Source organism: Streptosporangium sp. NPDC050148, assembly GCF_055586505.1.
The window spans coordinates 1-112,794 of sequence record NZ_JBVJIA010000003.1 but is presented as its reverse complement, the minus strand read 5'-3'; the positions used below and the strand labels follow the sequence as shown (position 1 = coordinate 112,794).

105 protein-coding genes and 1 pseudogene are annotated in these 112,794 nt (G+C 70.2%); 67 read left to right on the top strand and 39 right to left on the bottom strand.

Going from position 1 to position 112,794, the window contains the following annotated elements:
• Positions 1-414: 414 nt before the first annotated feature.
• From ACZ6RT_RS04070 to ACZ6RT_RS04060, 3 genes are read right to left on the bottom strand one after another with little or no spacing between them, the layout of a single operon-like run.
• Positions 415-903, bottom strand: coding sequence for a hypothetical protein (locus ACZ6RT_RS04070; protein WP_399185336.1), 489 nt, complete (start codon positions 901-903; stop codon positions 415-417).
• A 37-nt stretch (positions 904-940) separates the two neighbouring features.
• Entirely contained in the window at positions 941-1,351 is a 411-nt protein-coding gene (locus ACZ6RT_RS04065; RefSeq protein ID WP_470152187.1) for a PIN domain-containing protein, read from the bottom strand.
• Positions 1,348-1,581 carry a type II toxin-antitoxin system VapB family antitoxin gene (locus tag ACZ6RT_RS04060; protein ID WP_399185338.1) on the bottom strand — a complete coding sequence of 78 codons (234 nt, stop codon included), beginning with the start codon at positions 1,579-1,581 and terminating at the stop codon, positions 1,348-1,350. The genes ACZ6RT_RS04065 and ACZ6RT_RS04060 overlap by 4 nt, the downstream gene beginning before the upstream one ends.
• 127 nt (positions 1,582-1,708) lie before the next feature.
• Between ACZ6RT_RS04060 and proC the strand changes: the two genes are divergently transcribed.
• From proC to ACZ6RT_RS04020, 8 genes are all read left to right on the top strand, one after another.
• Positions 1,709-2,503, top strand: coding sequence for a pyrroline-5-carboxylate reductase (gene proC, locus ACZ6RT_RS04055; RefSeq protein ID WP_399185339.1), 795 nt, complete (start codon positions 1,709-1,711; stop codon positions 2,501-2,503).
• 230 nt (positions 2,504-2,733) lie between these two features.
• Complete coding sequence (locus tag ACZ6RT_RS04050) at positions 2,734-3,897, top strand: acetoin utilization protein AcuC (RefSeq protein WP_399185340.1); 1,164 nt, start codon at positions 2,734-2,736, stop codon at positions 3,895-3,897.
• Between the two features lie 85 nt (positions 3,898-3,982).
• A complete protein-coding gene (locus ACZ6RT_RS04045; protein ID WP_470152186.1) occupies positions 3,983-4,762 on the top strand; it encodes a phosphatase in 780 nt (259 codons plus the stop codon).
• A gap of 322 nt (positions 4,763-5,084) precedes the next feature.
• Entirely contained in the window at positions 5,085-5,288 is a 204-nt protein-coding gene (locus ACZ6RT_RS04040; RefSeq protein WP_012887307.1) for a helix-turn-helix domain-containing protein, read from the top strand.
• Positions 5,289-5,590: 302 nt separating this feature from the next.
• Complete coding sequence (locus ACZ6RT_RS04035; protein WP_018654693.1) at positions 5,591-5,689, top strand: 30S ribosomal protein bS22; 99 nt, start codon at positions 5,591-5,593, stop codon at positions 5,687-5,689.
• A gap of 18 nt (positions 5,690-5,707) precedes the next feature.
• Positions 5,708-6,838, top strand: a complete 1,131-nt coding sequence (locus tag ACZ6RT_RS04030; RefSeq protein WP_470152185.1) for an NAD-dependent epimerase/dehydratase family protein — start codon at positions 5,708-5,710, stop codon at positions 6,836-6,838.
• Positions 6,835-7,722 carry a lysophospholipid acyltransferase family protein gene (locus ACZ6RT_RS04025; protein WP_470152184.1) on the top strand — a complete coding sequence of 296 codons (888 nt, stop codon included), beginning with the start codon at positions 6,835-6,837 and terminating at the stop codon, positions 7,720-7,722. Before ACZ6RT_RS04030 ends, ACZ6RT_RS04025 begins: the two co-directional genes overlap by 4 nt.
• A gap of 128 nt (positions 7,723-7,850) precedes the next feature.
• Positions 7,851-9,038, top strand: a complete 1,188-nt coding sequence (locus ACZ6RT_RS04020) for an alpha/beta fold hydrolase (protein WP_470152183.1) — start codon at positions 7,851-7,853, stop codon at positions 9,036-9,038.
• Between the two features lie 51 nt (positions 9,039-9,089).
• On the opposite strand, the gene ACZ6RT_RS04015 is transcribed toward ACZ6RT_RS04020, so the two are convergent.
• From ACZ6RT_RS04015 to ACZ6RT_RS04005, 3 genes are all read right to left on the bottom strand, one after another.
• Positions 9,090-9,890 (bottom strand): HAD family hydrolase, encoded by an 801-nt coding sequence (locus ACZ6RT_RS04015; protein ID WP_470152292.1) that lies wholly within the window; start codon positions 9,888-9,890, stop codon positions 9,090-9,092.
• A 329-nt stretch (positions 9,891-10,219) separates the two neighbouring features.
• Positions 10,220-10,843 (bottom strand): DUF5667 domain-containing protein, encoded by a 624-nt coding sequence (locus ACZ6RT_RS04010; RefSeq protein WP_470152182.1) that lies wholly within the window; start codon positions 10,841-10,843, stop codon positions 10,220-10,222.
• 444 nt (positions 10,844-11,287) lie between these two features.
• On the bottom strand, positions 11,288-11,932 hold the full coding sequence (locus ACZ6RT_RS04005) for a sigma-70 family RNA polymerase sigma factor (RefSeq protein WP_399185347.1): 645 nt from the start codon (positions 11,930-11,932) through the stop codon (positions 11,288-11,290).
• Between the two features lie 243 nt (positions 11,933-12,175).
• Between ACZ6RT_RS04005 and ACZ6RT_RS04000 the strand changes: the two genes are divergently transcribed.
• Positions 12,176-14,062, top strand: a complete 1,887-nt coding sequence (locus ACZ6RT_RS04000) for an antibiotic biosynthesis monooxygenase (RefSeq protein WP_470152181.1) — start codon at positions 12,176-12,178, stop codon at positions 14,060-14,062.
• A 121-nt stretch (positions 14,063-14,183) separates the two neighbouring features.
• Here the strand turns inward: ACZ6RT_RS04000 and ACZ6RT_RS03995 are convergent, their stop codons facing one another.
• A complete protein-coding gene (locus ACZ6RT_RS03995) occupies positions 14,184-14,432 on the bottom strand; it encodes a glutaredoxin family protein (protein ID WP_344891144.1) in 249 nt (82 codons plus the stop codon).
• A gap of 271 nt (positions 14,433-14,703) precedes the next feature.
• Here ACZ6RT_RS03995 and ACZ6RT_RS03990 point away from each other — a divergent pair, with 271 nt between their 5' ends.
• From ACZ6RT_RS03990 to ACZ6RT_RS03960, 7 genes are all read left to right on the top strand, one after another.
• Entirely contained in the window at positions 14,704-15,411 is a 708-nt protein-coding gene (locus ACZ6RT_RS03990; RefSeq protein ID WP_399185349.1) for a redox-sensing transcriptional repressor Rex, read from the top strand.
• 127 nt (positions 15,412-15,538) lie between these two features.
• Complete coding sequence (locus tag ACZ6RT_RS03985; RefSeq protein ID WP_399185350.1) at positions 15,539-16,873, top strand: glutamyl-tRNA reductase; 1,335 nt, start codon at positions 15,539-15,541, stop codon at positions 16,871-16,873.
• 44 nt (positions 16,874-16,917) lie between these two features.
• Positions 16,918-17,790, top strand: coding sequence for a hydroxymethylbilane synthase (gene hemC / locus ACZ6RT_RS03980; protein WP_399185351.1), 873 nt, complete (start codon positions 16,918-16,920; stop codon positions 17,788-17,790).
• The gene (locus tag ACZ6RT_RS03975) at positions 17,787-19,370 is read left to right on the top strand and encodes a bifunctional uroporphyrinogen-III C-methyltransferase/uroporphyrinogen-III synthase (protein ID WP_399185352.1); all 1,584 of its coding nucleotides are present in this window, start codon (positions 17,787-17,789) and stop codon (positions 19,368-19,370) included. Before hemC ends, ACZ6RT_RS03975 begins: the two co-directional genes overlap by 4 nt.
• Before the next feature lie 70 nt (positions 19,371-19,440).
• Complete coding sequence (locus ACZ6RT_RS03970; protein ID WP_470152180.1) at positions 19,441-19,659, top strand: hypothetical protein; 219 nt, start codon at positions 19,441-19,443, stop codon at positions 19,657-19,659.
• A gap of 176 nt (positions 19,660-19,835) precedes the next feature.
• Positions 19,836-20,822, top strand: a complete 987-nt coding sequence (hemB, locus tag ACZ6RT_RS03965) for a porphobilinogen synthase (RefSeq protein ID WP_470152179.1) — start codon at positions 19,836-19,838, stop codon at positions 20,820-20,822.
• Between the two features lie 271 nt (positions 20,823-21,093).
• Positions 21,094-21,735 (top strand): bifunctional DNA primase/polymerase, encoded by a 642-nt coding sequence (locus ACZ6RT_RS03960; RefSeq protein ID WP_399185354.1) that lies wholly within the window; start codon positions 21,094-21,096, stop codon positions 21,733-21,735.
• A 34-nt stretch (positions 21,736-21,769) separates the two neighbouring features.
• Here the strand turns inward: ACZ6RT_RS03960 and ACZ6RT_RS03955 are convergent, their stop codons facing one another.
• The 3 genes from ACZ6RT_RS03955 to ACZ6RT_RS03945 all read right to left on the bottom strand — a co-directional run bounded on the left by ACZ6RT_RS03955 (position 21,770) and on the right by ACZ6RT_RS03945 (position 25,928).
• Positions 21,770-22,411: a response regulator transcription factor gene (locus ACZ6RT_RS03955; protein ID WP_470152178.1), complete on the bottom strand. Its 642-nt coding sequence runs from the start codon at positions 22,409-22,411 to the stop codon at positions 21,770-21,772.
• Positions 22,408-24,387: a sensor histidine kinase gene (locus ACZ6RT_RS03950; protein WP_470152177.1), complete on the bottom strand. Its 1,980-nt coding sequence runs from the start codon at positions 24,385-24,387 to the stop codon at positions 22,408-22,410. The genes ACZ6RT_RS03955 and ACZ6RT_RS03950 overlap by 4 nt, the downstream gene beginning before the upstream one ends.
• Before the next feature lie 203 nt (positions 24,388-24,590).
• Entirely contained in the window at positions 24,591-25,928 is a 1,338-nt protein-coding gene (locus ACZ6RT_RS03945) for a sensor histidine kinase (protein WP_470152176.1), read from the bottom strand.
• Between the two features lie 174 nt (positions 25,929-26,102).
• Between ACZ6RT_RS03945 and hemL the strand changes: the two genes are divergently transcribed.
• Positions 26,103-27,398, top strand: a complete 1,296-nt coding sequence (gene hemL / locus ACZ6RT_RS03940; protein ID WP_470152175.1) for a glutamate-1-semialdehyde 2,1-aminomutase — start codon at positions 26,103-26,105, stop codon at positions 27,396-27,398.
• A 329-nt stretch (positions 27,399-27,727) separates the two neighbouring features.
• Here the strand turns inward: hemL and ACZ6RT_RS03935 are convergent, their stop codons facing one another.
• Positions 27,728-28,660: an EamA family transporter gene (locus tag ACZ6RT_RS03935; RefSeq protein WP_470152174.1), complete on the bottom strand. Its 933-nt coding sequence runs from the start codon at positions 28,658-28,660 to the stop codon at positions 27,728-27,730.
• 74 nt (positions 28,661-28,734) lie between these two features.
• On the opposite strand from ACZ6RT_RS03935, the gene ACZ6RT_RS03930 reads away from it, so the two are divergent.
• The 6 genes from ACZ6RT_RS03930 to ccsB all read left to right on the top strand — a co-directional run bounded on the left by ACZ6RT_RS03930 (position 28,735) and on the right by ccsB (position 34,795).
• On the top strand, positions 28,735-29,793 hold the full coding sequence (locus tag ACZ6RT_RS03930; protein WP_470152173.1) for a LysR family transcriptional regulator: 1,059 nt from the start codon (positions 28,735-28,737) through the stop codon (positions 29,791-29,793).
• 180 nt (positions 29,794-29,973) lie between these two features.
• On the top strand, positions 29,974-30,612 hold the full coding sequence (locus ACZ6RT_RS03925) for a histidine phosphatase family protein (RefSeq protein ID WP_399185363.1): 639 nt from the start codon (positions 29,974-29,976) through the stop codon (positions 30,610-30,612).
• A gap of 56 nt (positions 30,613-30,668) precedes the next feature.
• Positions 30,669-31,238, top strand: coding sequence for a TlpA family protein disulfide reductase (locus ACZ6RT_RS03920; RefSeq protein WP_399185364.1), 570 nt, complete (start codon positions 30,669-30,671; stop codon positions 31,236-31,238).
• A gap of 110 nt (positions 31,239-31,348) precedes the next feature.
• Complete coding sequence (locus ACZ6RT_RS03915) at positions 31,349-32,083, top strand: cytochrome c biogenesis CcdA family protein (RefSeq protein ID WP_470152172.1); 735 nt, start codon at positions 31,349-31,351, stop codon at positions 32,081-32,083.
• Positions 32,083-33,777, top strand: coding sequence for a cytochrome c biogenesis protein ResB (resB, locus tag ACZ6RT_RS03910; protein WP_470152171.1), 1,695 nt, complete (start codon positions 32,083-32,085; stop codon positions 33,775-33,777). The genes ACZ6RT_RS03915 and resB overlap by 1 nt, the downstream gene beginning before the upstream one ends.
• On the top strand, positions 33,767-34,795 hold the full coding sequence (gene ccsB, locus ACZ6RT_RS03905) for a c-type cytochrome biogenesis protein CcsB (RefSeq protein ID WP_470152170.1): 1,029 nt from the start codon (positions 33,767-33,769) through the stop codon (positions 34,793-34,795). Before resB ends, ccsB begins: the two co-directional genes overlap by 11 nt.
• Positions 34,796-34,854: 59 nt before the next feature.
• On the opposite strand, the gene ACZ6RT_RS03900 is transcribed toward ccsB, so the two are convergent.
• Complete coding sequence (locus tag ACZ6RT_RS03900) at positions 34,855-35,154, bottom strand: PLD nuclease N-terminal domain-containing protein (protein WP_399185369.1); 300 nt, start codon at positions 35,152-35,154, stop codon at positions 34,855-34,857.
• Between the two features lie 244 nt (positions 35,155-35,398).
• Between ACZ6RT_RS03900 and ACZ6RT_RS03895 the strand changes: the two genes are divergently transcribed.
• Both ACZ6RT_RS03895 and ACZ6RT_RS03890 read left to right on the top strand, forming a co-directional pair.
• Entirely contained in the window at positions 35,399-36,103 is a 705-nt protein-coding gene (locus ACZ6RT_RS03895) for a hypothetical protein (protein ID WP_399185370.1), read from the top strand.
• A gap of 10 nt (positions 36,104-36,113) precedes the next feature.
• The gene (locus ACZ6RT_RS03890; protein WP_344891079.1) at positions 36,114-36,419 is read left to right on the top strand and encodes a hypothetical protein; all 306 of its coding nucleotides are present in this window, start codon (positions 36,114-36,116) and stop codon (positions 36,417-36,419) included.
• 180 nt (positions 36,420-36,599) lie between these two features.
• Here ACZ6RT_RS03890 and ACZ6RT_RS03885 read toward each other — a convergent pair whose 3' ends face one another.
• Positions 36,600-36,839 carry a BldC family transcriptional regulator gene (locus ACZ6RT_RS03885; RefSeq protein ID WP_012887349.1) on the bottom strand — a complete coding sequence of 80 codons (240 nt, stop codon included), beginning with the start codon at positions 36,837-36,839 and terminating at the stop codon, positions 36,600-36,602.
• A gap of 264 nt (positions 36,840-37,103) precedes the next feature.
• Between ACZ6RT_RS03885 and ACZ6RT_RS03880 the strand changes: the two genes are divergently transcribed.
• Positions 37,104-37,301, top strand: a complete 198-nt coding sequence (locus ACZ6RT_RS03880) for a DUF4229 domain-containing protein (RefSeq protein ID WP_344891076.1) — start codon at positions 37,104-37,106, stop codon at positions 37,299-37,301.
• Here ACZ6RT_RS03880 and ACZ6RT_RS03875 read toward each other — a convergent pair.
• Positions 37,285-38,610, bottom strand: a complete 1,326-nt coding sequence (locus tag ACZ6RT_RS03875) for a hypothetical protein (RefSeq protein WP_470152169.1) — start codon at positions 38,608-38,610, stop codon at positions 37,285-37,287. The two genes, ACZ6RT_RS03880 and ACZ6RT_RS03875, sit on opposite strands and share 17 nt — an antisense overlap.
• A gap of 77 nt (positions 38,611-38,687) precedes the next feature.
• On the opposite strand from ACZ6RT_RS03875, the gene ACZ6RT_RS03870 reads away from it, so the two are divergent.
• The 18 genes from ACZ6RT_RS03870 (at position 38,688) to ACZ6RT_RS03785 (ending at position 58,366) form a co-directional block, all read left to right on the top strand.
• A complete protein-coding gene (locus ACZ6RT_RS03870) occupies positions 38,688-39,425 on the top strand; it encodes a demethylmenaquinone methyltransferase (protein ID WP_399185372.1) in 738 nt (245 codons plus the stop codon).
• Between the two features lie 149 nt (positions 39,426-39,574).
• Positions 39,575-40,852 carry a geranylgeranyl reductase family protein gene (locus ACZ6RT_RS03865; RefSeq protein ID WP_399185373.1) on the top strand — a complete coding sequence of 426 codons (1,278 nt, stop codon included), beginning with the start codon at positions 39,575-39,577 and terminating at the stop codon, positions 40,850-40,852.
• A 127-nt stretch (positions 40,853-40,979) separates the two neighbouring features.
• The gene (locus ACZ6RT_RS03860) at positions 40,980-41,339 is read left to right on the top strand and encodes an NADH-quinone oxidoreductase subunit A (protein ID WP_344891066.1); all 360 of its coding nucleotides are present in this window, start codon (positions 40,980-40,982) and stop codon (positions 41,337-41,339) included.
• Between the two features lie 2 nt (positions 41,340-41,341).
• A complete protein-coding gene (locus tag ACZ6RT_RS03855) occupies positions 41,342-41,893 on the top strand; it encodes a NuoB/complex I 20 kDa subunit family protein (RefSeq protein ID WP_344891063.1) in 552 nt (183 codons plus the stop codon).
• Positions 41,890-42,585 carry an NADH-quinone oxidoreductase subunit C gene (locus tag ACZ6RT_RS03850; RefSeq protein ID WP_399185376.1) on the top strand — a complete coding sequence of 232 codons (696 nt, stop codon included), beginning with the start codon at positions 41,890-41,892 and terminating at the stop codon, positions 42,583-42,585. The genes ACZ6RT_RS03855 and ACZ6RT_RS03850 overlap by 4 nt, the downstream gene beginning before the upstream one ends.
• Positions 42,582-43,916, top strand: a complete 1,335-nt coding sequence (locus ACZ6RT_RS03845; protein ID WP_399185378.1) for an NADH-quinone oxidoreductase subunit D — start codon at positions 42,582-42,584, stop codon at positions 43,914-43,916. Before ACZ6RT_RS03850 ends, ACZ6RT_RS03845 begins: the two co-directional genes overlap by 4 nt.
• A gap of 92 nt (positions 43,917-44,008) precedes the next feature.
• A complete protein-coding gene (gene nuoE, locus ACZ6RT_RS03840; RefSeq protein ID WP_399186081.1) occupies positions 44,009-44,749 on the top strand; it encodes an NADH-quinone oxidoreductase subunit NuoE in 741 nt (246 codons plus the stop codon).
• Between the two features lie 76 nt (positions 44,750-44,825).
• Positions 44,826-46,112, top strand: coding sequence for an NADH-quinone oxidoreductase subunit NuoF (gene nuoF, locus ACZ6RT_RS03835; protein WP_470152168.1), 1,287 nt, complete (start codon positions 44,826-44,828; stop codon positions 46,110-46,112).
• Positions 46,113-46,179: 67 nt separating this feature from the next.
• Positions 46,180-48,825 carry an NADH-quinone oxidoreductase subunit G gene (locus ACZ6RT_RS03830; RefSeq protein WP_470152167.1) on the top strand — a complete coding sequence of 882 codons (2,646 nt, stop codon included), beginning with the start codon at positions 46,180-46,182 and terminating at the stop codon, positions 48,823-48,825.
• Positions 48,825-50,174, top strand: coding sequence for an NADH-quinone oxidoreductase subunit NuoH (nuoH, locus tag ACZ6RT_RS03825; protein WP_470152166.1), 1,350 nt, complete (start codon positions 48,825-48,827; stop codon positions 50,172-50,174). The genes ACZ6RT_RS03830 and nuoH overlap by 1 nt, the downstream gene beginning before the upstream one ends.
• Positions 50,161-50,676, top strand: coding sequence for an NADH-quinone oxidoreductase subunit NuoI (gene nuoI / locus ACZ6RT_RS03820; RefSeq protein ID WP_344891043.1), 516 nt, complete (start codon positions 50,161-50,163; stop codon positions 50,674-50,676). Before nuoH ends, nuoI begins: the two co-directional genes overlap by 14 nt.
• Entirely contained in the window at positions 50,669-51,505 is an 837-nt protein-coding gene (locus tag ACZ6RT_RS03815) for an NADH-quinone oxidoreductase subunit J (protein WP_399185383.1), read from the top strand. The genes nuoI and ACZ6RT_RS03815 overlap by 8 nt, the downstream gene beginning before the upstream one ends.
• Positions 51,502-51,798, top strand: a complete 297-nt coding sequence (nuoK, locus tag ACZ6RT_RS03810) for an NADH-quinone oxidoreductase subunit NuoK (protein ID WP_344891038.1) — start codon at positions 51,502-51,504, stop codon at positions 51,796-51,798. Before ACZ6RT_RS03815 ends, nuoK begins: the two co-directional genes overlap by 4 nt.
• 66 nt (positions 51,799-51,864) lie before the next feature.
• Positions 51,865-53,727 (top strand): NADH-quinone oxidoreductase subunit L, encoded by a 1,863-nt coding sequence (gene nuoL / locus ACZ6RT_RS03805; RefSeq protein ID WP_470152291.1) that lies wholly within the window; start codon positions 51,865-51,867, stop codon positions 53,725-53,727.
• Positions 53,727-55,277: an NADH-quinone oxidoreductase subunit M gene (locus tag ACZ6RT_RS03800; protein ID WP_470152165.1), complete on the top strand. Its 1,551-nt coding sequence runs from the start codon at positions 53,727-53,729 to the stop codon at positions 55,275-55,277. Before nuoL ends, ACZ6RT_RS03800 begins: the two co-directional genes overlap by 1 nt.
• The gene (nuoN, locus tag ACZ6RT_RS03795) at positions 55,274-56,824 is read left to right on the top strand and encodes an NADH-quinone oxidoreductase subunit NuoN (RefSeq protein WP_399185385.1); all 1,551 of its coding nucleotides are present in this window, start codon (positions 55,274-55,276) and stop codon (positions 56,822-56,824) included. Before ACZ6RT_RS03800 ends, nuoN begins: the two co-directional genes overlap by 4 nt.
• A gap of 14 nt (positions 56,825-56,838) precedes the next feature.
• On the top strand, positions 56,839-57,834 hold the full coding sequence (locus ACZ6RT_RS03790; protein WP_470152164.1) for a polyprenyl synthetase family protein: 996 nt from the start codon (positions 56,839-56,841) through the stop codon (positions 57,832-57,834).
• Between the two features lie 130 nt (positions 57,835-57,964).
• Positions 57,965-58,366, top strand: a complete 402-nt coding sequence (locus ACZ6RT_RS03785; protein WP_470152163.1) for a MarR family winged helix-turn-helix transcriptional regulator — start codon at positions 57,965-57,967, stop codon at positions 58,364-58,366.
• Positions 58,367-58,523: 157 nt separating this feature from the next.
• Here ACZ6RT_RS03785 and rarD read toward each other — a convergent pair whose 3' ends face one another.
• Positions 58,524-59,441 (bottom strand): EamA family transporter RarD, encoded by a 918-nt coding sequence (gene rarD / locus ACZ6RT_RS03780; protein WP_470152162.1) that lies wholly within the window; start codon positions 59,439-59,441, stop codon positions 58,524-58,526.
• A 136-nt stretch (positions 59,442-59,577) separates the two neighbouring features.
• On the opposite strand from rarD, the gene msrA reads away from it, so the two are divergent.
• The gene (gene msrA / locus ACZ6RT_RS03775; protein ID WP_470152161.1) at positions 59,578-60,264 is read left to right on the top strand and encodes a peptide-methionine (S)-S-oxide reductase MsrA; all 687 of its coding nucleotides are present in this window, start codon (positions 59,578-59,580) and stop codon (positions 60,262-60,264) included.
• A gap of 29 nt (positions 60,265-60,293) precedes the next feature.
• Here the strand turns inward: msrA and ACZ6RT_RS03770 are convergent, their stop codons facing one another.
• A complete protein-coding gene (locus ACZ6RT_RS03770; protein WP_470152160.1) occupies positions 60,294-60,545 on the bottom strand; it encodes a GntR family transcriptional regulator in 252 nt (83 codons plus the stop codon).
• Positions 60,546-60,632: 87 nt separating this feature from the next.
• Between ACZ6RT_RS03770 and ACZ6RT_RS03765 the strand changes: the two genes are divergently transcribed.
• From ACZ6RT_RS03765 to ACZ6RT_RS03745, 5 genes and pseudogenes are all read left to right on the top strand, one after another.
• Positions 60,633-60,863: a hypothetical protein gene (locus ACZ6RT_RS03765; RefSeq protein ID WP_470152159.1), complete on the top strand. Its 231-nt coding sequence runs from the start codon at positions 60,633-60,635 to the stop codon at positions 60,861-60,863.
• Positions 60,860-61,192, top strand: coding sequence for a hypothetical protein (locus ACZ6RT_RS03760; RefSeq protein WP_470152158.1), 333 nt, complete (start codon positions 60,860-60,862; stop codon positions 61,190-61,192). Before ACZ6RT_RS03765 ends, ACZ6RT_RS03760 begins: the two co-directional genes overlap by 4 nt.
• 269 nt (positions 61,193-61,461) lie before the next feature.
• Entirely contained in the window at positions 61,462-61,917 is a 456-nt protein-coding gene (locus ACZ6RT_RS03755; protein ID WP_470152157.1) for a hypothetical protein, read from the top strand.
• A gap of 432 nt (positions 61,918-62,349) precedes the next feature.
• Positions 62,350-63,276 (top strand): permease-like cell division protein FtsX, encoded by a 927-nt coding sequence (locus tag ACZ6RT_RS03750; RefSeq protein WP_470152156.1) that lies wholly within the window; start codon positions 62,350-62,352, stop codon positions 63,274-63,276.
• Between the two features lie 891 nt (positions 63,277-64,167).
• Positions 64,168-64,410, top strand: a pseudogene (locus ACZ6RT_RS03745) (putative dsRNA-binding protein); the annotation flags it as partial.
• Between the two features lie 796 nt (positions 64,411-65,206).
• Here ACZ6RT_RS03745 and ACZ6RT_RS03740 read toward each other — a convergent pair.
• Both ACZ6RT_RS03740 and ACZ6RT_RS03735 read right to left on the bottom strand, forming a co-directional pair.
• A complete protein-coding gene (locus ACZ6RT_RS03740; RefSeq protein ID WP_470152155.1) occupies positions 65,207-66,712 on the bottom strand; it encodes a hypothetical protein in 1,506 nt (501 codons plus the stop codon).
• 511 nt (positions 66,713-67,223) lie between these two features.
• Positions 67,224-68,660, bottom strand: a complete 1,437-nt coding sequence (locus ACZ6RT_RS03735) for an SNIPE associated domain-containing protein (RefSeq protein ID WP_470152290.1) — start codon at positions 68,658-68,660, stop codon at positions 67,224-67,226.
• Positions 68,661-69,024: 364 nt separating this feature from the next.
• Here ACZ6RT_RS03735 and ACZ6RT_RS03730 point away from each other — a divergent pair, with 364 nt between their 5' ends.
• From ACZ6RT_RS03730 to ACZ6RT_RS03720, 3 genes are all read left to right on the top strand, one after another.
• The gene (locus tag ACZ6RT_RS03730; protein WP_470152154.1) at positions 69,025-70,842 is read left to right on the top strand and encodes a serine/threonine protein kinase; all 1,818 of its coding nucleotides are present in this window, start codon (positions 69,025-69,027) and stop codon (positions 70,840-70,842) included.
• A 790-nt stretch (positions 70,843-71,632) separates the two neighbouring features.
• Entirely contained in the window at positions 71,633-72,847 is a 1,215-nt protein-coding gene (locus ACZ6RT_RS03725) for an ATP-binding protein (RefSeq protein ID WP_470152153.1), read from the top strand.
• Between the two features lie 95 nt (positions 72,848-72,942).
• Positions 72,943-74,226, top strand: a complete 1,284-nt coding sequence (locus ACZ6RT_RS03720; protein WP_470152152.1) for a DUF6414 family protein — start codon at positions 72,943-72,945, stop codon at positions 74,224-74,226.
• Positions 74,227-75,406: 1,180 nt separating this feature from the next.
• On the opposite strand, the gene ACZ6RT_RS03715 is transcribed toward ACZ6RT_RS03720, so the two are convergent.
• Positions 75,407-76,828 carry a recombinase family protein gene (locus ACZ6RT_RS03715; RefSeq protein WP_470152151.1) on the bottom strand — a complete coding sequence of 474 codons (1,422 nt, stop codon included), beginning with the start codon at positions 76,826-76,828 and terminating at the stop codon, positions 75,407-75,409.
• A gap of 385 nt (positions 76,829-77,213) precedes the next feature.
• Here ACZ6RT_RS03715 and ACZ6RT_RS03710 point away from each other — a divergent pair, with 385 nt between their 5' ends.
• The 4 genes from ACZ6RT_RS03710 to ACZ6RT_RS03695 all read left to right on the top strand — a co-directional run bounded on the left by ACZ6RT_RS03710 (position 77,214) and on the right by ACZ6RT_RS03695 (position 81,613).
• A complete protein-coding gene (locus ACZ6RT_RS03710; RefSeq protein ID WP_470152150.1) occupies positions 77,214-77,816 on the top strand; it encodes a hypothetical protein in 603 nt (200 codons plus the stop codon).
• A gap of 316 nt (positions 77,817-78,132) precedes the next feature.
• Positions 78,133-79,911 (top strand): helix-turn-helix domain-containing protein, encoded by a 1,779-nt coding sequence (locus tag ACZ6RT_RS03705; protein WP_470152149.1) that lies wholly within the window; start codon positions 78,133-78,135, stop codon positions 79,909-79,911.
• A gap of 353 nt (positions 79,912-80,264) precedes the next feature.
• A complete protein-coding gene (locus ACZ6RT_RS03700) occupies positions 80,265-80,882 on the top strand; it encodes a hypothetical protein (RefSeq protein WP_470152148.1) in 618 nt (205 codons plus the stop codon).
• Between the two features lie 179 nt (positions 80,883-81,061).
• Positions 81,062-81,613, top strand: a complete 552-nt coding sequence (locus ACZ6RT_RS03695) for a hypothetical protein (RefSeq protein WP_470152147.1) — start codon at positions 81,062-81,064, stop codon at positions 81,611-81,613.
• Here ACZ6RT_RS03695 and ACZ6RT_RS03690 read toward each other — a convergent pair.
• From ACZ6RT_RS03690 to ACZ6RT_RS03665, 6 genes are all read right to left on the bottom strand, one after another.
• Entirely contained in the window at positions 81,511-81,888 is a 378-nt protein-coding gene (locus tag ACZ6RT_RS03690; protein ID WP_399185399.1) for a GntR family transcriptional regulator, read from the bottom strand. The two genes, ACZ6RT_RS03695 and ACZ6RT_RS03690, sit on opposite strands and share 103 nt — an antisense overlap.
• The gene (locus ACZ6RT_RS03685; RefSeq protein WP_470152146.1) at positions 81,885-82,697 is read right to left on the bottom strand and encodes a hypothetical protein; all 813 of its coding nucleotides are present in this window, start codon (positions 82,695-82,697) and stop codon (positions 81,885-81,887) included. The genes ACZ6RT_RS03690 and ACZ6RT_RS03685 overlap by 4 nt, the downstream gene beginning before the upstream one ends.
• Positions 82,698-82,937: 240 nt before the next feature.
• The gene (locus tag ACZ6RT_RS03680; protein WP_470152145.1) at positions 82,938-84,422 is read right to left on the bottom strand and encodes a PH domain-containing protein; all 1,485 of its coding nucleotides are present in this window, start codon (positions 84,420-84,422) and stop codon (positions 82,938-82,940) included.
• Positions 84,419-84,907: a PH domain-containing protein gene (locus ACZ6RT_RS03675; RefSeq protein ID WP_399185403.1), complete on the bottom strand. Its 489-nt coding sequence runs from the start codon at positions 84,905-84,907 to the stop codon at positions 84,419-84,421. The genes ACZ6RT_RS03680 and ACZ6RT_RS03675 overlap by 4 nt, the downstream gene beginning before the upstream one ends.
• Positions 84,898-85,530: a TetR/AcrR family transcriptional regulator gene (locus ACZ6RT_RS03670; protein WP_399185404.1), complete on the bottom strand. Its 633-nt coding sequence runs from the start codon at positions 85,528-85,530 to the stop codon at positions 84,898-84,900. The genes ACZ6RT_RS03675 and ACZ6RT_RS03670 overlap by 10 nt, the downstream gene beginning before the upstream one ends.
• A 182-nt stretch (positions 85,531-85,712) precedes the next feature.
• Positions 85,713-86,594 carry a helix-turn-helix transcriptional regulator gene (locus ACZ6RT_RS03665; RefSeq protein ID WP_470152144.1) on the bottom strand — a complete coding sequence of 294 codons (882 nt, stop codon included), beginning with the start codon at positions 86,592-86,594 and terminating at the stop codon, positions 85,713-85,715.
• Between the two features lie 165 nt (positions 86,595-86,759).
• Here ACZ6RT_RS03665 and ACZ6RT_RS03660 point away from each other — a divergent pair, with 165 nt between their 5' ends.
• A complete protein-coding gene (locus ACZ6RT_RS03660) occupies positions 86,760-87,833 on the top strand; it encodes an aldo/keto reductase (RefSeq protein ID WP_470152143.1) in 1,074 nt (357 codons plus the stop codon).
• Between the two features lie 104 nt (positions 87,834-87,937).
• Entirely contained in the window at positions 87,938-88,513 is a 576-nt protein-coding gene (locus ACZ6RT_RS03655; RefSeq protein WP_399185407.1) for an HD family hydrolase, read from the top strand.
• Positions 88,514-88,650: 137 nt separating this feature from the next.
• Here the strand turns inward: ACZ6RT_RS03655 and ACZ6RT_RS03650 are convergent, their stop codons facing one another.
• Complete coding sequence (locus ACZ6RT_RS03650) at positions 88,651-89,139, bottom strand: type II toxin-antitoxin system PemK/MazF family toxin (RefSeq protein ID WP_470152142.1); 489 nt, start codon at positions 89,137-89,139, stop codon at positions 88,651-88,653.
• Positions 89,140-89,258: 119 nt separating this feature from the next.
• Positions 89,259-89,681 (bottom strand): MarR family winged helix-turn-helix transcriptional regulator, encoded by a 423-nt coding sequence (locus tag ACZ6RT_RS03645; RefSeq protein WP_399185410.1) that lies wholly within the window; start codon positions 89,679-89,681, stop codon positions 89,259-89,261.
• Positions 89,682-89,751: 70 nt separating this feature from the next.
• Here ACZ6RT_RS03645 and ACZ6RT_RS03640 point away from each other — a divergent pair, with 70 nt between their 5' ends.
• The gene (locus tag ACZ6RT_RS03640; RefSeq protein ID WP_470152141.1) at positions 89,752-90,141 is read left to right on the top strand and encodes a PPOX class F420-dependent oxidoreductase; all 390 of its coding nucleotides are present in this window, start codon (positions 89,752-89,754) and stop codon (positions 90,139-90,141) included.
• Between the two features lie 199 nt (positions 90,142-90,340).
• Positions 90,341-91,138 (top strand): hypothetical protein, encoded by a 798-nt coding sequence (locus tag ACZ6RT_RS03635; protein ID WP_470152140.1) that lies wholly within the window; start codon positions 90,341-90,343, stop codon positions 91,136-91,138.
• 111 nt (positions 91,139-91,249) lie between these two features.
• On the opposite strand, the gene ACZ6RT_RS03630 is transcribed toward ACZ6RT_RS03635, so the two are convergent.
• Both ACZ6RT_RS03630 and ACZ6RT_RS03625 read right to left on the bottom strand, forming a co-directional pair.
• Positions 91,250-92,062, bottom strand: coding sequence for an ArsR/SmtB family transcription factor (locus ACZ6RT_RS03630; protein ID WP_399185413.1), 813 nt, complete (start codon positions 92,060-92,062; stop codon positions 91,250-91,252).
• Between the two features lie 84 nt (positions 92,063-92,146).
• Positions 92,147-92,905 (bottom strand): class I SAM-dependent methyltransferase, encoded by a 759-nt coding sequence (locus ACZ6RT_RS03625; protein WP_470152139.1) that lies wholly within the window; start codon positions 92,903-92,905, stop codon positions 92,147-92,149.
• A 69-nt stretch (positions 92,906-92,974) separates the two neighbouring features.
• Between ACZ6RT_RS03625 and ACZ6RT_RS03620 the strand changes: the two genes are divergently transcribed.
• Entirely contained in the window at positions 92,975-93,544 is a 570-nt protein-coding gene (locus tag ACZ6RT_RS03620; RefSeq protein WP_470152138.1) for a CGNR zinc finger domain-containing protein, read from the top strand.
• A 151-nt stretch (positions 93,545-93,695) separates the two neighbouring features.
• Here ACZ6RT_RS03620 and ACZ6RT_RS03615 read toward each other — a convergent pair whose 3' ends face one another.
• The 4 genes from ACZ6RT_RS03615 to ACZ6RT_RS03600 all read right to left on the bottom strand — a co-directional run bounded on the left by ACZ6RT_RS03615 (position 93,696) and on the right by ACZ6RT_RS03600 (position 96,848).
• Positions 93,696-94,319: a DJ-1/PfpI family protein gene (locus tag ACZ6RT_RS03615; RefSeq protein ID WP_470152137.1), complete on the bottom strand. Its 624-nt coding sequence runs from the start codon at positions 94,317-94,319 to the stop codon at positions 93,696-93,698.
• Positions 94,285-95,289 (bottom strand): GlxA family transcriptional regulator, encoded by a 1,005-nt coding sequence (locus ACZ6RT_RS03610; protein WP_399185417.1) that lies wholly within the window; start codon positions 95,287-95,289, stop codon positions 94,285-94,287. The genes ACZ6RT_RS03615 and ACZ6RT_RS03610 overlap by 35 nt, the downstream gene beginning before the upstream one ends.
• 289 nt (positions 95,290-95,578) lie before the next feature.
• On the bottom strand, positions 95,579-96,559 hold the full coding sequence (locus tag ACZ6RT_RS03605) for an NADP-dependent oxidoreductase (RefSeq protein WP_470152136.1): 981 nt from the start codon (positions 96,557-96,559) through the stop codon (positions 95,579-95,581).
• A gap of 55 nt (positions 96,560-96,614) precedes the next feature.
• Positions 96,615-96,848, bottom strand: a complete 234-nt coding sequence (locus tag ACZ6RT_RS03600; protein WP_470152289.1) for an aminoglycoside adenylyltransferase domain-containing protein — start codon at positions 96,846-96,848, stop codon at positions 96,615-96,617.
• 671 nt (positions 96,849-97,519) lie between these two features.
• Here ACZ6RT_RS03600 and ACZ6RT_RS03595 point away from each other — a divergent pair.
• Positions 97,520-98,134, top strand: coding sequence for a neutral zinc metallopeptidase (locus ACZ6RT_RS03595; RefSeq protein WP_470152135.1), 615 nt, complete (start codon positions 97,520-97,522; stop codon positions 98,132-98,134).
• 37 nt (positions 98,135-98,171) lie between these two features.
• On the opposite strand, the gene ACZ6RT_RS03590 is transcribed toward ACZ6RT_RS03595, so the two are convergent.
• Together ACZ6RT_RS03590 and ACZ6RT_RS03585 are read right to left on the bottom strand one after the other, a co-directional pair.
• On the bottom strand, positions 98,172-98,537 hold the full coding sequence (locus tag ACZ6RT_RS03590) for a hypothetical protein (RefSeq protein WP_470152134.1): 366 nt from the start codon (positions 98,535-98,537) through the stop codon (positions 98,172-98,174).
• Positions 98,538-98,723: 186 nt separating this feature from the next.
• Positions 98,724-99,287, bottom strand: a complete 564-nt coding sequence (locus ACZ6RT_RS03585) for an ArsR/SmtB family transcription factor (RefSeq protein ID WP_470152133.1) — start codon at positions 99,285-99,287, stop codon at positions 98,724-98,726.
• A 78-nt stretch (positions 99,288-99,365) separates the two neighbouring features.
• On the opposite strand from ACZ6RT_RS03585, the gene ACZ6RT_RS03580 reads away from it, so the two are divergent.
• Together ACZ6RT_RS03580 and ACZ6RT_RS03575 are read left to right on the top strand one after the other, a co-directional pair.
• Entirely contained in the window at positions 99,366-100,838 is a 1,473-nt protein-coding gene (locus ACZ6RT_RS03580) for an alpha/beta hydrolase family protein (RefSeq protein ID WP_470152132.1), read from the top strand.
• A gap of 138 nt (positions 100,839-100,976) precedes the next feature.
• Positions 100,977-102,131, top strand: coding sequence for a hypothetical protein (locus ACZ6RT_RS03575; protein WP_470152131.1), 1,155 nt, complete (start codon positions 100,977-100,979; stop codon positions 102,129-102,131).
• 88 nt (positions 102,132-102,219) lie between these two features.
• On the opposite strand, the gene ACZ6RT_RS03570 is transcribed toward ACZ6RT_RS03575, so the two are convergent.
• Complete coding sequence (locus ACZ6RT_RS03570) at positions 102,220-103,254, bottom strand: ion channel (protein WP_399185427.1); 1,035 nt, start codon at positions 103,252-103,254, stop codon at positions 102,220-102,222.
• Positions 103,255-103,554: 300 nt separating this feature from the next.
• Entirely contained in the window at positions 103,555-103,971 is a 417-nt protein-coding gene (locus ACZ6RT_RS03565) for a hypothetical protein (RefSeq protein ID WP_470152130.1), read from the bottom strand.
• Positions 103,972-104,068: 97 nt separating this feature from the next.
• Here ACZ6RT_RS03565 and ACZ6RT_RS03560 point away from each other — a divergent pair, with 97 nt between their 5' ends.
• Positions 104,069-106,774 carry a helix-turn-helix transcriptional regulator gene (locus ACZ6RT_RS03560; RefSeq protein ID WP_470152129.1) on the top strand — a complete coding sequence of 902 codons (2,706 nt, stop codon included), beginning with the start codon at positions 104,069-104,071 and terminating at the stop codon, positions 106,772-106,774.
• Between the two features lie 57 nt (positions 106,775-106,831).
• Here ACZ6RT_RS03560 and ACZ6RT_RS03555 read toward each other — a convergent pair whose 3' ends face one another.
• Together ACZ6RT_RS03555 and ACZ6RT_RS03550 are read right to left on the bottom strand one after the other, a co-directional pair.
• On the bottom strand, positions 106,832-107,263 hold the full coding sequence (locus ACZ6RT_RS03555; RefSeq protein WP_470152128.1) for a VOC family protein: 432 nt from the start codon (positions 107,261-107,263) through the stop codon (positions 106,832-106,834).
• A gap of 212 nt (positions 107,264-107,475) precedes the next feature.
• On the bottom strand, positions 107,476-110,025 hold the full coding sequence (locus ACZ6RT_RS03550) for a discoidin domain-containing protein (RefSeq protein WP_399185433.1): 2,550 nt from the start codon (positions 110,023-110,025) through the stop codon (positions 107,476-107,478).
• A gap of 387 nt (positions 110,026-110,412) precedes the next feature.
• Between ACZ6RT_RS03550 and ACZ6RT_RS03545 the strand changes: the two genes are divergently transcribed.
• Entirely contained in the window at positions 110,413-112,611 is a 2,199-nt protein-coding gene (locus ACZ6RT_RS03545) for a transglycosylase domain-containing protein (RefSeq protein ID WP_399185434.1), read from the top strand.
• The last annotated feature ends 183 nt before the right edge of the window (positions 112,612-112,794 follow it).

Genomic DNA, 112,794 nt, shown 5'->3' with positions numbered 1-112,794 from the left:
ACGAGGTTTGTCAAACGACTTGAGTCTACTGGGCTCAACCCTGGATCGCGCGAAAGCATTCCCGATCTTCAGGAAGCGGGCGAAGGGCGTCCTACCCCCTCTGACGAGGGAACATCTCCATTCGTTCCCGTGGAGGGCGACCGGGGTCCGTCCGGCCGCCGCGGGCGGGACGGGACGCGCTCGCGGGACGCTCTCACGGGCCCGGAAGCACGCTCGCGGGCCCGGAAAGGACCCGCCCGCACCCGTGTGCCCCGGCACGCGGCGCCGGCGTACAGGACGCGGGCGGGGCGTGCGCGGGGCGGGTGGGGGCGGGCGGTGACACGTGCGGGGCGCCCTCCCGGCGAGTGCCGGTCTCGACGGGCGCCGTCTCGACCGGCGCCGTCCCGACGGGCACCGGTCTCGGCCGGCGCCGTCTCAGCGGGCGCCGTCGACCACCTTGCGGTCGCCGAGGGGCTTCTTGAGCTTGACGGTCGTCACCTTCTGGATGGCGATCTCGATGCAGGCGACGTTCTGGACCTTGCTGCTCGGGCCCTCCCAGAGGGTGACGGTCACCCGCTTGGAGGTCTGGCGCACGGTGATCCGGTCGAGGACGTTGCACGGCTCGACGCCGGACCACCAGACGATCCGCAGGCTGCGGCCGTTCTTGGAGGGTGTGGCCTTCAGCCACCTGACCTTGCGGGGGTTGTCGGTGTGCCCTTCGGGCTTCGTGGGCTTCGGGGAGCCGTCCGTGGGCTCGGTCCGGGGGGCCACGGTGCCGGCCGCCGGCTCCGAGGGGACGACGGGGGCGGTCGTGTCGTGGCTCGCGGGCCGGGACGGGACGCCGTTGGAGACCGTGGCGCTGGGTTCGGTGCCGCAGCCAAGAGCCAGCAGCAGGCTTCCGGCCAGGATGGGGGTCGCGATCATACGCATACCCCCAAGACGGATCGGAGCCCCGGACGGTTCAGGGCACCCTGATGTCGCGCTGCCGTACCTCGTTCATGACCGCCGAGACGGTGACGAAGTCCTGGTCGACGTGTAGCACGGTCATTCCATGGTGGACGGCGGTCGCGCACAGGAGCAAATCGATCGGTCCGGCGGAACGATGCCGGCCCTTCTGGGTGAGTCTGTACTGCGCGTTCTCGGCCCAGCGCCACGCCGACTTGGGGACGGTGACCGATCGGCAGAGGTTGCCGAGTTCGGCTTCGAGTTCGTCGCGATGTGCCGGGCCCGTCGCGGAGTACAGGAATTCCGTTCTCGTGGGCTCGCAGACGCTCAACACCCCCGACGCGATTCGGTCGGCCCATGCCTCCTGTGTTCCGGGGGTGCGCAGCAGGTGCCACAGGGCGGAGGTGTCCACCAGATAGGAGATCACGAGAAGGCGTCGTCCCGAGCCTGCTTGGCCGCCCGGCGAGCCTCCATCGCGTCGTCGAACTCTCCCCGGGCGGCCCGGGCCGAGAGGGCCTCCAGTGCCTCTATACGCCTGACGCGTGCCACGTACTCCCGCAGAGCGGCGTTCACGGTCTCCTTCTTCGTGGTGGTGCCCAGCATTCGCATCGCCTCGGCGAGCGCCTCATCGTCCAGGTCTATCTGGGTGACACTCATCGACCCCTCCAATGTTGGTGCTGTATGTAAATAGCATACATCAGCATCAACCACTTTGTGGGACGTTCCACGGAAGGCCGGGCCGATAGGGTTCGGGAGGTTCGATCCCCGACTTCGAGGTGCTCACATGATCGCGATTCTTGGAACCGGCAAGATGGGGGAGGCGCTGCTCTCCGGGCTGCTCAGGGCCGGGTTCAAGCCGGGTGACGTGCTGGCGACGGCCCGGCGCGCCGAGCGCCGCGAGGCCCTCGCGGAGCGGTACGGGGTCCGGGTGGTCTCCAACGACGAGGCCGCCAAGAGCGCCGACACGATCATCCTCGCGGTCAAGCCGCAGGACATGGGGGCCCTGCTCGCCGAGATCGCGCCCCACCTGCCGGCCGACCGCCTGATCATCTCGGCCGCGGCGGGCATCACCACCTCGTTCGTCGAGTCGCGGCTGGGCGCCGAGATCCCGGTGGTCCGGGTCATGTCCAACACGCCGGTGCTGGTGGACGAGGCGATGAGCGTGATCTCGGCCGGGGCGCACGCCTCCGAGGAGCACCTGCGGCGCGCCGAGGACCTGTTCAGCCCGGTCGGCAAGGTGCTGCGCATCCCCGAGTCGCAGCAGGACGCGGCCACCGCCCTGTCCGGCAGCGGGCCCGCGTACTTCTTCTACCTGGTCGAGGCCATGGTCGACGCCGGGATCCTGCTCGGCATGCCCCGGGCCGCCGCCCTGGACATGGTCACCCAGTCGATCGTCGGTGCGGCGATCATGCTCCGCGACTCGGGCGAGCACCCGGTGATCCTCCGCGAGGCGGTCACCTCGCCGGGCGGCACCACCATCGCGGCCATCGCCGAACTGGAGAGGCACAGCGTCCGCGCCGCCTTCCTGGCCGCCATCGAGGCCGCCCGGGACCGGGGACGCCAGCTCGCCGAGGGGTGACCCCGTCCCTCGCCCGCAGATCCCGGCACCCGGCGTCCCCGGAACGCCGTCCGGTGGAAAGCGAAGGGATTATTAACAGCAATAAATCCTGATGTTTCGGTTAGATGAAAGAGGTCCCCTTGTGTGGGACGTCTGAGTAAACGTCCTTGCGTACACGTGCGGTAACGTCGAGCGGGGAGCAGGCAGATCGGGCCGTGACGCGCGGCGTCGCGAGCCAGACGGGAGTGCGCATGAGCCGGTCCGTGCGGGTCGTCTGGGACGATGCGCTCATCGCGTACGACTTCGGCCCCGGCCACCCGCTCGCGCCCGTGAGGGTCGAGCTGACCATGGCCCTGGCCAGGGAGCTCGGCGTGCTGGACCTGGTGGAGATGAGCGGCTGCGCCCCCGCAACCGACGATGAGCTGGCGCTCGTGCACAAGCGCGACTACATCGAGGCCGTCAAACGGGTCTCCGCCACCGGGCGCCCGGACGTGGCCCACGGCCTGGGCACCGACGACAACCCGGCCTTCGCCGGGGTCCACGAGGCGTCCGCGCTGATCACCGGTGCCAGCCTGGCGGCGGCCCGTGCGGTGTGGACCGGGCAGGCCGAGCACGCGGTCAACGTCGCGGGCGGCCTGCACCACGCGATGACGTCGTGCGCGAGCGGCTTCTGCGTCTACAACGACCCGGCCGTGGCCATCGCGTGGCTGCTGTCGCAGGGCGCCTCCAAGGTCGCCTACGTGGACGTGGACGTGCACCACGGCGACGGCGTCCAGGCGATGTTCTACGACGACCCCCGGGTGCTCACCATCAGCCTGCACGAGAGCCCGCGCACGCTCTTCCCCGGCACCGGTTTCCCCGAGGAGCGCGGCGCGGAGGGCACCGCGGTCAACGTGGCGCTGCCCGCCGGGTGCGGTGACAGCGACTGGCTGAGGGCCTTCCACGCGGTGGTCCCGCCGCTGCTGCGGGAGTTCGCCCCCGACGTCCTGGTCACCCAGCACGGCTGTGACAGCCACGCCCTCGACCCGCTGGCCAACCTGATGCTCAGCCTGGACGGCCAGCGCACCGCGTACGCGGCGCTGCACGAGCTGGCCCACGAGACCGCCGGCGGCCGGTGGATCGTGACCGGCGGCGGGGGGTACGAGCTGGTGCAGGTCGTCCCCAGGGCGTGGACCCACCTGATCGCAGAGGTGGCGGGCCATCCGCTCGACCCGGCCACCGCCACCCCCGGGGCCTGGCGCACGTTCGTCAAGGAGCGGACCGGCCAGTCGGCCCCCCTGACGCTGACCGACGGTCGTGTCCCGGAATTTCGTGATTTCTCCGCTGGTTATGATCCAGCAGACCCGATCGACCGAGCCATCATGGCCACGAGGAACGCCGTCTTTCCTCTTCATGGCCTTGACCCCCTTCCGTGACGCGGGGACTCACCGGTCCCTCCCCGACGACGAAACGGCCCGGCCGGTATCCCGGTGAACCGGACCGAGGAACAAAGGTGCGCCGATGACACACGCCGAGCTTCGCGAGCACCTGGTCCGGACCAGGATCGCCGGGGACGTGGCGACCAGCCGGGAGAACAACCTGGATCACTACCGGTCGCTGGCCAACCGTGATCCGCACTACATGTTCGGGCTGACACTGGACGGCCCCTGGGCCTACCGCGACATCCTGGAGCTGATGGCCAAGTCCGCGGGGGTCGTGGCCGACCCGGGTCACCGCGAGGGCCAGGACACCATCGACCCCGACCGTACGATCGAGGCGGTCGAGAGGATGGGCGACACGATCGCGGGCGTGCTCCGCCAGGAGAGCCCCAGGATCCTGATCGCCACCGGTCACCCCACCGGCCTGCTCACCATCCACATGGCCCTGGCGCGGATGCTCAGGGCGCGCGGAGTGACCCTGATGGGCCCGGCCGAGGGCTGGTCGTACTGGGGCAGCGGGTTCGGCCGCAGGCGCAAGATCCGCTACATGGACGACGTCGCGATGCTCGACGACAAGGGTTCCTTCGTGCACACCCACGATCCCGCCCCGATGCGGGCGATGCTCTCGGAGCTGGGGGCCGACCGGCCCGATCTGGTGATCGCCGACCACGGCTGGGCCGGGGCCGCGGGGGAGGCGGGCATCCTGACGGTCGGGTTCGCCGACAGCAACGACCCCGCGCTCTTCGTCGGGGAGGCCGAGGGCAAGATCGCGGTGACCGTGCCGCTCGATGACAACGTGCTACCCCGCTATTACGAGCCGCTGACGCACCATCTGGTCGAAAGGGTCCTGCGTGCCGTCTGAGACGGGAGATGCGCAAATCGGACCGTCCCTATACGGGCATTTCGCGCCTGCATTCCACGGAGCTCGCCGACCGTTTGCCAACTTTTTGAGGATTGTGGGCGACTCTAATGGGAGACAGTTGGTCCGTTCCAAGATCGACAGGACAGGCACGGTCCGGCTGCTGGCCAGCGACTTTGTCGGTTTTCCTGACGTGGGAGACCACGGGCTGAGAAAATAGGGGGTTTGCGTGCCCGGGGTCCCGACTTACGCTGACAGCAGTACACGTGCGTGAGCAATGGCACCAGTGGGGATAACCCGGATACACGTGCGGAAGAGGCGTCCGATGGGTGCAGGCGAAAGACCTCTCAGTGAGGTGAAGTTCCTGACGGTGGCAGAAGTGGCCACCGTCATGAGGGTGTCCAAGATGACGGTGTACCGACTCGTGCATTCGGGCGAGCTGCCGGCCATCAGGGTCGGTCGATCCTTCCGAGTGCCGGAGCAGGCGGTACACGATTATCTCAGGGATGCCTACATCGAGGCAGGTTGAGGCAGGGGCGGTTCGGTGCGCCGAGCCGAGCGTCCGGGGGAGCGATCCGGCCGCGCGGCGAGCCAGGCGCATCGGACGGTTCATGACCTGATCCTTCCGGTCTGACCGGTGTGTGCTTTCCGGTATGACCGGTATGTGATGGTCCCTGTCTCGTCGGGGTAGCGGCGCGGTCACCGCGTCGTGAGTTCGCGCGCCCGGGGTCCCCCAGGGGCGATCCACCGCGGATCGCCGGTAGTCTGTTGTGCCGGTGTGCTCTCGCGCACCGGTTCGACATTCTCGGCTACCAGCTACCTGGGGGTCCCGTGGGCTCTGTGATCAAGAAGCGCCGTAAGCGCATGGCGAAGAAGAAGCACCGCAAGCTTCTGAAGAAGACCCGCATCCAGCGGCGTAACAAGAAGTAGCGGATCTGCGAGGCGCCGATGCCCCATGTCGTGCTCGTCACCGGGGTCTCGCGCCACATCGGCGCCCGAGTGGCGAGCGTTCTCGCGGATGACCCGGACATCGACCGGGTCGTCGGAGTGGATACGGTGCCGCCGCCCTCGCTCACAGGTGATGGCGGCGTACCTCTCGGGCGGACGGAGTTCGTCCGCGTCGATCCGCGCGGTCCCGACATCGCCCGGGTGATCGCGGACGCCGACATCGACACCGTCGTTCACATGAGCCTGGTGAGCGCTCCTCCCCGGAGCGGTGGCCGGACGCTCATGAAGGAGCACAACGTCATCGGCACCATGCAACTGCTCGGTGCCTGTCAGCGATCCGCGACGATCCGCCGTGTCGTGGTGCGCTCCACCACCGCCGTCTACGGTTCCTCCCCGCGCGATCCGGCCGTCTTCACCGAGGACGCCGAGCCGGGGGAGCCGCCCGGCCGCGGCTACGCCAAGGACGCCTCCGAGGTGGAGGGGTACGTCCGGGGCTTCGCCAGGCGGCGGGGAGACGTGGCCGTGTCGACCCTGAGGTTCGCGAACTTCATGGGACCCGGCGTCGACTCCCCGCTGACGCGCTACTTCACCCAGCCCCTGCTGCCGACCGTGTTCGGCTTCGACCCGAGGCTGCAGTTCGTCCACGAGGACGACGCGGTCGAGGTGCTGCGCCGGATGGCGACGGAGGACCATCCCGGCACGTTCAACGTGGCCGGGGACGGCGTGCTGCTGCTGTCGCAGTGCGCGCGCAGGGCGGGCCTGCTCCCGCTGCCGGTCCCCTCCCCGGTCTTCCGTCTCATGGGCGAGCTCGCCCGGGGGGCGAGGCTGGTCGACTTCTCCTCCGAGCAGCTCCGCCTGATGCGCCACGGGCGTGTGGTCGACACCGCCCCGCTGGCCGCGGCCCTGGGCTGGAGGCCGAAGTTCTCCACCGCCGCCGCCTTCGAGGACTTCCTGCGCGCCCGCGACCTGGCCGGCGGCATTCCCGCCGCCCTGCTGGAGGTCTTCTCCCAGGCGGCCGGATCCCGGGCAGCCGGGTCTCGGACGGCCGGGTCTCGGACGGCCGGGTCTCGGACGGCCGGGTCTCGGACCGCCGGATCTCGGACCGCCGGATCTCGGGCGGCCGGACGATGAGCGGGAGCGCGCGCGAGCCCGGGAACGCCGGGAACGCTCGGGGCGAGGACCGCCTGGCCGAGCTGCTGGCCTTTCTGCGGCGCCGCCTGGCCGGGGAGTACGAGGTCGACGAGTTCGGCTTCGACCCGGAGTTCACCGACAGGGTCCTGCTGGAGCTGCTCCGCCCGCTCTACCACCACTGGTTCCGCACCGAGACCGTCGGCATGCACAACGTGCCCGGCGACTCGGGTGCCCTGATCGTGGCCAACCATTCGGGGACGCTTCCGCTCGACGGGCTCATGCTCCAGGTGGCCCTCCACGACGACCACCCCGAGCGCCGCGCGCTCCGCCTGCTGGGCGCGGACCTGGTGTACCGCTTCCCGGTGCTCGCCCACCTGTCCCGCAAGACCGGTCACACCCTCGCGTGCCCCGAGGACGCCGACCGGCTGCTGCGCAAGGGGGAGATCGTGGGCGTCTTCCCCGAGGGGTTCAAGGGGGTGGGCAAGCCGTTCTCCGAGCGCTACCGGTTGCAGCGCTTCGGGCGCGGAGGTTTCGTCGCCTCCGCCATCCGGGCGGGTGTGCCCGTGATCCCCTGCGCCGTCGTGGGCGCCGAGGAGATCTATCCCAAGCTGGGCGACCTGCCCTTCCTGGCCAGGGCGCTCGGGCTCCCGTACGTGCCGGTCACGCCGCTCTTCCCCTGGTTCGGGCTTCTAGGGCTGGTCCCGCTCCCGTCCAAGTGGGTGATCGGCTTCGGGGAGCCGATCCGCACCGACCGGTTCGACCCCGCCGACGCCGACGACCCGATGCTGGTCTTCGGCCTCACCGACCAGATCCGGGAGGCCGTCGGGCAGCTGCTGGACGAGCTCCGGCTGCGGCGCGGCCCCGCCTTCCCGCCCTTCCTCTGACCCGTCCCCGGCCTTCGGGCACCGCTCGCGCCGCGCGGACGGGCACGGTTCTCGTCGTTCCCCGCGTCCGATGATCACGGAACGCGGTGGATAGGGTGTGCGTCGGGTTCGCGGATCCGGAGGTGGTCATGGACGTGGGACGTGCGGTGACGCGGGCGGCCCTCGCCGGGCTGGCGGCCGGGACGGTGCTCGGGGTGGCCGCGCGCCGGCGACGGTCGGCCACGAGGACCGAACCGGACGTACACCGCGACCGATCGCCCACGAGGACCGAACCGGACGCGCGCCGCGACCACGTGCACGCGAGGACGGAACCGGACGCGCGCCGCGACCGGTCGCGTGCGAGGACGGGCCCGCGGTATCGCGACCGGCCGTCCGCGGGCGCGGGCCTGGGCGGCCGTCGCGGCCGACCGGTCACGGTCACGACCGACGACGGCGTGCGGCTCGCGGCCGACGTCGAGGAGGCCGCCTCCCCCGGACCTGTCGTGATCTTCATCCACGGCTGGGTGATGAACCGGCACTGCTGGCACTTCCAGCGCGAGGCGCTCGCCGGGCGGGCCACCCTGGTCTTCTACGACCAGCGGGGGCACGGCGACTCCTCGGCCGGGACACTCGACGCCTGCACGGTCGACCGGCTCGGCGACGACCTCGCCGCGGTGATCGAGGCCACCGTGCCCGAGGGAACGCCGGTGGTCCTCGTCGGCCACTCCATGGGCGGTATGACGGTCATGGCGTTCGCCGCGCGCCATCCCGGGACGCTGGCCGCCCGGGTGGCCGGGGTGGCGTTGCTGAGCACCTCCCCGGGCGGGTTGCGCGACAGCACGTTCGGGCTTCCGTGGCCGCTCGGGCGGCTCGCGCCCCGCTTCACGCCCGTGGTGTTCGAGCGCATGCTGGCCCGCGGCGCGCTCATCGACCGCAGGCCCGCCCTCCGGTCGCGCACCAACCTTCCGGTCACCCGGTACGTCGCCTTCGGGCCGCGCGCATCGCGCGAGCACGTGCGTTTCGTCAGCGCCATGGCCGTGGCCACCCCCACGGAGGTGATGGCCGGCTTCTTCCGCGCCTTCCTCGTCCACGACAAGCTGGCCGCGCTGGCCGCGCTCGAACCGGTGGAGACGCTCGTCATGGTCGGCGACCGGGACCGCCTCACCCCGGCGGAGCACAGCCGTCGCATCGCCGCGGCCCTGCCCGGTGCCAGGCTGGTCGTCCTCCCCGGGGCCGGTCACATGATCGGCCTGGAACGTCCCGCGGACGTCGGCCGGGAGCTGACCGCCCTGCTCGACCGGATCGCGGCCGGCCGCGCGGGACGGTCCGGCCGGTGAGGGCCGCGCCGTCCGGCGAGGGCGGTGGAACGCGGCCGCAGCGGAGGGTCGTCAGCGGTCGGCGCGGTAGTGGCGGCGGCGCAGGGCGATGGCGGCGGCGATGCCGCCCGCGACCGCTCCGGCGCCCACCGCGATGGGAACGCCGATCATGGTCGCCTTACGGCCGGTGCGGAAGTCCTTGACGTCCCACCCGTTCTCCCGGGCGAAGTCGCGCAGCTCGCCGTCGGGGTTGACCGCGGTGGCGTTGCCGACGACCGAGAGCAGGGGCAGGTCGTTGGCCGAGTCGCTGTAGGCGTGGCAGCGGGCCAGGTCCAGGCCCTCCCGCCGGGCCAGGGCCCTGACGGCCTCGGCCTTGGCCGGGCCGTGGAGCAGGTCGCCCACCAGCCGGCCGGTGTAGACGCCGTTCTCGGTCTCCGCGACGGTGCCGAGGGCACCGGTCAGGCCGAGCCGCTGCGCGATCACGCGGGCCAGCTCCACCGGGGTGGCGGTGACCAGCCAGACCCGCTGACCGGCGTCGAGGTGCGCCTGGGCGATGGCGCGGGTGCCGGCCCAGATGCGGTCGGCCATGACCTCGTCGTAGATCTCCTCGCCGAGACGGACGATCTCCTCGACCGTGTTGCCGGCCACGAAGGCCAGCGCGGTCTCCCTGGCCTCGGCGATGTGGGCGGGGTTCTCGTCACCGCGGATGCGGAAGGCCACCTGGCCCATGGCGAACCGCAGCAGGTCCTTGCTGGTGAACAGGCCGCGGGAGGCGAGACCGCGGGCGAAGTGGTAGATGGAGGCGCCGCGCATCATGGTGTTGTCGACGTCGAAGAACGCGGCGGCCACCGGGTCGGGCTCGGCCATCGGCATCGCCACGGCCGCCGCGGCGGCGACCTCCCCGGCCATGACCTCTCCGGCCGTCGCCTGCCCGGCCATGGTCGCCCCGCTCCGCCGTCGTAGTAGTAGCCGCCTCATAGCACCTCAGCTTAACCGGGACACAGGGGTGAGATCGGTAGCCGTGGTGGCAACCGGATGTGACGATCCGGCGTCGTCCTCGGTGCGGTGCGCCTACCGCAACGGCCTTTACGAGCGGCCCGGAAAGCCGTGCCCACGGACCTGCCGGCACGGTCCCGCCGCGGACCACGCGCTCCGGCCGGGAGACCGGGGCGGTGGAGACCCGGGCAGGGGCCGGCCGGGGGTCAGTCGGGCGGGGCCAGCCCGTCGATGTAGTCGAGGTACCCGTTCGCCCTGCGCTGGTCCTCGGCGTCCATCTTGGGGATCATCCCTCTGATCTGGGTGCGCTGCTTCTGCACGAAGCGCCTGAACTCCTTGACCTCCATCAGCTCACCGGCCCCGGCGTCCTCGCGGCGCCGTACCTGCTGCAGGGAGGTCACCGCGGAGCGGGTGGTGTCCTCCATCGCCTGGAGGGTCTCCCCGATCATGTCGCGCTCCCCGGAGCCCAGGAGCTCCTCGACCTCGTGGGCGCGGGTCTCCGCGTACCCGAAGGAGCGGTCCGCCCGTTCGGCGTCGTCGGTGCTGAGGTGGAACAGGGTGCTCTCGGCCGCGCGCTTGAGCGGGTAGAAGGTGTCACCGGGCATCGAGCGGTACGTCCACACGCCGGAGACGACCATCGAGACCACCAGCAGGGTGCTCAGCACCTGGGGGAACAGCGTCCTGCGCGGTCTTCGCCGGGAGTGACGGGGACCGGCCGGCCGCGGCTCGGGACGCTCCTGCTCGGGCAGGGGCCGGCTGAGCTGCTCACGGAGCCTGGCCTGGAACTCGGGACGGGGGCTCGCCGTCATCCGGGCGCCGAGCCGTGACACGCGGTCCTGGATACGAGCCTGCGATCTCCGCGAGATTCCGGGCAGCCACTTCCCCATGAACGCTCCCTGCCGCCCCCAGCTCATGATCCATCGCTGTCACTTGCCTAACGACGACTCCGCACGCCAGGTTACGCGCTCGACCGGCATCGGCGCGGTGGACATGACCGCGGGCACGGAGCCGGGTGGGACGCCGGGCGAGGGGCCCGGGTACGGTCCCGGGAGGAGCGCCGGGTCCGGAGCGGCCGCGTGACCTGGGGCGGAGCCGGGTGATCCGCGACGCGGGCGCGCGCCCGCGGGAGGGTCGCCGGACGGGCCTGGGACGTTCCAGGGGAGGGTGGGACAGGCCGGGACGCGGTGGGACGGGCGGGACACGGCAGGACGAGGCCCGGGGAGACCGGGATTCGGGCGTTGAAAAACCGATCTGAATGTGACCGAAAATCGGGGTCAGCTCAGGTCCGGGGGGAGCGCGCGGCCCAGGGCGCGGATCGCGCGGAACTGCAGCGCCTTGATCGCGCCGCTCTTCTTGCCCATGATGAGCGCGGTCTCGGCCAGGGACATGCCGTGCAGGAAGCGCAGCACCACGCACTCCTGCTGCTCGGGGTTGAGGTCGCGGACGGCGCCGAGCACCCGATCGCTGATCATCGCGGTGACGACGGCGTTCTCCGGGATGTGCGGGCCGTCGAGGGGGGTGTCGATGACCTCGGCGGTCGTGACCTCAAGGCGGTACCTGCCGGACTTGAAGTGATCGGTGATCAGGTTCCTCGCGATGGTCACGAGCCAGGCCCCGAAATCACGGCCTTGCCATGTGAAGTCCGTGATCCGGCGGAGCGCGCGGAGGAAGGTCTCGCTCGTGAGATCCTCGGCCAGCGGGTGTGAGCCGACCCGGAAGTAGACGTAGCGGTACACGAGCGTGAGGTAGCGGTCGTAGAGCGTGCCAAAGGCGTCCGTGTCCCCGGTCTTGGCACGCAAGACCAGGCTCCGGAGTTCTTCGGAGGCGTCCTCACGCAGAGTGAGGTCGGTACTGCGGACGGGCTGGGCCACCCCGGCGGTCGTGGGGAGGTGCCCGGCGAGCGGCCACGTTTCAGGCATCCGGTATCCCTGAGGGGAAGGGGGTACGGCGTGCTCGATCACTCTAGAAATCAACTAGTAATTCCACAATCTACTTTGAAGCGTCGTGACTGGGGGTAATCGCCGGATACGGTGTGGGGCCGGTCCTCTTCGGACCGGCATCGGGAGCGGACCAGATGTTCGGCTACCGGTTGGGGGGTAATGTCCGGCAGCATTGGAGACACCATGGAAGTCCTCGTCGCTGTCATCGCTTTCGCCGGCGCATTGCTCGCAGCCATTGCCACCGGTGCCCTCATCAGTCGTCTGCGCGGTGAGCCCAAGGGCTGGCTGATCGCCTGGAGCATCACGACGGCGTCCCTGTCCATCTCACTCGCTGTAATCGCCACCGGTCACGTGATCGGTTTTGGGGCTGGAACATTCCGTATTTACCAGCTGACCGGATCCATGCTGGCCCCCCTCTGGCTGGCCGTGGGGGTCATCCAGCTGCTGGCCCGCACGGGCAGGGCCCGGTTCTCCTCCTGGCTGATGGGGATCGCCCTCACCGTCATCGCCGCGGTGATCCTGGCGGTCGACCCGGTCCTGCAGGAGTCCGGATTCTCCAAGGTCCTCCCGCCGGGCGGCCGGCACTGGGACCTGCCGTCGAAGTACCTGCTCCTGGCGATACACGTGATCGTCGCGGTCGTGCTGCTGGCCGGGATGGTGCTCGCGGCCCTCCGCCGGCGGGGCGGCGACGACTACGACGCCGACAACCTGCACGCGCTCCTGGTGCTGGGCCCCACCGGTCTCGCCCTCGTCGGCGCCGTCAGCTTCTCGGTGCCCGGGATGATCACCGTGCTCCTGCTGCTCGTCACCGCGGCGGCGGTCTGGTACGCCCTCCTGCGGCCGCTCGCGCCCTACGAGGACGACGACGAGGACGAGGCGCGCGACGACTGGGAGAACCGCCCGCCGACGATCCGGCCCGCGGAGCGCGAGCCCCGTGACGTGCAGGTCGCCGGCCGCCGGATCTCCCCGGAGGACGCCCCCCGCCCGGTGGCGGCCGAGGAGCCTCCCCGCCGCTCCGGGCTCGGGGACCTGGTCGCCGAGTACCGCGCCGGCGAGCAGGACGTGGACTACGCGGCCCGCATGGTCCAGCGGCCGTCCCCGCCCGACGATCCGTTCGGCGGACCCGCCACCGGCATGTTCATGGCGGGCGAGTACGGCATGCCGCTCCCCGACCGGCCGCCGGCCGGGGATCCTGGCAGGCGCGGCGGCGATCACGGCCCGCAGCCGCCCGTGACCGGCCAGTTCGGCATGCCGCCCGTCGGGCCCGCGACCGGCGCCGCCGGACCCTCGACCGGGGAGTACGACATCCCGGCCAACGAGTTCGGCAGGCACGGCGCCCCCGGCTCCAGGTCCTCCGGCCCCGGCCGGCCCCCGGGCCCGGGCACCGGCGAGTTCGGCCGTCCGCCCGGCACGGGGGAGTTCGGCATGCCGCCCGCGCCAGGCGCGGGCGGTCCCGCCACCGGTGAGTTCGGGCGCCCGCCCGGCACCGGCGAGTTCGGCCGGCTCCCGGGTCCGGGCACCGGCGAGTTGGGCCGGCTCCCGGGTCCGGGCACCGGCGAGTTGGGCGGGGCGGGCAGCCTCAGGCCCATGCCCGCGGAGCAGGCGTTCGGCGGCGCGCCCTCCCCGGGGACGGGACGCGGAGGTTCCCACGGCTACGACCAGCCGGGTCCCCTCGGCCACACGTCCCGGATCGGGCCTCCCCCCTCCACCGGTGCCCTGTACCCCGGATCGGGGCCGGGCGTCAGCGGCGACCTGCCGGGCGGCTCCGGCCGTCCCTCGCCGAGCATCTTCGGGATGCTGACCGTCTTCACCCTGCTCGACGGCACCGGCGAGAGGTTCGACCGGCTCGCCGAGGAGACCGTTGAGGCGGTCCGCGGCTCCGAGCCGGACACGCTCGTCTACTCCTGCCACTCGGTGAAGTCGGCCCCGCTCCAGCGCATCGTCTACGAGCTCTACCGGGACGAGGTCGCCTACAGCGAGCACCAGCGCCGCCCGCACACCGAGCGCTTCGTCACCGAGCGGCAGTCCATGGTGCTCGCCACCAACGTGATCGAGCTCACCCTGAACGCCGCGAAGGTGATGCCGCTCCCGACGGCCTTCAGGCCGTGACCCGGGTGCGCGGGCGGGCGTCCGCGCACCCGCCGGGCGGGGACGGGCCCGGGCGGACCCGGGCGGACGGAAGGGCCCGCCCGGGCGCCGGGCGTACCCCGGGACGGCCGGTGGGCCCCGGTCAGGCGCCGAGGGCGGCGCGCAGGCGGTTCTCGTCGACGCGCCAGAAGTCGTGCTGGACGCCGTCGACGAGGGTGACCGGGATCATCTCCCAGTAGCGGGCCTGGTCCTCCTCGGAGGCGGTGATGTCGCGTTCCTCCCAGGGGACGCCGAGTTCCGTGGCGACCCTCTCGATCACCGCCCGCGCGTCGTCGCACAGGTGGCAGCCGGGTTTGCCGAGCAGGGTGATGCGGTGGTCTCGCGGTGACATGACCGCCACGGTAACCGAGCGCGGCCGGGCGCGCCGTGCCGGAAAGGCGCGGAGAAGCGCCGGGAAGTGCGGGAAGGCGCCGGGGAAGGGGGCGGGAGAGCGGGCCTGGCGAGGGGCCGATCGGAGGACCGGCGGCAGGCATGACCAAGATTGTGAACACTCACTTTGTGCACCGGTTCACAAAAGGACTAACCTGAATGACAGTGGCCTCACCTCGTCATCCGTCGCGTCCGGGCCGCGCCGGCCGCCTGTCCCCCTGGAGCTCCGGCACGTGATCCGCCGTCTGTCCCAAGCCCGCGAACGCGGCATACCCGAGGCGACCGTCGCCCGGCTGCCGCTCTATCTGCGCGCGCTGAACGGCATGGCCGAGCGTGGTCTGGCGACCGTGAGCTCGGAGGACCTGGCCGTCGCGGCGGGCGTGAACTCCGCCAAGCTCCGCAAGGACCTCTCCCATCTGGGCTCGTACGGCACCCGCGGGGTCGGCTACGACGTCGAGTACCTGATCTACCAGATCTCCCGCGAGCTGGGCCTGACCCAGGACTGGGCCATCGCCATCGTCGGGGTGGGAAACCTCGGCCGCGCGCTGGCCAACTACGGCGGGTTCGTCTCCCGCGGGTTCAGGATCGCGGCGCTCCTCGACGCCGACCCCGAAGTGGTGGGCGACCACATCGCGGGGTTGAATGTGGAGCACATCGACGAGCTGGAGGCCGTGATACGACGGCGGGGAGTGTCGATCGTGGTGCTCGCGACACCGGCCGTGGCGGCCCAGCAGGTGGCCGACCGGGTCGTCGCCGCGGGGGTCACCAGCATCCTGAACTTCGCCCCCGTCGTGCTTTCCGTGCCGGATGGCGTCGATATCCGTAAAGTCGACCTATCTATCGAACTGCAGATCCTGGCGTTCCACGAGCAACGCAAGACGGATCGGATGACTGGGGGACCCGCGATGGCCGAGGAGTGGCCCGAGGCGGTGGACCTGTGAGGGGACACCTGAACGGGCACCGTGCACGAACCGGCGACGGCAGGGCCCCGCGGTCCTCCGGAGCGGTGGATCACGCCTTCCCCGGCCGGCTCTCCGCCCGGTCCCGCCTCCGCGCCGGGGAGGGCCGATGAGCGTCCTCGTCGTCGGCCTGAGCCACCGGACTGCCCCGGTGGCCCTGCTGGAGCGGGTCTCGGTCTCCGGCGACTCGCTGGTGAAGCTGCTGCGGGACGTCCAGCAGGACGCCCACGTGGCCGAGGTCATGGTCATCTCGTCCTGCAACAGGGTCGAGGTCTACGCCGAGGTCGACCGGTTCCACGCCGCGGTGACCTCGATCTCCCGGCTGCTCGGCGCCCACTCCGGCGTCCCGGTGGAGCAGCTGGCCTCCCACCTGTACGTGCACTACGAGGACCGCGCGGTCGAGCACCTGTTCTCGGTGGGGGCCGGGCTGGACTCGATGGTCGTGGGCGAGGGGCAGATCCTCGGCCAGGTGCGCGCCGCCCTGAAGCTGGCCCAGCAGGAGGGCACGCTGGGCCCGACGCTCAACGAGCTCGTCCAGCAGTCGCTGCGGGTGGGCAAGCGCTCCCACACCGAGACCGGCATCGACCGGGTGGGCGCCTCCCTGGTCGGTGTGGGCCTCACCCTGGCCGAGCGCGTCCTGGGCCCCCTGCCGGGACGGCGGGCCCTGGTGGTCGGCGCCGGCTCGATGAGCGCCCTGTCGGCCGCGACCCTGCAGCGGGCCGGTGTGACCGACATCGTGGTGGTCAACCGCACCCACGAGCGCGCCGTACGGCTGGCCCAGACGGTCGGCGGCCGGGCGGCCCCGTTCGGCGACCTGCCTGCGGAGCTGGCCGAGGCCGACCTGGTCATCTCCTGCACCGGCGCCACCGACGTGGTCCTCACCGCCGACATGGTCACCCCCCGGGAGATGTTCCTGCTGGACCTGGCCCTGCCGCACGACGTCGACCCCGCGGTCCGGCGGCTGCCCGGCGTGACCCTGGTCGGCCTGGAGACCATGCAGGAGAGCGAGGCCGGGACCGGGGACGAGGGCCACGCCGAGGCGATCGCCGCGGTGCGCGCCATCGTCGCCCAGGAGGTCGACGCCTACCTGTCGGCCGAGCGGGCCGCGCGCGTCACGCCCACCGTGGTCGCGCTGCGGAGCAAGGCGGCCCAGGTGGTCGAGGCCGAGCTCGGGCGGCTCGTCTCGCGGGTCCCCGAGCTCGACGGGCGTGCCAGGGACGAGGTCGCCCAGACCGTCAGGCGGGTGGTCGACAAGCTCCTCCACGAGCCCACCGTGCGTGTCAAGCAGCTGGCGGAGTCCCCGGCGGGTGATCATTATGCGGAGGCGCTGCGAGAGCTGTTCAATCTTGACCCGAAGGTGCCCGAAGCGGTGCGGCGCATCGAGACGATCGACGCGGAGCCGGGTAGGAACATCGAGCCGAGCAAGAAGGAGGCAGGCCTGTGAGCAGCGTTTCTCCTCCGCTCCGGCTGGGAACGAGGCGGAGCGTCATGGCGACCACGCAGTCGGGGATGGTCGCCGCCCGTCTCACCGAGCTGACCGGCCGCACCGTCGAGCTCGTCGGCGTGACCACCTTCGGTGACGTGACCAAGGCCGACCTCACCCAGCTCGGCGGCACGGGCGTCTTCGTCAGCGCGCTGCGCGACAAGCTCATCGAGGGCGCCATCGACTTCGCGGTGCACTCCCTCAAGGACCTGCCCACCACCCCCGACCCGCGCGTGGTCATCGCGGCGATCCCGCCGCGCGACGACCCCCGGGACGCCCTGGTGAGCGTCGCCAAGCTGGCCGACCTGCCGCCCGGGGCGAGGATCGGCACGGGTTCCCCGCGCCGGGTCGCCCAGCTGCGGATGCTCCGTCCCGACCTCGACTACGTCCCCATCCGAGGCAACGCCGACACCCGGATCGGCAAGGTCACCTCGGGCGAGCTGCACGGCGTCGTGCTCGCCGCCGCGGGGCTCGGCCGGCTGGGCCGCGAGGCCGAGATCTCGCAGATCTTCGAGGTCACCGAGATGCTGCCGGCCCCGGGGCAGGGAGCGCTGGCCGTGGAGTGCCGCTCCGACCGCGCCGACCTCGTCGAGCTGCTGAGCGTGCTCGACGACGCCCCCACCCGCGCCGCGGTCACCGCCGAGCGCGCCGTGCTCAACGCCCTGGAGGCGGGGTGCGCCGCCCCGGTGGGCGCGTACTCGGCCGGGCGCGGGGACGATCTGATCCTGACCGCCGCCGTCGTCGCCGTCGACGGCGGGCGAGCGGTACGCAAGTCCGCCACCGGCGGCTCTTCCGCGCCCACTGATCTCGGCCGCGACCTCGCGGCCGAGATGATCGCGGAAGGGGCCGACACGCTGATAGGGGAGCAGGCACATTGAGCTCCGGAAGTACCACCTTCGAGCACCCGCCGTCCGGGTTCGTCGCCTTCGTCGGGGCGGGTCCCGGTGACGAGGGCCTGCTCACGCTCCGCGGCGCCGACCTGCTCTCCCGGGCCGACGTCGTCATCCTCGACCAGGAGACGTACGGGCCGCTGCTGCGCCACTGCCGCGAGGACGTCGAGATCGTCGGCACGGCCGACGACGGCGCCGTCTCGCTGAAGGTCGTCAAGACGGCCAAGGGCGGCAGCGTCGTCGTGCGGCTCTGCGCCGGCGACCCGATGTTCTTCTCCTCGATCACCGAGGAGGTCGCGGCCTGCGTCAAGGCGGAGGTGGACTTCGAGATCGTGCCCGGGGTGCCTCCCGCGACGGCGGTGCTCACCTACGCCGGGATCCCCGCGGCCGTGTCGGTGCCCGAGTTCCGGGTGGTCGACGCGGCCCAGATCGACGACTGGTCGGCGTACGCGGGCGGTGCGGGCACGCTGGTGATCTACAACGGCGTCGCCGAGGCAGTGGCGATCGGCAAGGCGCTGATCGCGGCGGGCCGCCGTGACTCGACGCCGGTGGCGATCAGCGCCGCGGGCACCACGACCGAGCAGCACACCGTGGTCACCACGCTGGGCCGGATCGCGCCCGACCTCAAGCACGCCGGCATGACCGAGCCCGCGCTGATCGTGGTCGGCGAGGCCGTCGGCATGCGCGACCGCCTGTCGTGGTTCGAGACCAAGCCGCTGTTCGGCTGGCGGGTGCTCGTGCCCAGGACCAAGGAGCAGTCGGCCGACCTGGTCGAGCAGCTGCGCTCGTACGGCGCGGTGCCCGAGGAGGTCCCCACGATCTCCGTCGAGCCGCCCCGCACCCCGCAGCAGATGGACCGCGCGATCAAGGGCCTGGTCACCGGACGCTACGAGTGGGTGGCCTTCACCAGCGCGAACGCGGTCAAGGCGGTGCGCGAGAAGTTCGAGGAGTACGGTCTGGACGCCCGCGCGTTCGCCGGTCTCAAGGTCGCGGCCGTGGGCGAGAGCACGGCCCGCGCGCTGGTGAGCTTCGGCGTCAAACCCGACCTGATGCCGTCCGGCGAGCAGTCGTCGGAGGGCCTGCTGGCCGAGTGGCCGCCCTACGACTCGATGCTCGACCCGATCAACCGGGTGCTGCTGCCGAGGGCCGACATCGCGACCGAGACGCTGGTGGCCGGGCTGACCGAGCTCGGCTGGGAGTGCGACGACGTGACCGCGTACCGGACCGTGCGGGCCGCGCCGCCGCCCGCCCCGACCCGTGAGGCGATCAAGGGCGGCGGGTTCGACGCGGTGCTGTTCACCTCGTCCAGCACCGTGCGGAACCTGGTGGGCATCGCGGGCAAGCCGCACAACGTCACGGTCATCGCCGTGATCGGCCCGCAGACCGCCAAGACGGCCGAGGAGTTCGGGCTCCGGGTGGACGTCATGGCCGAGAAGCCCTCGGCCTCCGCGCTGGCGGCGGCGCTGGCGGCGTACGGAGCCGGGCAGCGGCAGGCCGCGGTCCTGGCGGGCGACACCCCCCGCAGGCCCTCGCAGACCCGGCGGGGAGCCCGGCGCCGCGCGAAGTAACCTTGAACGCGACGGCCACGACGTAGCCTGGAACGTGGCGGCCACGGTACGGCGGGTTCCGGTGATCGCGATGACCACGGTGATCGCGATGACCACGGTGACCGCGATGACCACGGTGACCGCGATGACCACGGTGACCGCGATGACCACGGTGACCGCGATGACCACGGTGATCGCGATGACCACGGTGATCGCGATGACCACGGTGACCACGGTGACCACCGTGACCACCGTGCCGCGGGGCCGCCTCCGGGCCGCGCACCGTGGCGGACGGCGCCCACCGGCGTGAACCGGCGTCCGTAGGCGCCGGTGTCCGGCCTCCCGCCGGCATCGGGTGGTACGCGCCGGCGCACGTCGGCACGGGCACGGAAAAGCGGCACCCGGACGGCGGGTGCCGAGCCAGACCACACAGACGAGCTCCTCCGGCCGCGGTTCCCTCACCGGCCGGAAAGAGGGGGAGAACACATGACGGCCCAGTTCCCTGTCGCGCGTCCGCGCAGGCTCCGCCGTACCGCACCCATGCGCCGGATGGTCGCCGGAACCCGCCTGCACCCGGCGGAGCTGGTACTGCCCATGTTCGTCAAGGAGGGCATCGCCGAGCCGAGCCCGGTCGGCTCGATGCCCGGGGTGTTCCAGCACACCCGCGACTCGCTGCGCAAGGCCGCGAACGAGGCGGCCGAGGCCGGGGTGGGCGGCCTGATCCTGTTCGGCATCCCCGCGGTGAAGGACGCGCGCGGGTCCGCGGCCGACGACCCCCAGGGCATCGTCCAGCTCGCCCTGACCGACGTGGTCTCCGAGGTCGGAGACGCGCTCGTCGTGATCGCCGACACCTGCCTGGACGAGTTCACCGACCACGGGCACTGCGGCATCCTGACCCCCGCCGGGGAGGTCGACAACGACGCCACCCTGGAGCGCTACGCCGCCTCGGCCGTGGCCCAGGTGCGGGCCGGGGCACAGGTCGTCGCACCGAGCGGCATGATGGACGGCCAGGTCGCCGCCATCCGGTCCGCGCTGGACGGCGAGGGCTTCGAGCAGATCCCGATCCTGGCCTACTCGGCCAAGTACGCCTCGGCGTTCTACGGCCCGTTCCGCGAGGCGGCCGAGTGCGCCCCGCGGTCCGGTGACCGCAACGCCTACCAGCAGGACCCGGCGGGGCCCGCCGGGGAGGCGCTGCGCGAGGTGCGCCTGGACCTGTCGGAGGGCGCCGACGCCGTCATGATCAAGCCCGCGCTGGCCTACCTCGACATCCTGCGCCAGGTGCGCGACGCGGTGGACGTGCCGCTGGCGGCCTACCAGGTCAGCGGCGAGTACGCGATGGTCGAGGCCGCCGCGGCGAACGGCTGGGTCGACCGGGACCGGGCGATCATGGAGTCGCTGGTGGCGATCCGCAGGGCCGGGGCCGACCTGATCCTCACCTACTGGGCGACCGAGGTGGCCGCCAAGCTGCGGTGAGACCGGTGACGCGTACCCGGGGACGACGGGACCGGTGACGCGCGCCCGGGAGAGGGAAGACGCAGGTGGGGCCGGGGCGCGCGTGATCGAGGGTGGAGAACCGGAGGTTCGCCACCTGAGGGGGAAGCGTGTGCGTTAGAGTGCGATGACCGGTGCGGATGTGTCCCAGGTGGCGTAGACCCTGGGCGGTTTGACGCTCCCCACTGACCAGAGTGTGGACAGGTCCTCGCATCCGGGCGACACGCGGGATGCGCGGACGACGGAGGACGCAATGGTCGGGGTACCGCTGGTTCGTCGAAGAAGGCGGCACGGCCGTCCGAGGCAGGTGCTCGATGCCGTGCTGGAGTACGCCGCCCTGGGCTGGGCGAGCTGTCTGGGCGCCCGGCCGCTGACCGGCGGGTCGCGCTCGTGCTCGTGTGACCGCGTCGGTTGTCCCGATCCCGGCGCCCACCCGCTCTCGCAGACCTGGCAGATGGAGGCCAGCACCGACCCGGCGCTGCTGTCCGGCTGGTGGCGGCACGACCCCGAGGCGAACGTGGTCCTGCCGACCGGACGGGTGTTCGACGTCTTCGACGTACCGCTCGCCGCGGGGCGCACCACCCTCGCGACCATGGACTCCGTCGGGGTCGTCCCGGGCCCGGTCGCCGTCAACGGCGACCGGGCCCTTTTCTATGTGGCCACCCGCAACGCCTCCGAGGACGAGGACGAGTGGTGGTCCTGTGCCCTGGACGTCGGCCCGTCGGTCATCGACGAGATGCCCGGCCTGCGCTGGCACTGCCGCGACAGCTACGTGCTGGCCCCGCCCTCGCTGCTGCCGACCGGCCTGACCGGCTCCTGGCTGCGCCCGCCGGACAACCGGCCGCTGCCCGACCCGCTCCGGGTCCTGGAACTGCTCGCCGACGTCTGCGACTGAACCGGCACCCGGAAGCGGGCGTCGGCGGGACCGGTCACGGGGATCCGCCCAGACCGGCCTCGCGGGCGCGGACGATCGCCTGGGCGCGGTCGGCGACCTGGAGCTTCATGAAGATGTTGGACACGTGGTTGCGCACGGTCTTGCCGGACAGGGAGAGGATCCCGGCGATCTCCCCGTTCCCCCTGCCCTGGGCCACGAGGCCGAGCACCTCCCGCTCCCGTCCGGTGAGCTCGGGGAAGGCGGTGCGCGACGCGTCGGGCATGCCGCTGAAGTAGGCCAGGACGCGGCGGGCGATCTCGGGACCGTAGATGGCCTCGCCCGCGGCCACGGCGTGCACGGCGCGGCCGATCTCCTCCGCCCCGGCCTCCTTGAGCAGGTAGCCGCGCGCCCCGGCGCGCATGGCGGCGAACACCGAGTCGTCGTCGCGGAACATCGTCAGCACCAGCACCCCGATCCGCGGGCTGGTCCTGATGATCGTCCTGGTCGCCTCGACACCGTTGCCGTCGGGCATCTGCAGGTCCATCACGACCACGTCGGGCTGGAGCTCGGCGGCCATGGCCACGGCCTCCCGCCCTCCGGAGGCCTCCCCGGCGACCTCGATGTCCAGGGCCGCGAGCAGGCCGCGCAGGCCCCGCCGGAAGACCGGGTGGTCGTCCACGATCAGTACGGTGATCACGCGGTCTCCTCCACCGGCAACCTGACGGTCACCTCCGTGCCGCCGCCCGGCCTCCGGCCGATCACGCACGAGCCTCCCACCTCGGCCGCCCGCTCGCGCATCGAGGTCAGCCCGACGCCCGCGACCGGGTTCTCGGGCAGGCCGACCCCGTCGTCGGCGACCTCCACGCGCAGTTCGGACGGCAGGCGGCGCAACCGGACGACCACCGTGGCCGCACGGGCGTGGCGGCGGGCGTTGGTGAACGCCTCCTGGGCGATGCGGTAGGCGGCGACCTCGACGGCGGCGGGCAGCCCGTCCATCGAGCCGTCCGCGGTCACCGCGGTCTCCCCGGCGAAGGCGCGCAGCGCCCCCTCCAGGCCCAGGTCGTCCAGCGCGGGCGGGCGCAGGCCGTACACCAGCTCGCGGACCGACGCGATCGTCGCGATCATCTCCCCGCGTATCCGGACGAGCAGCTCCTCCACGGCCCCCGGGTCGATGTCGAGCCGCCTGCGCGCCTCGTCGAGGGCGAAGGTGACGCTGGTCAGCGCCGGGCCGAGCCCGTCGTGCAGTTCCCTGCCCAACCGGCGGCGCTCCTCGTCGCGGGTGGACCTGATGCGTTCCCGGGAGCGGCGCAGGTCGGCGGTGAGGCGTACGGCGTGCGCCAGCTCGGCGAGGTGCCGGGCGAGCACCGCCATGGGCTCGCGGCCGGGCCGTGCGCCCGACACCCGCAGGGTCCCGACCCGCTCCGCGTGCCAGAGCAGCGGCACCTGCCGCGCCCCGGGCTCCGGCCTCCCGCAGGCGAACACGCGCGTCGTCCCGGCCCGTCCGGTGTGGACCTCGACGTCGACCCCGGTGGCTCCCAGCACCTCGCGGATCACGGTCACGGCCTCGTCGAGGGCCGCCGCCGGGTCGTGGGCCCCCTGCCCGATGCGGCCCAGCTGGTCGACCACCCGGTAGGGGTCGCGCTCGACGGCGAACGCCCGGTCCACCACCCCCTGCAGCCGCAGCCGCAACGGGTGGAAGACCGTGCCCACGGCCAGCGCCGCGACCGGTCCCGCGCCCCGCCCCAGATCGCTGGCCAGGACCCCGGCCAGCCAGATCAGGACGAAGTACACCGCGCCGGTGAGCGCGACGAGGGAGCCGTACACCAGCGTCCGGTTGAGCACGACGTCGATGCCGTAGAGGCGGTGACGCAGCACCGCCGCGATGACCGACAGCGGCAGCCCGGCGATGAAGACGGTCTCCATGGCCTTCAGCAGCCAGGAGCCGGTCATCTCCCGCAGGATCCAGGAGCCCAGCAGCACCGCCAGCGCGCCGACGTACCAGGCGATCTGACGCCGGAGTTCGGTGTCGCCCGCCCGGTAGCGGAAGACCAGCGACGCGATGCCGAGCGCGATGAGCACCATCATCGGAAGGCCGATGTGCTCCTCCACGGCCGGCGAGATCTCCCGCAGCGCCTCGACGCCGAAGGGGTTGGCGAGCGGGAGCTGGCTCTCGAACTCGGGATCCGGGGCCAGCCCCAGGAACAGCGAGTGGCCGACCATCAGGGCCAGGTTCGCGTACAGGACCGGACGCCAGCGCCGTGAGGGCAGCCGGCCGTCCGGGAACAGCAGCGGCAGCAGCGAGGTGAGCACCGGGACGTGCCACAGCCACAGCCACATTCCCGCCCACGCGAGGTAGGGCGTGACCGCGGCCCCGGGGGAGGTGAGGTGGAGCCAGTGGGCGGCACCGAAGGTCAGGTAGAACAGGCTTCCGGCGATCCCGCCGCCCCACAGCAGCCAGGGGACCAGCAGCCTGGGCCGCCGGGTGATGAGGAACGCGCCCGCGGCCGGGAACAGCATGACGGTCGGGTCCAGGGTGACGAAGGGGTCGGTCCAGGTCGAGGCGCTCAGGTCGGTCAGCCTGACCGCCAGGACGTTGCCCGCGGGCGCCAGCACCGCACCGGTCCAGACGAGCACGGCCAGTGCCGTCCGCCGCCGGTCCGATGAGTCCCGCACGCCCGGCACGTTCCGCACGCCCGGCACGTCCGGCACGTTCGGCACGTCCGGCATGCCCGGGGAGTCGCGCCGGCTTCGCGAGCCAGCGGAGCCAGCGGAGCCAGCGGAGCCCACGGAGCCCACGGAGCCCACGGAGCCCACGGAGTTCGCGGAGTTCGCGGAGCCCGCGGAGCTCGGCGGGGTGCCCTCGCGCGGGGGAGAGGTCACGTCGCGTCCCTCGTCAGGGGCAGCCGGGCGACGACCTCGGTGCCGCCCCCGGGACGCGGCCCGACGGTGCACGAACCGCCCGCCTCGGCCGCCCGCTCGCGCATGGAGGCCAGGCCCACGCCGCCGCGGATCGGGTCCGGCAGGCCGATCCCGTCGTCGGCGACCGAGAGCCGCAGCTCGCCGTCCCCCTCCCGCGGGCCGGTCCCGCTCCCGTCGCCCGCCGATCCCGCGGCCTGCCCGCCGGCCCGCAGGACCTCGACCCGTACCAGGGCCGTGGTGGCCTGGGCGTGGCGGCGGACGTTGGTGAGCGCCTCCTGGGCGATCCGGTAGGCCACCACCTCCAGCGCAGCGGGGACACTGTCCAGCGGGTCGTCCGGTGGTCCGTCCGGCGGGCCGGTCACCACGACGTCCACCCGCGGTCCGGGCGCGTCGGCCAGCGCGCGCAGCGAACCGGCCAGCCCGAGGTGGCTCAGCGCGGGCGGGCGCAGGCCGTAGACCAGGTCCCTGACGTCGACGATCGCGGTGCCCATCTGGTCGCGTACGCGGACCAGGAGCTCCTCCACGGCCTCGGGGTCGCGGTCCAGGCGGATCCTGGCCTCGTCCACGGTCATGGCCAGGCTGGCGAGCGTCGGCCCCAGCCCGTCGTGCAGGTCACGGCGGAGCCTGCGCCGCTCCTCCTCCCTGCTGGTGAGGATGTGCTCCCTGGAGCGTCGCAGGTCGGCGGTGAGCCGTACGGCGTGCGCCAGCTCGGCCAGGTGCCGGGCCAGCGCGTTCAGCAGGTCCGGTGAGGCCGGTGAGCCCTCGCGGCCGCTGCTGAGCAGCCACCCGACCGGTTCCCCGTGCCAGACCAGCGGGGTCTCGACCGGCCGCTCCCCCAGCACGCCGTCCAGGACGGTCACGCCGTCCACCTCGACGGCCACGCCGTCGGCGCGGAGCGCCTGGCGGACCAGCACCGCGGCGGTGGCGAGCCCCTCGGCCGGGTCGACGGCCTCCTGCAGGGTACGGCTCAGCCGGTCGGCCACCCGGTACGGGTCGCGCTCGACCCGCAGCAACCGGTCCGCCACCCGCTGCAGCCGCAGCCGCAGCGGGTGGAAGACCGCGCCCGCGGCCAGCGCCGCGACGAGCCCGGCCATCGGGTCCCCGCCACCGGAGGGGACGCCGGACGGCGTGCCGGACGCCGCGCCGGAGAGCGTGTCGAGCAGCCAGGCCAGCCCGGAGTAGATCCCGCCGACGGCCGCCGCCAGGGCGCCGTGGACCAGGACGGCGTCGGCCACGGTGCGCACGCCGGGCGACCGGGTCCCCGGCCGCCGCGCGGGGGGTGTCGTCACTGCCATCCTCGAAGGATCCCGTACCCGATGTCCCGTCGTCCCGGGGCCGATGTCCCGTTTCCGGGGGCCCGAAGCCGGGACTTCCGGTGTTCCGGGCCGCGTCTTCCGGGGGCCCGGGGCCGTGACGGACGGCTCGCCCCGTGGGACGGACCGGACGTTTCCCTGGCTACCCTTGGGGACGTGAGCCGTACCGAGAACTCCGAGGACCTGTTCGCCCGCGCCCGCGAGATCGTCCCGGGAGGCGTCAACTCCCCGGTCCGCGCCTTCGGCGCCGTGGGCGGCACGCCGCGCTTCATGACCTCGGGCCAGGGCCCCTACATCACCGACGTGGACGGCAACCGCTACGTCGACCTGGTCTGCTCCTGGGGGCCGATGATCCTCGGGCACCGGCACCCCGCGGTGATCGAGGCGCTGCAGGAGGCGCTGCGCGACGGCACCTCGTTCGGCACGGCCACCCCCGGCGAGGTCGAGCTCGCCGAGGAGATCGTCGCCCGGGTCGAGCCGGTGGAGAAGGTCCGCCTGGTCAGCTCCGGCACCGAGGCCACCATGTCGGCCGTACGGCTGGCCCGCGGCTTCACCGGCCGCTCCAAGATCGTGAAGTTCGCCGGCTGCTACCACGGCCACGTCGACGCGCTGCTCGCCTCGGCGGGCTCCGGTGTGGTGACCTTCGGCCTTCCCGACACCCCCGGCGTGACCGGCGCGTCGGCGGCCGACACCGTGGTGCTGCCGTACAACTCGGTCGAGGCGGTCACCGAGGCGTTCCGTGCCTTCGGCGCCGACATCGCCTGCGTGATCACCGAGGCGTGTCCGGCCAACATGGGCGTGGTGCCGCCGCTGGAGGGGTTCAACGCCACGCTGCGCGAGCTGTGCACCGAGCACGGTGCCCTGCTGATCATCGACGAGGTGCTCACCGGCTTCCGGGTGTCGGAGTCCGGCTGGTACGGGCTGGACCCGGTCGAGGCCGACCTGATGACCTTCGGCAAGGTGATGGGCGGCGGCCTGCCCGCCGCCGCGTTCGGCGGGCGCGCCGACGTGATGGCCCACCTCGCCCCGGAGGGCCCGGTCTACCAGGCGGGCACCCTGTCGGGGAACCCGCTGGCCTGCGCCGCCGGTCTTGCCACCCTGCGCGCCTGCGACGAGGGGGTCTACGACCAGGTCGACGCCGCCGCCCTGGTCATCGGCCGCGCCGCCGCCGACGCCCTGGCCGCGGTCGGGGTGCCGCACCGGCTGCAGCGCGCCGGGAGCCTGTTCTCGGTCTTCTTCACCGAGGACCGGGTCGTCGACTTCACCGCCGCCCAGACCCAGAACACCGCCGCCTACCGGGCGTTCTTCCACTCCATGCTGGACCAGGGCGTCTACCTGCCGCCGTCGGCGTACGAGGCGTGGTTCCTGTCGTCGGCCCACGACGACGAGGCCCTCTCCCGCATCGCCGAGGCGCTGCCCGCCGCCGCCAAGGCCGCCGCCCAGGTCCTGTGACGCCTCCGGGTCACGGGCGGTCGCCCCTGGCCCGCCCGTACCGCCCGATCGGCGCGCCCAGGTGGGCGGAGGGCTCCGGGGAGTCCGCGACGTCGAAGTCCACGTCGAGCATGCCCGGGTAGAGCATGAACGTCCGGGGGCCGTCGGCCCCCGCCTCGATCCCTGTCGATGAGTTCGACGTGCCCGAAGAAGCCGGGCTCGCCGTTCGGTCCCTCCGACGGAAGACGATCGAGGTCGTCGGTGACCCATCCCCACGGGGGAGGGGCGGGCCAGTACTCGAGCGCGGCGCTTACGTCGGCCGCCGTGTCGTCGTCACGGTGTGTGTTCGCTCACGCCCTCTCCGCCGTTCTCGCCTCATCCTCCTCCGATTCCGCCCGGGGAGAGGCGGGAAGCGGGGAAGGCGAGGGTGACGGGGAGGGGGTCCGGCGGGAGCGGGTGCCGGCGTACAGGACCCCGCAGATGATCAGGACGCCGGCGACGAGCCTGAGGGGGGTGATCTGCTCGCCGGTGAACAGGGCCGCCGAGGACATGCCGAAGACCGGCACCATCAGGGCGGTCGGGGCGACCACCGAGGCGTCGTAGCGCTTGAGCAGGAAACCCCAGACGGCGAAGCCCGCGAGGGTGGAGATGAACGCCACGTACACCAGCGAGAGGGTGCCCTCCAGCGAGAACTCCAGCCGGGGCACCCCCTCCACCACCAGGCTCAGCACCACCATCGGGGGGGCGGTGACCGCGCTCAGCCAGACCATGAAGCGCAGCGAGTCGGGCGGCGAGGCCTGCCTGATCACGACGTTGCCCATGCTCCAGAAGAACGCCGAGCCGACGACCAGCAGGAACGCGCCGATCGGGCCGCCGGCGCCCAGGTCGGTGGCGATCAGCGCCAGGCCGGCGAAGGCGACCGCCATGCCGATGACCCGTCTGCGGGTGAGCCGCTCCCCCAGCAGCGTGACGGCCAGCACGGCGGTGAAGACCGCCTGTATCTGGACGACGAGCGAGGTCAGGCCCGCGGGCATGCCGGCCCGCATCCCCGTCAGCAGCAGGGCGTACTGGCCCGCGCCGAGCGTGGCACCGGCCAGGAGCACCTTCCGCCAGGGCACCCCGGGGCCGCCGACGAACAGCAGCGCGGGGAAGGCGGCCAGGACGAAGCGCGCCGCCACGTAGAACAGCGGGGGGAAGTGCCGGAGGCCGACCTCCATCACCACGAAATTGAGGCCCCAGATGATGGTGAGGCCGATGGCTAGGAGGAAGTGCCGGATGCGCATTCGCCCATAGTGGTTCATACCGACATTTCAGAACAAGTTAGCATTTCTTCCTGTCCTCGTTTAGACTTCCTTACATGTTGGATCTCAACCGGCTCAAGGCCCTGCACGCCGTCTCCGTCTACGGATCGGTGGGCGCCGCGGCCGAGGCGCTCATGGTGACCCCGTCCGCGGTCTCCCAGCAGCTCGCCAAGCTGGAGCGGGAGACCGGCGCGACCCTGGTGGAACGCAACGGCCGCGGGGTGCGGCTGACCGACGCGGCCGGGCTGCTGGCCGACCACGCCGAGCGCATCCTCGCGCTGGTCGAGACGGCCGAGGCCGACTTCGAGGCGCTGCGCGGGCAGGTCGTGGGGCGGCTGGGCATAGGCGCCTTCCCCACCGCGGCCCGGGGGCTGATGCCCGCCGCGCTGTCGCTCCTGCACCGGCGCCACCCCGACCTGGTCATGCAGCTCACCGAACGCGAGCCCGAGCGGCAGATCCGCGAGGTGAGCCGGGGCGAGCTGGACCTCGCGGTGATCCAGGACTGGATGAACCGTCCGATGGCCATCCCCGAGGGGCTCTCCCGGGCGACGCTCTTCGACGACATCGCCGACGCGATCCTGCCCGCGTCCCACCCGCTGGCGGACCGGGCCGAGATCGAGCTGGCCGAGCTCTACGGGGAGCGGTGGATCAGCTCGGCACCCGGCACCATCTGCCACGACTGGCTGGTCCACACGCTGCGCTCGGCCGAGCTGGAGCCGGACATCGCCTGCATGGCGGACGAGTGCCCGACCCAGATGGCCCTCGTCGCGGGCGGTCTCGGCTGCGCCATCGTCCCCCGCCTGGGCCGTGACTTCGTCCCGCCGGGCGCGCGGGTGGTGCCGATCAGGTCCCGCCCCACCCGCAGGATCTACGCGCTCTGGCGGACCGACGCCGCGCGCCGCCCGGCGATCCGCGCGGCGGTCGAGGCGCTGAAGGCCGTCTCCGTCGACTTCCAGTACTCCGCGTCCACCGCGTCCACCGCGTCCACCGCGTCCACCGCGTCCACCGCGTCCACCGCGTCCACCGCGTCCACCGCGTCGTCCGCGTCGGCGGCCCCGGCGCCCGAGTCCCCGGCGGCGGCACCGATGTCACCGGCCTCCCCGGTGGTGCCCTGACGGACCCCGCGGACCCCCGCGGCCCCCTCTGCCGGACCCCCGCGTCGCCGCCGGGTCCGCGAGGCGGCACGGGGGTGGGCGCGAACGGGCCCGTGGGGCGGCTCGGGCATGTCCCCTTCCGCCCGGATGGGACCACCTGCCCTGTCACCGGCCCGTACCTGTCGCTAGGCTGGCGGGACCATGGCTGAGACCACCGTCGTCCACCTCCTGCGCCACGGTGAGGTGCACAACCCCGACAACGTCCTGTACGGCAGGCTCCCCGACTATCACCTGTCCGACAACGGCCGGCAGATGGCCGAGACGGTCGCCAAGACGGTCGCCGGACGTGACGTCACCGCGCTGTTCTCCTCCCCCCTGGAGCGCGCGCAGGAGACCGCGGTCCCGCTCGCCGAGACCTTCCGGCTGGACGTCACGATCGACGAGCGGCTCATCGAGGCCGAGAACATCTTCGAGGGCCTCGCCCTGGGCCGGGGAGACGGCCTCTTCCGCAACCCGCGCTTCTACCGCTACCTGTGGAACCCGCTCCGGCCCTCCTGGGGGGAGCGCTACACCCACCTGGTCCGGCGGATGAGCGCCGCGATCGTCGCCGCCCGCAAGGCCGCCCGCGGCCATGAGGCGATCATGGTCAGCCACCAGCTCCCGATCTGGACGATCCGGCTCGCGGCCGAGGGCAGGCGGCTGCCGCACGATCCGCGCCGCAGGCAGTGCGGGCTCGCCAGCCTGACCACCTTCTCCTTCGAGGGGGACCGGCTGATCAGCGTCGGATACAGCGAGCCTGCGGCGGCCCTCGTCAAACGCCCCACTGTGCCGGGCGCCTGACCCCGCCGGTAGAGTTGTCGCTCTACCGGTTGTAGTACAGGGAGCCTCCGTCACCCATGCGCGCCATATCCTTCGCCGCCGCCGCGCTGCTCGTCGCCGTGGCCGGATGCGCCGGAAACCAGGGATCGCAGCCCCAGACCGGTGACACCCGCTTCGTGGCGGGCGACGGCAAGATCACCATGTTCGAGGCCGCCGACCGCAAGGCCGCTCCACGGGTCGAGGGGGAGACCCTCGACGGGGGCACCGCCTCGCTGGCCGCGCACCGGGGCAAGGTCGTGGTCATCAACTTCTGGGCCTCCTGGTGCGCGCCCTGCCGGGCCGAGGCGCCGGTGCTCAAGGAGGTCTCCGCCGCCAAGAAGGCGGACGGCGTGACGTTCCTCGGCATCGACTTCAAGGACCGCAAGGCCGACGCCCTCGCCTTCGAGCGCGGCCACAAGCCCGGCTACCCGAGCATCTTCGACCAGCCCGGCAAGGTGGCGCTCTCCTTCCAGGGCACGGTCCCGCCCGCGGCCATCCCGTCCACGCTGATCATCGACCGTCAGGGCCGGATCGCCGCCCGCGCCCTCGGCGCGGTCACCTACACCGACCTCCTGGAGGCCGTCACCAAGGTCGGCGATGAACGATAACCGCTCGCGCCTCCCCGTGACGGCGGACGGACCCGCCGTTACCGCCCGGGCCGCCGTTACCACCCCGTCGGCGGGACACGGTCTCGCAGGTCTCACACCGGGAGCCCGCCATGGGCGTTGACCTCGCCGGTACGGTCGCCGGCGGCTCGCTGGCGCTGGCGCTGCCGATAGCGGTCGCGGCCGGGCTGGTCTCGTTCCTGTCGCCGTGCGTGCTGCCGCTGGTCCCCGGCTACCTGTCGTACGTGACCGGCATGAGCGCCGACCCCAGGCGGGGGCGCATGGTGGCCGGGATCGTGCTGTTCGTGCTGGGGTTCGCCACGGTGTTCGTGGCCGGGGGCGCCCTGTTCGGCGGGCTGGGCGCGGCGCTGTTCGGCAACGCCGGGATCATCACCCGGGTGCTCGGCGGGCTCACGATCGTGCTCGGCCTGGCCTTCATGGGGGCGATCCCCGGGCTGCAGCGCGACGTCCGCATCCGCCGGCTCCCGGCCGCGGGGCTGGCCGGGGCCCCCCTGCTCGGCCTGGTCTTCGGCCTCGGCTGGACCCCCTGCATCGGCCCCACCCTCGCCGTCGTGCTCACCCTCGGCCTGAACGAGGGCAGCGCCGGCCGCGGCGCCGTGCTCGCCTTCGCGTACGCGCTCGGTCTCGGCCTGCCGTTCGTGGCGGCGGGACTGGCGTACAGCAGGGCCCTGCGCACGTTCAAGGCGGTGCGGCGGCACTCGCAGCTGATCACGCGCGTGGGCGGCGTCATGCTGGTCGTCGTCGGGGTGCTGCTCGTCACCGGGATCTGGGAGCAGCTCGTCGCGGCCATGCAGGGCTGGGTCGGCGGATTCGAGCCGGTGATCTGATGGAACGCACGGGTCCGGTGATGGAGGAGGAGCAGACGACGGCGGAGGCCGCGGTGGATCGGGGGCGTCCTGCCGGGCTCGGGGTCGTGGGCTGGGCGCGCTGGTTCTGGCGGACGCTCACCTCCATGCGGACAGCGCTGATCCTGCTCTTCCTGTTCGCCCTGGCCTCCGTGCCCGGCTCGATCTGGCCGCAGCGCGGCGTCTCCGACGCCAAGGTCGCCCAGTACTTCGCCGACGACCCCGCGCTGGCCCGATGGCTGGACCGGTTCTGGCTGTTCGACGTGTTCCAGGCGCCCTGGTTCGCCGCGATCTACCTGCTGCTGTTCGTCTCCCTGATCGGCTGCGTGCTCCCGCGTACCGCGACCCACCTGCGGGAACTGCGCAGGAAGCCGCCCGCGGCGCCGCGCAACCTGAGCAGGCTGCCGCACCACGCCTCCTTCTCCTCCGGCCTGACCGTCGACGAGGCGGCCGCGCGGCTGCGCGCGAAGCGGTTCCGGGTGACCACCGGCCCCGGCTGGGTCGCCGCGGAGAAGGGCTACCTGCGCGAGAGCGGCAACCTGCTGTTCCACGTGGCCCTGCTCGGCCTGCTGCTCGCGGTCGGGGCCGGAGCGCTGTACGGCTACCGCGGGAACGTGCTGGTCGTGGAGGGCGAGGGGTTCGCCAACACGGTCGCGGCCTACGACCGGTACATGCCCGGCCGGCAGGTGAGCGCCGAGTCGCTGGAGCCGTTCTCCTTCACCGTCGAGGACTTCCAGGCGACCTACATCGCCAAGGGAGACAAGGCGGGCCAGGCCCTCGACTACGCGGCCAGGCTCAAGGTCGAGGACGCCCCCGGGGCGGCCGCCCGCGAGCACCTTCTCAAGGTCAACGAGCCGCTGGACGTCAACGGCACGCTGAGCTACCTCATCGACCACGGCTACGCGCCGACCTTCAGGATCACCGACGGCAAGGGGCAGGTCGCCTTCGACGGTCCGGTGGCCTGCCTGGTGGTCCAGCCCGCCACCTTCACCTCCGAATGCGTGATCAAGGTTCCGGACGCGCAGCCCGAGCAGCTCGGCGTACTGGTCGCCTTCCTGCCCACGGCCGTGCCGATGGGCTCGGAGTGGGTCTCGGTCTTCCCCGGGGCCGCCAACCCCACCGCCCAGGTGTACGGTGCCTTCGCCGGTGACCTCGGCCTGGAGAGCGGCCGCCCGCAGTCGGTCTACGAGCTCGACCCGGCGAGCCTGAAGAAGATGAAGCCGCTCGTGATGAAGGCCGACCCGTTGCAGGTCGGCGGGAGGCTCGCGCTGCCGGGCGGAGCCGGCTCGATCGAGTTCACCGGGGTCAGGGAGTGGATCGCCCTGCAGGTCGCCTACGACCCGGGCAGGATGCCCGCCCTGGTCTCCGCGGTCCTCGCCGTGGCCGGGCTCGTGCTGACCCTGACCGTCCGCCGCCGCAGGGTGTGGGTACGCGTCCACGAGGCGTCCGGTGGGGCGGGCGGTGACGGGCACCGCGTCGAGGTGGGCGGCCTCACCCGCACCGAGGGCGGTGACTTCGGCGAGGAGTTCGACGAGATCGTCTCCGCCCTGAACACGGAACCCCGGGACGAGGGGTCCCTGGAACCGGCGAACACGGAGCCTGCGACCCCGGAACCCTCCACCCCGGAACCTTCGACCCCAGGACCTTCGAACCCAGGAGTGCAGGATGCCCGCTGAGGTCGATACCGGCCTCGCCACGTTGAGCGACCAGCTCATCCTGGCGACGGTGCTGCTCTACGTCTTCGCAATGATCGCTTACGCCCTGGACCTGGCCTTCGGCCGGCCCGCGGAGGCACCGGCCCGCGCCGCGCGTCCGAGGCTCGCTCCCGTCGCCGCCGGTGTCGGTGCCGCCGGTGCCGCTTCCGGCGTCACCGGCAGCACCGGCGGCACCGTCGGCACCGATGCCGACCGGGACCCGGCCGCGACGGGGACCGCGCGGGGCGACGGACCGTCCGGCGGGCCCCCCGCCTGGACGAGGTGGGCGGGGCCCGCGGGCGTCGCGCTGAGCTGGCTCGGCTGGGCCGCCAACCTCGCCTCCCTGCTCACCCGGGGCCTGGCCGTGGGCCGCTGGCCCTGGGGCAACATGTACGAGTTCGTGGTCGCCATGTGCTTCGCGGCGATGAGCGCGTTCCTGTTCATGCAGCTCCGCTACCGCGTCCGGTTCCTGGGCGCGTTCGTGGCGGTCGCCGCCGCCCTGGGGCTGGGCTTCGCCGTCCGCTACCTGCACGTGCAGGCCGGTCCGGTGGTGCCCGCGCTGAACTCCTACTGGATCGCGATCCACGTGTCGGCGGCGATCATCGCCAGCGGGCTGTTCATCCTGGCGGGCGTCTCCGGCATCCTCTACCTGGTCAGGAAGGACGGCTCGGTCCGCCTGCCGTCCCGGCCGGACCTGGAGCGGGTCGCACACCGGGCCATCGTGATCGGCTTCCCGATCTGGACCTTCGCCGTCATCGCCGGGGCGCTCTGGGCCGACAAGGCCTGGGGCCGCTACTGGGGCTGGGACCCCAAGGAGATCTGGGCCTTCATCACCTGGATCGCCTACGCGGCCTACCTGCACGCCCGTGCCACCGCGGGCTGGAAGGGGAAGGCGGCCATGATCGTTCAGCTCATCGCCTTCGCGTGCCTGCTGTTCAACCTGGTCGGGGTGAACATCTTCCTGGGGGGCCTGCACTCCTACGCCGAGGTTCCCGGCTGAGTCGTGGCCGTCGAAGGTCCCGGCCACCGGATCCCCGGCCGCCGGGACGTGGTCGCGGGTCAGTCCTCGTCGCGGAGCCTGCGGTCGAGGTCCTTGAGGAAGTCGGGGTCGTCGTCGGGTCCCTTGGGGGCCGCGGGGCGCGGGGGCCTGTTCTGCGACGGCAGCGATCGGGGTGCCCGAGGGCCGGTGGGGCGGCCGAGCAGCAGCCAGAAGACCCCTCCGGCGACCGGCATCAGCACCACGATGACCGCCCAGAGCAGCTTGGGCAGGTTCCTTGACTCCTCGTCCGGCGTGGTGATGACGTCGAACAGGCAGTAGAGCCAGAAGGCGAGTATCGCCAGACCGACAAGCATGGGCATGCCCGAACTGTAAGCCATTGCGAGAACCACTGCGGTCGGCCCGCGGTTACGGGTGACCGGCGGGGGGACCACCCCGTACCGTAGGAGCGTTGCCACTTCCCCAGGGGGTGTGATGGCACATTCGGGCGACAAGGGCCGCCATCGACGGCGGTGGTGGCAGCGGAGTCCGGCTCCGCGTGCGGAGGGCTCCCTCCGCGGGGCTCCGCGTGAGGTCCCCCGCGAGGCCGAGCGCGGGGTCGGTACGGTGACCGCCCCGGTGGTCGACCGCCCGCAGTACACCTGGAAGGACTTCGAGCTCGACGACGAGCGTCCCCGGGCCCAGCCCAACTCCCCCGACACCCCGGACCTGGGGGACGGCCTGCGCCACTGCGGGCGGCTGGAGCGCATCCTGCACCGCCAGTGGGACTCCCGCCACGAGGTGCCCACGCCGGAGGTCGTGCGGGCGGTGGAGAGCCTGGCCAGGCTGCCCGACGCGCTCAAGGACAAGCTGGCCGACGGCCTGGACGGGATCTACGTCGGCGCGGGCGGCGTACCGGACCTGGACGACATGGGCTACCTGCGCGGGGCCCCGCTCCCGTCGGGCCGGGCGACCTGGGACGTCTGCGCCGGGGCGTACGGCGACCGGAAGATCGTGGTGGGGGACCGGCCCTCGCCCACCCCCGACGTGATGATGCACGAGGTCGGGCACGCCCTGGACGACGTGGACGCCCCGCACGGCGACTGGGTCTCCGACTCCCCGGAGTTCGCCGTCCTCTACGACAGGTGCGTTCCCAAGCTGGCCTCGGGGTTCCACCTGCAGTCCGGCGATCTGGGACGCAAGGAGTTCTTCGCGGACGCCTTCGCCGCGATCGTCTCCCGGCAGCGTCCCGCGCTGGTCGACATGCTCGGCGGTGACACGCGGATGGCGCTCGACGTCATGTTGTTCTTCAACCGGCGCTACGGAATCTAGGTGATCTGGGATGTACGTCGTCAGGCTCGCTGACGGGACCCTGCGCGTGCCGCAGACCCTGGCCAGCGAAGACGGGCGTCTGATCGGCAACGCCTACGTGGAGGTGTCCCCGGGCGATCCCGACTACGAGCGCTGGCTGGCCGAGTCGCTCACCGAGGAGGAATGGGCCGATCGCCGCAGGCGCTGGCTGAAGGAGAACGACGAGCTCGAACGGGAGTTCCTGGCCTTCAAGGCCGAGCAGGAGACCTGGACGGGCCGTGACCCGCAGGAGCCGGGCCGGATCACTCCGGGCGGCTCCGGGGGCGGGACGCGGTGATGGGGGAGGTCACCGTCGAGGTCGATCGATGCCGTCGGGGGTCGTCGTTCAGCGTTGTTCGTCGTTCAGCGTTGTCGGGGGTCCCGGTCGTGTCGCGTGACGTCTAGGACGACTCCACGGTGACCCTGCGGCTTCCGGGTAAGGCGCGCAGGATCACCGATGGTGTGACGTCCTAAGTCGTCAAACGCGCGGGGACTCGCCTGCCGGCCGTTCGGCCGTCAAGACGTCCTCTCCACGCAGAAGGGCGTGCACTTCCGACTCGCGGAAACGCCGGTGCCCTCCGGGGGTACGGATGCTGCTGATGCGGCCTGCCGCGGCCCAGCGTGTAACCGTCTTTGGGTCGACCCGAAAGAGGGCGGCAACCTCTCCGGGCGTCAGCAGACGCTCGCTGCTACTCTCCACAATCTCTCCCCCTCGCATCCCGCTTCCTGCCAGCGGGCGGACAGGTAACCAGTGTGCCGAGCGAAGCCTGATTTATCCGTGGTTTTCAACAAAGATCACGGGTTGTTATCGACTGCCTGCCCGATTGTTATATGATAGAGCCTTTTTGAGACGCTCGTGGGTGTTTCTTTACGAAACTGATCTCTTGTGAAGACTAGCAGCGCTCGCAGTCGATGCGAAGAGCGTCCGCATGGTCACCCCGCGATCGTGCCTGGAGGAACGGCGTGACGTAACCTCGATGCCGTGCATCCCGTCATCGTTTACACCGCGTCCCGGGCCGGCCTGCTGATCGTGAGCCTGGGAGTGCTCTATATCCTCGGCCTGCGCCAGCCCCTGGTCCTGCTGATCGCCGCATTCCTGGTCAGTGGGGTGGCCAGTTACGTCCTGCTCTCGAAGCAGAGGGACGCGGTGAGCGAGCGAATCGCTAAGAATCGGGAGTGATCGGCAACGGGAACATGCCGACTCGGGCATGGTACTCGTGACCAAGCCGGGTTGTGTCACTACCAACGAGTAATCCGTCCCGATGGGCCAGGAATGCCTTGACTCCGATTCCTGGATCGCGGGTGGGGTTCCATGTCAGGGCCCTGCCGGTACGCGGATGGATCGCCCCGATCCCCGGCCGCGCCACCGCGCCGGGGCCCGCCGAGTCGCGTCCGCGGGGATTGTCCAGCCAGCGCTGGTGCCCGCCGACGTAGACGGCGGCCCCGGTCGCGGCCACCGCGTAGAGCGAGTCCCCGCCGGTGTGGTTCACCCAGGCCGGCTCCACCCGGCCGGTCGCGTCCGTCCGGAAGCTCGCCGCGGTGTCGCACATCCGGTCCGGGCCCATCGGCCCGCCGGTGGTCACGACGGCGAGGTGGCCGCCACCGGGGGCGAAGTCCAGGCCCCGCAGGTAGCCGGGGAAGTCCGACCGGCACCTGCCCCGGTAGGCGTCGGTCCGCCAGGGCGCGACCGCCGCCGGTGAGGCGGTCACGTCGACCAGGCCGAGCTGGGAGCGCGGCAGAGCGCCCAGGGTGCCGAAGTCACCGGCCACCGCCAGCCGGGTACGGCTCAGGGCCAGCGCGTGGACCCGGACGCGTCCGCCCCTGGGCACGGCCGGTTCGACGGTGAACGCCGGGTCGGCCGCACCGGTCACCGCGTCCAGCCTGGCCAGCGCGGTGCGCGGGACGTCGCCGACCGCGGTGAAGTCGCCGCCGGCGTACAGGGCGCGGCCGGACCTGACCAGGGCGGTGACCGTGCCGCCCCGCACCCGGGCGCCGAAGCGGGCCACGGCCGAGCCGTCGGAGAGCCGCAGCAGGGCCAGGCCCCGCGTCCATCTCCCTCCGGCCGAGGTGAAACGGCCGCCCGCGTAGACGGTGCCGTGCACGCCCGGGGCCAGCGCCCGTACCGGGTGGTCGGGCTGCGGCGCGAAGCCGGGCAGCACCCGGCCGGTGGCCAGGTCGTAGGCGAACAGGTTGCGGCGCCGCAGCACCCGGGAGCCGCCCGCCTCGCGCACCGCGCCGAACGCGCCGCCGACCACCACGGTGCCGTCCACCAGTGCGAGGGCGTTGACGATCCCGTCGAGCACGTGCGGGGTGGTGTCCACCGGATCGGCCGAGACGACCCGGGGGTGCCCGACGCCGCCGGCGTACCGGCCGGGGATCGCCGACGCGGCCGGGACGGAGGCCGTCGGGACGGCCGAGGCGGCCGGGACGGTCGGGATCAGGGTGGTGACCAGGGTGGCGACCGGGATGAGGACACTGCTGGCAAACATTTGACAATTTTTAGCACGCGAAGGGTGACCGGACCGCTACTTTTGGTGGATCGTCCGCGCGGGCCTAGTCTTGGTCCATGACGCGCGCTTCTCTGGACAAGCAGCCGCACGAGGTCGCCGCGATGTTCGATCGCACGGCCCGGCGGTACGACCTGGTCAACGACGTGATCTCCCTGGGCCAGGTCCGGCTCTGGCGCAAGGCGACCGCCGCGGCCGTCGACGCGGGCCCCGGTGAGCTCGTCCTCGACCTGGGAGCGGGCACCGGCACCTCCACCGACGCCTTCACCGCCCTGGGCGCCCGCGCGATCGCCTCCGACTTCTCGCTCGGCATGCTGAGCACCGGGGTCCGGCGCCGGGGCGGCTCGGGGATCTCCGGCGGCGGCGTCCGGGGGGTCAGCTTCATCGCCGGGGACGCGCTCCGGCTGCCCTTCGCCGACGAGGTCTTCGACGCGGTGACGATCTCCACGGCCCTGCGCAACGTGCACGACACCGCCGGGGCGCTCCGCGAGATGTACCGGGTTGCCAGGCCGGGCGCGCGCCTGGTCATCCTGGAGTTCTCGCACCCGACGCCCAGGTCGTTCGACCTCGTATACTCGCGGTACCTGATGAAACTGATGCCGCAGGTCGCGAAGGTCCTGGGTTCCAACGACGACTCCTACGAGTATCTGGCGGAGTCGATCCGGGCCTGGCCGGACCAGGCGGGGCTGGCGAGGATCATCCAGGGAGCGGGCTGGGAGCGGGTGGCCTGGCGCAACCTGAGCCTCGGCATCGTGGCTCTTCACCGGGCGTACAAGCCCGGGCCCGAGACCGCGTAGAAGGTTGCCGATCCGTAGCCGCACCCGCCTGACACTTTGCTCCGCAAAGGCGTTAGACTTCGGCGCGACAAGTTTGTGAAGACCTTCACAAAGGAACGAAAGGCCCCTCACCCCGAGGCCCCCACAGCGTGTAGGACAGGACAGGTCCCGTGACCGTGCCAGCCGTCGTACAGCGAAAGATCGCTGAGGCTGACGCCGACGTCATCGTCGTCGGCGCCGGGCCTGCCGGTTCGACGACCGCTTTCCATCTCGCCCAGGCCGGACTCGACGTCCTGCTGCTGGAGAAGACCACCTTCCCCCGCGAGAAGGTCTGCGGCGACGGCCTGACCCCCCGGGCCGTCAAGCAGCTCATCGCCATGGGGATCGACATCGACGCCCCCGGCTGGGTCCGCAACAAGGGCCTGCGCGTGGTCGGCGGCGGCATGCGCTTCGAGCTGGACTGGCCCGAGCTGGCCAGCTACCCCGACTTCGGCCTGGTCCGCACCCGCCAGGACTTCGACGAGATCCTGGCCGGCAACGCGGTCAAGGCGGGCGTCCGGCTGGTCCAGGGGGTCAACGTCACCGCCCCGATCCTGGACGAGCGCAGCGGGCACGTCGTCGGCGTGGTGGCCAAGCGGGAGGGCGAGGAGGTCTCCTACCGCTCCCGGCTGGTGGTCGCCGCCGACGGCAACTCCACCCGGATCTCCCTGGCGATGGGGCTGCACAAGCGCGAGGACCGCCCGATGGGCGTCGCGGTGCGCACCTACTTCGAGAGCCCCCGCCACGACGACGACTACCTGGAGACCTGGCTGGAGCTCTGGGACGGCGACACCCTGCTGCCGGGCTACGGCTGGATCTTCGGCGTCGGCGACGGCACCTCCAACGTCGGCCTGGGCCTGCTGAACACCAGCGAGTCCTTCAAGGGCATGGACTACCGCGACCTGCTCAAGCGCTGGGTGAAGGGCATGCCCCCCGAGTGGGGCTACGTCGAGGAGAACATGACGTCCCCGATCAGGGGCGCCGCGCTGCCGATGGCCTTCAACCGCCAGCCGCACTACACGCGGGGCCTGGTGCTGGTGGGCGACGCGGGCGGGATGATCAACCCGTTCAACGGCGAGGGCATCGCGTACGCGATGGAGAGCGGGCACATCGCCGCGGAGTCGATCGTCCAGGCGCTCGGCAGGGTGACCCCCGCCCAGCGCGAGCGGGTGCTGCGGGCATATCCTCGGACGCTGAAGGACGCCTACGGCGGCTACTTCACCCTCGGCCGCGGGTTCGTGGAGCTCATCGGGCACCGCGGCGTGATGAACTTCGCCACCCGTCACGCGCTGCCGCACCCCCGCCTGATGCGCTTCGCGCTCAAACTCCTTGCTAATCTCACCGACCGGCGGGGTGACGCGTCCGACCGCATCATCAACGCCCTGTCCAAGGCGGCGCCACCGGCATGATCATCAATCGGCGTGCCCGACGGCACCTGCGACCCGGGGCGATGATCGCCCTGCCTAGACTTCCGGAACACACCGACATGCAGAGCTACGCGCCGGCGCGCGTGGAGATGGGAGAGGAGGCGTAGCGATGGAGTTGTACGCACCCATCCTGGTGCTCGCCGTGCTCGCGGCGGGATTCGCGATCTTCTCGGTGACGATCGCGCCCTTCACCGGTCCCAAGCGCTGGAACCGCGCGAAACTCGACGCCTACGAATGCGGCATCGAGCCGACGCCCCAGCCCGTGGGCGGAGGACGTTTCCCGCTCAAGTACATGATCACCGCGATGCTGTTCATCGTGTTCGACATCGAGATCATCTTCCTCTACCCGTGGGCGGTCGCCTTCGACCAGCTCGGCATCTTCGGGTTGGTCGAGATGCTCCTGTTCATCGTCACCGTGCTCGTGGCCTACGCGTACGTGTGGCGCCGCAAGGGTCTGGACTGGGACTAGATATGGGTCTTGAAGAGAAACTTCCGAGCGGATTCATGCTCAGCACGGTCGAGCAGGTGGCCGGCTGGGCGCGCAAGAACTCCGTCTGGCCGGCGACCTTCGGTCTCGCCTGCTGCGCCATCGAGCTGATGTCCACCGGCGGACCCAAGCACGACCTGGCGCGCTTCGGCATGGAGCGCGCCTCGGCGTCTCCGCGCCAGGCCGACCTGATGATCGTCGCGGGCCGGCTGTCGCAGAAGATGGCCCCGGTGCTGCGCCAGATCTACGACCAGATGGCCGAGCCCAAGTGGGTCATCGCCATGGGCGTCTGCGCCTCCAGCGGCGGCATGTTCAACAACTACGCGATCGTGCAGGGCGTCGACCACGTCGTGCCGGTGGACATCTACCTGCCCGGCTGCCCGCCGCGGCCCGAGATGCTGATCGACGCGATCGTCAAGCTGCACGACAAGATCCAGAACACCAAGTTCGGCGCGCACCGCGCCAAGCAGATCGACGATCTCGAACTGCAGGCCCTGCGGACGCTGCCGCTCATCGACCAGGGAACCGTCAAATGACGACCGAACCCACCGGCAACCTCCCCGAGGTCCCCGAGGTGCCCGAGCAGCCGGTGACCCGCCTGGGCATGTTCGGCGCCAAGGGCAGCGGTGACACCTCGGGCTACGGCCGTCTCGTCGTGCGGCGCAAGCCCGAGCTGTCCAGCGTCCGCCCCTACGGCGGCTACTACGACACGATCGCCGACGAGCTGGAGCGCGCCCTGGGCGCCTCCTTCGGCGAGGCCGTCGAGCGCGTCGTCGTCGACCGCGGCGAGCTGACCTTCCACGTCAGGCGCGAGCGCCTGCCGGAGGTCATGCGGGTGCTCCGCGACGACCCGGCGCTGCGCTTCGAGCTCTCGCTCGGCGTCTCCGGCGTGCACTATCCCGACCTCGAGGGTCAGGAGCTGCGCGCGGTCTACCACCTGTGCTCGATCACGCACAACCGCCGGATGCGCGTCGAGGTCTCCTGCTCCGACGCCGACCCGCACATTCCCTCCACGGTCTCGATCTACCCGACGAACGACTGGCACGAGCGGGAGACCTGGGACTTCTTCGGCATCATCTTCGACGGCCACCCGGCGCTGACCCGGATCATGATGCCCGACGACTGGGACGGCCACCCCCAGCGCAAGGACTACCCGCTCGGCGGCATCCCGGTCGAGTACCGCGGCGCCGAGATCCCCGCGCCGGACCAGAGGAGGTCTTACACATGAGCGCCCCCTACGAGGAGGCCACCGAGGCCACCGAGGGCAGGGTCTACACCGTCTCCGGCAACGACTGGACGGAACTGGTCGAGACCCTCAGCGGCCAGCAGGACCAGCAGCTCGTCATCAACATGGGCCCCCAGCACCCGTCCACGCACGGCGTGCTCCGGCTGGTGCTGAACCTGGACGGCGAGACGGTCACCGAGGCCCGCACGGTCATCGGCTACCTGCACACCGGCATCGAGAAGAACCTCGAGTACCGGACGTGGACCCAGGGACCGACGTTCGTCACCCGGATGGACTACCTCTCGCCGATCTTCAACGAGACGGCGTACTGCATGGCCGTGGAGAAGCTGCTCGGCATCACCGACCGCGTCCCCGAGCGGGCCCAGGCCATCCGCGTGATGATGATGGAGCTCACCCGCATCTCCTCGCACATGGTGGCCATCGGCACCTTCGGCATGGAGCTGGGTGCGACCACCCCGTTCCTGTTCGGGACCCGCGAGCGCGAGCTGGTGCTCGACGTGATGGAGTACATCACCGGCCTGCGGATGAACATGGCCTACGTCCGGCCGGGCGGCGTCTCCGTCGACCTGCCGGCCGGCTCCGTCGACAAGGTCGCCGAGCTGCTCAAGATCATGCCGCAGCGCATCAGGGACATGCGCAAGATGCTCGACGCCAACCCGGTCTACCTGGCCCGCACCCGGGACGTCGCCTACCTCGACCTCACCGGCTGCATGGCGCTGGGCATCACCGGGCCGATGCTGCGGGCCGCGGGCCTGCCCTGGGACCTGCGCAAGTCGCAGCCCTACTGCGGCTACGAGACCTACGAGTTCGACGTGCCGACCGAGAAGAGCGCCGACGTCTACGGCCGCTACCTGGTCCGGGTGGCCGAGATGGAGGAGTCGCTCAAGATCATCGAGCAGGCCCTCGACCGCATCTCCGGCCCGCTCAAGAACGGCCGGGTCATGATCGACGACAAGAAGATCGGCTGGCCCGCGCAGCTCGCGCTCGGCCCCGACGGCCTGGGCAACTCGCCCGACCACATCGCGCACATCATGAGCGGATCCATGGAGGCGCTCATCCACCACTTCAAGCTGGTGACCGAGGGCTTCAGGGTCCCGGCCGGACAGGTCTACTGCCCGGTCGAGTCGCCCCGCGGCGAGCTCGGCGCCCACGTGGTCAGCGACGGGGGCACCCGCCCCTACCGCGTCCACTTCCGCGATCCGTCCTTCACGAACCTGCAGGCCGTGCCCGCGACGTGCGAGGGCGGAATGATCGCCGACGTCATCTCGGCGGTGGCCTCGATCGACCCCGTGATGGGAGGTGTCGACCGATGAGCGCGACCACGCGCCCGGCCGACGAGCCGGACAACAGCTCGCCCGGGGACGCCGGCGCGTCCACCGGCACCGGCCTGACGGGCGAGACCGCCCTGAGCACGAGCACCGGCACGGGCGGCGAGCCCTCCAACGCGGGCGCCCCCGGCACGGGCCGCCAGGAGAGCGCGGCCCAGGCCGGGACGTACGGCCCCGAGGTCCGCGAGCGCCTGGAGCGCGACGCCAAGGAGATCATCGGCCGCTACCCCAGGCCGCGGTCGGCCCTGCTGCCCCTGCTGCACCTGGTGCAGTCCCAGGACGGCTACGTCTCCGACGCCGGCCACGAGTTCTGCGCCGAGATCCTCGGCCTGAGCAAGGCCGAGGTGGTCGGCGTGTCCACCTTCTACACCATGTACAAGCGCAAGCCGATGGGCCAGTACCACGTGGGCGTGTGCATCAACACGCTCTGCGCGGTCATGGGCGGCGACCAGATCTGGGACGAGCTGACCGAGCACACCGGCGTCGGCCACGACGAGACCACCCCCGACGGCAAGGTCTCGCTGGAGCGGCTGGAGTGCAACGCCGCCTGCGACTTCGCCCCGGTCATGATGGTCAACTGGGAGTTCTTCGACAACCAGACCCCCGCCTCGGCCAAGCAGCTCGTCGACGACCTGCGGGACGGCAAGGAGATCGCGCCGACCCGCGGCCCGAAGAGGCTCTGCACGTTCAAGGAGGCCTCGCGGGTGCTCGCGGGCCTGCCCGACGGCCTGGCCGGTGACGGCCCCTCGGCGGGAGACTCCTCGCTGGAGGGGCTCAGGATCGCCAAGGCCAACGGATGGAAGGCTCCCGAGGCGTGAACGGGCGCAACGAACGAGCCGGCATGCACGGCACGACCCCGTCGCCCGGCGACGGGCTGCCAGGCGAGGAGACGAAGTGACCACTCTCACCCCGGTTCTCACCGCGAACTGGGACCAGCCGAACTCCTTCACCCTGGAGGGCTACGGCGACTACTCGGCGGCCAAGAAGGCGCTGGGCATGGACCCGGACGCCGTGATCCAGGCGGTCAAGGACTCCGGCCTGCGCGGTCGCGGGGGCGCGGGCTTCCCCACCGGCATGAAGTGGGGCTTCATCCCCCAGGGGGACGGCAAGCCGCACTACCTGGTGGTCAACGCCGACGAGTCCGAGCCCGGCACGTGCAAGGACATCCCGCTGATGATGGCCAACCCGCACGCGCTGGTCGAGGGCGTCATCATCACCGCGTACGCGATCCGCGCCAACCACGCGTTCATCTACGTGCGCGGCGAGGTGGTGCACGTCGTGCGCCGCCTGCAGGCGGCCGTGGCCGAGGCGTACGCCAAGGGCTTCCTCGGCCGTGACCTGTTCGGCTCCGGGTTCGACCTGGAGCTCGTGGTGCACAGCGGGGCCGGCGCCTACATCTGCGGCGAGGAGACGGCGCTGCTCGACTCGCTGGAGGGCTACCGGGGCCAGCCCAGGCTCAAGCCGCCCTTCCCGGCCGTGGCGGGCCTGTACGCCTCGCCCACCGTGGTCAACAACGTCGAGTCGGTGGCCAGCGTCCCCTCGATCATCGCCAACGGCGCCGACTGGTTCGCCGGGATGGGCACGGAGAAGTCCAAGGGCTTCGGCATCTTCTCGCTGAGCGGCCACGTCACCCGCCCCGGCCAGTACGAGGCCCCGCTCGGCATCACGCTGCGCGAGCTGCTGGAGATGTCCGGCGGCATCCGCGAGGGCCACACGCTCAAGTTCTGGACCCCCGGAGGGTCGAGCACCCCGATCTTCACCGCCGAGCACCTGGACGTCCCGCTGGACTTCGAGTCCGTCGGCGCCAAGGGCTCGATGCTCGGCACCCGGGCACTGCAGATCTTCGACGAGACCACCTGCGTGGTGCGCGCCGTACTGCGCTGGACCGAGTTCTACGCGCACGAGTCCTGCGGCAAGTGCACCCCCTGCCGGGAGGGCACCTTCTGGCTCAAGCAGGTGCTCAAGCGGCTGGAGAAGGGCCAGGGCACCGAGGAGGACCTGACCACGATCACCGACATCGCCGACAACATCCTGGGCCGGTCCTTCTGCGCCCTGGGCGACGGTGCCACCAGCCCCATCCACTCGTCGGTCAAGCACTTCCGCGACGAGTACCTCAGGCACTTCGAGATCGGCGGCTGCCCGTTCGATCACGCCCCCTCCACCGTGTGGGCGGCGAAGTGAACGCGCTCAGGCAGCCAACCGGCAAGCACAGCACCGTCTCGGTCGCCAGGCCGACGGAGGAGACGCCATGACCGTCGAAGCCACCACCCCGGCGCAGGCGCCGGTGGACCTGGTCACCGTCACCATCGACGGCTTCCAGGTGAGCGTCCCCAAGGGCACGCTGATCATCCGGGCGGCCGAGCTGCTCGGCATCCAGATCCCCCGGTTCTGCGACCACCCGCTGCTGGAGCCGGCCGCCAACTGCCGCCAGTGCCTGGTGGACATCCCCGACGCCGGCAACGGCCGCGGCTTCCCCAAGCCGCAGCCGTCCTGCGCGATCGAGGTCGCCCAGGGCATGGTCGTGCAGACCCAGCTCACCTCTCCCGTCGCGGAGAAGGCCCAGCGCGGCGTCATGGAGATGCTGCTGCTGAACCACCCGCTGGACTGCCCGGTCTGCGACAAGGGCGGCGAGTGCCCGCTGCAGAACCAGGCCATGTCCAACGGCCAGGGCGAGAGCCGCTTCGCGGAGAAGAAGCGGACGTTCGAGAAGCCGGTGCCGCTCTCCACGGAGGTGCTGCTCGACCGCGAGCGCTGCGTCCAGTGCGCGCGCTGCATCCGCTTCTCCGACGAGATCGCCGGTGACCCGTTCATCGACTTCTTCGAGCGCGGGGCCAAGGAGCAGGTCGGCGCCGCGGACGGCGAGCCGTTCGAGTCCTACTTCTCCGGCAACACCGTGCAGATCTGCCCGGTGGGCGCGCTGACCAGCGCCGCCTACCGCTTCCAGGCCCGCCCGTTCGACCTGGTCTCCACCCCCACCGCCTGCGAGCACTGCGCCAGCGGCTGCTCGCTGCGCACCGACCACCGGCGCGGCAAGGTCACCCGCCGCCTGGCCGGGGACGACCCCGAGGTCAACGAGGAGTGGAACTGCGACAAGGGCCGCTGGGCCTTCACCTACGCCACCCAGCCCGACCGGCTGCGCACGCCCCTGATCCGTGACGAGCAGGGCCGCCTGGTCCCGGCCTCCTGGCCGGAGGCGTTCGCCGTCGCGGCCAAGGGCCTGGCCGCGGCCCGCGGGCGCGCGGGCGTGCTCGTCGGCGGCCGGGTCACCGTCGAGGAGGCGTACGGGTACGCCAAGTTCGCCCGGCTCGCGCTCGGCACCAACGACATCGACTTCCGCGCCCGCCCGCACTCGGCCGAGGAGACGCTGTTCCTGGCGCACGCCGTGGCCGGCAAGGGCATCGAGGTCCGCTACGCCGACCTGGAGAACGCCCCGGCGGTGCTGCTGGCCGGGTTCGAGCCCGACGAGGAGTCGCCGATCGTCTTCCTGCGGCTGCGCAAGGCGTGGCGCAAGAAGGGCCTGAAGGTCTTCTCGGTAGCGCCGTTCGCCGGCCCCGGGCTGGCCAAGATGGGCGGCACGCTGATCCCGGCCGTCCCGGGCACCGAGGCCGCCGTGCTGGACGATCTGGCCGCCGCCGACCCGGCCGCGGCCGCGGCGGTCCGCCTGCCGGGCGCGGTCATCCTGGTCGGCGAGCGGCTCGCCACCGCGCCGGGCGCGCTGTCGGCGGTGCTGAGGCTCGCCTCCTCCACCGGCGCCCGGCTGGCCTGGGTGCCGCGCCGCGCCGGTGAGCGCGGCGCCCTGGAGGCCGGTGCGCTGCCGAACCTGCTGCCGATCGGCCGCCCGGTCGGCGACGACGGCGCCCGCGCCGAGATCGCCCGCGCCTGGGACGTCGCATCCCTGCCCGAGGCCGAGGGCCGCGACACCACGGGCATGCTGGCCGCCGCCCTCGACGGCGAGCTGGACGCCCTGGTGGTGGCCGGGGTCGACCCCTACGACCTGGCCGCGCCGCACGCCGCCCTGCTGGCCATGGAGAACACCCCGTTCATCGTGAGCCTGGAGCAGCGCGCCAGCGCGGTCACCGACCGCGCCGACGTGGTGTTCCCGGTCGCCGTGGTCGCCGAGAAGTCCGGCACCTTCGTCGACTGGGAGGGACGCGGGCGCACCTTCACCGAGGCGCTCACCGTCCCCGGCGTCATGAGCGACCTGCGGGTCGTCTCCGCCATCGCCGACGCCATGGACGTCCACCTGGGCCTGCCCGACGCCGCCGCGGCCCGCCGCGAGCTGGCCTCGATCGGCGCCTGGCGCGGCCCCCGTGCCGCCGCCCCCGACGCCGTCGGCCGCCCGGCCGTCCGTCCGGAGGCCGGGCAGGCCGTCCTGGCGAGCTGGCACCTGCTGCTCGACGACGGCCGCCTGCAGGCCGGCGAGCCGTACCTGGCCGGCACCGCCCGCCCGGCCGTGGCGCTGGTCTCCCCGGCCACCGCGGCCGAGACCGGCCTGACCGACGGCGGCCAGGTCACGGTCGGCACCGAGCGCGGCTCGCTGACCCTGCCGGTGCGGTTCGCGGCCCTGCCCGACCGGGTGGTCTGGCTGCCGGCCAACTCCGCCGGCCGCTCGATCACCCGCGACCTGCGTGCGGTCCCCGGCGACGTCGTCACGATCGCCGCCTCCCGGACCGGCACCGCGGACGACCGGTCGGTCGCCCCGGCCGCGGCGAGCCCGGCCACGCCCGCCGCGGTGAGCACCGTCGCGGGCACCGTCGCGGGTACCGTCACCGACGGTGCCACGGGGGTCATCACGGGCACCGTCGTGGGCGCCGGAGCCGGTCCCGACGAGCATGCCCCCGGCACGAGGGCCGGCGAGGCACGTGCCGCCGGCGAAGCCAACGAGGAGCGGTAATGAATGCCCGGACTCTTCTAGCGGCCGATCCGACCCTCGCCGACTTCGGCAAGGACCCGCTCTGGATCAGCATCATCAAGGCCGTCGTCATCTTCATCGTCCTGATGCTGGGCGTGCTGTTCGGCGTCTGGTTCGAGCGCAAGCTCATCTCGCGCATGCAGAACCGGTACGGCCCCAACCGCGCGGGCAAGTTCGGGCTGCTCCAGTCGGTGGCCGACGGCCTCAAGATGGGGCTCAAGGAAGACCTGATGCCCCGGACCGTCGACAAGGTGATCTACTTCATCGCCCCGGTCGTGCTCGCGGTCCCGGCCTTCCTGGCCTTCTCCGTCATCCCGATGGGCCCGAAGGTCTCGATGTTCGGCGTCCAGACGCCGCTGCAGCTCACCGACCTCCCGGTCGCGGTGCTGCTGGTGCTGGCGATGGCCTCCATCGGCGTCTACGGCGTCGTGCTGGCCGGCTGGGGCTCGCGCTCGCCGTACTCGGTCCTGGGCGGCCTGCGGGCCAGCGCCCAGGTGGTCTCGTACGAGATCGCGATGGGACTGTCGTTCGTCGGCGTGTTCCTGTTCGCCGGGACGCTGTCCACCTCCGAGATCGTCGCGGCGCAGGCCGGCGGCGGGACGCTCACGCTGGGCGGGCTGCAGCTGCCGATGCCCTCGTGGTACATGATCCTGCTGATCCCGTCCTTCCTGATCTACATCGTCACCATGCTGGGCGAGACCAACCGGGTCCCCTTCGACCTGCCCGAAGGCGAGGGCGAGCTGGTCGGCGGCTTCCAGACCGAGTACTCCAACTCGCTGAAGTTCGCGGTCATCATGCTCGCCGAGTACGTCAACGTCTTCGTGGTCTCCGCGGTCTCCATCACCCTGTTCATGGGCGGCTGGCGGGCCCCGTGGCCGATCTCCATGTGGGACGGGGCCAACGCCGGCTGGTGGCCGCTGCTGTGGTTCTTCCTCAAGATGGTGCTGGTCTTCTCCTTCTTCGTCTGGTGCCGCGCCTCGCTGCCGCGCGTCAGGTACGACCAGCTCATGGCGCTCGGCTGGAAGATCCTCATCCCGATCAACCTGGCGTGGATCCTGCTCGTGGCCACCGTCAGGGCCCTGCAGCTGCCCGAGGTCAACCGGGCGCTGGTGCTCATCCTGGCCGCGCTGGTCATGGTCGCCTGCCTGGGGATCTGGTGGCGCTTCGACAGCGTGCTGCAGAAGCGCAAGGAGGCCAAGGCCGCCCAGGTCGAGGCCGAGTTCGAGCAACTCCAAGCCGAGCCCGCCGCGGGTGGCTTCCCGGTTCCGCCGCTCGACCTGCCGCACTACCACGGTGTAGCGCGCAAGGAGGTTCCCAGTGGGAGCAACTGATTGGCTGAACCCCATCAAGGGGTTCGGCGTGACCTTCCACACGATGTTCAAGAAGGTCGAGACGGTCAACTATCCCGAGGAGCACAAGCCCACGGCTCCGCGCTTCCACGGCCGGCACCAGCTCAACCGCTGGCCCGACGGCCTGGAGAAGTGCGTCGGCTGCGAGCTGTGCGCCTGGGCCTGCCCGGCCGACGCGATCTTCGTCGAGGGCGCCGACAACACCGACGAGGAGCGGTTCTCGCCCGGTGAGCGCTACGGACGCACCTACCAGATCAACTACCTGCGGTGCATCCTGTGCGGCCTGTGCATCGAGGCGTGCCCGACACGGGCGCTGACGATGACCAACGAGTACGAGCTCGCCGACACCAGCCGTGAGAGCCTCATCTACACCAAGGAGATGCTGCTCGCGCCGCTCGGTCCCGGCATGGAGATCCCGCCGCACCCCATGCGTCTCGGCGAGACCGAAGAGGACTACTACCGGCTGGGACGCAACAATGGGTGAGACCGTCACGTTCTGGGTCCTGGCCGTCGTCTCGGTGGCGGCGGCCCTCGGCCTCGTCTTCAGCCGCAAGGCGGTCTACTCGGCGCTCATGCTGGGCGTCGTCATGCTCTCGCTGGCCGTGCTGTACGCCATCCAGGACGCCCCCTTCCTCGCCGCGGTGCAGATCATCGTCTACACCGGCGCGGTCATGATGCTCTTCCTGTTCGTGCTGATGCTGGTCGGCGTCGACTCCGCCGACTCGCTGGTGGAGACGATCAAGGGACAGCGGCTCTGGGCGGCCGTGGCGGGCCTGTCGTTCGCCGCCCTGCTCGCCCTGGGCGTCGGCAACGCGGCCTTCTCCGCGCCGGTCGGCATGGACCAGGCGGTCCAGGCGGCGGGCGGCAACGTGCCCTCGCTGGCCCAGCTGATCTTCACCAGGCACGTGTTCGCCTTCGAGGTCACCTCGGCGCTGCTGATCACCGCCGCGCTCGGCGCGATGGTGCTGGCGCACCGCGAGCGGATCCGGCCCAAGGCCACCCAGCGCGACCTGTCCCGTGCCCGCTTCAGCGGCCCGCAGCCCTCGCCGCTGCCCGGCCCCGGCACCTACGCGCTGCACAACGCGATCGACATGCCCGCCCTGCTGCCCGACGGCACGGTCGCGGCCAAGTCCATCAACCGGGTGCTGGCCCGGCACGAGATGGAGGACGGCTTCGCGCCGACCGACCCGGCCAAGGCGGCGCTCATCAAGCAGGTCCTGGAGAAGGACGCGGACACCGACCGCGCGCCCGGCCCGGACACCGCGCCCGTCCAGGTGAAGGACCCGGCGCTCCCGCAGGAGGACGGCAAGTGACCACTCACTACCTGGTGCTCTCCGCGCTGCTGTTCGCGATCGGCGCCGTCGGCGTGCTGGTGCGGCGCAACGCGATCGTGGTGTTCATGTGCGTCGAGCTCATGCTCAACGCCTGCAACCTCGCGTTCGTCACCTTCGCCAGGCAGCACGGCAACCTGGACGGCCAGCTCATCGCGTTCTTCGTGATGGTGGTGGCCGCGGCCGAGGTCGTCGTCGGCCTCGCCATCATCGTGATGATCTTCCGAACCCGCAGGTCGGCGTCTGTGGACGACGCCAACCTGCTGAAGTACTAAGAGGTGGCCGTGGAACCCGCTGAGATCATCCAGCATTCCGGGGGCGCGATCGGGGTCTCCTGGCTCATGATCGCGCTCCCGTTGCTCGGCGCCGCGGTCCTGTTGCTGCTCGGGCGCCGCTCCGACCGCTGGGGGCACCTCCTCGGCGTCGCGATGTCCCTGGGCGCCTTCGCGGTGGCCGTCGCCGTCTTCCTCCAGCTGCTCGGCCTCAACCCCGAGCAGCGCCGCCAGGGCGTCCCGCTGTACGAGTTCATCCCCGGCATCGCCGACATGGGGCTGCTGATCGACCCGCTGTCGATCAGCTTCGCGCTGCTGATCACCGGTGTGGGATCGCTGATCCACATCTACTCGATCGGTTACATGTCGCACGACCACGACCGGCGCAGGTTCTTCGCGTACCTGAACCTGTTCGTCGCGGCGATGCTGCTGCTGGTGCTGGCCGACAACTACATCGCCCTGTTCATCGGCTGGGAGGGCGTGGGCCTGGCCTCGTACCTGCTGATCGGGTTCTGGTACGTCAGGCCGCGCGCGGCCACCGCCGCCAAGAAGGCGTTCGTCGTCAACCGCGTCGGTGACTTCGGCCTCCTGATCGCGATCTTCACGATCTTCACGGTGTTCGGCACGGTCGACTTCCAGTCGCTCACCAAGGTGGCCGTCGGCGGGGCGATGCAGGCCGGCGCGGTCTCGCAGACCACGGTCACCGCGATCGGCCTGCTGCTGCTGCTCGGCGCCTGCGGCAAGTCGGCCCAGCTGCCGCTGCAGTCCTGGCTGCTGGACGCCATGGAGGGCCCGACCCCGGTCTCGGCCCTCATCCACGCCGCGACCATGGTCACAGCGGGCGTCTACCTCGTGGTCCGCTCCGGCGCGTTCTTCGAGAACGCCCCGACCGCGCAGCTCGTCGTGACGATCGTCGGTGTGGCCACGCTGCTCGCCGGTGCGATCATCGGTTGCGCCAAGGACGACATCAAGAAGGGCCTGGCCGGCTCGACGATGTCGCAGATCGGCTACATGATGCTCGCCGCGGGCCTCGGCCCGGTGGGCTACGCGTTCGCCATCGCGCACCTGATCACGCACGGCTTCTTCAAGGCCAACATGTTCCTCGGTGCCGGCTCGGTCATGCACGGCATGAACGACGAGGTCGACATGCGCAGGTACGGCGGGCTGTTCCCGATGATGAAGGTCACCGCGATCACGTTCATCATCGGCTACCTCGCGATCATCGGCTTCCCGCTGCTGTCCGGTTACTTCACCAAGGACGGCATCATCGAGACGGCCATGCACCACAACGCGATCCTGGGCTGGCTCGCGGTGCTGGGCGCCGGCATCACCGGCTTCTACATGTCGCGGATGGTCTTCATGACCTTCTTCGGCAAGCGGCGCTGGGCCGACGACGCCCACCCGCACGAGTCGCCCGCCGTGATGACGATCCCGCTGGTCGTGCTCTCCATCGGCTCGATCTTCCTGGGCGCCTTCCTGATCCTGGGCAACCGGTTCATGCTGTTCATCGCCCCGGCCGTCGGCCGTCCCAAGGACCTGCCCGCGTTCCACGCCCTCAGCGTCCCCGGCCTGGCCACGCTCGCGCTGGTCGCCGTCGGTGCCGCGTTCGCCTGGTTCCGCTACGGCGCCGCCGAGGTGCCCGCGCTCGCCCCGCGCGGCTCGTTCCTCACCACGTTCGCCCGTCGTGACCTCTACGGCGACACGCTGAACGAGGCGCTGTTCATGCGCCCGGGCCAGTGGCTCACCCGGATCGCGGTGTTCTTCGACAACCGCGGCATCGACGGTGTGGTCAACGGCCTGGCGGCGGGGATCGGCGGCTCCTCCGGCCGGCTGCGCCGCATCCAGACCGGCTACGTACGGTCCTACGCGTTGTCCATCCTCTTCGGTGCCGCCGTGGTCGTTGGCGCGCTGCTCTACGTAGGGAACATGTGATGCCCTGGCTCTCGACCCTGATGGCCGTGCCCGTTCTGGGCGCGGTGGGTGTCTCCCTTGTCAAGAGTGACAAGCTCGCCAAGCAGCTGGCCATGGTGGTCTCGCTGGTCGTGCTGGCGCTGACCGTCGCCGTCGCCGTGCAGTTCAACCCCACCTCGCAGACCCGCTTCCAGTTCGCCGAGGTCTACGACTGGATCCCGCGCTTCGGCGTGCACTACGGCGTCGGCGTGGACGGCATCGCGCTGGTGCTGATCGCGCTCTCGGCGGTGCTGGTGCCGATCGTGATCCTCGCCTCCTGGCACGACGCCGACGGCACGGTCGTGACGGTGCCGGGCGAGGAGCCCAGGACCGTGACGCCGAAGCGGTCGGTGAAGACCTACTTCGCGCTGCTGCTGGTGCTGGAAGCGATGATGATCGGTGTCTTCGCGGCCACCGACGTCTTCCTGTTCTACGTCTTCTTCGAAGCCATGCTGATCCCGATGTACTTCATGATCGGGTCGTACGGCGGGGCGCAGCGGTCCTACGCGGCCGTGAAGTTCCTGCTCTACTCGCTCTTCGGCGGGCTGCTCATGCTGGTCGCGGTGATCGCCCTCTACGTGGTCGCCGCCAAGGGCACCTTCATGTTCCCCGAGCTCATCGGGGCCGTGCAGGACCCGACCACGCAGAAGTGGCTCTTCGCGGGCTTCTTCATCGCCTTCGCCGTCAAGGCGCCGCTGTGGCCGTTCCACACCTGGCTGCCCGACGCCGCCGCGCAGGCCCCGGCCGGCGCCGCGGTGCTGCTGGTGGGCGTGCTGGACAAGGTCGGCACGTACGGCATGCTCCGCTTCTGCCTGGAGCTGTTCCCCGGGGCGTCGAAGTTCTTCACCCCGCTGGTGATCGTGCTCTCGGTCGTCGGCATCGTCTACGGCGCGATCGTGGCCATCGGCCAGACCGACATGAAGCGCCTGATCGCCTACACCTCGATCTCGCACTTCGGCTTCATCGCGCTGGGCGTGTTCGCGATGACCAGGGACGGCGGCAGCGGTGCCACCCTCTACATGGTCAACCACGGCTTCTCCACGGGCGCGCTGTTCCTGATCGCGGGCTTCCTGATCTACCGCCGGGGCTCCAGCAGGATCGCCGACTACGGGGGCGTGCAGAAGGTCGCCCCGGTGCTCGCCGGCACCTTCCTGATCGCCGGCCTGTCCGGGCTCTCGCTGCCCGGCCTGTCGACGTTCGTCAGCGAGTTCATGGTCCTGCTCGGCACCTACGAGCGGTACGCGATCCCGGCGATCATCGGGACGACCGGCGTGATCCTGGCGGCCGTCTACATCCTGTGGATGTACCAGCGCACGATGAACGGGCCGACGGCCGAGTCGGTCGCGACCCTGCCCGACCTCGACCGGCGTGAGAAGTGGGTGATGGCGCCGCTGATCGCGGTGATCCTCATCCTGGGCTTCTTCCCCAAGCCGATGCTCGATGTGATCAATCCCGCGGTGGACAAGACGCTCTCCAGCGTCGGCGTCGAACCGTTCACCCCCGCCGTGGCGGAGAAGGGGGCCGGTCAGTGAACGGCACCATCCAAGCCCCGACGATCGAATACGCGCTGCTCTCACCGATGCTGCTCGTGTTCGGCGCGGCGATCGTCGGTGTGCTCGTCGAGGCGTTCGCGCCCCGGTACCTGCGCAAGTCGATCCACGTGCCGCTCACCCTGCTCGCCCTGTTCGGCGCGTTCGTGACGACCGTGCTGGCCGCCCGCGGCGGCCTGCCGGACGCCCCGGCGGCCATGGGCGCGGTCGCGGTGGACGGGCCCTCCCTGTTCATCTGGGGCGTCATCCTCATCCTGGCCCTGGTCAGCACCCTCCTGATCAACGAGGAGGACCAGTTCGTCGCGCAGGCGGCGGCCGTGCCGGGAAGCCCGGACGAGGAGGAGGCGATCCTCGGCGGGTACGCCCAGACCGAGGTCTACCCGCTGCTGCTGTTCTCGGTGGGCGGCATGCTGCTGTTCGCCGCCGCCAACGACCTGCTGGTCATGTTCGTCGGCCTGGAGGTCCTGTCCCTGCCGCTGTACCTGCTGTGCGGCCTGGCCCGCCGTCGCCGCCTGCTCTCGCAGGAGGCCTCGGTCAAGTACTTCCTGCTGGGCGCGTTCTCCTCGGCCTTCTTCCTGTACGGGACGGCCCTGGTCTACGGCTACGCCGGTTCGGTGGACCTCGCCGCCGTCAACACCGCGCTCGGCAGGGTCAGCGGCCAGGAGACGCTGCTGCTGATCGGCACCGCGATGCTCGGCATCGGCCTGTTCTTCAAGATCGGCGCCGCGCCCTTCCAGGCATGGAAGCCCGACGTGTACCAGGGCGCGCCCACCGCGGTGACCGCCCTGATGGCCTCCACCGTGCTGGTGGCCGCCTTCGGCGCGCTGCTGCGGGTCTTCTGGGTCGCCCTGGGCGGCCTCCAGTGGAACTGGCAGCCGATCATGTGGGGTGTCGCGATCCTCACGATGGTCGTCGGCGCGATCCTCGCGATCACCCAGACCGAGATCAAGCGGATGCTGGCGTACTCCTCGATCGCGCACGCGGGCTTCCTGCTCACCGGTGTCGTCGCGATCGGCGCCGCCGAGCAGAACGCCCAGGCCCTGTCGGCCATCCTGTTCTACCTGGCCGCGTACGGCTTCACCACGGTGGGCGCCTTCGCGGTCGTCACCATGGTCCGCGACGCGGGCGGCGAGGCGGGGCACCTGTCGCGCTGGGCCGGTCTGGGCAAGCGGTCCCCGGTCCTGGCCGGCATCTTCGCGTTCTTCCTGCTGGCCTTCGCGGGCATCCCGCTCACGAGCGGCTTCTTCGGCAAGTACGCGGTGTTCTCGGCCGCGGTCGCCGGGGACGCGCTGCCGCTGGTCGTCGTGGGCGTGGTCACCTCGGCCGTCGCCGCGTTCTTCTACGTCCGCGTGATCGTGCTGATGTTCTTCAACGAGCCCTCCGCCGACGGGCCGTCCATCGCGGCGCCCACGGTGGGGACCTCGGCTGTGGTGGCCCTGGCGGCAGCGGCTACGGTAGTGCTCGGGGTCTTCCCGCAGCCGGTGCTCGATCTCGCGGATCAGGCTGCGTCCGCGCTGTTCATTCGCTAGAGGAGTAATGGTCCATGGCTGCGCCACCGGTTGTTGATCTTCCGTTCGTCGACGAGCGGCTGGCGCAGGATGTCGCGACAGGGCTGGCGGAGGTCGAGAAGCTGCTGCGGTCCTCGGTGCAGAGCGACGACGCCTTCGTCACGGAGGCGTCCAAGCACCTCATCGAGGCGGGCGGCAAGCGGTTCCGCGCCATGCTGGTCCTGCTCGCCGCCCAGTTCGGTTCGCCCGGCGCCCCGGGCGTGGTGCCCGGGGCGGTGGTGATCGAGCTGACCCACCTGGCGACGCTCTACCACGACGACGTGATGGACGAGGCCCGGGTCCGCCGGGGGTCCCCGTCGGCGAACGCCCGCTGGGACAACACCGTGGCGATCCTGACCGGTGACTACCTGTTCGCCCAGGCCTCGGAGATCCTCGCCGACCTCGGCGCCGACATCATCAGGATCCAGGCCCAGACCTTCTCCCGCCTGGTACGCGGCCAGATCCGCGAGACCATCGGCCCCCGTCCCGGTGAGGACCCGGTGGCCCACTACATCGGGGTGCTGGCCGACAAGACCGGTTCGCTGATCGCCACCTCCGGCCGGTTCGGGGCCCTGCTCAGCGGGGCCTCGCCCGACGTGGTCGAGCGCGTCACCCGGGCGTGCGAGGCCATCGGGGTCGCCTGGCAGCTCAGCGACGACCTGCTGGACGTCGCCGCCGAGTCGGTCGAGTCGGGCAAGACGCCCGGCACCGACCTGCGCGAGGGCATCCGGACCCTCCCCGTGCTCTACGTGCTGGCCTCCGACGGCCCCGAGAGCGCCCGCCTGCGTGAGCTGCTGGCCGGGCCGGTGGCCGAGGGGGACGTCGAGGAGACCCTGCGCCTGCTCCGCGCCGACCCCGCCATGGAGCGGGCCCGCGCCGAGCTGCTCGCCTGGACCGACCGGGCCCGGCAGGACCTGGCGGGCCTTCCCGACATCCCGGCGCGCGCCGCCTACCTGGCCCTGTGCGACTACGTGGTGGAGCGTTCGGGCTGACACGTCGTCCCTCCGGGCCGGGCGGTGGTCCGGCCCACAGGGGAGTCGCCGGATCGCTACATGCCTGTGCAAGCAAATGTTGCACGTGCATGTAGACTCCTGTTGGATAGGAAATCCAGGAGGAATCACCATGTCGTGGGACCATTTCGCCCTCTTGCACGCCCGGGTGGAGGCGGAGCTGGCCAAGGCGCTCCAGCGAGGGCACGGCCTCGGCCTCTCGGAGTACCGTGCCCTGGGACGGCTCGCCACCGCTCCCAAGGGCTGCATGCGCATGCAGGAGCTCGCCGAGGCCGTGGGCCTCAACCAGAGCTCGGTGACACGCCTGGTCGCACGCCTCGAAGAGGCCGGGATGACCCGGCGCGACCTCTGCTCGGACGACCGCCGGGGCGTCTACTCGCTGATCACCGACGAGGGACGCGCCCGCCTGGCCGACGCGACGCCCACCTACGAGCGCTCGCTGTCCTCGGCACTGGAGCAGGCCGGCATCGACCCCGTCCTCACCCCGCTGGTCCACGCCGTACGCGGCTCCTGAGGGCGTCGCCTTCGGGGGCCGGGTCTCTCTCGCGGGGCCGGGTCTTCCGGGGCGGGGGCTTATGGAGGAGAGGGCTTCCGGGAGCGGAGCCTCCCGAGGACGAAGGCCCGTGAGGGCGAGACGCGTTCGAGGGCGGTGTCCCGCCCCGGGGCGCCGGTCAGGTGCCCGCGGTCACCGGTGTGGCGATCGCCGCCTGACGGGCCCGTCCGGCCGCGCGGAGGCTGTCCCAGGTGAAGACCGACAGTGCCAGCCAGATGATGACGAACCCCACCCAGCGGCTGGGCGGCATCACCTCACGCGCCACCAGAACCCCGCACAGGAACTGCAGGATCGGGGCGATGTACTGCAGCAGGCCGATCGTGGTGAGCGGCACCCGGATCGCGGCGGCGGTGAAGCACAGCAGCGGAACGGCGGTGACCACCCCCGCCCCGGCCAGCAGCAGCGCGTGCCCCGCCCCCCACTGCCCGAACGAGCTCGTCCCCTGCTGCCCCAGATAGGCCAGGTAGCCCAGCGCGGGCAGCAGCAGCACCAGCGTCTCGACCGTCATGCTCTCCGCGGACCCCACCCCGGCGATCTTCTTGATCAGCCCGTAGGTGCCGAAGCTGGCGGCCAGCACCAGCGCGATCCAGGGGAGACGCCCGTAGTCGATGGTCAGGACGACCACCGCCACCGTGCCCAGCCCCACCGCGACCCACTGCCACGGCCGCAGCCGCTCCTTCAGCAGGAAGACACCGAAGACCACGCTGACCAGCGGGTTGATGAAGTAACCCAGGGCGCTCTCGACCACGTGCCCGGTGTTGACGGCGTAGATGTAGACGCCCCAGTTGAGCGTGATGACCGCCGCGGCCAGCGCGAGCAGGCCGAGCTTCGCCGGGGTGCGCAGCAGCTCGCGGAACCAGGACCAATGACGGCGTACCGCCAGGATGACCACGACCGCCACCAGGGACCAGGCGATACGGTGGGCCAGGATCTCCAGGGCGTCCGACGGTTTCAGCAGGGGCCAGTAGAGCGGGAACAGGCCCCACATGGTGTAGGCGGCGACACCGTACAGAACTCCCCGACGTGCTTCAGGCATGACCCCCATCTTCGCTGCTTACATGATTTAACGCAATTTAGTAGTGCTTTTCCGGTTGTTAAGCGTTCCTTACGGGAACATCGGCGGGCCTCCGCCGGTTGCCACCTGGTGAGAACGCGTCAGAGGAGGTCTCACGATGGGCTGGCTGTTCGGCAACAAGACCACGATGGTGTCCCCGGAGAACGCGCTCCCGGGCCGCCCTGCACCGATCACGGTGCCCGGCCGCCACGCGGTCCTCGATGCCCCGCTCGCCCCGCCGTACCCCGAGGGAAGCGAGATCGCCGACTTCGGACTCGGCTGTTTCTGGGGCGCCGAGCGCATCTTCTGGCAGACCCCGGGTGTGATCACCACCTCGGTCGGCTACGGGGGCGGCCACACGCCGAACCCGACCTACGAGGAGGTCTGCACCGGCCGGACCGGCCACACCGAGCTCGTCCGCGTCGTCTTCGACCCCACCAGGGTGTCGTACGAGGAGCTGCTCCGCGTCTTCTGGGAGGCGCACGACCCCACCCAGGGCATGCGCCAGGGCAACGACGTCGGCACGCAGTACCGCTCGGCGATCTACTTCCACTCGCCCGAGCAGGAGAAGTCGGCCCTGACCTCGCGTGACGCCTACCAGAAGGTGCTCACCGACTCCGGCTACGACCCCATCACCACGGAGATCGCCCCGGCCGGGGAGTACTTCTTCGCGGAGGAGTATCACCAGCAGTATTTGTTCAAGGTCCCGAACGGCTACTGCGGGATCGGCGGTACCAACGTCAAGCTGGGTGACCCGTCCGAGTGGGGCGCCTGCCAGACGGGCCTGACCAGCTCGGAGCAGTAAGCACGTAGGGAGGAGACCCTCGTACGGCTTCAGGGCCGTTCGGGGGTCTCGTTCGTTTCTGGGGCGACGAAGGATCCCATGCCGGGCGTGGTGACGATGAGCCCTTCCTCGCGGAGCCTGGCGGTCACCTTGCGGATGGTCACGCGGGCGACGCCGAACTCGACTTCGAGCTTCACCTCGGAGATGAGGGACCGAGGTGGGTATTCGCCTGATTCGATGCGTGCGCGTACGACCTCGTAGATCTGCACCCACTTGGGTCGTGTCGGGTCGTAATCGATCATGTGAGCAACTGTAGGTAGCCACATACGGCCAGTCATAGAAGCTCATAGCTATAGACAGGCATATACAGGGTCGGTAGCGTTTTACGCATGACGACGCTTGAGGAACTGGCAGCCCGCTTCCCCGAGTGGGCGATCTGGCGCAGCCGGACCGACAGCGGGGCGGGCGACTGGTACGCGACACGACGGGCCTACCGGATCAGCCAGACCGAGATCAACGCCGGCGTCTGCATGACGGTGACCGCTGCGACCCTGGAAGCGCTCGACTCTGTCCTTGCCGAGCAGGCTGAACGCCAGGCCGCCGTAACGCCTCTGCGATGACGGCGGTGGACCCGGCACTGCTTGCCTGGTGTGACGATGCGGACGACTCCTCGGACTCGACCTGTCCGGGCATCGCCGTCCACCCTGGCCGCGCATTACCCAACCGCACCGCCCTGATCTGGCATCCGCAGCCGCGCGGGCCATACCGGGTGATCGACTACACCTGCTGCTGCCAGGCGGTCTACTACGAACTGATCAGCGTCGGCGGCATCTACCAGATCCACAAGGTCATCCAGTCTGACCCACCGGGACACCTTTACACGGGTGGCTGGAACAGGACGCATGCCGCCGTGTGGTGGATGCAGATCCTCATCGGCGCCGCTCGATGAGTGCCTGATTGCACACGGAAGCTGGCCACGATGTGAGGGGCTCCTCGCCCTGCTTGCGTGGTAGATGCGGGTCGGTGGCGTGTGTTCGTGTCCAGCTCGAAAACGTCCACCGGCGTCCGTAGGTGTCAAAAAGCCCTGCTCAGAACCGTCCCGCACTTGATCGTCTTCTGTAGATGTCCACTCGCGTCCAGGGACGGTGTTAGCACTTCCGTTAGCAAGGTCACGCACGGCGTGCAGGCTCTGTCGGACCCGGTCGATACTCTCCCGCCATGACGGTTCCCGAGGTCATCCCCATCGGCTACGAACCCGAGTATCGCACCGGCGACATCGGCCACTGGGACGGTGGTCAGTTCCTCGGCTCCGTCGTTGCCGCCTTCCCTGAGGGTTACACGCACACCGACGATTGGCAGGCGCACAAGCACTGGTATGCCGTCCTGCACACCTTCGATGCCGCCGGCCACCATCTCGGCTCCCGCGTCGAGTGCACCGGGACCGACGACGATCACTGGGCTGCCGTCACCGCCGCACGCGACCGGTTGAACGAGTGGTTCGGCGCGCTCCCCGGGCTCCGCTTCGGCGACATCGCCATCCGCCCCTTCCGCCACGACGTCGACGGCGTGCTCTTCGGCCTCGTCGTCGAGACCTTCGAAGGCACCGAACACGCCGAGCTCTACCCGAACACCATCGGCTTCTACGAACCCTGGGACGGCTCGTACAGCACCTGACCACCAAATCCGTAGGGAAGGGCAGATGCCTCGTCAGCGGCGTCTCGCCCTGCTCAGGTGGTGGTTGCGGGTCGGTGGAGGGCGATCCTGTAAGGCGGTGTTGCTGTATCGACTGCTGTACACCACCTCCGTCGACGCAACCATGGACAGAGCCGTCGGCCGCGGAACCGCTCGGGACGGGCCAGGAACGCCGCCTTCAGCGTGGCGACCCGCCGGACATGGATCTCGGCTCTCTCTGTCATGCTCCTGAGAGAGGGGAGCGCTTCATGCCTCTGAGTTGTTCACAAGGGGCCTGCCGTGGCTTTGAATCCAAAGATCATTCACGCATATCCCATAGAGGCTGAATCAGCATTGCCCCCTCCCGGTCTTCTCCGTGCCGTTGTCCTTCGTTCAGGGAAGGGGATACACGGCGGCCTGCCCGGAGGACTTGCCGTGGAAAAGAAAGATCGACATATTTGGGCGGTGGAATCGGACAAGATGTCTTCTGAACCCAGGGTACGCGGATCCCGGGCCGGTATCCGCGGCATTGTGCTCGCGGTCGTCGCCACCGTCGCCGCCGTGATGTTGAGTGAAGCGGTCGGCGCCGCGAACGAGCACCCCGCCCGCGTCCTTGCTCAAGCGTCTCCGCCGGTCGAGCCCTGGGCCAGTGGGCAGAAGTTGTCCCCGCCACCGGACGGGCCCTGGCCGCAGGGCGCGGAGTTCACTCTCTTCCTGTGCGGGTCTGATGATCCGTTCGACAACTGTCGCAAGCGGGCGATCACCGCGAAGCAGCGGCGCACGCTCCGGGCGAGCCTGGAGGCGATGCCGCAGGTAACGGATGTGAGGTTCGAGTCCCGTACGCAGGCGTGGAAAAATTTCAAAGAGCGCACCGATGACGAGACTCTGACCTCGGCGATAGAGCCGAGTGACATGCCGGAGTCGTTCAGGGGCATGCTCCGGCGGCGGGCTGACGTTGTGCCCTTCCGGACTGTAGCGAAGAGAACACCAGGTGTGTCCAATGTCTTTGTCCAAGGTCTTCGTTTCTGGAAGGGCAAGGCGGACGTCAGCGTCACACTGTGCGGAGGAGAAAAACCGTATGACGGCCCTTGCGCCAAGCGCGGGTCCGTCACCCGGCAGGAGAAGGCCACGATCGAAGGCCGGCTGAGCGGCATGCGGCAGGTCCAGCAGATCTACGTTGAGGATGCCGCGCACGCCAAACGGGTGTTCGAGTACTTCTGGATGAACGGGAAGTTCAGAACTTCAATGTTCCCGGAGAGTTACTACATCAGGCTCACGGATCCTGATGACGCGCGGAGGGTGATCGAGGCCGTCAAGGACATGCCTGGTGTCCAGGGAGCCTACGCCGTCGACACCGATTGATCCGCGCAGGAACCAAGTTTCATGAGCCTCTGTACATCGAGATCTGATCCGTGATGGCGACTGACCTGCGGTGATCTTCTGAAAGGCGTTCTGAGCTGGACTTTTGGTGTTCGCTGGTTCTCATCGTTTCGCGCTGCTTCTCGTGTTCATGTGCCCTAAGTGTGCCCTGTGCTCCCCGATCTGGAGGGCCGCCACCGCCCGGGCCCGGCCGTGCGAAAACCGCTCGATCATGAGGCTGAGCGATGGCTACGCTGGCGAGTATCTCGCATCACCTGTCGCTGTCTTCTGTGCTCGTACGGAGCAGGGACGAAACAAGGCAGGAGGCCGGTTCCGTGGCTATCCCCAAAAAGGGCTCCAGGCCAATCAGCGTCGACGGCACCGCCTATCGCTGGCGGATCCGCCACAAGCCCACGTATTCCCAGGGAAACAGTTGGGGTCCGTTGACCTACGCGGTGGAGCTGGCTGAGGGGCGAGGGCGGGTTCTCCTGGTGGAGCTCCCCTGCTCTCGACCGGACGCCTGGCTCGGGGAGCGAGCGATGACTGTACGGCCGGCTCTCGTGGCGGCGACTATACGGAGAGCCCTTGACCGTGGCTGGGATCCATCGCAAGCGGGTAGCGCCTTCACCTTCAACCTCAACGAGGATGAGCTGAGCGATGTGATGAACGGCCATCCGCCCTCTCATAAAATCACCTTTAGACCCCTTTGGCCGATTTAAAGGACATCCGCTTTAGGAGAGCGAGGATCCCTAACGTAGCTCGCATGTCCTGACGTGCACGGATCCTTAATGGGGCGAGCACGGGAGGCTTGGTCATCCCGTGCATGTCCCGCGAGTCGCGGAGCCGGAGCGTTCCGCGTTCGCCGGAGGTGACGAGCAACGCACTCGCGAGAACATATCGGATTCGGCCTCGCTCGGCGCCGGGCTCGACTGGAAGACCTCGCTGCAGGAGCTCACCGCCTCGGAGTCGCTCGGCGTGCCCGAGTACCACGTCGAGGAGAGCGGGCCCGACCACGCCAAGTCCTTCACCGCGGTCGTCCGCGTCGGCGGCGAGGCATACGGCTCAGGGTCCGGACGCTCGAAGAAGGAAGCCGAGCAGCGGGCCGCCGAGGCCGCGTGGACTTTCCTGCGAGAGCGCCGGAGCGAGGGCGATCACGTTTCACGGGACTCGCCGCCGCCGACCGCGGAGCAGCCACAGCCCGCGATGGAGGTCGCACTGCGTGATGCGACCAGCAACCACGCGAAGTACGGCTTGGCGGTGAATCCAGAGCTCATGCCCGTAACGATCTATCTCGCGGATGAGTCCGGCAGCTTCATCGCAGAGGATGCTGCGAGGGAGATCTTTCGCGCGTTCGGCCTTGATGAGGTCGGGCGCGAGCCGACCGTCCGCGGTTCGTGGCTCCAGTCGATCTTCGCCAGGGGTAGGGATCTGGCCACTCCCGAGACCGGGAAAGAGATCGGCAGCGAACTGCGACGAGCCGCGGAGCCGCATAGGATACACGCGGTTCAGGCTGAGGTTGACGAGAGGAAGTGCGCCGCGGCTGCCGGGCTGATCACTGCTCTCGACAGCCAGCCGCGAGCCGCCGTCATGATCGAATCGATCTTGATGCTCAAGGACGGCGAGATGCTTACCGTCCGAGAACTCACGCAGCGAGAGCTGATCCATCTGGAGCGCAATCCGCTGCTACTTCGGGACCCGAGCGCTCTCCTCCTCGCTTTCCAAAGCATTCCCGATGAAGAACCGCCCCGCATCGGAGGAGTGTCTTAACCAAGCGACAGGCGCCCAAAGCTCCTTGATAAGGGGTGGATTCTCGGCTCGGCGGGTGCCAACGAACCATCCGCCCAGGCCATGTGATCGATCATCGATCAGAGGCCGCTGGCGGTCCCACCGCCCGCATCTTCGCTGTTCACGTGGACGGCGGATGGCGTATCGATCAGCACCGGTCCCAGCGACGGAATGAAGCGAGTTGAACGTCGTCCTCTTTCACGGTCAGGGCGCCGTCGGCCCTATCCCAGAGAGCAGCCCGGCCGTTCGCGTCTCCGAACAGCACCAGAGGACGGCTCGGAACAGGTGCCGTGCCCTTGAAGGCGATTTTCTCGTTGACGGGTACAAGACAGACTGCCCTCGGCTCGATCCCGTGGAAGGCTTTCGTTGTTCCCGTGGCCCGCAGTTCTCGTAAAGCAATGGTGCCACTCCGGGCTCCCTCTCGTATCCCGAGGACGCAGGGAAAAAGAACCGCGACCGTCAATGCGAACAGCGTGACGAATGTGACCATCCAGAGAGGAACGATCAGGTTCACGTGATAGCCCCATCCGAGAATCGCCAGGGAGGCCAGGGCCAGCAGCAGCGTGAGACCGGTCAAGGACCATGACGGTCGCAATGCCTGCCACCACGGCAGCTCGATGTCATTCGCGCCAAGGCCGAACATGCTGAGATAGGTCTCGTACGTCAGCTGCCCGTAGACCATGGGCAGCGGTATCGCGATGGTCACCAGCATGGGCAACAGCCACGAGAGGGCGACTTTCAGCGACGTGTAATGGAAGAAGTGGCGAACTCCGGAGACGATGGCGGGCGTCACCAACACCAGACCGGCCAGAGGAATGGCGTCGGGGGGCGGATCCGTGGCGAGGATCCACCCCAAGAACGCCATCACCGGAGGGAGCGTGCAGCCCAGCAGCCAGGAGCGCGTTAACCACCTGCAGGGAATGACCGACGCGACCACGAGTACGAGCGCGACAGCGGCCCACGATTGGCTCGACCATGTTTGCCCCAGGATCACACCGCCCGCCAAAGGCGCGAGCAGGGAGAGCGCACCGCCAGTGGCGATCGTCGCCGAACGCGGCGGCTTCGCCGAGCGATGTTTCGCCTCCAAGCGCCGCAGCTCATCCTCGGAGCTCTCGCCCACCGCTTTGCGCACCAGCAGCGTGCGGCCGTTGAATTCCGCGGTGCGACTGCTCGCGAGGGCCTCCGCATCGGCCACGGACTGCGCATGGATTTCGCCGTTGACCGAGCGTCCCGTCAAGGAGTCAAAAAGTCTGTAGCGGGCGTCAAAGGTTCCCGGCGGTCGACGAAGGTGAGTCCACCTGATGCGAACGGAGATTCCATCCTGGATGCAGGAGCGCAGCAGGTGGCTCCTTCCCGCACTGAGCGCTCCGATGTGCGATCCGGCGATCGGCACGTCGGCCTGAAACCGCGACCCGTCTGTGGAGCGACGTACTCTCCACCCGCGCGACCCGCACATCAAAGGCACCAGCTCGGCATCCTCGGCCGGGATTTCGAACTCCACTCGCACCGTGTGGTCGTATGGGTGCGGCGCACTGGCCTCGACCCAGGATTCCCAGATCGTCTCGTATGGAACAACAAGCTTTTTCGCCGGTTTGACCTTACGGTTTCGAACGGCCAGCACAACAACCAGCACAAAAAAATTCCAGACAGCCACCTCAGGAGTGTCAAGCGGAGGCGCCAAGGACCGGCGCCGTTCTTCGCAACCTTCATCGAATCGTGAGACTGGACAAGGCCGGGAGCACGCCGGTTCAGCGGGAGCGAAGCCGTGTGTTGTGATGTGACATGGTCATATGGATCCTGTGGACCAAGCCGCCGCTGCGGGAGCCTCCCAAGTGAACCGTAGTATCAACGGCGGGTGAAAACTGACCCCGTGGCGACGACCGCTGGAATTTCCCCTAGAACCCGCCCGACGCCAGGGGGTCAAGATTCAGGCGTCGTTGACAGTCTGATCAGGGCTTCACCGCAGGTCAGAGACGGAAAGGGCGGACGAGTCGGCCTGTAGGCCGGGTTCTAATCCGGCGTGCTCACGACCTGCACCCCGGTTAGCGTCCTGCCTTCTGGCCTGCGGGAATGCTGCCGTCTTTTGACGTTGTTCTCCGTCGCTTTCCAACGTCATGTGCCCCCAATGTGCCCTCGGGGCATGCCGGTCAGATGCACGGTTAGGCTCAGCCCGCTGCCGCCTTGGCGTGAACCGACTGGTGCCACTCCAAGGCCTCGGGAGCGTCCCGGTACTCCAAAAGATGCTGGCCCGCGATCTTCTGCAACAGGTCTCTGACATCGGCGGGCGTGGCGTGGAAGAACTCCCGACGGAGGTTGACCTTGTTGACGCGCCGGTCGTTCAACGCGGCGTGCAGCCGCCCTTCAAGCCCGACCGCGTCGTCACTGAAGATCAACGCGTGCGTGTCGAACTTGAACGGCACCGAGGCATCGCCCAACTCTCGAACGCGATCCTCGGGCTCCAGGCGACGGGTCATGCCGATCTTGACGACGTCCTCGCCGAACGCGCCGATGTTGGAGATCACGTACACGTAGCCGGCCCGGACATTGGCCTCTCGCGCTTCGACGTCACTGACCGCCGCGCCGATCTCCTCCAGCTTCGCCTTGAGTTCCTCCGCCCCGGCTTCATCCCCCTTGGCCAGCAGCTTCGACAGCGCGGAGCGGTAATGGGATTCCTCTTTGCGGAGCCTGGCCTTCTCCCTCTCGAACTCTCGTCGTGCGGCTTCCTCCTCGCGCTGCTGCTCCCGCTGAGCACGAGTACGTTCCTTCTCCTCCTCCTGCTTGGCCAAGTAGTCCGCGGTCAACTCCAGCTCGTAGACCCGCAACCGGTGGTAATCGCCGCTGACGTGGATGCTCATCGTCTTGCCAAGCTTGACGATCATCTCCACCGCCTTCTCCAGACGATCGACAGCTGATTGCAGCTTGTACGGGCGCATCGTGCGCACGCAGTTGTCGGCCTCGGCGTTGTAGGCACGCAGCATCAGCTTGGAGAAGTCGCGCACCATCCGGCGCCCCTCGGCCGCCGACCCGTTGACCTGCCAATTGGTGGAGCCCAGCACCGCCTTGCCGTCCTTGGACAACTCCTTGATGCGTGCCTTGACCTGCGCCAGCCGCTCCTTGTATGCCACCGCGTCACTCAACGGGTGCCGGTATTCATAGACGCCGGCCTCTTGCAACAGCACGGTCTCCTCGGTCTGCACGATCAGCTGCTCAACCTCACGAAGACGCCGCGTGGCATCCGCCACAGCCGTCTGTAGTCCCTGATGCTCGACATGCAGCGCCTCGGTCATCGCGGAGACGCGCATAGCGTCCAGACCACCCAGCCGGTCGATCCACGTGCGCAACTCGGCGTTCTCCGCCTCCAGCTTCTTCTTGCCGCCGAACAGCCCCCCGCCGCTGCGCTCCGGTACCGCTGGAACGGGAACTGGAGCGGGCTGCGACTGAACAGGAAGTGCAGGAGGCGCAGGCGACGGCTGTACAGGAACCCAGAACTCCCAGCCAGGTGGCGCCGGAGGCCATGACGGATTCGGCTGCCATCCCTCCGGGGGTCGCCAGCCCATAGGAGGAACCGGCCATCCAGGGGGTGAATTGAACCGGTACTCCATCGTCACGCCCTCCTCCACCACGTGCGCCGTCGCGGCACATGTCACAAGAAGACAGCCATCTTGGCTCATTGGTTTACAACAGCCTCAATAATTCGCAGGCATGCCCTCCAACGGCAGATGCCAGGCAGAAAGGATCGGATAAGAATCCCTCCAGGCTTGACCGGTGAGCTGCAGAGAGTCACGAAAGCACGCGCAAAATAGGATGATCGCGGACTTTTGGTGCAAAAACAGCAAAGTGCGTAGCAAATTTATATAAGTCTCATCGTTCCCGCTCGACACGAGAGAGTCGGATGGGATAAAACACGACTGGACTTTTCCCGCGACTGGCCGGCACTCGCCGTGCTTCCCTCCTGAACGGAGCCCGGTGAACCAGCACATGCCGGCAACCGCTGCTCTCCAGCCGCTCACCGCCGAGGATCCGCTGCAGATCGGTCCGTACCGCCTGGTAGGACGTCTCGGAGCTGGCGGTATGGGGGTCGTCTTCGCGGGCATTGACAATCGCGGGGTTCGCGTAGCCGTCAAACTCATTCATGCTTCATACGCGAGCGACCCGGAGTTCCGCGCACGATTCGCTCGGGAGATCTCCGTTCTCGGCCGCGTCAACGGCGCCTGCACCGCGCGCATCCTTGACTCTGACGGGAACGCGGCTCGGCCATGGCTGGCTGCCGAATACGTGCCAGGGCCAACGCTTGAGGGTCATGTCAGGATTCACGGGACGCTCCAGGATGACGCGTTGTTCGGGCTGGCAGCCGGGCTCGCCGAAGCATTGGTGGCCGTGCACGCGGCAGGCGTGGTTCATCGTGACATCAAGCCATCGAACGTCATCCTCTCGCCGAGCGGCCCCAAGCTCGTCGACTTCGGCATCGCCCGCGCACTCGACGCGAGCGTTATGACCCGCACCGGCACTCTCGTCGGATCGCCGGGATGGGTGAGCCCCGAGGAGTACAACGACGCACCGGCCGGGCCACCCGCCGATGTCTACGGCTGGGCGATGCTGGTCGTATACGCGGCTACCGGCGTTCCACCGTACGGGGCCGGGCGTCCGGAGGTCCTGGCCCTCAAAGTGCTGAATGAAACCATCGACACCTCGGCGCTCCCCGACCTTCTACGTGATCCGGTCACCAAAGCACTGGCCAAGCTCCCTGAAACACGCCCTTCATCGCGCGAGCTGCTGGACATGGCCGCTGAAGCCTGGCGAGCGCGCCAGGGAACCCAGACGATCGACAGTTTCGATGCGGCCGACAGTGTCACGGTTCGGTTGGACCGAACATGGGTTCTCCCCGTCCAGGATCTAAGCTGGCCTGTCTTACCGGCTATAACACGGAAAGCCTCGAAGAGTCGTCGAACAGGTGCGGCGATAGCGATCGCCGTTGGACTCGCGGCGATCATCGCACTGAAGGTGCTACCGGGCGATACAGATGAGCGGAAGCAGCAGTTCGACGTCGCCGCCGCCCCGACCAGCCATCCGAGTTCAATGAACGCAAACCTCACATCGACACCCACCGCTACAGCAGCCGTGAAGACCGAGGCTTCGCCGCCCAAACCAGCCCCGCCGCCGCGCACGGTTACAGAGCTGGCCGCCGCGATCGAGCTCGCCCTGGAGACCACTCCGGCGGGAACATTCAGCTTCGAGGGAGGATTCACTCAGAGCAACGCCGGCGGAATAGCCACCGGACAATTTATGAATCATCTGGCGTACGACGATCTCGATGTGAAGATCAAGTCTTATGAGGACTTTAGTCGTCGTTATGTAGTCGTGAGCAAGACGGTCTATCCCAAAAATCAGGGTTCAGACGGATCACCCATTGAGAGCCTAAATTCGACCAACCCGGACTGGTATGGGCTTGTCGTTGCCGGTACGGCCGGACCGTCGATCATCCGGGAGGTCGTGGCCAACTCCGCTCGATTGAAGCATAAGGGGCGCAACTACTCCGGGACCCTCGCCATCGAGGACACCAACGGCTCGCTTCGACAGTTGCTCAACTCGTGGACGGGCGGCGACGTCACCAAGATGAATGCCGACTCATACATCACTTTTAAACTCATCATCGACAATGAGGATCGACCAAAGAAGTTCGAAATCGCCTGGTGTGTACCAATAACCGACGTAGAGATCTACAAATCCGTCTTTACGACAACATACAAGAACTGGACAACTAGCCACAAGATCAAAAAATCGTAGCGGTGACTGATGCACTGATCATGGTCCAGCCGAGTGAGCAGGATGGTGTGCCGCCACTGTTGAGCCGGTGGACAGGTCTTGCAGAGAGCGCTTCGATCAGGCTGCCACCACGCAAGGCCCTTCAAGTTCCGCAGCCACAATCGACAACCGCTTTAGGAAGGCGGTGGTGCTGGCACCCATATACGGTCTGCTACCTGCGGGAACGTCCTTACATTAACTCGATGGCCACAAAATCATCCCAGGAGTATCCCGCGTCTTGGTGAGCCTGTATCGTCGTCGCCAACTCTTGTATGGGAGTCCACCCTGACCTTCTCGCCTCTGGCGCCGGGCGCTCAATAGATCCGCAGGACCGTCTCATCCGAGGTAGCCCGGGTTGGTTTGGCACTGTGGTCTGTTCCGAAGGTGCATGGGCGCCCATACGGTGTGCAAATATCCTCCACCCTCCATTTCCGGGGCTACGGACAACCCGGGGAAGGGCTCCGGCTGGGACCGCGGCCCCCGCACCACTCGCCGGGCTAGCTACCTCTGCTCAGTTAGCCAGCCGAGGCCATCGCCCGTGCAACTTGCTCAGGCCGGATGCCGGGCAGGTAGGGCAGGACCGCGCCCGAGAGCGCCGGGGGATCTCTGGCAACAACGTGAGCTGTATGAGCACCACGAGGAATAACTCACAGTATCCAGTACAGGGCCCCACCATAGCGCCGTCCCACGTTCTGTTTCAGTTCTCTAACTTCTGGAGGATCGCTTCAGAAGACCGCCATGTCTTCCAAGTCGAAGCATCTAGGATGCTTGAGTGGCGTCGGAGGAAGATTTCAGCGGATGGGGCAGACTGGCCCGCGTACGACGAGTTGTCGCTGATGGGTACCGAGTCTACGTCGATATCTCCACAGGCCAAACCGGCTGGATTGACACAAGCGAACCTGTCGATTTTGAACCTGGAGATACTGTTCTACTTGGATCGAATCGCGAAATTGAGCTAGTTCCGAAAGAAGTATGGTCTGAAGATTCATGGGTTGCCGTAGTACGGATTAAGAATTCAGATAAGACGGTGGTGGAGTCTGGAGGAAACGCAAGAATTATCCCTACTCGGAACGACATAGAATATCAACCAGGAAACACCGTCGAGGTCACAACGGCTGGCGTTCAGTCGGTGTTATCGGAACGGCCGATCAGGATGTTTGACTTGCCGGAAGTGGATGATTCTTTCGTAGAGCCGTATATCTACGATGTTTCAAAAATTACTGAAGAGTTCAGCGATTTCGCCGGCTTGCAGGAGGTGATCACTCGCGCGAAACGCCTGATAGAGGTTCCCCTCCGACACGCAGATGAGCTAGCGGAGATCGGAGCTAGAAGAGTTAAAGGTGTCTTGTTCACTGGAGACCCTGGCACTGGAAAGACAATGCTTGCGCGGATCATCGCACGTGAGAGCGGCGCTACCTTCTATCAAATTAGCGGTCCTGAAGTAGTCAGCAAGTGGCATGGCCAGACTGAAGATATCCTGCGCCGACTATTTGCTCATGCAGAACGCCAGGAACGCGCGATAATTTTTTTTGATGAGATCGACAGTATCGCTTCACAGCGAGATGAAGATGCGCATGAAGCCTCGAAGCGGACCGTCGCTCAACTCCTCACGCTAATGGATGGATTCAACGCAAGCAACGTTGTAGTGATCGCTACAACCAACCGTCCGCAAGACATCGATCGTGCTTTGCTAAGGCCTGGTCGCTTCGACTGGGAGATCACCTTCCCACTTCCGGACCGAAATGATCGCGAGGCGATTCTCCGGGCGGGAGCGCGGCGAGTCAAAACGCATGGCGATCTTCCGTTCCAAGAGATTGCCGACAGGACTGACGCGTGGTCGCCGGCTGAATTAATGCTCATATGGGCAGAGGCAGCTTTGCTTGCAGTGACCGATGGACGTCGTGTGATCATGTGGGAAGATTGTGTTGGAGGTTTCGAGCGCGCATCAACCCAAAGAGCTCGGCCGGTGGATGCTCCACCCAGTTAAGGTAAATGATGATATTTAGAAGAGTCCTTGCAAGATATAAGCGTCGAAAGCGAATCAAGAACGCGAAGGCAGCGAAAGCGCCTTTACGTGAGTTTGTGTATTTGGACGAGGTAAGCGTCTACAGTCTTCTAGCTTCTCGCCAAGGTGCCCTTGCCTCTGAATATACCGAGAACCAAACGGTCACTAGTACAGCCGAAATCGGCTCCGCCATAGGTGCTACAGCAGGTGTACTAAAGGGCGATTTGAACTCTAAAATGTCAAGTGCCCAGACCAAGAGTTCGCAGGTTCTCAAGAAGTCCACCATCCAATCAGCCTTCAAAGAGTTGCACGACTGCGAGGAAGGCCGACTGGCGATTCACCCCGTTAGCCCTAAAGCTTCACCTCCAAAGCTTGAGTCGTGGAAAAATTCACATCTTTCTTTCACGCAAGCAATCTTCGACCAGTGGGTCATAGACACGGCGAAGTTGAAGCGAGGCGACCTGGTAGAGCTTGAAGTTGAGGTAGGCGTTCACAATGTGTTCAAAGTCACGTCTATCATCGCCGCGCTCGGCGAAATTATAGAAGACAGTTCCGGCATATTGCCAGTGCCAGGTCAAGATAAGTTTGGACAGGCAATGGCAGTTAATCGCATTTTTGAGAGGTTGATGGTCGGGCTCGTCCCAATCGAGTGCAAGCTAACCGAATACAAGTCGGTAATACTCGGCGGCCGCGAATATCTTGTGCATGCGCGACTACTGGAACAGTTGCCCGACGCGGAGGGCGAGATCAAAGATGTATTTGTAGTTGGCGTAACGGAGCAACGTCTGTACTGGAAGGATCTTCGACGAGTGCTTTTTTCTGGAGCACGTTTTCGGATCATGTGCCGATTGAACTATCGCGGCCTCAAGGACGACTGGGTTCCCGTTAAGCTCGCTGATATGCTGAGAGATCTTACGCCTGGACTCGAAACACAAATAGCAGAGTTCGGTCATATTGCCTTCGCGAAGGCGCAGTCACCAGAGTCGTCAATAGCTCCTGCGGATGCCGGAATGGCGCAGGCTCTGATAACTTATGGCATGCTTCTTGTCGCGCATAGCGGGGTCTCACTGGAGCCGGATCAGAAAGCTCGCCTTGTTGCACTCGCCCAGGACCAGGGGAAAACCAGCCAGGACTTTGCAAGTCGAAAGAATGCCTTCGATGAAGTTGGTGGGCTCATGAAAACGTTCACTGCTATCGAAATAGACCCAGTGGTCGCCGCGCAATTTCGAGTTGACGCACTTGCTGCATCAGATGTTGGCTTTGATGGCAATGACACAAGGCAGAAAACCGCTGGTGAAGTGCTTCCAATCCCTGAGTCCCGACGCATCTTGGATACAGAGATAGTTGCTTTGTACTGGTGAGATTAAAACGGAAATAACGTCGTTCGAGGGGGCTTTTTCTCGACTTCGTCACATCGCGGACTTTGTCCGGGACTACTGTGGATTACCTGCTCCCGGTGGATCGTCAATGACATCGCCGGTCAACAGTGTTGTCCCTTTCCCCTTCTTCTGCTTGACGCACTCGAGGCTGCGCCGCCGCCGGGCCGTCGTGTCGGCCGCCGCGCGTTTGCCGTCGCCTGTGAGGGTGACTTCCTCGCAGAGCTTAGCTTCCCCCCGTAGCATCGCCATCTCACTTGAGTTGCCCTTGTGTCGGTTGGGAAGGAAGTGCTTCCGTCCGTGCTCTCGGTGAAGGTCATCCGGGCGGAATTGACCTGCCGACCTCGCGCTTTTCAGGTTCGACAATCTCCCTGCCGATCTACCAGGAACGGGATAGAGAGTGTCGATGCTGTCTGACGCGCGGCTGTGGCGGATATTGCTGTCAGCCGCCCTCGCTTGCCCGGTGGCAAGGCCTGAGGAACGAAGGCCGCGGCAGCCGATCGCCCAACCGGCTACGGCCATCGCCGAAGTGGGCGATCGTCACGGCAGCTACCCAATGACACCGGCAAAGAGCTTTTTGATCTCTCGTACTCTGCCGCATGGTGATCTAAAGCGCGTGGGCGGTGCTGGTCGCGACCGGCCGAAGAGCCGCAGCGCGGCCAGCAACCGCCCGACGCGTGCAGGCCGCTGCAGGCGGACTGCCTTGAAGGCGAACAGATAAGTTACGTTCGATCTTGGTCGTCTGCGGTGACGGATCCAGGGCGTACTGGGTGACCTGCGCTTTTGTTCATTTCTCTGTACGGGGACGTCATTGGGCATGGCGATCATGTGTGAGACGTCCTGAAGTCGTCCCTGCTGGTGGTGATCGCGTCCGTCTCTTCAGTTGCACCCTGATGTCGCTTGGCGGCAGAAGGGAGAGCGGAAGGAGGCAGGCGTATGCGGCGAGGGGAGGATCCGGAAAGACGGCACTGCGCGATGGGCGGTCGCGGTGGAGGGCTGTTCACCGGTGCGGGCGCGTGAATGACGAGATGCGTGCGCGAGTGGCGGCGTCTCGGGCGGCGCAGGGACTTCCACCGGTGATCGAGGATGTGGCGGTGCTGGAGCGAGTGGCGGCGGTGTTCCGGCTCGTCGCTGAGGATGAGCCGGTACGGCTTTCTGCGGTGGCTTAGGCGATCCAGTCGACGGTGAAGCGGTCGGGATCCCATCGCTTGCGAGGGTCGGCGGGAGTGACGGTGATCGTACGGATGACCGCGGCGACGATGGCGCGTTGCTGGGAGACGTTCATGGCGTTCCAGCGGGTGAGCATCTCCTCCAGGGGGCCGACGAAGGAGATCAGTGGTGAGGTGCGAGACAGGCCGGCCAGGTGAGCGCGGTTCTTGTCCAGCCGTACCTCGATGGGGGCGCGGGCGGCCATCCACTCCATGCGGCTGATCTCACGGGCGGCCCAGGCTTGGGCGAGTTCTTCGAGCAGTTCCTCGTCGGCGCGGATGTCCTCGACGAGGGTGTGGTCCTCGCCTGCGTCCTGGTGGATGCGCTCGGAGAAGGCGGGGGAGTCGAGTGCGGTCAGCAGCATGTTGCGGATGTGCTCGTCGGTGCGGGCGGCGTTGGTGGCGACGCCGCCGCATGCTCCTGAGCCTGGGACGTTCGGGCACACATACCGGGGGACACCTGAACGGGGGCGGCCGTTCATTCGATGTCCGCACCGGCCGCAGCGCAAGAGCCCGGACAGGAGATAGGTGCGTCCGGTGGCGGCCTGGCGGCGGTAGTCGCGGGCCGGGTCGCTCAGCAGCGCGCGAAGCCGGTCGGAGTCGACGGGGTTGATGATCGCGGGCCAGACGGCGTCGGCGACGATCTCACCCAGTAGCGGGCGGGTGGTGGTGAAGCTGCCGCGTGGGGTGTGCTCGCGGCGTCCGCTGATCCGTGCTGAGGCCAGCAGGCGGCGTAAGGTGGTGGGCAGCCAGTAGCGGCCTTTCGGGGTGCGGATGTCTCGGGTCTCGAAGTCCCGGCAGATGCTGGCCAGTGATTCACCGGCCAGGATGCGGCGTGTGGCCTCGCGGATCACCTCGGCCTCGTTCTCGATGATGGTGATGCGGTCCTCGGCGTAGCCGTACGGGCGCATGCCGCCGCCGGAGACCTTGCCGGCCTCGGCGTTCTGGCGGCGCTGGCGCTTTTGCCGTTCGGCCTTGTGCTCGGCCTCATGTCGTGCGGCTGCGCCGAGCATGCGTGCGATGAGCCGTCCGGTCGGGGTGGCGAGGTCGATCTCCCCGGTGACGGTGGCCAGTTCGATGCCGTGTCGGTCGGCCAGGTCGATGACGTCTTCCAACTCGCGTGGGGAGCGTGTGAGTCTGTCCACGTGCCAGCACACGATCGCGTCGATCGCACCCGCTTCGATGTCGGCCAGCAGGCGCCGCCAGGCGGGGCGCGGGCTTCCCGAATAGGCGCTGACGTCGTTGTCGGAGTAGACGCCTATGACCTGCCATTCCCGGCGTTCGACCAGCGCTCGGCAGTCGTCTTCTTGGCGGGCCACGCCGAGTCCGGCGCCCGCGCGGTCCTGGCTGATCCGGCAGTAGATCGCTGCTCGTGTCATAGGTCACATAGATACACGTTCGTAGGGACCGGGGTCTCGTGCCCGGTCGGTCTGACCTCGGGCGAGGCGTAGACCTGCGGATTCAGCCAGATCCTGGCCCTTGATCGCCCGGCGTGTCCGGTGACGATCTTGGGCCAGAGCCGTTTTCGGCGACAAGTGTCGCTACTGGTGAAGGGCGTACCGCCTGGGCCGACCCGCCGTGCGTGGGCGGTCACCGGTCGTGGCCGGCATCGCCCACGTGCCGACACCGCCATGGAAACGATCGTGGACGCGACAAGAACATCACCGACCACGGTAAGCCGTGCGAAAGGCACCTATCCGGCAGAGTCCTGCGGGCCGACTCGATTCATCACATCCGGAGCGTGAACAGGCCGACAATGAGCCCATGGATCTCCAGCACGCGGTGACGCACTACAGGCGCCTGATCAAAGAGGCCGGGTGGCTGGAGGAGGGGATGGCGTGGACCGTCATCCTGCCTGTCTCGGGGAGACTTTCCGTGCGGGAAACCGCGACACGCCTGACCGGCGACAGCCGTACAGAAATCAGCGAACTCGAACCGGGCTTTTCCGGTGTCGTCTCCTTCGGCCGGTCAGGAGCGGCGATGATGATCTTCGAGGTGGACGGTTTCAGTCATGCCGGATATCCCCCCGTCCTGGAGCGGCTCAGCGAGAACGCCCGCGTATGGCACGTGTCCTGGAACATCGCCGGCAGACGCATGCTCAGGTACGCCGCCCATGGGAAGGTGTTGGCCCAGATGCTCGATTTCGACCCTGACGAACTCCATGGCATCGACCCCGGTTCTTTACGGGAAGAGGCGGCGATCCTCCGCGGTATCGGCCGGTACAGGCCGCCGAACAGGTACAAGACCAGGGTGATGGCCATGGTGGAACACCACACCGGAGCGCGCCTCGACAGGCGATGGCTCGACCGGCCTCAGCCCGCGCTGTCCATCGGCTGGCCGCCCGCCGAAGACATCCAGCCCACCTGATGCATCCATCGAGGATCGCGTAACGGAAGCAGGTATCCACTCCGTCCGGCCGGATCGGGGAACGCGCCCGAGACCGTCATCGGCACCGGAGGCGGCGACGCGGTACGACCTTCCGCTCTTCCGGTGGAACGATCATCCCGCTCGGCTGGACGAGCCTGTTGTCAGGAAGATCTGTGACGTATCGTCACACTGTCGATCAACTCGGCACGCGCGGCACAGGGCGTGAATGTGACGCTTACCGATCGGGAGGAACCTGAGATGGCGGGTTCTTCGTCGGCCTAGGGTGCTCCACCATTTTGGATCAGGGGGACGAGAGATGGGAGGGGCGTCGGCCGAAGATCTGGCTGAACTGCTTACCGAACTGAAGCAGCGCAGCGGCCGCAGCTACGAGGCACTGGCACGCCGTACCGGCATGAGCCGATCCACGGTGCACCGTTACTGCCGCGGCGAGATCGTGCCGGACACCTACGGGACGGTGGAGCGCATCGCCAAGGCGTGTGGTGCGAGCAAGGCCGAGCTGGACGAGCTGTACCGGCGCTGGAGGCGCGCGATCGCCTCTCTGGAACAGAGGGCGGCGGAGGCACCCGAGTCCGTGACGTCGCGTCCTTCCGCGGATCCCGATGAGATCGGGGCCGCCGAGAACGCGCCGGCCCCGGACCGGCAGGTCACGGAACGAGACCCACGAGGCCGGGGGGCGGACGGGGAAACTCCGGACTCACGGGACAGGGAGGCGGCCCAGGAGACTCCGGAGCCGCCGGCGAGCGGTGTGACCTCGCGGCGAAGGCCCATCGATGTGCGGCCCAGGACGTTCCTCGGCATGGGACTGGTGATCCTGTGCGTGTTCGTCCTGACCGCGGGCTCGTCGCCCGCGCGGCAGCCGCCCCGGCAGGCGCAATGGGTGAGCGGTCCCTCGTGGACCCTGCCCGAGACGTCGGTGCCGCGCACGCTCTTCGGCGTCACCATCAACACCGGGACCGGGGCCATGCCGACGTTCCGGGTCGGCGCGGTGCGCCTGTGGGACAGCGGGACACGCTGGGCGGAGATCCAGCCTGAGCGGGGCACGTTCGACTGGGCGGTGCTCGACCGGCACGTCGACGGCGCGGAGAAGGCCGGGCTCCCCGTGCTGTTCGTCGTGGGAGGCACTCCCGCGTGGGCCAGTCCCGCGGGTCCTCTGTCTCCCTATCCGGACGGCACGCGAGCGGCGCCGCCCGACGACCTGGACGACTGGGACGCGTTCCTGCGCGCCGTGGCGAAGCGCTACGCGGGACGCATCCAGGCCTACGAACTGTGGGTGCTGGGCAACGACCGGCGATTCTACGCGGGCAGCATGGAGACCCTGGTGGAGATGACGCGCCGGGCCGGCCGGATCATTCGAGCGGCGGACCCCGAAGCGACCCTGGTATGCCCCGGCATGGGGCAGTTGTGGACCGCAGAAGGCCGTCGGATGTTTCAGCGGTTCACCGCGCTCGGTGGGTACGGCCACTGCGACGTCGCCGGGATCAAGCTTCACCAGCGCACCCCGTCCGACCCGCCGGAGAGCATGCTGGAGCTCGTGACCACCGTCGACCGGGCGTTCCACCGGGCCGGTATCCATCCCCGGCTGTGGAACACCGGCACCACCTACTCGATCCGGCTGCAGGGGCCGCTGGACGAGACCAGGGCCAGGAACCACGCCGTGCGCTTCTTCCTCACCGGTCTGTACGCGCGCAACCTCAACCTCGAACGCATGTACTTCTACAACTGGGGCGGCACCAAGATCCCGATCGTCCTGCAGGCGGTGGGAGGGGGCCCCACCGGCGCCGCGCTGGCGGTGGAACAACTGCAGCGGTGGCTGGTCCACGCCCGCAGCCGTTCGTGCGGCCACGGGACGGCCATCAACCTGCCGGAGAACGTCTGGCAGTGCGAGGTCACCGTCGCCAAGCCCGGGGATCACCACGAGGCTTCGATCCGCTGGACGATCGGCGGAACGGCCGAGACCACGGCCGGCCCGCGCGTCCGCGCGGTGCGCCGGCTGGACGGCACCACGGAGACCGTCCGGCCGGGAGACGTGATCACGATCACCGAGGAGCCGATCCTCATCGAATCCCGGTCCTAGGAACAGCCGCCGTCCGTGCCCTCGTACCGGTTCCGGCCGTGCCGGCGGGCGTCGATGCCCGCGCCTGCGGGCGAGCACGTCCGTCGTGCCGCGTGCGGGTGGGATGCCGGAGGGATGACGGCCACGGCGTGCCGGTGGAACATCCCATTTCTCTGGGTTCATGCAGGTGGGATGGGGTCCTTCGTCCCAGTGTCCCAGGAGCGTGCCAGGGCGTTGCCGGTGGTGGTGGGGGCTGTCACTGTTTCTCACGTCACGGGGGACGGGCGCCGACGCGGTTCGCGAGCGAGTAGGACGCATTGCGCGTCGGCGCCCGACGTGATCGTCGTACCCCAGCCCTCGATTAAGGACCACACATGGCACCGGGAAAGCACCGCTTGGTCCGCTACCTCGCCGTCTCCTTCGCGTTGGCCGTGTCGGCCGTCACCTTCCAGCCTCCGATCGCGGCGAACGCCGACGACGTGCCCGGCGTCCAGGCGCCGCGGACACCGGGCCCCGATGACAGGCCTGTCAATCTTCAGCCGAAGCCGCTGGACGCGACCCCGCTGCGGCCCGTCCCGGACGCCGGCACCACGCTGCGGACCCCGGATGCGGCGGACGCCGCGGCCGTGGAGTGCTGCGGTCTCGTCATCCGGTACAACAGCATCCAAAACCTCGTCGTCGCCGCGAACATCAACGCCGGCAACGTCGGCAAGGGGGGCAACTGCAACATCTGGAACTGGAACGGAGGCAACGTCTGGAGCCCGGTGAATCCCGGACGCAACTGCGACACGCGGAGCATGAACGGCCACACCTACAGCTGGAACATCTGGGCCGACACCGACGCGTTCACGCTCCAGTACGAGGACTACTGGCTGAACTTCCACGGGTCGTGGCGCAGGATCGGCGCCAACGTCTACACCAAGATCAGCAGCATCGAGACGGCGAAGTGCTACCGCGAGTCGGACGGCGTCAACTGCTACGTCGTCTACTGACGCCGGGCCACCGGGACCGGACGCGCCGCCGCCGCTCACGGGGTCCGTCACCGGGCGGCGGCAGGTACGGATGACGCACGGCCCCTGACCACACGCACTCCGGTCAGGGGCCGTGCCTCGTTCGAGGGCCCGGCGGCCGGCCGTTCGGCAAGGGCGTCGTCATGGGGCAAGCTGATGACGTGAGTGTCCATGTGTCTTCGGACGACGTCGGACTCCCGCGGGCGCAGGCAGACCCCAACCCGCAGCACCTGCTGACGACCCTGCTCGGCGAGTACCTCGACTCCTCGGACGCCGACCTCCCGTCGACGGCGGTGGTCGCGATGCTCGGGGAGTTCGGCATCAGCGAGTCCAGCGCGCGGGCCGCGTTGTCCCGGTTGACCAAGCGCGGCCTGATCGCCGTGCGGGGAACCGGGCGGCCGCCCGTGTACCACCTCACGCCTCAGGCGATCGCCAGGCATCGCTCCCGGATGGACCACTTCCTGAGCTTCGGCGCACATGCGCCGCGGTGGACCGGCGACTGGGTGACCGTCTCCTTCTCGATCCCGCCTTCTCACGTCCGGCAGCACCGGCAGCACCGGCAGCACCGGCGTCGTGCGCCCGGCGCCGTGACCCCGCGGCCGGGTCGCGGTCATGGCGAGGCCGGTGCCGCCGCGCCGGACGTCAGGGCCGCCTGCACGATGCGGATCGCCTCACCCGTGTCGATGCCGACGCTGGCGATCACGGCCGCGTAGTCGGCGGCGGCCCGGAGGGCCCGCTCCCGGCCCTCCTCGCCCGCGGCCGACACGAACGAGCCCGCCCGTCCGCGTGTCTCGATCAGTCCCGCCTCCTCCAGCTCCCGGTAGGCCCGGCCGACCGTGTTGACGGCCAGGCCGAGGTCTGCCGCGAGGTGGCGGATGGTCGGCAGCCTGGACCCCACGGCCAGCGTGCGGTCCTGGATCTGCCGGGCGAGCTGGGCCCGCAGCTGCTCGAACGGCGGTACCGGCGAGGCCGCATCGATGACGATCATCGGACGCTCATGACCCGCCGGGCCACCGTCGCGCACGACGGCGTCCTGGCATGGAGCGCGATGCACGCGGCCAGGCTCAGGATCATGTAGGCGACCGCGGCGGCTCCCCACCAGCCGGGCGCGGTACCGAACAGCACCACCGGCAGCGTCCACTGCACGCTCGGCGTGGTGAGCTCGCGGGCGTCCTCGACGCGCATGATGACGTCGGCGGTCAGCGACTCCTCGTCCTCCGCCACGACCGGCCGCCTGAGCAGGTGGCGCAGCTGCATGGCGGTGATGGCCGTCGCGCCGAGCAGCCCGATCAGCACGACGACGGCCAGCCGCCGCACGGTGGGGTCGGGAACGGTCAGGGTGCTCGCGGCCAGCACCATCGCGCCGGCGAACGTGGCGACCGTGAAAACGGCGTACGGCCGGCCGAGCACGGTCCGCCAGCCGGGCTGGATCGAATGGGCGGCCCTGCGGGCCAGCGTCGCGCCCGCCCGCCGGTCGACGCGTCGCACCCACCGGTCGAGCGACCACTGTGCCAGCAGCAGCCCGGCCACCGACGCGGTCAGGGCCAGCAGCGGTAGCGGGTGATCCGGCGGGAAGCCTCCGAAAGCGGAAGTGGCGACGAAGGCGCTCACGATGATCAGCACGGCCAGGATGACGTAGGTGGCCAGGCGGGCGCGTTCCCGGACCGCCAGCCGGCCGGCCAGCAGCGGGGTCGGGCGGGCGTCGGCCAGGCCGTGCCCGGCCAGCCACGCGCTCGCCGATCGCAGATCGACCGTACGCGCAGGCGAACCGGCGTCCGGTGACGGGTCGTGGATCATGGCACCTCCTTTGTCGCAAGGTTTGTATCAGCATGTTGCGTCATACCTTGCGACAAAGTCAATGCCCCGCGGGCTCTCGTCGTCCCGGTGGGTACGAGCCCGGCTCGGCGGTGTCCGTGGGCCATCGCGTGGACGGCGGCCGGTTCCGTCACCCCTTCGGGCGTCTTCCCGGTGGCGGCGGCTCCGAGGACGCGAGTCCTTGATCACTCAGCGCGGCCGGTGTATCGACGACGAGAACCGTCACGGCGAGGAGGACGCGGCCCGTGCCGGTCGCGCGGTGGGGACCGTGAACGGTGCCAGCAGACCCGGTACCGCCTCCTCGGCGAAGGTCAGTCCCTGTCCGACGCCGACGTCCTTGATCCGGTGGGTGCCCGCGGACGTCGCCGCGGTGAGGGTCATCAGGCCCCGGCGGCGTTGTGCCGGAGATCTGCCGACCGTCCAGCCGATGACCGCGTCCGTGCGCAGCGCCGTCGTCCTGCGGGCGATCGCGCCGTGGCGGGTCAGCAGGTAGCCGCCGGACATGCCGTGGCCGAGGCCGCGGTAGGCGTCGGCCGCCAGCAGCAACGTGACGGGCAGGCAGGCCGGGGCGAGCAGCCACAACCCGTCCGGGAGCCGGCTCGCCCACGTCCCGAGCCAGGCCAGCGGCACGGCCGGCAGCGCCACCGCCCAGACGGCGCGTGACAGGCGCAGGCGCAGCGCGGCCCGCGGGTGACGGCGCAGCCGGGTCGCCAGCACGGGGGCGCCGAGCACCCGCGCGGCCACCCGCAGCGCCGCCTGCCGGGGCGCGGGCGGCAGCAGCGCCGCGGAGGTCCGCTCCTCGCTGTCGTCGGGGTTGACGCCGGCCACCAGCGCGCTCAGGCGGGCGCCGCCTCCCCAGCGCAGCGGCAGCGGCTCGGCCAGCCGTACGCCGCGCAGCCGGCCGTCCTGGAGCGACAGCGACCGGGTGCCGAGCAGACCCCGCCGGATCCGGTAGGTGCCGTCGGTCCCGCGCGTCAGCCGGAAACGCCACCACACCTCCACATGGAGCAGCAGCGCTCCCGCGAACCCGATGGCGAGCACGGCCGCGAGGGCCGTCCCGGCCACGACCGGCCAGGAGAACCGGGACGCCGTGCTCCACGCCTCCCGCAGGAGACCCACCTCGGCGGGTTGGAGGCCGAGGATCTCCAGCGCGCGGAAGAGCGCGCCGAACGGCGCCAGGCCGATGAGCGGTGTCCAGCCGCTCAGCAGGGCGTAACCGACCCAGGCGGGACGCGCCGTCACCGTCTCGCTGTCCGCGGGCGTCCCGCCCTCCGGGCCGAGCAGCAGGCGCAGCCGCTCGGCCCGGGCCCGGGAGACCGCGTCCAGGCGCAGGTCCGCCTCCTGCTCGCCGACGCCGACGCGCACGACGGCCACGCCGAACAGGCGGTGCACCGGCTGCGCCGTCACGTCGACGGTCCGTACGCGGTCGCGCGGGATCGAGCGGTCCCGGCGGAACACCAGCCCGGATCGGTGCTCGAGTCGCTCCCCGGTGATCCTGTACCGCGTGGTGGCGTGGCGCAGCACCCCCAGGGAGGCGATCCCGGCGAGGACGAGCAGCAGGACGGCGAGCGGGATGACGGTCCGCGGCGTGGCCCCCAGCGTGACGACGGCCACCGTGGCGGGGATCGAGGGGCCGGCCAGCCAGCTCAGGCCGACCGCGACCGTCCGCGCGTCGAGCCGCTCCCAGGCGTCCTCGCCGCCGCTCATGTCGCGTCCCCGGGCACGGCCTGCGCTCTCGCGGTGAGGTGCTCGACGAGGTCGGCGGCCAGGTGCCGGTCCAGCCCCTGGATCCTGATCGATCCCGCGGCCGAGGCCGTGGTGACCTTCACCGCGGACAGGCCGAAGACCTGCTGCAGCGGGCCGCGTACGGTGTCGACGGTCTGGATGCGCGACATCGGCGCCACCCGCCACCTGTGCCACAGCCAGCCGGAGGAGGCGTAGACCGCCTCGTCGGTGACCTCCCAGCGGTGGATCCGGTAGCGCCGGCGCGGCATGCAGAGCGCGTACCCCAGGCCGGGGACCGCGACGAGCAGCGCCGCCGCCAGCAGCCACGGCCGGGCGGGCGGGATCAGCGCGGCCAGCAGGGCCGGGACGAGCACCGGCGGGAGCACCCAGGCCAGTGCCTGCGTCGTCCACCAGCGGATCGCCCGGGGCTCGACGGGGTGGCGGGGAGGCCGCAGGTTCACCTCCATCGGTCCTCCTTGCGGGTGGCGCGGTCGAACAGACCGGCCAGCTCGCGGGCGTAGGTGTCGAAGTCGAGGTCGTCGTAGGCGGCCATCAGCAGGAGCACGCCGTCGACCGCCTGCTTGACGGTCACGGCCATCACCCGGGTGGAGAACTCGCCGAACTCTCCGGTGGCCTGGCCGAACCGCAGGATCTGCTCGACGTCGCCCATCTCGTTCTCGTTGTCGCGTACGCCGAGCCGCTGCCTGCCGTCCTGGGTGCGCAGGTTCGTCCAGATGTCCAGCAGGGCCAGCATGTGCCGCTGGTGGGTGCGGTAGAACTCCACGCTCGCCTCGATGTAGACCCTGAGCATGTCCGCGGCCGTGGTCTGCGCCTCGACGAGGGGACGGACGGCGGCGTCCCCGGCGGTCATCGCGTCGTCGACGATCTGCTGGACCAGCTCGTCCTTGCTGTCGAAGTGGTAGGAGATGACGCCCTTGCTGATGCCGGCGTGCTCGGCGATCCGGGCCAGCGACGCCTGCGCGTAGCCGATCTCGGCGATCACGTCGATCGCGGACCGGACGATCTGGGCACGGCGTGCCGTCTCGATGAACGAACGATCCTGGCCACTCGCCTTATTTTCTGACCGCATGGCCAAAAAATAGCACAGTTGTCTGGCATTTTGTCGGCCGAGAGAACCCTCTTCGCCCGGTACGTCCTCACCCTGGCCGGGCGGACGCCCCGAAGGACCCGTCCCGGGTTCCCCGCGAAGCGATGTCGCCGGTGGTCCCTCCCGGGTGGCCGTCGCGCCGCGGGGCCTCGGCCCCGCGCGTATCAGCGCCTGGACGTCCCGTCTGCGACGCCATCGCGTACGGGAGCGGCGACACCGTCGGTGAGGGCGTCCAGTACGGCCTGCGAGGCGGGGTCGGCGGCACGGTAGATGACGAGCCGCCGGTCCGGGTCCCCCAGCGGGTTCAGCACCTCGTAGTCGACGGAGAGCGGGCCGGCCGTGGGGTGCAGCAACCGCTTGCGGCCCCGGCCGTTCACCTTGACGTCGCGGCTCGCCCACAGCCGCGCGAACTCCTCGCTCCCCGACCTCAGTTCCGTGATCAGTTCGTCCAGGAACGCCTCGCCGGGACGCGCGGCCCACGCCGCGCGCAGGTCGGCGATGCACTCGCGGACGACCAGCTCCCGGTCCCGCCAGAAGTCGCGGTACTCCGGGCGGAGGATGCACAGCCGGAGCGTGTTGTGCTGCTCGGCCGGCAGGCGGTCGAAGTCCAGCATCAGCCTGGTCATCTCGCGGTTCGCGGCGAGGATGTCGAACCGGTGGTCGACCAGCATGCACGGCAGCGGCGACAGGTCGTGGACCAGCCGGGCCAGCGGGCTCGGCGCCCAGCCGGTCGCGGACGGCGGCCGGCTCACCGGTCGCTGCCGGGCCAGGTCGAACAGGTAGGCCCGCTCGTCGTCGCTCAGCCGCAGCGCCCGCGCGAGGGCGTCGAGCACCTCGGCCGAGGGGCGCAGCCCCCGTCCCTGCTCCAGGCGTACCACGTAGTCGACGCTGACCCCGGCCAGCTCGGCGACCTCCTCCCGGCGCAGGCCGGGGGTACGGCGCGGGCGCCCGTGCGGGGAACGCGCCAGGTCGTGGGGGGTCAGTCGCTCACGGCGGGTCCGCAGGAACACCGCCAGCTCGTGGGCCAGGTCCATTCCGCTGCTCACCCCCTCGATCGTAGCCACGGTCCGCCTGGGACGGTCAGTCCCAGGAAAAGCCCTCGCTGGTCCCCCTCCTCCGGCGGCCGCACGATGAGCAGGCGGCTCGCTCACGGCGGCGGTGCGAGCCCCGAACGAGATCGTCACGCCGCAGCACCGTGCCTGGAGACCATTGTGACCGGAACTGTTTCGCTTGACCGCTACCGCCTGCTGGGCCGCTCCGGCCTGCGGGTCTCACCGCTGGCGCTCGGGGCCATGACCTTCGGGCAGGACTGGGGATGGGGCGCCGACAAGGACGAGTCGCGCCGGATCTTCGACGCGTACGTGGACCGGGGCGGGAACTTCGTCGACACCGCCAACCAGTACACCAACGGGACGTCCGAGCAGCTGCTCGGCGAGTTCATGCACGGCCGCCGCGAACGCGTGGTGGCCGCCACGAAGTACACGGCCGCCACGCGCCCGGGGGACCCGAACTCGGGAGGCAACCACCGCAAGAGCATGGTCGCCTCGGTCGAGTCGAGCCTGCGGCGGCTGAACACCGACTACATCGACCTCCTCTACCTGCACGCCTGGGACTTCACGACCCCGGTCGAGGAGGTCCTGCGGGCCATGGACGACCTGGTCCGCGCCGGAAAGGTGCTCTACCTGGGCATCTCCGACACCCCCGCGTGGCAGGTCTCCCGGATGCAGGCGATCGCGGACCTGCGCGGCTGGTCACCGCTGGTCGCCCTGCAGATCGAGTACAGCCTGGTCGAGCGGACGGTGGAGCGCGAGCTCATCCCGATGGCACGGGAGATGGGGCTCGGCGTGATCCCCTGGTCGCCGCTGGCGAGCGGTGTGCTGACCGGCAAGTACACCCGGGCCGACCTGGACCACGGCGTCTCCGCCGATCCGGAGGGGACGCGCAAGAACGTCGCCGCGGCCAACGGCTCGCTGACCGAGCGGGCGCTGGACATCGCCGACGTGGTGAAGGAGGTCGCGGCCGGCAAGGGCACCACCCCGGCGCGGGTCGCGCTCGCCTGGACGCTGCTCGACCCGGCGGTCACCGCTCCCATCGTCGGCGCGAGGACCCTCGCGCAACTCGAGGACAACCTGGCCGCCCTGGAGGTGACCTTCACCGAGGACGAACTGACCGCCCTCGACCGGGCCGGCGCCGTCGAACAGGGTTTCCCGCACGACTTCCTGAACCGTCCGATGACCCGTCAGGTGATGTCCGGCGGGACCGTGATCGAGCCCAGGCGGGGATAGGGCGTCCGGGCGGGGGTACGGGGGCTCGTCATCGGTGGTGCCGGACGGGACGACGGCGGTCGTCTACGCTCTGCGCAGATCCACCGAGGGGAGAGGGGGCCTCCATGGCGGAGGAGTTGTCGAGGCTGACCGGTCTGCTGTACGAGATGGGGCTGCTCAAGCGGTACAGGCGCACGGGCTGGCTGGTGGCGGGGGTGCGGGACCCCGAGAGCGTCGCCGACCACTCCTTCCGTACGGCGATCATCGCGAGTGTGATCGCGGCGCTGGAAGGCGGAGACCCCGAGCGTGCGGCGTTCATGAGCCTGTTCCACGACACGCAGGAGAGCCGCATCACCGACATCCACCACCTCGGCAGGCTCTACCTGAAGGCGGCCCCGAACGAGGAGGTCACCGCCGACCAGGTGCGCGGCGTTCCGGCGGTGGTGGCGGAGATGGTCAGTGGCGCGGTCGGGGAGTACGAGGAGAAGACCAGCCTGGAGGCCGTCTGCGCCCGCGACGCCGACAAGCTCGAATGCCTCATCCAGGCCGTCGAGTACCGCGAGCAGGGGTACCGGAACATCCAGCCGTGGATCGACAGCTCGCTCGCCGCGCTGAAGACGGCCTCCGCCAGGCGGCTCGCGGACGAGGCGCTCGCCACGGGCTCGCTGGAATGGGTGAAACGCGTCCTGGACGGAGACTGAGCCCCCGGCCCCCGGCCCCCGCGGGCCTCGTCGAGGTGAGACGTCGTCCCCCGTCGCGTTCCCCCGTCGCGTTCCTCCGGCCGTGCGGGGGTGCCGACGGGCGGAGCACCGGCCGTCGGCCCTTCGCGGACGCGGTGTCAGTGGTCGGGGGAGTGGACCCAGCCCGTCCGGTGGTGTTTTCTCACCAGCGACCAGGTCCGGTCGTCGCAGGCACCGGCGCGTCGCCGGAAGTCATGGTCGCCGATGAAGTACGGGGCGTCGAGATCGAGCCAGCTGTCCTTTCGCGCCCGCCGGTCCCAGTGGGCGGTGGGGATGCTGACACAGTTCATCCGATGGGATTTGTCCTGGCTCGTAATCTTCAGGACCTCCACGCCATTCGAATGGGTGCGAATCACCAGGCACGGCCTGACCTTCCCGCCCGAGCCGTCCGCGAACGGCACACCGGCCCACCAGATGTCGCCGGGACGCGGACGTGAATTCCAGTCCGGGTGCGGTGGCGCCTCGTGCACCTCGGGCTGGGACCGGGGGGCGAGGAGCTGGCGAATGACGCGGACAAAGACATATATTCCTGCGATCAGCAGCCCGAGGATCAGTAAATCGCCGGCTTCTCCAAGGACGTCGAGCATGGCTCACAACCTACTCGACCTACATTGAACTCCACCCTTGCTTGGATATTTTCGGATTCGAGTATGAGGTGGGGAAAGCACGGGAAGGCCACCGGCGCGGTGAGCGCCACCCGGTACGCCTAGATCGCCTCGGTGAAGCGGGCGAGCAGATCCCGCAGGGTGTCGCGTTCCTCTGGGGTGAAGGCGTCGGCGATCCTGCGCTCGATGACCACGGCCGCCGCGTCCGCGGTGCGCAGCGCCTCGCGTCCCGCGTCGGTGAGATGGGTCTCCAGCATCGTGCGGTGCCACTGGTGCGGGCCGCGTTCGATCAGGCCGGCCCCCAGCAGGTTCTTCAGCACGACGGTCATCGCCTGCGGGGTGACGAGGCACTCCCTGGCCAGGGCGGCCGCGGAGATGCCCGGGTTGTCGGCCAGCACGAGCAGGGCGGCGTACTGCGGCACGGTCAGGCCCGCGGTCCTCACCGCCGCGTGCTTGGCCGCCATGAGCCGCTGTTCGGCGCGTTTCACCGGCAGGCCGAGCCGCTCCTGGGCGGGCATGTCCATGAGCGGAGCTTACAAGCCGTCACGTGTGGCAAGCTTCTTATGACTATCAAAGCTTTGATAGCGTGCCGCCATGACCGTGATTCCCGAGAGCCACCTCGACCTGCTGACCCGCCCCCTGTACGCGCACCTGGCGACCCTGATGCCCGACGGCACCCCGCAGGTGACACCGGTGTGGACCGTCTGGGACGGCGAGTTCCTGCGCCTCACCACCACGACGGACCGTCAGAAAGGCCGCAACGCGAGCGCCCGCCCTCGGGTGGCGCTCTCCGTCAACGATCCCGAGCAGCCGTACCGGTACCTGGAGGTCCGCGGCATCGTCGAGCGGATCGACCCCGACCCCGAGGGTGCCTTCTTCGACGTGCTGGCCAGGCGCTACGGGCTGGAGTACGAGGCGCCGGTCGCCGACGCCGGGCGCAGGGTGGTCCTGGTCGTGCGGCCCACCCGTACCACCAGCCAGTGACGCGTTCTGGGCGCGGGCCGGGTCCCGGGCCGGTGAGATGATCACGGCGCTTCCGGCGGCGCCGGGGCCGGGCCGGGTGCGGGATCGGGGTCCGTCTCCGGCGGCACCGGATGCCGGGCACGGAGACGTGCCGTCGAGACGGCATCGTGATCTTTGATTGGAAGAATCTCCTTCCCCTCCGGATGGTGAAGGAAACCACATGAAACGGATCACCGCGGGCGTCGTCGCGGGCCTCGTCCTGCTCGCGCCGCTGCCCGCCCGTGCCGCCGCCGTCGTCGCCGATCCGGTCAAGGCGCTCCGTGCCCAGGTCGTGCCCGGCCGAGGCGTCACCGTCTCCCTGGTCACCCGCACGTCGCCCGACGGCAGGCGGTTCGCCACCACCCGGACCGACCGGATCGTGGGGTTCCGCAAGGGGGGAGTGGTGGAGACGGACGACACCACCACGTTCTACTCGGCGATCAGCTCCGAGGGCCTGAAGGAGGACACCCTCTTCCCGTCGCTGCTCGTGCGGGTCAAGGACGCGACCTACGCCTCCGGGGGCGAGCTGATCGGCAGGCTGCCGCTGAACAAGAACTGGGTACGTCTCCGGGAGCCCCGCCCCGTCGCCGCCGACGGCGCGATCGACCTGTTCACCCCCGGCACGCTGCGGGCGCTGCTCGCCACCGCCTCCTCCAAGGGCCCCCGTTCCGCCCGGGGCACGATCCTCGCCTCCGCGATTCCGGGCCGGCCCTTCGAGGGATGGACGGGACGCGGCGAGAAGGTCGCCTGGGCGCTCTGGTTCGACGCCGAGGGCAGGGTCACCCGTCTGGCCTCCGCGACCTCCCGGCACGCGAACGGCGGCGACCGGCCGAGCCTCACTTCCGACCAGCGCTTCACCGGCTGGGGCGCCAGGGTGACCGTCCAGCCGCCGCCCGAGGACGCGGTCATCGAGGCCGAGGAGCTTCCCGAGCCCGGCTCCCCGGAGGAGACGCCGGAGACGATCGAGATCCTTCCGTAGGGAGCCCGGACCCGGGGGATGCGCGCGGGCCGTGAACGGCGGACGGCCCCGTCCTCCGCCGGTGTGCCACGAGGCCCCGTACGGTGCCCCCGCGCGGTGTCCCGGTGAGGGTCACGACCCCTGGCGGTCGTTCTTCGCCATCTGCTCGGACCGGGCCTCCGCGTGCATCTCCCAGGGGGCCTGCGGCAGGACGTGCCCGGTCTCCAGGAGGGACTTGAGGTTGGCCATCACGGCCGGCCATCCGAGGGAGATCTGGTCGTAGTCGTCCCGGGTGGCCAGGTTCTCGTGGGTGACGGTGAGCCGGACGATCTCGCCGTAGGGCTCGATCTCGAACGTGACCTGGGACGGCTCGCCGAAGGTGATCACCAGCCGCTTGGGCGGCACGGTCTCCACGACCGTGCCGGTGACGTCGGCGACCCCCGACCCGTCGGTGCGCACGTGCTGCCAGGTGGAGCCGGCCTGCCAGTCCGAGACGTTGCTGTGGCCCCAGTACTCGGCGGTGAGGTCGGCGTCGGTCAGGGCGTGCCAGACCTTCTCCGGGGTGCTCTGGATGTAGGTGACGTACACGAAGGTGGGCGTGCCGGTGGTCAGCGTGTCGCTCATGTCGTGCTCCTCTGCTCGTCGCTTCAGGGCGCTCAGCGCCCGGAGGCGTGGACGCTCGAACTTGTCGATCCACCGTTCCTGGATCTCGTGGAGGGGGACGGGGTTGAGGTAGTGCAGCTTCTCTCGCCCCCGCCGGACCGTGCTGACCAGGTTGGCGGCCTCGAGCAGGGCCACGTGCTGGGTCACCGACTGGCGTGCCATGTCGAGGTGCTCGCACAGCTCGCTCAGCGTCTGCCCGTTGTGCTCGTGAAGCCTGTCCAGGAGGTATCGCCGCGTCTGGTCCGCCAGCGCCTTGAAGACCTTGTCCGTATCCGCAGCCACATGGAGAATTATGCAGGCATTTGCCTGCATAATGTCAAGCGACCACCGGTGACCGCGGCGATTCCTCCCCGGACGGGTGACCGATCAGCCGCGGACGGCGCACAGGAGGCGGTTGTCGCCGCGCTGCCACAGGCAGCCGATCTCGGTGAAACCGGCGTCGCGCAGGGCGTCGACGTGCGAGGAGAGCAGGGGGGACTCCGAACCGTGGTGGTCGGCCCCCGCGGTGGCGCGGGCGGAGTTGAGCTCGGCGAACGCGGGGTCGGCGGCGACCGCGTCCCACCACTGGCGCCAGTCCTCCGGACGCCCGTCGGCGAACAGGCGCTCGGTGGCCCGCTCGTGCACGGCGCGTTCGAGGCGGGCGATGACGGGGGCGGTGTCGTCGGTCTCCATGTGGTCGCCGTTGAGCAGGAGCCCGCCCGGCCGCAGCACGGTCGCCAGTTCGGCGTACATCTTCGGAAGGTCGGACGCGGAGATCCAGTGCAGGGCGGTGGTGCTCACCGCGGCGTCGGCCGGCCGGTCCAGGCCCAGGGAGCCCGCCCACCCGGGGGTGCGCAGGTCGAGGGAGACGAACCTGAGGTGCGGGTAGGCGGCCCGGCCGAGGCCGATCAGCAGCGGGTCGGCGTCGACCGGGACCACCGTCGCCCCGGGTATCCGTTCCAGCAGACGCGCCGACAGCGAGCCCGGCCCGCAGCCGAGGTCGACGACCAGCGGATCGGGACGGCCCAGCGCCTCGACGGCGTCGATCAGCGCGGTGAACCGCTCCTCCCGGTCGGGCAGGTAGCCCTCCTGCTGGCGGTCCCAGCGTGCGATCCATTCGCGTGCGGCATCGTGGGTGAGCACCATCGTCTCCTTGTGACTGTCATATAAGCTTTCGGCAGTCACAAACTAAAACGCGAACAGGTAACTGGTCAAGTGGATTTCAACAGTCACACCGATGCGATCGTCCGGATGGCGGTGGGTCTGGTCAACGAGCTGACCCCCGGGGAGCGGCGGGGCCGCCCCTTCCAGGCGCCGCGCGATCTCGTCGCCGCCGTCACCGAGGGCCTGCGGACCGGTTATCCGGGCCAGCGGGAGGTCACCGAGGAGGAGGCCGCCGAGCTCGCCGGGACCGCGGCCCGGCTGCGCGCGGTCTTCGAGGCCGTGACCGCGGGGGACGTCGACACGGCGGCCCTGCGGGTCAACGCCCTCCTGGACGACACCCGCGCCCGTCCGCTGCTCGAGCGGCACGACGGGGAGCCGTGGCACCTGCACTTCCACGGCCGTGGCGGCACCGTCGCCGGTGACCTGGCGGCGAGCTGCGCCACCGGGCTCGCGATCGTGCTGGGCGGCGACTTCCGCGACCGCCTCGGCGTGTGCACGGCGCCGCACTGCGACCGGGTGTACGTGGACGTGTCGCGCAACGGCACCCGCCGCTTCTGCGGCACGGCCTGCCAGAACCGCGTCAAGACCGCGGCCTTCCGCGCCAGGGGCAGGACGACGTGAGGACGCGTCCGGGGACGTGAGGACGCGCCCGGGCGGGGGTGCGTCCGGACGTCCCCGCGCCTCGGTGTCCGGGCGTCCGGACGTCCCCGTGTTCGGGCGTCCGGACGTCCCCGTGTCCGGGCGTCTGGCGCCCCGGTGTCCGGGCGAGGGTTCAGGTGCTCCTCAGGAGGGAGCGCACCAGTTCGACGACCCCCGCGGGGGCGGTCTCGGGCGTCCCGGCGTCGAACGGCGGCCGGGGCGCGTACTCCAGGCCGAGCTGGATCGCCATGGCCGTCTCCTCGTCCGCCAGCAGGGACGCGAGGTGGAGGGCCATGTCGATACCGGCCAGCACCCCGCCCGAGGTGATGATCTTTCCTTCCGTGACGAAGCGTTCGTCGACCGGCAGCGCTCCGAACCCCGCGAGCAGGTCGCGGGCCACCCAGTGGGTGGTCGCCCTGACCCCCTCCAGCAGGCCCGCCGCGCCGAGCGTGAGCGAGCCCACGCACACCGACGTGGTCCACGTGGTGGTCGGATGGGCCGTCCTCACGTACCGGATCAGCTCCTGGTCGGCCGTGCTGCGCATCACGTCCGCGGTGCCCGGCACCACCAGGACGTCGGGTGCGGGCACGTCGGCGAAGGAGGCGGTGGCCGTCAGCGTGACCCCCTGGTCGGCGACGACGCCCGGCCGCTCGGCCACGAAGGTGACCGTGGCGCCGGGGATGTGGCGCAGGACGAAGTACGGCCCCAGGGCGTCCGCGGCGTCATAGCCCGCGTACAGGGGGATGGCGATCTGCATGTCGGTTCTCCGTGGCGTGGAAACGGCGCCGGTACTCTCCCGGCGAGATCGTGAGGTGGCGCCGGAAGACCCGGTAGAGGGTCTCCGGTGTGCCGAGGCCGACCCGGACGGCGATCCGGTCGAGCGGCTCGTCGCCGCTCTCCAGCAGCCGTCTGGCCGCCGCGGTCCGCGCGTGTTCGACGTACCGGGCGGGCGTCATGCCGACCTCGGCGGCGAACACGCGTGAGAAGTGGCGGACACTCGTGTTCACGTGTTCCGCGAGGACCTGCACCGACAGGTCGGCGTCCAGGTTCTCCTCGATCCACCCCTGCAGGTCGCGCAACGGCTCGCGCTTCGGCGTCCGCGTGCTCAGCGGCGTGCTGAACTGGCTCTGCCCGCCGGGCCGTTGCAGGTACACGACCAGCCAGCGGGAGATCTCCCTGGCCAGGTCGTGCCCGTGGTCGTGGGCGACGAGGGCGAGGGCGAGATCGATCCCCGAGGTGACCCCCGCCGACGTCCACACGTCGCCGTCGCGTACGTAGATGCGGTCGGCGTCCACCCGCACGTCCGGATGGTCGCGGGCGAGCATGTCCCCCACGGCCCAGTGGGTGGTCGCCCGCCGTCCCTCCAGCAGACCGGCCTCGGCCAGCAGCAACGTGCCCGAGCAGATGGACCCGACGCGGTCCGACTCCCCGGCGAGCCTGCGGAGCTCCGGGATCAGCGCCGCGGTGCCGTCCAGGCCCGCGGGGGTGGGAAGGCCGCCGACCACCAGCAGCGTGCCGATCGGCCCCCGGACGTCCCGCAGCGGCGTCCCGGCGTGGACGGTGACGCCGGACAGGGAGCGCACGGCCCCGGCCTGGGCGGCCGTGGTCTCCACCCGGTAGGCGGCACCCGGGTCCAGCAGCCCGGCCGCGGAGAACACGTCGGCCGGGCCCGCGAGATCGAGCAACTGGAAGCCGTCGAAGACGACGATGACGACGCGGTGTGGCATGCCGTCATCCTTGGCCACCGGCGGTGACGGCCGCAAGGACACATGTCTTGCAGATCCGGCCATCGCGACGCGGGCGGGGAATCGGCGGACGACGAGGCCGAGGCTGTGGCGTCCGGTGCTGAACGGGGGACGGCGTTGCGGGCGGACGCCGCGCGCAACCGCGCGCGGGTGCTGGAGGTCGCCCGCCGGCAGCTCGCCGCGGGCGACGCCTCGCTCGACGGACGGACCGGCCTGGTCATCGGACCCGACGCGCGGCCCGTCCCGGGTCCGGGACCGCCGGAGCACGGGCTCACCGGACTCCGGGCTCGCTCGTCCCGGGGGAGGCGACGGTGAGAACGATCTTGCCGGTGGTGCGGCCGGTCTCGCCGCGCGCGTGCGCCTCGGCGGCCTGCTCCAGCGGGAGCACCGTGTCGATCTCGGCGCGCAGCCTGCCCGCCTCGGCCAGCGCGGCGATCGCCCTCAGCGCGGCGTGATCGGGCTCCACGAGCATGGACTCGGCGCGGACGCCCGCCGCCTCGGCCTGGGCGCCGAACCCCTCGGCCAGGCCGGACAGGACGAGCGACACGATGACGCCTCCCTCGCGCATGGTGCGCAGCGAGCGGGGGCCGTAGTCGCCGCCCATCGTGTCGAGCACCACGTCGACGTCCCTGACCGTCTCGGCGAAGTCCACCTGCCGGTAGTCGACGAGCTCGTCGGCCCCCAGCCCGCGCAGCAGGTCGTGCTTGGCGGCGCTCGCCGTGCCGATGACGTGGGCTCCCCGCGCCTTGGCGATCTGCACCGCGAGGTGGCCCACCCCACCGGCCGCGGCGTGGACGAGCACCCGGTGACCGGCCCGCACCGCCGCGACGTCCACCAGCGCCTGCCACGCGGTCAGCGCGGCCAGCGGGAGCGCCGCCGCCCGGACGTGGTCGATCCCGCGCGGCCTGCGGACGAACGTCCGGGCGGGGGCGGTCACGTACTCGGCGAACGCGCCGTGGCCGTACGGGTAGCGCAGCATGCCGAAGACCTCGTCGCCCGGCTTGTACACGGCCGTCCCCAGGCCGACGGCCTCCACGACACCGGAGACGTCCCAGCCGAGGACGAACGGCGGCCGTCCCAGCAGGCCGCCCGTGGCGCGGTGCTTCCAGTCGGTGGGGTTGAGCCCTGCCGCGTGCACTCGTACCAGCACCTCGGTCGGGCCCGGCACGGGCCGCTCGCACTCCACCACCTTCAGCACCTCGGGTCCGCCCAGGACGTCCTGGCTGACGGCGCGCATCGTCGATCCGGTCATGGGACAAGCATGCCAGCGGCCCGGCGGCGGCCCGCGGACGGGACGACCGGCGCGCTTACAGGGACCGCCGGTCCCGGCCGGACCCGGCGGGCAGGAACTCCGTCATGTCGCCGAGGAGGCCGGTGAACGTGGGCAGGGCCCGGTCCGTCCGCCGGATGCGCAGGGCCTCCTCGGCCACCCGGTGCCAGCGCGGCGGGAAGGTCTCCAGCGCGTGGCGGCACGCGCCCTCCTTGGAGGTGATGTCGCCCGTGGCCAGGGTGAAGTGCAGGCGCGTCACGCCGGTGACGATCCAGACGGTGCCGTAGCCACCCAGGGCGGCCTGTCCCCAGACGCTGAAGGGCCTCGACGCGCGGTCGCAGAGCCGGCGCCAGTACCGGTCGAGGTCGTCGTCGGCCCAGACGGCGAGGGCCCGCGGGTCGTGCCAGAGATCCAGTCCGGCGGGTTCGGGACCGCGCAGGGTCGTGCCGTGACCGGACAGGGTCCGCCAGGTGACGGGGCCGGCGGGAGCCGTGCCGTCGGTGCCGGGGTGGAACCGGCCCTCGTACAGGCCTTCGACAAGACCGGGGGGCTTCGTCGTCGGCCGCCCGGAGGTAGGCGGTGACGACCTCTTCGGCGAGGGCGGGCAGTGTCGTGCGGCCGGAGTCTGCCGGACGCCCCCGGCCCCCGTCCATGGCGGCTTCGTGCCCGGTTTCCGTCCACGGGACGGAAACCATCGGATCGGCAGAAACCAGGCGAAAATATTCTTGTTCGGTGTTTCACGGCCCCTAAGATCCGATCATGCGTTTTCCCCTCCTTGTGGCGATTTCTGTAAGTTTTTTGCTTGTGTTGTCAGGCGCGGCTCACGGCGCCGTCCCGGATCCGGCCCCCGGCGCCCGCTACCCCATCCGCGATTCGGTCCTGACCAAGAACAAGCTTTACCGCAGCGGTGCTCTCGAGCCGAGCGAGTGCCCGGAGCGGGAGGTGAAGCCGAACCACGCCGCCTCGGCCAAGCGGTACCTGACCTCGGTGCTGAACTGCCTCAACACCTCCTGGGGCGCCCATCTCCAGCAGGCGGGCCTGCCGTTCGCCAAGGCCCGGATCGCGTTCGGCGTCAAGCCCCGGCGGTTCTGCGGGCACGTCTGGAGCAAGAGCGCCGCGGCGCAGTACTGCGGCCGGGAGCGGCGCTTCCTCGTCAAGCTGGACGACACCCTCCTCGAGGACCCCTCCGATCTGGTCCTGTTCCTGTTGGCCGCCCACGAGTACGGGCACCACATCCAGACCCTCACCGGGATGGAACGCGCCTTCGACTACCACCCGTACAAGGGGAAGCGCGAGCTGGGGGAGCAGATCCGCCGGAACGAGCTGCAGGCCGAGTGCCTGGCAGGCGTCTTCATCGGCAGCGTCTGGGACTCCCTGGACCGGACCGAGGAGGACTGGGAGTACCTGCTGGAGCTCACCCGCAGGAACGGGGACGAGAGGTACGACACCAACCACGGCAAGGGCCGTACCATCGCCACCTGGCTCGACAGGGGTTTCCGCGCCGCGTCACCGGCGGCCTGCAACACCTGGACGGTCCCGCCGTCCAGGGTGCGCTGATCCGGGAAGCCGAGCCAGGGGGTTCGGGGCGCGCTGATCAGGATGCGTCGATTCGTGCCGGGTGGACGGCTCCGTCCGGTGCGAAGCTCGGTTGTGAGTCACCTTTTTTCGGCTTTTCCATGATGGAATTTTCCACCGGGAGGAATCGCGGGGTGAAGGGCCGCACCGGGCGGACGCCTTCCGGGTAGCGCCATAGGACCGTCGCGCCGAAGTCGTCGGCGGACGCCGCGAGCGGGCCGGGGGCCGCATGGACGACGGGCCGTGAGCGGGTCGCCTCCGGCCGCACGGTCTTGGCGGACCCGGCCGGGGCGCCTGGCGTCCGCCCGGGACGACGGGCGGAGAGCGGGAGCAGGGGGAGGACGACGGCCGCCACGACGGCGTCGATCAGCGCGTCGAACGGCATCCGCCCGCCTCCTCCCGCAGGTCGGGTACGCGGTGGCGCGGGAAGACTTCGCGGTCCGTCGTCGGAGCGGGACGGCCGGGACGGCCGGGATCGGTGGATCGTTTCACGCCCCGTTGGATGCACGCCGGAAGGGTTTCGTTCTCGGCTCCGGGAACTCGTCTCCCGGGACCTGCCCGGTGGTCGCCGTCAGCCGTCCTCGGCGGGGAAGGCGAAGAGCCGGACGAACATCGGCCGCGCGTCCGGGGAGGCGTCCTCGGCCCGGGGGCTGTGCTTTTTCAGCACCTTCATGTAGGCCTCGAAGAACTCCTCGAACTCCTGCGCGGTCATCCGGGCGATACCGCGTGACGCCTTGACCCAGTGGGGCTCGCGCTCGTAGATCTCGGGAAGGCGCTGGAAGAGCGCGAGATCCTCCTCCAGGCCGATCCGGTGGAACTCCGCGAGCACGGGACGGTCCTCGGGGGCGAGCAGGTCGGGGGTGGGCAGCCGCATGTCCCTGGGCTCCTCGGTCCTGCGCCACCAGCGTTCCCTGCCCGCCGAGTGACCGGGGACCTCTTCGACGAAGCCGTACTTCTCCAGCTGCCGCAGGTGGTAGCTGGTGGTGCCGGTCTTGGCGCCGAGCAGGTCGGCGAGGGTCGTCGAGGTCGCCGAGCCGTGCAGGGAGAGGTGGCGCAGCATGAGCCGGCGCATGGGATGCGCGAGCGCCTTGAGCCGGGCCGGGTCGTCGAGAAGGAACGAGTCCTCATCCTTCATGATGAGCAGCCTAGTCCTACAGAAGGGTCTCTGCAGGAAAGGGTTTGCAGAGACTTCTCTGCAGAGTACGTTCGGCATATGACACCTCATCTCCTCGTCGTGACCGCGGCCCTGTTCCTGTCGGCCCTCTCGCCTCCAGCGGGCCCTTCGCCCGCGGAGCCCTCACCTGCCGGGACGCCCTCCTCGGTGTCGTCGTCCGCCGGGCCTCCGCTCGTCGTTCCCGCCGACCTGAGGACGGTGCCGGTGAGTTTCGGCGGCTCGGAGGGGCTGCCGCTGCACGGCACGGTCCTGTCACCGATCGCGGCGAGACCCGGCCGGCCGGGCGTCGTCCTGGTGCACGGGGCGGGTACGGGCACGCCCCGCACGAAGCTGCTGACCGAGGCCGTCGAGTTCGCCCGCCAGGGGCTGTCCGTGCTGATCTACGACAAGCGCTCGAAGGGCTACTCGCTCTTCGAGCGGTCCTACGCGCGGCTCGCCAGCGACGCGCTCGGCGCGGTGACCGCACTGCGTTCCCAGCCGGGCGTCGATCCGGCCAAGGTCGGCCTCTGGGGGCTCAGCGAGGGGGGCTGGGTCGCCCCGCTCGCGGCCTCCCGTTCGCGGGACGTCGCCTTCGTGATCGTCGTGGGGGCGAACAGCGGCCCGCCGCTGCGCCAGCAGACCTGGGCCGTGGCGGCCGGGCTGCGCAAGGCCGGGGTCTCCGGTTCGCTCGTCGACCGGGCCGAGCCGCACATGTACCGGATGATCGCGGACGGCGGCCTGTTCCCCGAGCCCTACTACGACCCGAGGCCGGTCATCGCCGCGCTACGCCGGCCGGTGCTCGGCATCTGGGGCGTCCACGACCTGCTCACCCCGCCCGAGGAGAGTCCGCGAGGGTTCGCCGAGGCGCTGGAGAAGGGCGGCAACCGGCACTACACGTTCCGGTTCTTCGCCAACGCCGACCACGCCGCCCACCGCACCCCCGACGGGGGCGTCACCCGGCTGCCGGAGCTGGCACCCGGCTACGCGGCCCTGGTCGGTTCCTGGGTGCACGGCGTCACCGCGGGCGAGCCGCCCGGGACGCGCTGGTCGGGACCCGATCCGGTGCAGGACGCCCCGACGGTGCCGATGGATCCTCCGGCCGGCTGGGAGTCGTCGAACGTCCAGCTGGCGGCGCTGACGCTGCTCGTGGCCGCGTTCGCCGCCTATCCGGTGATCGCCCTGGTGCGCCGTCTGCGCGGCCGCTCGCGGACGCCGGTGACCCGGGCCGCCCGGCTCCTGAGCGCCGGAGGGCTCACGGCGGTGCTGGGATCGTTCTGCTACCTGACCTACCTGCTGATGACGGGAGGCAAGCTGGCCACCACCGGTCCGGTGCTGGCGGGGCGCCCGCTCGTCTGGCTGGCGCTGCAGGCCCTGGCGGTTGCCTCGGTGGTCGCGGCGATCCTCACCGCGCTGGCCTGGCGTCGCAACGCCGCCTCCGTCCCCGCGGGGGAACGGGTACGGCTCGGCCTCCTGCTCTGCGGCGGGCTGGTGTTCGTCCCCTGGTCCCTCTACTGGGGACTGCTCCTTCCCTGACGACCTGCGACGACACAGGACGGCGCAGGATGCGGGGGACGGGGCCGGGACGGGGCGTGGCACGCCCGGGAAGCCCGGCGGGCAGGGCGGCCGAAAACCCTTTCCCGGGGTCGTGGGCCCGTTGGTATGGTGCCGGAAGTGGGAGACGATCAGGCACGCCCCGCGGGGATCGCGGGGAGCGCGTCCACCGGCGGGCTCCTGGAGATCGCCTGTGACGAGTCCGGCTCGGAGGGCGAGAAGCTCATCGGCGGGAACACCGACGTCTTCGCGCACGCCGGGGTGGGGCTGAGCGTCGCCTCGGCCGCGGAGTGCGTCCAGGAGACGCGGAACAGGATCCGGTCCCCCGCGGTGGAGTACAAGGCGAACCACCTGCTCCGCGAGAAGCACCGGGCCGTCCTCGAATGGCTGCTCGGGCCGTCGGGGCCGATTCACGGCAACGCGCACGTCCACCTGGTCGACAAGGAGTTCCTCCTCGTCGGCAGGCTCGTCGAGCTGCTGGCCGGGGAGATCACCGGGCAGGCCGCCCGGCCCGTGGACGGGGGCCCGTACCGGGACCCGCGCGCCGGGCAGGCGGCCCTGGTCCTGTACCGCGACGGCCGGGAGGTGTTCGGCCGGCGGCGATGGGACGCCTTCCTGGAGTCGTTCAACGACCTCGTGCGGGCCAGGACGCCCGCCGAGGCGTTCTTCCGGGCGGCGGACGCCCTGCGGTCCGCCGCCGCCCCGGAGCCGGTGGCGGGGATCGTGGCGTCGCTGGCGCGGGCCGGGCCGCACGCGGACCTCCTGCGGGGGCGGCCCGCGGGCGACGCGGCGATGCCGGTGCTGGACCCGCTGATCCCGGCCATCGTCCAGGCCGTCCTGCACTGGGGGCGGGACGGGGCGTCCGTCTCGATCGTCCACGACCGGCACAACGCGCTGACGCCGGAGCGGGTCGCGCGGCTCACGGAGCTCACGGAGCTCACGGAGCTGGCGCGGTCGGCAGAGCTCGCGGGGCTCGCGGAGCTCGCGGGGACGCCCGGGGGTCCGGTCGTTCCCGGCCGTTCCGGGGCGGTGCGGCCGGCCGGTCTCAGGCTCGTCGACTCCATATCGGACCCGCGGGTCCAGGTGGCCGACTTCCTGGCCGGCGTGGCGCGCAGGGTGGCGTCGGACGAGCTCAACGGCCGGGGCGACACCGGCCTGGTGACGCTGCTGCGGCCGTACGTGACCCCGTCGTCGATCTGGGGGGACCCCGGCAGCCGGCTGCTGCCCGCGCGGGACCGCGAGGAGACCGGCCGGGCTCGCGCGGGGCGGCCGTGACCTCGACGGGGAGGCCGGCCGGGTTCGCGCGGGGCGGTGGTGACCTCGACGGGGGAGGCCGGCCGGGTCGTGACCTGTCCGGGGAAGGTCAGGCGGGTTCGCGCAGGGCGGCCGTGACCTCGTCGGGGGTGAGCCTGCGGGAGGCGACGTAGTACAGCACGGCTCCGGCCGGGAGCAGGGTCTGCCAGCCGGGGTTGACCAGCAGGGTGTCGCCGTCGCGCGCGGCGAGCAGGGTGGCGCCGTACCGCCGGCCCAGGGCGATCTGGCAGCGCTCGACCGGGACCGTGCCCAGGGCGCCGGGCAGCCGCAGCGAGTAGGTGTCGGCCCCGCCGTGGGTCATCAGCTGCGTGTAGACCTCGGTGATGCCGGGGTCCTTCAGCTCCTCGGTGATCATGTGAGGGCTGTGCCACTGGACGCACCGCACCCGCTCGTCGACGTAGCGCATCTGCCGGATCCTGCCCAGGTCGCGCAGGGCCACGACCAGGTGGGCCCCGTCGGCGACGTGGGCGGCGGTGATCGCGATCGCCAGGGCCTCGTTGTCGTCGCGGGCGTCGACCAGGACGCTGTGGGCCCGGTGCACCCCGGCCCGGCGCAGCACGCCGTCGTCGGTCGGATCTCCCCGTACGAACGTGATGTCGCGGTCGGGCATCGGATGGGCGGGCACGTCGTTCCCGGCGCAGAGCACGATGCGGGTCGAGCCGTCGGCGGTCAGCTCCTCCACCATCTGCTCGGTCCGTCCGGGCGTGTAGCCGAGCAGCACGATGTGGCCGGAGGAGTCCGCCGTGAGGGAGCCCTGCATCCTTCGTCCCTTCGCTCGTTCCAAGGTCGCCGACAGGCGGGTGAAGACCGTCGTCAGTGTCGCGATGCCGCCGATGATGACGTAGACGCCCACGACGTGCCCGAGGGCCGACTCCGGGTACAGGTCGCCGTACCCGACGGTCGCGGCGGTGACGACGAAGTACCACCAGTAGTTGGCCGGTTCGACGATCGGGCTGCCCGGGGGCTCCGCGAGCGCCATCAGGGGCCAGCTGGTCACGAACACCAGGCTGAAGACGAGGACCGGGGTCCACCACGTTCCGAGCAGCCTGAACCTGACCAGCAGGCGGGCTAAGAAGATCGGCACGCTTCCTCCGTCGGGAAAGCTCGGGTGCCGTCACCTTAACCGGACAAAACCCTTGAGGGGTGATTGGACCCGTGGATAGGTCCCGGATCGAGACATCGCAGGTGGGAGGGGGTGTTCCCGCTCGTGGGGGCCGGTGGGTCCCGATGCCGCGGGAGCGCTGGCCGTTCCTGTCGTCCGGCTCTGTCGATCGGCCCGCGCGGGCCGGTGACCGTGGTGCGGCGGGGGCGACGAGCGTCCCCTCACGCGGTCCCGCGCGGGCCGATGGGCGATGCCGCGGTGCGGCCGGAGGCGGCCACCGTCTCAGGAGGCCTTGCGCAGGCCGGCGAACTGCAGCGCGGTGAGGCCGGCGACCGCCACCGCCTGCGCGATCACCAGGGCGGTGCCGAGGCCGGTCAGCGGGAACCAGCCGGCCACGAGCGACTCCACGCTGGCGGCCACCCAGGCGACGTTGACGGCCATCGTGACGCCCACGGCGACCCTGCTCACCGCGGGTCGGGAGGCGATCAGGAACAGGACCGCCGCGAAGGCGACCAGGAAGGCCCCGGCCGGGTAGAGGAAGGCGGCGGGCAGACCGAACAGCTCGCCGAAGACCGCCGCGGCGGCGACGTAGAGGACGCCGTTGGCGCCCGAGGCGATCGCGTCCGCCTTGAGGGCGAGACGCAGCATCCCGGCGTCGGTGACGGTCCTGGGGGTGCGGGTGATACCTGCGGTGGCCATCTGGAGGTCCCTTCGTGGTGCGAAAGTGCTGATGACCATGAAATTACGCGGGTCCGCCCTCGCCCGAATCAGTCATCGTGACGGTAGGTTCCTGACCGTGCTGTACGGACGGGCGGGTGAACAGGAGCGGATCGAACGGCTCCTGGCCGAGGCCGGGACGGGCCGGAGCGGCGTCCTGGTCGTCCGGGGCCAGGCCGGCATCGGCAAGTCGGCGCTCCTGGACCACGCCGCCGCGCGGGCGCGGGACATGCGGGTGCTGCGCGGCGTCGGCATCGAGTCCGAGGCCGAGCTGCCCTTCGCCGCGCTCCACCTCCTCCTGCGCGGCGGGCTCGACCGCGTGCACGCGCTGCCCGCCGCCCAGGCCGCCGCGCTCCGCGGTGCCCTCGGCCTGGACGACACCGCCCCGGAGAACCGGTTCCTGGTCGGGCTGGCCACGCTGAGCCTGCTCTCCGAGCTGGCCGGGGACGGCGCGCTGCTCTGCCTGGTCGACGACGCGCAGTGGTTCGACCGGGCGTCCCTGGACGCGCTGGTCTTCGCCGCCCGGCGCCTCGACACCGAGGGCGTCGTCATGATCTTCGCCGCCCGCCCGGAGTTCCAGGCCGCGGGCCTGCCCGAGCTGACGCTGGGCGGGCTGGACGGCGAGGCCGCCGCGGCCCTGCTGCCGCCGGGGCTCCCGCCGCAGGTGCGCGAGCGCCTGATCGAGGAGTCCGGCGGCAACCCGCTGGCGCTCATCGAGCTTCCCGCCGCGCTCACCGCCGAGCAGCGGGCGGGGCGGCTCTCACCGGTGGGGGCGATGCCGGTCGCCGACCGGGTCAGGGAGGCGTTCCAGGCGCAGATGGCCGCGCTCGGCGAGGAGGCGCGCACCGCGCTGCTGATCGCGGCGGCGGACGGCTCGGGCGAGCTCGGGACGGTGGTGGGCGCGGGCGCCTCCCTGGACGGCCTGGAGTCGGCCGAGCGGAGCCGGCTGGTCGAGATCACCGGGACGACCGTCGGGTTCCGCCACCCGCTGATCAGGGCGGCCGCCTACCAGAGCGCGCCGGTGACCCGGCGTCTGGCCGCGCACCGGGCCCTGGCCGGAGCCCTGGCCGGATCGGCCTCCGGTGGCGCGGCCGACCGCCGGGCCTGGCATCTGGCCGCCGCCGCGCTCGGCCCCGACGAGGCGGTGGCGCGGGAGCTGGAGGAGGCCGCGGAACGGGCGCGTACCCGGGGCGGCGGCGCCGCGGTCGCCGCCGCCTACGAGCGGGCCGCCGAGCTCACCGCCGATCCGGTACGGCGGTCGGCGCGGCTGGCCGCCGCCGCGCTGGCGGCCAGCGACGCCGGGCTGATGAGCCGTGCCGCCGCGCTCGCCGACCGCGCCGCGCCCGACGTGGACGACCCCGGGGTGATCACCGCGTTGATCCAGGTGCGCACCCATCGCGAGTTCGAGTCGGGTACGCCGCTCGCGGCGGGCCGGATCATCATGGACGGGGTCCCCCGGGTGGCGGCCCGCTCCCGGGAGCAGGCCACCTGGTTGCTGGTGGAGGCCGTCCGCTGCGCCTGGTTCGCCGGTGACGCGCGGTCCGCCGAGGAGGCGGCAGCGAGCCTGCGCGCGCTCCCCGCGGTCGAGTCGTCGCTGGTCGACGGGGCGCTCGGGCTGGCCCGGCTGCTGGGCGGTGACGCCGGGGGCGGGATCGAGCTCATGGGCCGGGCGGTCGACGACCACGCCGCAGAGGGACTGGGGGTGCCGGGGCTGACGTTCATCGCCTCCCTGTGCCTCCCGCTGGACCGTCCCGGCCGTCACGAGGAGATCGCCGGGCGGATCGTGGCGGACTGCCAGCGGAGCGGGATGATCGGCTGGCTCCCCATGGCGCTCCACGACCAGGGACTCGCCCAGGGGTGGCTCGGCCGCTACGGCGAGGCCAGGGCGACGTTGAACGCGGGGCTGCGGCTGGCCGCGGACCTGGGACACGAGCACCGCCTCACCCATCTGACCTGCTCCCTGGCCTGGGTGCTCGCCCACCAGGGCGAGACGGAGGACTGCCGCGCCCTCGCCACGCGGGGCGTCGCCAGGGCCGAGCGGCAGGGGCTGGCGCTCGCGGCGGTCGTCGGACGCTGGGCGCTCGGCGTGCTCGACCTCGGCCTGGGCGATCCGGAGGCCGCCCTGAGGCGGCTGGAGGAGATCCCCCCGTCGCCCGTCGCCGCCCCGGCCGCCGACCAGGTCGAGGCGGCCGTCCGCGCCGGCCGGCCGGAACGGGCTCGGGAACCGCTGGCCCGGTACCTGGCCTGGGCGCGGCACGTCCACCGGCCGTCGTCGGACGCGGTCGCCCTGCGCTGCCGCGCCCTCGTCGAGGACGACGAGGCGCACTTCGCGGCGGCCGTGCGCCTGCACGAGCGGGACGACCGGCCGTACGAGCGGGCCAGGACGCAGCTGGCCTACGGCGAGTGGCTGCGGCGGGCGCGGCGGCGCGCGGACGCCCGGGCGCGCCTGCGCGAGGCCCTGGAGACCTTCGACCGGCTCGGCGCGGAGCCCTGGGCCGAGCGTGCCCGCACCGAGCTGCGCGCGACCGGGGACGTGCCGGCCGCGCCGCGCAGGGCGGGCGACCCGCTCAGCGTGCTCACCCCCCAGGAGCGCCACATCGTACGGCTGGCGGCGGAGGGCGCCTCCAACCGGGACATCGCCGCCCGGCTCTTCCTCAGCCCCCGGACCGTCGGCTACCACCTCTACAAGGCGTTCCCCAAGCTGGGCATCACCTCCCGGGGGCAGCTGGCCGGCCTCACCCGGCCCGTGGACGGGCCCGGCGCGGAGGGGGACACCGGGCGCTGATCCGGGGCCGGGGGCTCGCAGGCCGCGGCGGGACGGGCCGGTGGCCGGGCGCGCCGGTCAGGTCGCGAAGATCTGCGACTCGTCGGCGAACGCCTTGAACTCCAGGGCGTTGCCGGCCGGGTCGAGCAGGAACATCGTCCACTGCTCGCCGGGCCGTCCCTCGAAGCGCAGGTAGGGCTCGATGACGAACGCGGTGCCCGCGGCCCGGAGCCGGTCGGCCAGTTCGTGGAACCGCGGGACGTCCAGGATCAGGCCGAAGTGCGGGACCGGCACGTCGTGGCCGTCGACCGCGTTGTGCGCCCGCCGCGCCGGGGACGGGGCGAGGTGGGTGACGAACTGGTGGCCGCGCAGGTTCCAGTCGATCCAGGTGTCGGACTCGCGTCCCCGCTCGCAGCCCAGCACCTCGCCGTAGAACCGGCCCGCGGCCCGAAGGTCGTCGACGGGCACGGCCAGGTGGAACCGGGGGATCGATGCGTCGGCCGTGGTCATCGGTGCTCCTGCCTTCCGAAGGACCGCTCGCGCGTCGGACGCGGGCGCTGCCCACATGGTAGACAGCCCCGCTCCCGGGGAGCGGCCGCCGTCCCGGGGCGCGAAAAAGGCCGTGGGCCTTCCGGGTGACGGAAGGCCCACGGCGGGGGGTGGACGCCTGATCAGCGAGGAGAGCGCTGTTACCACCGCTGATCAGGCGGGCTCGGGGTCTCTCAGGGGTAAGAGGCGATCTTGGACGGGATGGTCTCGACGCCCTGGGCGGGGCCGCCGACGCCGTTGATGACGTGGTTGATCCGGCCGTTGCCGCCGAGGGAGACGGTGAGCAGGCTGTGGAACTTCACGCCCGGCTTCACCGGGGTCTCGAAGGCGTTCTCCACCTCGATCGTCGGGTCGACGTTGAAGTAGACGTAGCTGCCCATGCCCCAGCCCTCGTGGACGTCGACCGCCGGGCCGACCTTGTAGGCAGCCCATCCCTTGGTGCTGCCGTTCATGTAGGCGGCCTGGTTCGGCGGGTCGTAGGCCTTCTCGTTCTGGAAGAAGATCGTCCGGCCGCGCTCGCCGTACCACTCGACGTCGTACTTGCGGTAGTGCTCGACGAACAGGCCGGTGGCCAGGACGTCGTCACCGTTGACGATCAGGCCGGTCTCGGCGGTGTTGACGTCCCAGCCGATGCCCTCGCCGTGGTCGCCGCGCCAGAGCCAGGTGTGGTCGATGATCACGTCATCGCTGTTGATCACGACGCTGGTGGTGGCGTTGCCGGCGAAGGCGCCGCCGATGCGGACGAAGACGTCCTGCAGCGTGGTCGGGTTGGCGGCGTGGTCCGCGCTGGAGCCCTGCGGGCCGACCTCGATCAGCACGTCGGACTTCTGCGGGCCCGCGTCGACCAGGAAGCCGGCGAGCTTCACGCCGTCCACGTCGGCCACCTTGACCGCGCTGACCCCGTTGCGCGGGATGAGCGTCGCCAGGCCGAGTCCCAGGACCACGGTGTTCGCCCGGTTCACGGCGATCGGCTGGTCGATGTTGTAGATGCCGGGGGTGAGCAGCAGGTGCAGGCCCTGGGCGAGCGCGGCGTTGATCCGCGCGGCCGTGTCGGAGGGCTTGGCCACGTAGAACTGCGACAGCGGGATCGAGGTGCCGGGGGTGGACCCGTTCGCCCAGCTCACGCCGCGCGCGTTCGTCCGCTTGGCCGGGACGAACACCCGGTACTCGTTGCCGGAGACGTACAGGTAGGGCTTCTCGCGGCTGATCGGGGTGGTGTCCAGCGTGGTGTAGGACTTGCCGAGGAAGTCGGTGGCGGGTGCGCCCTCGACCCCGGAGAAGACCATGTTCCACACGCCGTTGACCCAGCCGCCCACGGAGCTGTCGCGGGTGTACCACTGCTGCTGGGAGTACGGGCCGACCGCGCCGTCGATCTTGCTGTCGGCGATGTAGCCGCCGCTGGCCCAGCCGTAGCCGGTGGGGGCCAGGTTCAGCGCGCCCTTGATGTGCATGCGGCGGAACGGCGCGGCCTGGGAGACGGCCCACTGGTTGGTGCCGCCGGGGGGCTGCACCGACAGGTTCTCGGTCGAGCGCCAGAAGTTCTGGGTCGCGTTGCCGCCGAACCAGCCCGCGTCCACGGTCACGCCGTTGAGGGTGACGTCGTCGGGGTTCTGGCCCAGGCCCACGATCGAGGTGTAGAAGCCGACCTTGGCGTTCACCGGGTAGGAGCCGGGCTTGAACAGGAAGGCGTGCCGCCCGGTGCCGAACTGCGCCGACTCCTGCTGCTGGAACACGCTGTCCAGCCGGCTCTGGATGGTCGCGGCGGGCGTCGACGGGTCGAAGACGTGGACGTTCGGGCCCAGGTCCCCGCCGCCGGGGATGACCGGGTCGTCACCCGAGGTGGTGTGCACGGCGAACTCCCACAGTGAGTAGCCGTAGCCGGTGGCCCGCGCGGTGCCGAGCATCCGCACGTAGCGACCGGAACCGCTGACGTCGTACGACTGCGTGCCGCCGGTCGCGCCGGTGACCGACTTCAGGTCGGTCCAGTTGGTGCCGTCGGCCGAGGACTGGAGCTTGAAGGCGGACGCGTACGCGGCCTCCCAGCGCAGGTCGATCCTGCAGATGGTCCGGGTGGAGCCGAGGTCCACCCGGACCCACTGCGGGTCGGCGGCCGCGCTGGCCCACCGGGTGCCGGTGTTGCCGTCGAAGGCGGCGCTCGCCGGGGTGCCGGCGTTCTCCGTGGAGGAGGCGGTGGCGGCCTTGTTCAGGGCGGCGTTGGCGGTCCCGCAGCCGGGCACCGGGTCCGAGGTGCCGCTGTAGACCTGGAACTCCCACAGCGAGTAGCCGTAGCCGGTGGCCCGCGCGGTGCCGAGCATCCGGACGTAGCGGCCGGTGCCGCTGACGTCCCAGGTGTCGATGCCGCCGTCGCCGCCGGTGACGGTCTTCAGGTCCGTCCAGGAGGTCCCGTTCGGGGAGACCTGGATCTTGTAACCGCTCGCGTAGGCGGCCTCCCAGTTCAGCACGACCCTGCTGACGGAGGTCGAGGCGCCGAGGTCGATCTGGAGCCACTGGGAGTCGGTGGCCGCGCTGGACCAGCGGGTCGCGGTGTTGCCGTCGACCGCGAGGGCCGGGGCGGTGCCGCCGTTCTCGGTCGACGAGGCCGTCGCGGTCTTGCCCTGCGACACCAGCGTGTCGGCGAATGCGGGAAGGGGCGGGGCGGCGATCAGGGCCGCCAGGACCGCCGATGCGGTCCATAAGGCGGCAGGTCGGAACAGACCTCTCATGCGTGTCTCCACAGTGGATCCGGGGGGTGAAAAATCCAACGGCAGATGAGGCGCGACTTACGTGAGGCAGTAAATCAACGCTTATTTCTACACTTAATTTAACTTGTCGGAAACAGCGGGTCAATAGATGACGCCCGTCCGTCCTCCTCCCCGAGGTCCCGGCCGTGCGGGGCCCGCTCGGGGACCCGCACCGACGGGAGCCGGCCGCGCGGGACCGGCCTGCCCGGGACCCGTCCGACCGCGGAGTCACCTGCCCGGGACCCGCCCCTGTCGAGGGGGCGGTCACGGACGACCCGAGCCCCGGGCGACCGCCCGCGCCTTCCCCCAGCGGCCGGTAATAAGTGCGTCATGTGCCGGAAGACCTTTTGAAGCCAATAATCTGGTCCCATGCCAGAACGGGGTGAGGACCAGCAGGAGACCCGTCAGGGGACGGGGTCGCAGATCACACGCCTGCTCGCCGTCGGAGCCGCGGCGGGCGTGCTGGTCGCGGGGATCGCGTTGCCGGCCGTGGGCGGTGCGGGCCTGGGGATCGTGTCGGCCGTCGAGGAGGTCAACCTCAAGCCCGAGGAGCTCGTCGAGCCTCCGCCCGCGGAGGTCACGATCGTCCAGGACGCCAGGGGCAAGGAGATCGCGCGGTTCTACGAGGAGTACCGCGAGGCCGTCAGGCTCGACCAGGTGGCCGAGGTCATGAAGACGGCGATCATCTCGATCGAGGACGACCGGTTCTACCAGCACGGCGCCATCGACCTGGAGGGCACGATCCGCGCGCTCGCCAAGAACCTGTCGTCGGGCGGGGTGAGCCAGGGCGGGTCGAGCATCACCCAGCAGTACGTCAAGCAGGTGCTGCTCAACGCCGCCGACACCGAGGAGGAGCAGAACAAGGCGCTGGAGGCCAGCTACGCGCGCAAGCTCAACGAGCTGCGCCACGCCATGGCGGTGGAGGAGAAGTACACCAAGGACCAGATCCTGGAGAAGTACCTGAACATCGCCTACTTCGGTGCGAGCGCCTACGGCGTCGAGGCCGCGGCCGAGCGCTTCTTCGGCGTCAAGGCCGCCGACCTGACCCTGCCGCAGGCGGCGACGCTGGCGGGCGCCGTGCAGGACCCCAACGCCACCGACCCCAACCTGGGCAGGAAGCACCGCGAGCGGCTGCTGAACCGGCGCAACATCGTGCTGAACCGGATGGCGGAGCTCGGCAAGATCACCAAGGCCGAGGCGGAGAAGGCCAAGGCCGCCAAGCTCGGCTACAAGGACACGAAGCTCCCCGGCGGATGCGAGTCCAGCAGGTACGCGTACTTCTGCATCTACGTCCGCAACGAGATCCTGAGCAACCCCGACTTCGGCAAGACGGCCAAGGCCCGCCTGGGGTTCCTCAACCGCGGCGGCCTGACGATCAGGACCACGCTCGACCCGTCCATGCAGGCGGCGGCGGACAGGGCGATCAGGAAGTGGGTGCACGCCTCCGACCACCAGGTCGCGTCCGAGGCCCTGGTCCAGCCGGGCACCGGGGCGATCAAGGCCATGGCGGCGAGCCGGAAGTACGGGCGGAGCAAGGCCAGGAACGAGATGTCGTACAACGTGGTCGCGGACGCCGCGCACGGCGGCGGCGTCGGCTTCCAGGCGGGCTCGACCTTCAAGACCTTCACCCTGATCGCCGCCCTGAAGAAGGGCATGAAGGTGAACGACGGCTTCAGCGTCGGCGCCGGGTACACCGCGCCGAGCTACTCGGCGTTCAGGAACTGCGCGGGCGAGGCCGTCGGCGACCCGCGTCACACCGTCACCAACGACGAGGGCTCGCCGGGCTGGAGGACGCTGCAGACCGGCACCTGGGGTTCGGTGAACACCTTCTTCATGACGCTGGAGCAGCGGGTCGGGCTCTGCGAGACGGTCAAGGTGGCCAAGTCGCTGGGCATCCACCGGTCCGACGGGCTGAAGCTCCAGGAGTACGAGACGTTCACGCTCGGCACCAACGAGATGGACCCGGTGACGGTGGCGAACGCCTACGCCGCGATCGCCGCCCGCGGCCAGTACTGCGCGCCGATGGCGATCTCCCGGATCACCGACCGCTACGGCAAGACCACCACCTACAAGCCCAAGTGCCGCCGGGCGCTCGACCCCGAGGTCGCCGACGCCGCGGCCGACGTGCTGTCGGGGGTGTTCACCAAGGGCACGATGCGGGGCGTCGGCGGCATCGGGCGTGACGCGGCCGGCAAGACCGGGACCACCGACGGCTACGCCAGCGCCTGGTTCGCCGGGTTCACCCCGGACCTGGCCGGTGCGGTCAGCGTGGGCGACCCGCGCGGCTCGCAGAAGTACAAGCTGACCGGCGTCACCATCGGCGGGCGGTACTACGGCTCGGTGGCCGGGGCCAGCATCCCGGGGCCGATCTGGAGGGACACGATGCTGGCGGCGCTGCGGAAGGTCGACCCGAGCTCGTTCACGCCGATCAACGCGGAGCGGTTCGGCGGCTGCGGTCAGAGCTGCCAGCCGGCCCCGCCGCCCTCGGACGACGACGCCACCGTGGACGGCACCGACGACGGGGGCACCGACGGCGGGACGGAGATCCTGGCCGACCCGGACGACTGACGCGCCTTCGGGTCCCGTACGACCGGCAGGGGATCCGGATGATCGGCGCGGTGCCGGGCCGGGACGGTGGGGCGTGACGCGGGGGGGGGGGGGGGGGGGGGGGGGGGGGGGGGGGGGGGGGGGGGGGGGGGGAGGGGGAGCGGGCGCGCGGCGCCGTCCGTACTCTCTCCCGTCTCTCTGGCC

Bases quoted from the DNA above. Each gene is read 5' to 3' on its own strand.
- ACZ6RT_RS04070 (WP_399185336.1), bottom strand. From the start codon at position 903: ATGATCGCGACCCCCATCCTGGCCGGAAGCCTGCTGCTGGCTCTTGGC.
- ACZ6RT_RS04060 (WP_399185338.1), bottom strand. From the start codon at position 1,581: ATGAGTGTCACCCAGATAGACCTGGACGATGAGGCGCTCGCCGAGGCG.
- proC (WP_399185339.1), top strand. From the start codon at position 1,709: ATGATCGCGATTCTTGGAACCGGCAAGATGGGGGAGGCGCTGCTCTCC.
- ACZ6RT_RS04050 (WP_399185340.1), top strand. From the start codon at position 2,734: ATGAGCCGGTCCGTGCGGGTCGTCTGGGACGATGCGCTCATCGCGTAC.
- ACZ6RT_RS04045 (WP_470152186.1), top strand. From the start codon at position 3,983: ATGACACACGCCGAGCTTCGCGAGCACCTGGTCCGGACCAGGATCGCC.
- ACZ6RT_RS04040 (WP_012887307.1), top strand. From the start codon at position 5,085: ATGGGTGCAGGCGAAAGACCTCTCAGTGAGGTGAAGTTCCTGACGGTG.
- ACZ6RT_RS04030 (WP_470152185.1), top strand. From the start codon at position 5,708: ATGCCCCATGTCGTGCTCGTCACCGGGGTCTCGCGCCACATCGGCGCC.
- ACZ6RT_RS04025 (WP_470152184.1), top strand. From the start codon at position 6,835: ATGAGCGGGAGCGCGCGCGAGCCCGGGAACGCCGGGAACGCTCGGGGC.
- ACZ6RT_RS04020 (WP_470152183.1), top strand. From the start codon at position 7,851: ATGGACGTGGGACGTGCGGTGACGCGGGCGGCCCTCGCCGGGCTGGCG.
- ACZ6RT_RS04015 (WP_470152292.1), bottom strand. From the start codon at position 9,890: ATGCCGATGGCCGAGCCCGACCCGGTGGCCGCCGCGTTCTTCGACGTC.
- ACZ6RT_RS04005 (WP_399185347.1), bottom strand. From the start codon at position 11,932: ATGCCTGAAACGTGGCCGCTCGCCGGGCACCTCCCCACGACCGCCGGG.
- ACZ6RT_RS03995 (WP_344891144.1), bottom strand. From the start codon at position 14,432: ATGTCACCGCGAGACCACCGCATCACCCTGCTCGGCAAACCCGGCTGC.
- ACZ6RT_RS03985 (WP_399185350.1), top strand. From the start codon at position 15,539: ATGAGCGTCCTCGTCGTCGGCCTGAGCCACCGGACTGCCCCGGTGGCC.
- hemC (WP_399185351.1), top strand. From the start codon at position 16,918: ATGGCGACCACGCAGTCGGGGATGGTCGCCGCCCGTCTCACCGAGCTG.
- ACZ6RT_RS03970 (WP_470152180.1), top strand. From the start codon at position 19,441: ATGACCACGGTGATCGCGATGACCACGGTGACCGCGATGACCACGGTG.
- hemB (WP_470152179.1), top strand. From the start codon at position 19,836: ATGACGGCCCAGTTCCCTGTCGCGCGTCCGCGCAGGCTCCGCCGTACC.
- ACZ6RT_RS03960 (WP_399185354.1), top strand. From the start codon at position 21,094: ATGGTCGGGGTACCGCTGGTTCGTCGAAGAAGGCGGCACGGCCGTCCG.
- ACZ6RT_RS03945 (WP_470152176.1), bottom strand. From the start codon at position 25,928: ATGGCAGTGACGACACCCCCCGCGCGGCGGCCGGGGACCCGGTCGCCC.
- ACZ6RT_RS03935 (WP_470152174.1), bottom strand. From the start codon at position 28,660: ATGCGCATCCGGCACTTCCTCCTAGCCATCGGCCTCACCATCATCTGG.
- ACZ6RT_RS03930 (WP_470152173.1), top strand. From the start codon at position 28,735: ATGTTGGATCTCAACCGGCTCAAGGCCCTGCACGCCGTCTCCGTCTAC.
- ACZ6RT_RS03925 (WP_399185363.1), top strand. From the start codon at position 29,974: ATGGCTGAGACCACCGTCGTCCACCTCCTGCGCCACGGTGAGGTGCAC.
- ACZ6RT_RS03920 (WP_399185364.1), top strand. From the start codon at position 30,669: ATGCGCGCCATATCCTTCGCCGCCGCCGCGCTGCTCGTCGCCGTGGCC.
- ACZ6RT_RS03915 (WP_470152172.1), top strand. From the start codon at position 31,349: ATGGGCGTTGACCTCGCCGGTACGGTCGCCGGCGGCTCGCTGGCGCTG.
- resB (WP_470152171.1), top strand. From the start codon at position 32,083: ATGGAACGCACGGGTCCGGTGATGGAGGAGGAGCAGACGACGGCGGAG.
- ccsB (WP_470152170.1), top strand. From the start codon at position 33,767: ATGCCCGCTGAGGTCGATACCGGCCTCGCCACGTTGAGCGACCAGCTC.
- ACZ6RT_RS03900 (WP_399185369.1), bottom strand. From the start codon at position 35,154: ATGCCCATGCTTGTCGGTCTGGCGATACTCGCCTTCTGGCTCTACTGC.
- ACZ6RT_RS03890 (WP_344891079.1), top strand. From the start codon at position 36,114: ATGTACGTCGTCAGGCTCGCTGACGGGACCCTGCGCGTGCCGCAGACC.
- ACZ6RT_RS03885 (WP_012887349.1), bottom strand. From the start codon at position 36,839: ATGCGAGGGGGAGAGATTGTGGAGAGTAGCAGCGAGCGTCTGCTGACG.
- ACZ6RT_RS03875 (WP_470152169.1), bottom strand. From the start codon at position 38,610: ATGTTTGCCAGCAGTGTCCTCATCCCGGTCGCCACCCTGGTCACCACC.
- ACZ6RT_RS03870 (WP_399185372.1), top strand. From the start codon at position 38,688: ATGACGCGCGCTTCTCTGGACAAGCAGCCGCACGAGGTCGCCGCGATG.
- ACZ6RT_RS03860 (WP_344891066.1), top strand. From the start codon at position 40,980: ATGGAGTTGTACGCACCCATCCTGGTGCTCGCCGTGCTCGCGGCGGGA.
- ACZ6RT_RS03855 (WP_344891063.1), top strand. From the start codon at position 41,342: ATGGGTCTTGAAGAGAAACTTCCGAGCGGATTCATGCTCAGCACGGTC.
- ACZ6RT_RS03850 (WP_399185376.1), top strand. From the start codon at position 41,890: ATGACGACCGAACCCACCGGCAACCTCCCCGAGGTCCCCGAGGTGCCC.
- ACZ6RT_RS03845 (WP_399185378.1), top strand. From the start codon at position 42,582: ATGAGCGCCCCCTACGAGGAGGCCACCGAGGCCACCGAGGGCAGGGTC.
- ACZ6RT_RS03830 (WP_470152167.1), top strand. From the start codon at position 46,180: ATGACCGTCGAAGCCACCACCCCGGCGCAGGCGCCGGTGGACCTGGTC.
- nuoH (WP_470152166.1), top strand. From the start codon at position 48,825: ATGAATGCCCGGACTCTTCTAGCGGCCGATCCGACCCTCGCCGACTTC.
- ACZ6RT_RS03815 (WP_399185383.1), top strand. From the start codon at position 50,669: ATGGGTGAGACCGTCACGTTCTGGGTCCTGGCCGTCGTCTCGGTGGCG.
- nuoL (WP_470152291.1), top strand. From the start codon at position 51,865: ATGATCGCGCTCCCGTTGCTCGGCGCCGCGGTCCTGTTGCTGCTCGGG.
- ACZ6RT_RS03800 (WP_470152165.1), top strand. From the start codon at position 53,727: ATGCCCTGGCTCTCGACCCTGATGGCCGTGCCCGTTCTGGGCGCGGTG.
- ACZ6RT_RS03790 (WP_470152164.1), top strand. From the start codon at position 56,839: ATGGCTGCGCCACCGGTTGTTGATCTTCCGTTCGTCGACGAGCGGCTG.
- ACZ6RT_RS03785 (WP_470152163.1), top strand. From the start codon at position 57,965: ATGTCGTGGGACCATTTCGCCCTCTTGCACGCCCGGGTGGAGGCGGAG.
- rarD (WP_470152162.1), bottom strand. From the start codon at position 59,441: ATGCCTGAAGCACGTCGGGGAGTTCTGTACGGTGTCGCCGCCTACACC.
- msrA (WP_470152161.1), top strand. From the start codon at position 59,578: ATGGGCTGGCTGTTCGGCAACAAGACCACGATGGTGTCCCCGGAGAAC.
- ACZ6RT_RS03770 (WP_470152160.1), bottom strand. From the start codon at position 60,545: ATGATCGATTACGACCCGACACGACCCAAGTGGGTGCAGATCTACGAG.
- ACZ6RT_RS03765 (WP_470152159.1), top strand. From the start codon at position 60,633: ATGACGACGCTTGAGGAACTGGCAGCCCGCTTCCCCGAGTGGGCGATC.
- ACZ6RT_RS03760 (WP_470152158.1), top strand. From the start codon at position 60,860: ATGACGGCGGTGGACCCGGCACTGCTTGCCTGGTGTGACGATGCGGAC.
- ACZ6RT_RS03755 (WP_470152157.1), top strand. From the start codon at position 61,462: ATGACGGTTCCCGAGGTCATCCCCATCGGCTACGAACCCGAGTATCGC.
- ACZ6RT_RS03735 (WP_470152290.1), bottom strand. From the start codon at position 68,660: ATGGAGTACCGGTTCAATTCACCCCCTGGATGGCCGGTTCCTCCTATG.
- ACZ6RT_RS03715 (WP_470152151.1), bottom strand. From the start codon at position 76,828: ATGACACGAGCAGCGATCTACTGCCGGATCAGCCAGGACCGCGCGGGC.
- ACZ6RT_RS03710 (WP_470152150.1), top strand. From the start codon at position 77,214: ATGGATCTCCAGCACGCGGTGACGCACTACAGGCGCCTGATCAAAGAG.
- ACZ6RT_RS03705 (WP_470152149.1), top strand. From the start codon at position 78,133: ATGGGAGGGGCGTCGGCCGAAGATCTGGCTGAACTGCTTACCGAACTG.
- ACZ6RT_RS03700 (WP_470152148.1), top strand. From the start codon at position 80,265: ATGGCACCGGGAAAGCACCGCTTGGTCCGCTACCTCGCCGTCTCCTTC.
- ACZ6RT_RS03690 (WP_399185399.1), bottom strand. From the start codon at position 81,888: ATGATCGTCATCGATGCGGCCTCGCCGGTACCGCCGTTCGAGCAGCTG.
- ACZ6RT_RS03685 (WP_470152146.1), bottom strand. From the start codon at position 82,697: ATGATCCACGACCCGTCACCGGACGCCGGTTCGCCTGCGCGTACGGTC.
- ACZ6RT_RS03680 (WP_470152145.1), bottom strand. From the start codon at position 84,422: ATGAGCGGCGGCGAGGACGCCTGGGAGCGGCTCGACGCGCGGACGGTC.
- ACZ6RT_RS03675 (WP_399185403.1), bottom strand. From the start codon at position 84,907: ATGGAGGTGAACCTGCGGCCTCCCCGCCACCCCGTCGAGCCCCGGGCG.
- ACZ6RT_RS03670 (WP_399185404.1), bottom strand. From the start codon at position 85,530: ATGCGGTCAGAAAATAAGGCGAGTGGCCAGGATCGTTCGTTCATCGAG.
- ACZ6RT_RS03655 (WP_399185407.1), top strand. From the start codon at position 87,938: ATGGCGGAGGAGTTGTCGAGGCTGACCGGTCTGCTGTACGAGATGGGG.
- ACZ6RT_RS03650 (WP_470152142.1), bottom strand. From the start codon at position 89,139: ATGCTCGACGTCCTTGGAGAAGCCGGCGATTTACTGATCCTCGGGCTG.
- ACZ6RT_RS03645 (WP_399185410.1), bottom strand. From the start codon at position 89,681: ATGGACATGCCCGCCCAGGAGCGGCTCGGCCTGCCGGTGAAACGCGCC.
- ACZ6RT_RS03640 (WP_470152141.1), top strand. From the start codon at position 89,752: ATGACCGTGATTCCCGAGAGCCACCTCGACCTGCTGACCCGCCCCCTG.
- ACZ6RT_RS03635 (WP_470152140.1), top strand. From the start codon at position 90,341: ATGAAACGGATCACCGCGGGCGTCGTCGCGGGCCTCGTCCTGCTCGCG.
- ACZ6RT_RS03625 (WP_470152139.1), bottom strand. From the start codon at position 92,905: ATGGTGCTCACCCACGATGCCGCACGCGAATGGATCGCACGCTGGGAC.
- ACZ6RT_RS03615 (WP_470152137.1), bottom strand. From the start codon at position 94,319: ATGCAGATCGCCATCCCCCTGTACGCGGGCTATGACGCCGCGGACGCC.
- ACZ6RT_RS03610 (WP_399185417.1), bottom strand. From the start codon at position 95,289: ATGCCACACCGCGTCGTCATCGTCGTCTTCGACGGCTTCCAGTTGCTC.
- ACZ6RT_RS03605 (WP_470152136.1), bottom strand. From the start codon at position 96,559: ATGACCGGATCGACGATGCGCGCCGTCAGCCAGGACGTCCTGGGCGGA.
- ACZ6RT_RS03590 (WP_470152134.1), bottom strand. From the start codon at position 98,537: ATGCCGTTCGACGCGCTGATCGACGCCGTCGTGGCGGCCGTCGTCCTC.
- ACZ6RT_RS03585 (WP_470152133.1), bottom strand. From the start codon at position 99,287: ATGAAGGATGAGGACTCGTTCCTTCTCGACGACCCGGCCCGGCTCAAG.
- ACZ6RT_RS03580 (WP_470152132.1), top strand. From the start codon at position 99,366: ATGACACCTCATCTCCTCGTCGTGACCGCGGCCCTGTTCCTGTCGGCC.
- ACZ6RT_RS03565 (WP_470152130.1), bottom strand. From the start codon at position 103,971: ATGGCCACCGCAGGTATCACCCGCACCCCCAGGACCGTCACCGACGCC.
- ACZ6RT_RS03555 (WP_470152128.1), bottom strand. From the start codon at position 107,263: ATGACCACGGCCGACGCATCGATCCCCCGGTTCCACCTGGCCGTGCCC.
- ACZ6RT_RS03550 (WP_399185433.1), bottom strand. From the start codon at position 110,025: ATGAGAGGTCTGTTCCGACCTGCCGCCTTATGGACCGCATCGGCGGTC.
- ACZ6RT_RS03545 (WP_399185434.1), top strand. From the start codon at position 110,413: ATGCCAGAACGGGGTGAGGACCAGCAGGAGACCCGTCAGGGGACGGGG.